This is a genomic window from Kitasatospora sp. NPDC050543 (assembly GCF_044457565.1).
Lineage (GTDB): Bacteria > Actinomycetota > Actinomycetes > Streptomycetales > Streptomycetaceae > Kitasatospora.
This window is the reverse complement of record NZ_JBITGZ010000003.1, coordinates 113,033-224,845: the sequence shown is the minus strand read 5'-3', so window position 1 is coordinate 224,845 and position 111,813 is coordinate 113,033. Positions and strand designations below refer to the sequence as shown.

The following is a 111,813-nucleotide window of genomic DNA, read 5'->3' as shown; positions in this document are numbered from 1 at the left end:
CTCCCTCGCGGGCACCGCCTCCTGGCTGATGTACGGCATCGAGCCCGGCCCCGGCCCTGGCCCTGGCACCGGGGCGCAGGGCGAAGCCGGGTCCGGCGCCGGGGGCGGACCGTACGACCCGGCCCGCTGGCTCGCCGAGACCGACTCCCCGCTGGGGCGGCTGCGCTACGCCCTGCCCCCGGTGGCGTACGAGGGCGGCCCGGCCGACTGGCGCCGGCCGCCCGGCCGCTGGGGCACGGACCGGGCGGCCTGGCTCTGACGCTGTCACAGCTGTCTGAGAGCATCTACGGCATGACTGCACATGCCTCCGACTACACCTGGATCAGCGAGCACTGGCGCGAGCTGGTCGAGGCGTACTGTCTGACGATGGTGGAGGGGATGTCCGCCGAGGAGCTGCTGCGGCGGATCGACGCCGGGCCGATCCGGACCGTCACCGGCCTCAGCGCCGTCCTCGAAGCGGCCGACGAGTTCGAGGACGGCGGCTATGACGAGGACGGGGACGAGGACGAGGACGAGGACCGCGAAGCCGAGGGCGACGAGGGCGAAGAGGACGAGAGCGACGACGAGGACGGCATGTTCATCGCCGCCACCGAGATCGGCGGCTGGGCGCTGGCGGTGGAGAGCTACGGCCACCTCGGCGTCAGCCGCGAGGTGATCGCGGCCCTCTCCCGCGGCACCCGGCTGGTCTCGCACTTCCGCAACGTCAACGCAGCCGACCACTTCTACTGGCACGAGGACGGCCGCGAGCGCCTGCACTTCGAGCCGCTGTTCGCCCGGGAGCGCCAGGGCAGCGACGCCGAGGCCGCCGCGGAGGCGATGCGGCTGGCCGGCTTCGACCTCAGCGCGGGCGAGGAGCACGACCACACGCTGCACACCGAGGCCGCCTTCGCGTTCGCCGAGCACCTGACCGGCGTCCGCCTCACCCCGGAGCTGCTGGAGTCCGCGGTCTTCCGCTGCGGAGCGGCCCCCGAGCCGCGCTGAGCGGCGGGTACGCCGACGGCGGCCCGCGGGAGCGCGCGAGCCGCCGCGGCGGGTCCAGGGCGCCGGGAGTACGGGCGTGCCGGGGCGCTCAGACTCCCGGGGGAAGCTGCTTGGCCTGGCTGCGGACCCGGAACGCCGTCACGATCTCGATCACGCCGAGGATCAGCAGCCAGCACCCGGCGAGGACGGTCAGCGCGGCGATCGAGCCGAGCGGCCAGACCATCAGCAGCACCCCGGCCAGCACGTTGGCGACACCCGCGAAGATCTGCCAGCCCCGGGCCGGCATCTCCTCGTCGGAGACCGCGGCGACGATGTGGAGGATGCCACGGAAGAGCCAGCCGATGCCGATCCAGAGCGCGAGCAGCAGCAGTGACTGCGCGGCGCTGCGGAAGCAGAGCAGCCCGAGCAGCACGCACAGGGCGCCGCTGATGAAGGCGAGCACGCGCATCGCCGTCGCGGCGTGCGTGCCGAAGGCGGCGACCACCTGCACGATGCCGATGATCAGCAGGTAGAGCCCGAAGAGCACGCCGACCACCCGCAGGGTCTGCTCGGGCCAGGCGAAGACGATCACGCCGAGGGCCAGTGAGGCGAGCCCGGCGGCCAGCAGGACCTGCCAGGCGGCGTTGGCGAGCGTGCCCAGGGGGCCGGGCAGCGGCGCCGCCTCGGGAGAGCGGGAGGGGATGGCCACGGTGAGTGCTCCTGATGGTCCGACGGCGGGGTCCGCCCCCCACTGTCGGTGCGGTGCCCGGCCGGCGCACGCCCGGGCACCCGTCCGGATGAGGCGGCCCGTGCCGCCCACGGTGCCGATCGAGGGCACGCCGGACGGCTGCCCGAACGCCCGGCGTACCGAATCTGATGGCACATCAGTCACCTGATCGTCACCTGTGGCTCAAGATCGCTCAGTAGGATCTGAGGATATGACTCATGAAGGGTTGGGGGCCCCTCCGGTCGAGCCGCTCGGCAACCACTACGTGGTGTGCGGCGGCAACGCGCTCGCCCACCGGCTGATCCTGGAACTGGTCGAGCACTACGACGTCCGCGTGGTCGCGCTGGTACCCGACCGCACCCGCGACCACGCGCCGCAGATCGAGCAGATCCCGGGCCTCGCCGCCGTCGTCGAGTCCAGCACCGTCACCGAGGAGGCGCTGCGCGCCGCCGGGGTGAGGTGCGCCCGCGGCATCGCGATGGTCGACGGCAGCGACCAGGAGAACATCCACACCGCGCTCAGCGCCCAGAACCACAACCCGGGCATCCGCATCGTGCTGCGGATGTTCAACCAGCGTCTCGGCGAGAACATCGAGCGGCTGCTGCACAACGGCGCCGCGCTCTCCGGCTCCGCCACCGCCGCCCCGGCCTTCGCCAACGCGGCGCTCTCCCGGCCGAACTCCGTCCGGGTCGGCGGCCGCTTCCTGCACATCGCGTACGACGACGACATCGACGACGACCGGGTCTGCGTGGTCGCCGACCACATCGACCGGCAGGATCTCGGGCGGATCCGGCTGCTGCCGGACGTCGGCACGCCCTCGGCCGGATTCATCGAGCTGGCCAGGGAGTTCGGCGACGAGGGTCCGATCCGCCCGGGCGCCCGATCCGCCCGGGAGGCCGCGCCCGGGCCGGTCGGCGGCGTCGGCGCGCTCCAGGCCCTGCCGGGCGAGCCGGTCGTCCGGATCCCCTGGCGGCGCAGGCTGCGCTGGCGGCTGCTGGACGGGCTGCGCTACTTCACCAGTGCCCGGCTGCGGCTGGTGCTGTTCACCGCCCTCGCCGCCGTGCTGTTCTCCTTCGCGGTGCTCTGGTACCTCAACCGGGACTTCGGCTGGACGCTCTACATCTCGCTGCTGGACCTGGCCGGCGCCGCCCAGCCCGACCAGTACGGCGCCGACGCCGCCGGCGGTGCGGCCGCCGGCGGGCCCTGGCAGCGGGTCGCCCAGGTGGTCATCACCTTCTGCGGCATCACCTTCGCCCCCGTCGCCACCGCGATCATGGTCGAGGTGCTGGCCTCGGGCCGGCGTGGCCCGGCCCGGAACCCCGGAGCCGGCACCCGCGACCATGTCGTGGTGGTCGGCCTCGGCAACGTCGGCACCCGGGTGGCGACCCTGGTCCGCGACCTGGGCGTGCCGGTGGTCTGCATCGAGCGTGACCCGCAGGCCAGGGGCATCGCGGCCGTCCGCGCGCTGGGCATACCCGTCGTGGTCGGCGACGCCCCGCTGGAGGACCAGCTGCGCCGGGCCCGGCTGAAGCACAGCCGCGCGCTCGTCGCGGTCAGCGGCGACGACGCGGCCAACCTGGAGGCGGCACTGGAGGCACGCGCGGTCAGGCCCGAGGTACGGGTCGTGCTGCGGCTCTTCGACGACGACTTCGCCCACCACGTGTACGCGACCCTCGACAACGCCGTCTCCCGCTCGGTGTCCTACCTCGCGGCGCCGGCCTTCGCCGCCGCCCTGATGGGGCGCGAGGTGCTCGGCACCCTCTCCGTCTTCCGTCATGTGCTGCTGATCGCCGAGTTGCGCGCGGACGAGGGCAGCGGACTGGTCGGGATGGACCAGCACGACATCGAGGACCCGGGCGGTGTGCGGGTGATCGCCGTCCGGCCGGCCGGTGAGCCACCGGCCTACCGGTGGAACTTCGCGGACCGCACCCGCCGGCTGGTGCCGGGGGACCGGGTGGTGGTCGCCGCGACCCGCAGCGGCCTCGCCCGGCTCAACACCCCGGTGGCGGTCACGGAGTGACCTGCGGGGGGGGGGGGGGGGCGGGGCGCCCCCCCCCCCCCGCGGGGGGGGGCGGGCGCGGGGGGGGGGGGGGGGGGCCGCCCCCCCCCCCCCCCCCCCCGCCGGGCCCCCCCCCGGGGGGGGCCCCCCGGGCCCCCCCGGGGGGGGGCGGGGCGCCCCCCCCCCCCCCCCCCCGCAGGTGGGGGTACCTGACCCTTGGCCGGTTCAGCGGTGCTCGAAGGACGGCGCGCGCTTCTCGGCGAAGGCCGCCATGCCCTCCTTCTGGTCCTGGGTCGCGAAGGCGGCGTGGAAGAGCCGGCGCTCGAAGCGGACGCCCTCGGCCAGCGTGGTCTCGAACGCCCGGTTGACGCTCTCCTTCATCATGATCGCGGCCGGTGCGGACATCGCCGCCACCGTCTCGGCGGTGGCCAGCGCCTGCGCCAGCAGCTCGGCCGCGGGCACGATCCGGGAGACCAGCCCGGCCCGCTCCGCCTCCTCGGCGCCCATCATCCGGCCGGTCAGGCAGAGCTCCATCGCCTTGGCCTTGCCCACCGCGCGGGTGAGCCGCTGCGAACCCCCGATGCCCGGGATCACCCCGAGCTTGATCTCCGGCTGGCCGAACTTGGCGTTGTCGGCGGCCAGCAGGATGTCGCAGAGCATGGCCAGCTCGCAGCCGCCGCCGAGCGCGAAACCCGCCACCGCGGCGATCACCGGCTTGCGCAGCTGCCCGAGCCGGTCCCACGGGCCCAGCCAGTCGTCGAGGTACACGTCGGGGAAGCGGTTGCCCTGCATCTCCTTGATGTCCGCGCCCGCGGCGAAGGCCTTCTCCGAGCCGGTGATCACCAGCGCGCCGATCTCCGGGTCACGGTCGAAGGCGGTCGCCGCCGCCACCACCTCGTTCATCAGCCGGGTGTTGAGCGCGTTGAGCGCCTTGGGCCGGTTGAGGGTGATCAGGCCGACCCGGCCCTTGCGCTCGACGAGGATCGTCTCGTACTCGGTCGACGTGTCGTCGGTCATCGCCATTGACTCCCATTCGCTGCTCTGCGGCACGAGATTGCGCCCTGACGACCCCACGATCTACGACCGGCCCCTCCCCGCGCCAGTCTTGGCATGCGAGACGGTCGTCACCCGAGGGCCCCGGCCGACCGCCTCAACGGCGGCCGGATCCGAACGGCCGGGTGGCGCCCCGGAGGGCGGGCGCGCCGGCGGCCGGTCAGGCCAGCCGGAGCTCGTCGGCGCCCCGGGAGGCGAAGAAGCGCGCCACGTCGGCCTCGGAGACCTCGGTCAGGGCCGCGGGGGACCAGCGCGGGTTGCGGTCCTTGTCGACGACCTGCGCCCGGATGCCCTCCACCAGGTCGGGGGCCTGGAGCGCGGCGCAGGAGATCCGGTACTCCTGGTCCAGCGCCGCCTCCAGTGAGCCGAGGCCACGGGCCCGGCGCAGCGCGGCGAGGGTGACCTTCAGCGAGGTGGGGGACTTGGCGAGGATCTGCTCGGCCGCCTCCTTGGCCTCGGCCACGCCGCTGCCGAGCAGCCGGTCGACGATCTCCTCCACGGTGTCGGCGGCGTAGCACCCGTCGATCCAGTCGCGCTGCTCGGCGAGGCCGGCGGCGGGGGCCGTCTCGGCGAGGGCGGCGACGGCCTCGGCGGCGTCACGGCCGGCCAGCGCGGTGGTGAGGTCGGTGAGGCGCCCGGAGGGCACGAAGTGGTCCGCGAAGCCGCAGAGCAGCGCGTCGCCGGGGCCCATCGAGGCGGCGGTCAGGGCGAGGTGGGTGCCGAGCTCGCCCGGCGCGCGGGCCAGAAGGTAACTGCCGCCCACGTCGGGGACCAGCCCGATCCTGGTCTCCGGCATGGCGACCACCGAGCGCTCGGTGACCACCCGCACGCCGCCGTGGGCCGAGAGCCCGACCCCGCCGCCCATGGTGATGCCGTCCATCAGCGCGACGTACGGCTTGGGGTAGCGGGCGATCAGCGCGTTGAGCCGGTACTCGTCGCGGAAGAACGCCCGTGCGCCGGCCCCGCCGGCCTTGGCGTCGTCGTGGATCGCCCGGATGTCCGCTCCCGCGCAGAGGCCGCGCTCGCCGGCGCCGCTCAGCGCGACGGTGGCGACCTCGTCGTCGGCCGCCCAGGTGTCCAGGGCCGCGCGGACGGTGCCCAGCATCGCGTGGGTCAGCGAATTGAGCGCCCGCGGGCGGTTCAGGACGAGGTGGCCCGCCCGGCCGTCCCTGCGCAGCTGTACCTCTTCGGTCATCGGGCCGCTCCCGTCCCCTCGGTGTCCGTCTCGGAATCCGTCCCGGCGTCCCGCCGGTGATCCCTCCGCCGGAGATCTCCCCGACACGGTACTCGGCGCGGCGCAGCCGTGCCGGGCACCCCGCGAGGGGGCCCGGCACGGCTGCGCGGGAGCGCTCAGGCGGGAGGGGCGGCCGGGCGGGAGGGGCCGCTCACGGCACGATCCGCCCGGTGACCTCGCCGAAGCCGACCACCGTGCCGTCCGGCCCGGGCGCGGTGGCGGTGATGGTGACCTCGTCGTCGTTCTCCAGGAAGGTGCGGGTGGTGCCGTCCGGGAGCTTGACCGGGTTCTCACCGTTCCAGGTGAGCTCGATCAGGGCGCCCCGGCTCTCCACCTCGGGGCCGCTGACCGTACCCGAGGCGAACAGGTCGCCGGTGCGCAGCGAGGCGCCGTTCGCGGTCATCTGCGCGAGCTGCTGCGCCGCCGTCCAGTACATCGCGGCGAACGGCGGCCGGGAGACCGGGTATCCGTTGAGCCTGACCTCCAGTGAGATGTCCAGGCCCCAGGGCTCGCCGCCCCGGTCGTCCAGGTAGGGCAGCGGCTCGACGTCGCGGGCCGGCGGGGTGATCCGGGCGTGTTCCAGGGCCTCCAGCGGGACGATCCACGGGGAGACGGACGTCGCGAAGGACTTGCCCAGGAACGGGCCGAGCGGGACGTACTCCCAGGCCTGGATGTCGCGTGCCGACCAGTCGTTGACCAGGCAGACGCCGAAGACGTGCTCCTGGAAGTCGGCCATCGGGACGGGCGTGCCCAGCATGGAGGGCGCGCCGACGACGAAGCCGACCTCCGCCTCGATGTCCAGCCGCCCGGTCGGCCCGAAGCTCGGTACGGCGTCGGCAGGCGCCTTGCGCTGCCCGTGCGGGCGCACCACCGGGGTGCCGGAGACCACCACCGTGCCGGCCCGGCCGTGGTAACCGATCGGCAGGTGCTTCCAGTTGGGGGTGAGCGGCTCGGAGCCCGGCCGGAACATCCGGCCCAGGTTGGCGGCGTGGTGCTCGGACGCGTAGAAGTCGACGTAGTCGGCGACCTCGAACGGCAGGTGGAGCTCGGCCTCGGCGAGCGGCGTCAGCAGTCGCGCGATGGTGTCGCGGTACGTCTCGTCGGTCAGCCACTCGACCAGGCCGGCGCGGATCTCGCTCCACGCCGGCCGGCCGGCGGCCAGCAGGGGGCCCAGCGAGTCGGCGTCGAGCAGCACCGAGGGCGTCCCGGCGGCGCGGGCGGCCGCGCCCGCGTCGAGGACGAAGTCGCCGATCCGCACGCCGATCCGCCGCTGGCCGGGCCGGTCGGCGGCGGTGAAGACGCCGTACGGCAGGTTGTGCACGCCGAAGGGTGAGTCCTGTGCGGTGGCGAGCCAGCTGCGGGCGGCGGTCAACGGTCCTCCAGGTGCGGTGTGCTGGGCGGCAGCAGGCCGAGTGCGGCCAGGTCGTGCAGGGGTTCGGCGATGCTGCACGTGCCGAAGGAGAGGAAGGCTCCTCGTACGGTGGTGATCTGGCGTTCGGTCAGCGCCGCGACGGCGCCGGCCAGTACCGTACCCGAGCGCTCGCGCAGGGCCTCGGCGGCGGCCGCCCGGTCGGTGGCCAGGGCCGCCAGCAGGACGTTCAGGAAGCCGTGGTGCTCGAAGCCGGTCACCGGGTCGGTGTGCCGGACGGCGTTGTGCAGGCCCGCCGTGCACTTGAACGGCAGGCCGCGCTCGGCGCAGGCGGCGAGCAGGCCCGCCAGCTCCGCCTCGGTGGGGAAGGCACCGGCGGCCAGACCGCCGGTGCGGAACTTCACCCGGTAGGGCGAGCCGGCGAGCACGTCCAGCTCGGCCTCCAGGCCGGCGCGGCCCTCGGCGCCCTCGCCACGCGGGAGTTCGACCACCGCCGGCACGCCCGCGGGCAGGTGCTCCGCCAGCGCGGCCACCGCCTCCCGGGCGCCTTGGGCGGCGAGCTCCACGCCGGCCAGCTCGAACGGTGCGGCGGCCTTCAGTGCGGACGGCAGGTCCGTGCTGCCCCCGGGCAGCACCAGGCCCACCCGGAGCGGGCCCCCGGTCACCTCCGCCAGCTCGCCGAGCCGGCCCGCCCCGCACAGGAACGAGCCGACGGCGTCGGCGTACCAGGCGGCCCGGTGCGCCCGGTGGGCGGGCACGGCCTGCGCCATCGGCAGGTCGCCGGGCGGGAAGATCGCGGCGTCGTCGAACAGCCCCCGGAACAGCGCCGGTACGCCGCCGGGCGTCGGCTGTGCGCCGGTGGCCGGTGCAGCCGCCGTCATCGGCCCGGCCCCCGCCCCGACCAGCTCCAGGCGTAGCCCGGGTCCTCACTCGCCCGGCCGCCCTCGCCGAGCTCCAGCGGCCGGAAGGTGTCCACCATGACGGCCAGCTCGTCGAAGAACTCCGCCCCGATGCTGCGCTCGTAGGCGCCGGGCTGCGGGCCGTGGGTGTGCCCGCCGGGGTGCAGCGAGATCGACCCCTGGCCGATGCCGGAGCCCTTGCGGGCCTCGTAGTCGCCGCCGCAGTAGAACATCACCTCGTCGCTGTCGACGTTGGCGTGGTAGTACGGCACCGGGATGGACAGTGGGTGGTAGTCCACCTTGCGGGGGACGAAGTTGCAGATCACGAAGCCGTTGCCCTCGAAGACCTGGTGCGCCGGCGGCGGCTGGTGGATCCGGCCGGTGATCGGTTCGTAGTCGCTGATGTTGAAGGCGTACGGGTACAGGCAGCCGTCCCAGCCGACCACGTCGAACGGGTGGTGCGGCACGGTGTACCTGGTCCCCGCGACGCCGCCCGGGCCGCGGTGCTTGACCAGCACGTCCACGTCCGTGCCCTCGACCAGCAGCGGCCCCACCGGCCCGCGCAGGTCCCGCTCGCAGTACGGCGCGTGCTCCAGCAGCTGGCCGTACTTGGAGAGGTACCGCTTGACCGGGGTGATGTGGCTGTTGGCCTCGATGCAGTAGGCGCGCAGCGGCGCGTCCCCGGTGGGCACCCAGCGGTGGGTGGTCGCCCTGGGGATGATCACGTAGTCGCCCTGGCCGACCTCCAGCGAGCCGAAGACCGTCTCCACCGTGCCGGTGCCGGACTCCACGTAGACGCACTCGTCGCCGAGCCCGTTGCGGTACAGCTCACTGGGCGCCCCGGCGGCGACGTACGAGATCCGTACGTCGCCGTTGCCGAGGACCAGGCGCCGGCTGCCGACGACGTCGGCGGCCTTCCACTCCTGGCCGGCGAAGAGCTCGTGCAGCTTCAGGTGCCGGGGGAGCAGCGGGTGGTTGGGCAGCGTGCTCTGGTCCGGCAGCTCCCACGGCCGCGCGTCCACGATGGCCGAGGGGATGCCCCGGTGGTAGAGCAGGGAGGAGTCGGAGGAGAAGCCCTCCTCGCCCATCAGCTCCTCGTAGTACAGCCCGCCCTCGGGCGTGCGGTGCTGGGTGTGCCGCTTGGGCGGGATGCTGCCCAGCTGCCGGTAATGCGCCATGGTCCGCTCTCCTTGAGCCGGTCAGAGGTTGCCGCGACGGTCCTGCTCGCGCTCCAGGGACTCGAAGAGCGCCTTGAAGTTGCCCTTCCCGAACCCGAGCGAGCCATGCCGCTCGATGAACTCGAAGAACACCGTCGGCCGGTCGCCCTGGGGCTTGGTGAAGATCTGCAGCAGGTAGCCGTCCTCGTCACGGTCGACCAGGATCCCGCGCTTCTTGAGCTCCTCGACCTCCACCCGGACCTTGCCGATCCGGGCGCGCAGCTCCGGGTCGTCGTAGTACGAGTCCGGGGTGGAGAGGAACTCGACGCCGTTGGCGCGCAGGATGTCCACGGTGGTGAGGATGTCGTTGGTGGCGAGCGCAAGGTGCTGGCAGCCGGGGCCGCCGTAGAACTCCAGGTACTCGTCGATCTGCGACTTCTTCTTGGCGACGGCCGGCTCGTTGAGCGGGAACTTCACCCGGTGGTTGCCGCTGGCGACGACCTTGGACATCAGCGCGGAGTACTCGGTGGCGATGTCGTCGCCGACGAACTCGGCCATGTTCACGAAGCCCATGACCCGGTTGTAGAAGCCGACCCACTCGTCCATCTTGCCGAGCTCGACGTTGCCCACCGCGTGGTCCAGCGCCTGGAACAGCCGCTTCGGGTGGCCCTCGGGCCGCTGCACCCGGCTCTCGGCGGTGACATAGCCGGGCAGGTACGGGCCGTGGTAGCGGGAGCGGTCGATCAGGGTGTGCCGGGTCTCGCCGTAGGTGGCGATGGCGGCGCGGCGGATGGTGCCGTGCTCGTCCGAGACGTCGTTGGGCTCCTCCAGCACGGTGGCGCCCTGGGCGCGGGCGTGCGCTATGCACTTGTCGACGTCCGGCACCTCCAGGGCCAGGTCGACGACGCCGTCACCGTGCCGGCGGTGGTGCTCCAGCAGCGGGCTGTCCGGGGCGACGCCGCCCTTGATCACGAAGCGGCAGGAGCCGGAGCGCAGCACGAACGCCTTGCGGTCGCGCCGGCCGGTCTCGGGGCCGGAGTACGCGACCAGCTCCATGCCGAAGACGGCCTGGTAGAAGAGGGCCGTCTGGGTGGCGTTGCCGGCCACGAAGACGACGGCGTCCTGGGCGATCACGGGGAACGGGTCCGCCGCGGGGTCGTGCTCGACGAGGCCCACCAGGCGGCGCAGCTGCTCGGCGTCAAGGCCGGCCTCGCGCTCCTCGGGGGTCAGCTCAAGGGCGTGGGACTGCGTGGTCATCGGGGGTTCCTCCACGTTGAGGCGTCCGCGCCGCGGGGGTGGTCGGTGCGGTTGGCGCAGAGCTTGCTCCTCCAGGAATGATTGGGCAACAGGTCGGGATTCCACTGTTCAATGTGTACAAGCTGAGCAGGAATTCGCTCGGCCCGCTGCGCAGATTGCATGGCTGTGGTGGCGACGCGCGGTCACGGCGGTTCGACGGTCAGACACCGCAGGAACCACTCCCTGGCCAGCTCGGCGACCTCCTCCAGCGCACCCGGCTCCTCGAACAGATGGGTGGCGCGAGGGATGACCGCCAGTTCGTTCTCGCACTCCATCTGCTCCTGGGCGCGCCGGTTGAGGTCGATCACCAGATCGTCGTGGCCGCCGACGATGAGCAGGGTCGGCGCCCGCACCTCGGCCAGCCGGGGGCCGGTGAGGTCGGGCCGGCCGCCCCGGGAGACCACGGCCGAGACCAGCACCGCCGGATCCGCCGCCGCCCAGAGCGCGGCGGCCGCGCCGGTGCTGGCGCCGAAGTAGCCCACCGGCAGGCCGCGCACCTCGGCCTCCTCGGCGAGGCGGACGGTGACGGCGGCCAGCCGGCCGCCCAGCAGCGCGACGTCGAACACCTTGCGCCGGTCGGGCTCCTCGGCCTCGGTGAGCAGGTCGAACAGCAGCGTCGCCAGGCCCGCCCGGTTGAGCTGGTCGGCGACGAAGCGGTTGCGCGGGCTGTGCCGGCTGCTGCCGCTGCCGTGGGCGAACAGCACCACGGCCGAGGCCTCGGGCGGGACGGTCAGCCGGCCGGCCAGGCGCAGGGCGCCGATCTGCACCGTGAGCTCCCTGGAGAGGGTCCGCGGGCCGGCCGCGCGGGCGAGGTGGCGCAGCACCTCGTCGTCCTCGGTCTGGGTGAAGTCGTCGTAGAACTCGCCGATGGCGTAGAACGGCGAGGGTGTGGCCACGGCCACCAGCTCGTCCGCGTCCGCGCTGAGCCTGGCCGTCCAGTCCGGCGGGGCGACCGGCACGGCCAGCACCACCCGGGCCGCGCCCCGGGCCCGGACGATCCGGCAGGCGGCCCGGGCGGTGGAGCCGGTGGCGATGCCGTCGTCGACCACCACCACCGTGCGCCCGCGCAGGTCGGCCGGCGGCCGGTCGCCGCGGTAGCGCCGTGCCCGCCGCTCCAGCTCGGCCCGCTCGTGCGCCTCGACCGCCGCCAGCTGCTCGGGCCGGACCCCGGCCAGCCGTACCACCTGGTCGTTGATCACCCGGGCGCCGTCCTCGCCGATCGCACCCATGCCCAGCTCCGGCTGGTACGGGACGCCCAGCTTGCGGATCACGCAGATGTCCAGCGGCGCGTCCAGCGCCTGCGCGACCTCCGCCGCGACCGGGACTCCTCCGCGGGGCAGGGCCACCACGACCGGGTCGGCGCCGTGCAGGTGCTCCAGCCGGGCGGCGAGCCGGCGGCCCGCGTCGGTCCGGTCGGTGAAGTGCGTGCCCCTGGCGTACATGGCGCTCCCTCCGGATCCACCGTACGTCCGCCGTCCGCCTCCCGCCCCGGGCGCCGGTGGGCGGCCCGTCCGCCACCGCTCCCTGGCCCGCCCGGCGGCGCCGGCGGGGAGCACCTGCACATCCGTACCGAGGAGGTCCACGTCCTGCTCACCGGCCGCGGGGAGATCACCCTCGACGGCCACCCCCACCCGGTCCGGGCCGGCGATGCCGTGCTCAGCGGGCTCGGCACCCGGCACAGCCTGCGCAATCCGCCGTGCCCGCGGCCGCACCCGCAGCCGTGCCCGGCTGCCGCGCGTCGGACGCCCAGGCCTGAGACCGCGGTCCCGGGACGGGGACGGGACCGCGGCCCCATGCACTCGGGCGGCGGCCCGACCACAGTGGATGAGGGGCGGCCGACCGGTCCACCCCACCCCGCCGAACGGACTGGAGAACGCTATGTCATCGAAGTCGCTCAAGCTGGCGGCAGGGGCAGCCACCGTAGTAGCCCGGTGCGTTCCCTGCACGCACCTCGCGCGCCAGAAAGCAGCGAAGGCGGCCAAGGCCGCGAAGGCTGCGAAAGCCGCCAAAGGCGCGAAGGCCGCCGGAACCGCTGCTCCGAAGGAGCGCGCACCCGGCTGCTCCGCAGCCACGGTGTGACGCCCCCGGGCGCCCCACCCCCCGACCCGCTGCCCCCACCGCCGACCGGGCGGTGGGGGCAGCGGACTGTCGGAACCCGCGTGCGGCACGGGCGATCGCGAGGGCCCTAGCCGTACGAGGGCCGGCGGGGCAGGACGGCGTGCACCCGGGTGCCGTGCTCCAGCGGGCCGACGGTGCAGTGGCCGCCGATCTCGGCGGCGCGGTCGGCCATCGACCGCAGCCCCACGCCCGACGCTCCCGTCCCCGGGGTGCGGCCCGGTGCCCGGTAGCCGATGCCGTCGTCCTGGACGATCAGGGTGAGCGTCTGCGCGCCGACCCGGACGGACACCGTCGCCCGCCGGGCGCGGGCATGGCGCAGCACGTTGTTCAGCGCCTCCGCGGTGATCCGGTACACCGCGACCTCGACCGCCGCAGGCAGTTGCGGCAGCCGGTCGGGCACCAGCACGGCGCCGACGGCCAGGCGGGCGCCGGTGAAGCTCTCGCAGAGCTGGCGCAGCGCCCGGGAGAGGCCGACTTCGCCCAGCGGCGCCGGGCCGAGCCGGTCGGTGATCCGCCGGACCTCCTTGATGGCCATGCCCAGGTCGCCGGAGACGGCCCGCAGCGTGTCCGCCAGGCCGGTGTCCGGCGGCAGGCCGACCGCGGCGTTGTCGACCCGCAGGCGCAGCCCGGCCAGGACGGGCCCGAGGCCGTCGTGGATGTCGCGCCGCAGCCGGCGGCGTTCCTCCTCGCGGGTGGCGACGATCTGCTCGCGGCTGGCCTGGAGTTCCTCCAGCAACCGCAGTGAGGCGATCGCGGGCGCGGCCTGGTCGGCGAGGGAGCGCAGGATGTCGGTGTCGCGCTCGTCGAGCAGCTGCTCGCCGCCGCGCAGGCCCACCGTCAGCTGCCCGATGGGGGCGCCGTGGTGCAGCAGCTCGAAGTCCTGGCGGTACCCGTCCGGGGCGCCGACGGTCGCCAGCGTCCGCCGGCCGGCCCGGGTGCACACGGTCAGGGCGACGCCCGGCAGCCGGAGCTCCTCGGCCACCGTGCCGCACAGGGTGTGCGGCAGCTCGGCCGGGTCCAGGACCTGGCTGATCCGCCCGGCCAGCGTGCGCAGCACCTGGTACGGCTGGGCGCGGTCGCCGTAGTAGAGCCGGTCGACCAGCCCGACGGCCCAGCCCGCGGCCCGGGGCATCCCGGCGCCGAGGGCGAAGACCAGGGCGATCAGCAGCAGCGGGCCGGCGCCGGGCCCGGGCCGCAGGCGCAGCGAGAGCGCGGTGGCGGCCGCGACGAAGACCACCGTGACGACGGTGGCGAGCAGCAGCCCGGCCAGGATCCGCCGGGCCGTCCGGTCCAGCCGCCACGATTCGTCGCGGATCACCAGGTGGGCCAGGGCGACGCTCCAGAGCGCGGAGGCGGCGGTGAACAGGCTGTAGCTGAGCCAGTAGTGGTTCAGGTGCTCGTAGTAGTAGAACACCTGGGCGGCGGCGAACAGCAGGTACATCAGGAGCAGGGCGCCGATGTGGCGCCGCGGTCGCGGCGCGGCGGCGCGCAGCCGGGCCAGCAGGACGGCCGCGGCGATGCCGACGAGCAGGTAGTGGCAGCCGTTCTGGACGTCCCCGATCCGCTCGTGCAGGTACACCGCGAACCGCGCGGTCGCGGGCCGTACCCCGCCGGTGCCGGTGCTGATGCTCACCATGGCCGACGACGACGGCAGTCTGCTCGCCGCCCTGCAGGCCGGGGCCCGCGGCTATCTGGTGAAGGGGGCGGGGCGCGAGGAGGTGCTGCACGCGGTACGCACCGTCGCCGCGGGCGGGGCGGTCTTCGGTGCGGACGTCGCCGCCCGGATCACCTCGCTGCTGGCCGGGGCCAGGCTGCGCGAGGCGGGCAGCATGTTCCCCGCGCTGACCTCCCGGGAGGCCGAGGTGCTGGATCTGGTGGCACGCGGCCTGGACAACCGACGGATCGCGCGCGAGCTGGTGGTCGCGGAGAAGACCGTCCGCAACCACGTCACCCACATCTTCGAGAAGCTCCATGTGGCCTCCCGGGCGGAGGCGGTGGCCCGCGCCCGGGACATGGGTCTGGGCGACTGACGCCGGGTCACCGCCCGGGCCGGGGTGGCGGCCGGGGATCTCCGCCCGTGTTCCCGGGGCTCTTGACGGAACCTTTGCTTCGCTGAATCATCATGGTCGCGTCAAATGTGCGATGGGGCCGCGAACCTCATCCATGCGGCGCGACTCGCGTTCCGTTCTGCCCCACCAGAATCTGGAGCCCCCAGTGTCCCAGTACCTCTCGCGGCGATCCCGCCTGCGCGGATCCGGCCTGCGCCGGTCCGCCCTCGTGACCGGCGCGGCCGCGGCACTCGCCGCCGCCCTGGTCACCCCCGCCCTGTTCGCTCCCGCCGCGCAGGCCCAGCCGGCCCCGGTGGCGGGCCGGTCGGCGGCACCGGACATCCCGGTGGCCAACGTCAAGGCGCACCTTGCGCAGCTCCAGTCGATCGCCACCGCCAACGGCGGCAACCGCGCCCACGGCCGGGCCGGTTACAAGGCCTCGGTCGACTACATCAAGGGCAAGTTGGACGCCGCCGGGTACACCACCACCCTGCAGACGTACAGCTACGGCGGCGCCACCGGCTACAACCTGATAGCCGACTGGCCCGGCGGCGACACCTCGCACGTGGTGATGGCCGGCGCCCACCTCGACTCCGTCACGGCCGGGCCCGGCATCAACGACGACGGCTCGGGGTCGGCGGGCATCCTGGAGACCGCCCTCGCCGTCTCGCGTGCGGGGCTCCAGCCCGCGAAGCACGTGCGGTTCGGCTGGTGGGGCACCGAGGAGGCCGGCATGGTCGGCTCCTCGAACTACGTCAACAAGCTGACCGGCGCCGACCGTTCGAAGATCGACGCCTACCTCAACTTCGACATGATCGGCTCGCCCAACCCCGGCTACTTCGTCTACGACGACAACGCCGCGCTGGACACGCTGTTCAAGGACTACTTCGCGGGCCTCGGCGTCGCCACCGAGCCGGAGACCGAGGGTGACGGCCGCTCCGACCACGCGCCGTTCAAGAACGCCGGCATACCGGTCGGCGGCCTGTTCAGCGGCGCCGACTACATCAAGACCAGCGCTCAGGCGAGCAAGTGGGGCGGCACGGCCGGCCAGGCCTTCGACCGCTGCTACCACTCCTCGTGCGACACCTCGGCGAACATCAACGACACGGTCCTGGACCGGATGAGCGACGCCATCGCCCACGGGATCTGGTCGCTCGCCACCGAGGGCACCCCGCCCCCGTCGGGCACCGTCTTCGAGAACACCACCGACTTCGCGATCCCCGACGCGGCCCCGCCGATCGAGTCGCCGATCACCGTCACGGGCCGCACGGGCAACGCCCCGGCCACGCTCAAGGTCGGCGTGGACGTCAAGCACACCTGGCGCGGCGACCTGGTCATCGACCTGGTGGCGCCGGACGGCAGCACGTACCGGGTCAAGGACTTCAGCGGCAACGACTCGGCGGACAACGTGGTCGCCACGTTCACCGTCAACGCCTCCGGCGAGGTCGCCAACGGCACCTGGAAGCTGCGGGTGCAGGACGTGGCCTCGCAGGACACCGGCTACCTCGACAGCTGGAAGCTCACCTTCTGAGCCTCTCTCCGAGCCTCTGGGCCCGCCGCGTGCCGGCGGGCACCGGGGGCCGGTGAGTGAAACCCCGTGCGGGATGCGGCCCGGCGGCCGCACCCCGCACGGTGCTGTCAGGCCCGCATCTCGTACGCGCCGGACAGCTCCTCGACCCGGGCCCAGACCCGCGCCGAGCGTGCCTCGTCCGCCACCGGACGGCGCAGGTGCGCCAGCGCCCAGGCGGCCTGCGCCTCGGTGGCCCCGGACTTGCCGTGCATCTCGGTGGCGTGGGTGGAGAAGTCCCGCACCAGCACGTCGAAGATCTCGTCCAGTACGTCGGTGTCCAGGCCGGTCAGCTCGGCCTGCTCCAGCACCAGGTGGCCGTAGACCACCAGCGCGAAGAGCTGCCCGAGCGAGAGCAGGAAGTCCAGGTCCTGCTGCTGCTCGGCGCTCGGCGCGTGCGCGGCGAGCAGCGCGCAGAGCCCGTCGGCCTGCTCGCGGAAGCGGGCCACGTTGGGGATGTGCGCGTGCGCGTCGTACGCGGTGCGCCAGTCGTGGAACCGGATCGCGCCCAGGCCCCGGGCCGGGCCCTGCCGGAACAGGAACTCGTCGTCGGCGGCGTCCGGGCGGCTGGGCACCGGCGCGTACTCGGCCGGGTTGAACAGGTAGTTGCCCATGAACTTGAGGATCAGTGCCAGGTTGACGTGGACGGTGCCCTCCAGCTTCGGCAGGCCGCGGATGTCCTTGGCGGCCTTCTCGAAGTAGGTGTCCGCCTCGAAGCCCTTGGCCGCGATGACGTCCCACATCAGGTCGATGACCTTCTCGCCCTCGGTGGTGACCTTCATCTTGGTCATCGGGTTGAACAGCAGGTAGCGGCGGTCCTCGGGCGAGGCGGAGCGGAAGTAGTCCACCGCGCGGTCGCTGAACAGCTTCATGGCGACCAGGCGCGCGTAGGCGTCGGTCAGCTCGCGGCGCACGTGCGGGAAGTCGGTGACCTTCTTGCCGTACAGCACCCGGTTGTGGGCGTGGGTGACGGCCTCGTACATCGCGTGCTCGCAGATGCCGATCGAGGCGGTGCAGAGGTTGAACTTGCCGACGTTGACGGTGTTCAGCGCGGCGTCGAAGGCGGCCTTGCCGGTGTGCAGCACGTCCTCGGCGTGCACCGGGTACTCGTCCAGGCGGAACTCGCTGACGTACATCTGCGCGTTGACCACGTTCTTGACCAGGTGGTACGCCTCGTGCCGGCTGTCGGCGGCGAAGAAGACGTAGCCCTCCGGGCCCTCGACGTCCGAGCGGCGCCCGAAGACCGACACCAGGCCGGCGACGTTGCCGTTGCCGATGTAGTACTTGGAGCCGCTGGCGGTGAAGCCGCCCTCGCCGTCGGGGGTGAGGATCATGTCGGTGGAGTAGATGTCCGCGCCGTGGGTGCGCTCGGACAGCCCGAAGGCCATCACGTGACCCTCGCTCAGCAGCTGGGCGGCGCGGGCCCGGACGGCCTCGTTCTCGCTCTGCCAGACCGGGCCGAGGCCCAGGATGGTGACCTGCCAGGTGTACCAGTAGCCGAGGCCGTAGAAGCCCAGGATCTCGTTCAGCTCGGCGATCCTGGCGGTGTCCCAGCGCTTGTCCGCGGCGGCCGAGGAGGGCGTCAGGAACTCCGCGAACAGGCCCTCCTTGGCGGCGAACTCCAGGAAGTCGGCGTACCAGGAGCGGTCGATGTAGGTGTCGATCAGCGCCTTCTTGCCACGCGATTCGAACCAGTCGACGGTGGCGCGCAGCAGCCGGCGGGTCGGCTCGTCGAACTGCACGGGGTCGTACGTACGAGGGTTGAAGAGCATGGTGGCTTCCCTGAGGGTGATGGAGGGTCAGTTGCCGAGTCGGTGCAGGGTGGCGAGCACGTCGTCCAGCCAGGCGAGGGTCATCCGCTCGTACTCGATGCCGCCGCGCAGCACCACGTGCTGGAGCTGCTGCCGGGCGTCGAGCGATCCGGGGGAGGGGAAGTCGCGCTGTTCGCCGGCCAGGTAGCGGGCGAGCAACGCGGCGTGGCTCTCGCGGTGGCGTTCCACCTCGGAGATCAGGGCAGCCGGGTCGTCGAAGGCCGCCGCGCGGATCTTGACGGCCAGCTCGTGCCGGACGGTCTCCGGCTCGACGGGCTCGCGCAGCCAGCCGGCCAGCGCGGCCCGGCCGGGTCCGGCGGCCGAGTAGACCTTCTTGTCCGGCCGCCCGTCCTGGGCGATCTCCTCGGCGGCGATCCAGCCGTCCGCCTCCATCCGCCGCAGCACGCGGTAGATCTGCTGGTGGGTGGCGGTCCAGAACCGCCCGATCGAGCGGTCGAAGCGCCGGGCCAGCTCGTAGCCGGATCCGGGCTGCTCCAGCAGGGAGACGAGGATCGCGTGCTCAAGTGCCATACCCGCATCCTGCTATGCAACGAGTTGCATAGGCAATGGCGCCTGCCCGGGCTGAGACGCAGCTCACGCCGTCCGATCGGGCGCGGCCGCGCCGCAGCGCGGGGGATCGCGGGGATCGCGGGGGATCGTCGACCGTCGTGCCGAATCGAGGCGAGGATCGGGACGGAGCGCGCCGGCGCGGCCACAATGGCTGACGTGAGGGCTGAGGCGACGGCTGACGTGATCGAGGACGCGGACCTGCTGCGGTGGCGGATGCACGCGCAGTTCGCCGGCGCGGCCCACGGGGTGGCGGAGATCGCCCGCCGCTCGGCGGGGCTTCAGGCGCAGGACGGCCCGGCCGTCGGGCCGGCCCTGCGGGCCCGCGGGCTGCGCGGCCCGGAGAAGCTGCGACAGGCCTACGAGGCGGGGGAGGTGGTCTCCACCTGGCTGATGCGCAACACCCTGCACCTGGTGCCGGCGCAGGACGCCGGCTGGCTGCTGGGCCTCTTCGGGGAGCGCAACCTCTCCGCCGGTGAACGCCGGCGGCGCGAGCTCGGTCTGACCGCGCGGGTCTGCGCCGAGGCGCTGGCGGCCCTGCCCGCGCTGCTCGACGAGCCCCGCAGCCGAGCCGACCTGATCGCCGGGCTGCGGGCCCGGGGTGTGGCCGTCGAGCCGAGCGGCCAGGCCCCCGCCCACCTGATGGCGTACGCCGCCGCCCACGGCGTGCTCTGCCGGGGTGGCGAGGTGTCCCCGCGTGAGCCCGGATACCGGCCGCTGCCGGCCGGTGGCCGTGAACTCGACGGCGCGCAGGCGCTCGCCGAGCTCGCGCGCCGCTATGCCGCCGCCTTCGGCCCGGCCGCTCCGGCGGACTTCGCCGCCTGGTCGGGGCTCACCCGGGCGGCCGCCCGGCGGGGCTTCGAGGCGGCCGGGCTGACCGAGGCGGCCCCGGGGCTGTACGCCGCCCCCGGGGCGGCCCCACCGCCGCCGGGTCCGCCGCTGGTACGGCTGCTCGGTCCGTACGACACGTACCTGCTGGGCTATCGCAGCCGCGATCTGATGCTGGATCCGTCCCGTGCCGCGCGGATCAACGCCGGGGGCGGGGTGATCCGTCCGGCCCTGGTGGTGGACGGCCGGGTGCTGGGCACCTGGCGGCGGGAGGGGGTGCAGGTGCTCGTGGAGCCCTTCGGTCGGCTGCCGTCGTCGCTGCGCCCGGCGGTCGAGGAGGAGGTCGCCGATGTCGGGCGATTCCTGGGTGTAAGAAATTAATAAGGACAATCCTCGCGAACGGGTGATATCGGGTTCAGAATGGGTATCGAGCATGCGTCTGCCATGGTCCCCAACTCGAGGAGGTGGTCCCGGTGTCGACCCAGCTACCGACGGGTATGGAACACCATCCGGACATCCTGGCATTGCGTGAACACGCCGAGCAGGTCACGTCCACCACCGGTGGGCAGGGGGTCGAGGCGGCGGCCATCTGCGCCGGTCTCTTCCTCGCGATCTCCCCATGGGTGGTCGGCTTCGCCTTCTTCGGCTTCCTTCCCCTGACGATCAACAACCTGATTCTCGGTCTCGGCTTCGCCGCACTGATGGGCGGCTACGGCTCGGCCTTCGAGCGCACCCATGCGCGGGCCTGGGCCTGCCTGGCGATCGGCGTCTGGACGATGCTCGCGCCGTGGTGGACCGTCGGTGACATGGCCGTCCAGCGGACGATCCTCACCAACGTGATCACCGGAGGCGTGATGACCTGCCTCGCCCTCGCGGCCATCGCCATGGCGCTGCCGGGCAGCAGGATGAGCCGCCGAAGCGGAGGATGACCGGACGGGGCACGGCGAGCCCCAGCTCCGAACAAGCAGAGCTCCGAACAACCCGAGCTCCGAACACCTGAGCTCGGAACAACCCGAACTCCGACCGATCCGAAAGAACGAGGGCCGGCACGCGACGACGTGCCGGCCCTCGCGCTGCCCGCCGCTACGGGCGGGTCATCCGCAGCACGTCCAGTGCCTCGTCGAGCTGCTGCTCCGTCAGCTTCCCCTGGTCGAGGTAGCCCCGCTCCAGCACCACCTGGCGGATGGTCTTCCGCTCGGCCAGCGCCTGCTTGGCCACCTTCGCGGCCTCCTCGTAGCCGATGTAGCGGTTCAGCGGCGTCACGACGGAGGGTGAGGACTCCGCGTACTCCCGGGCCCGCGCGACGTTGGCCGTGATGCCGTCCACGGTGCGGTCCGCCAGCAGACGGGCGCTGTTGGCCAGCAGCCGCACCGACTCCAGTACATTGCGAGCGATCACCGGCAGCATCACGTTCAGCTCGAAGTTGCCGCTCGCCCCGGCGAGCGTGACCGTGCCGTCGTTGCCGATCACCTGTGCGGCGACCATCAGCACCACCTCGGGCAGCACCGGGTTCACCTTGCCCGGCATGATCGACGAACCGGGCTGGAGGTCCGGCAGGTTGATCTCCGCCAGGCCCGTGCGCGGGCCGGAGCCCATCCAGCGCAGATCGTTCGCGATCTTGGTGAAGCCCACCGCGATCGTCCGCAGCTGGCCGCTCAGCTCCACCAGGCCGTCCCGGGCGCCCTGCGCCTCGAAGTGGTCCCGCGCCTCCGTCAGCGGCAGGCCCGTCTCCCGCGCGACCTCCGCGATCACCGCCGCCGCGAACCCCGGCGGGGTATTGATGCCCGTCCCGACGGCCGTACCGCCGAGCGGCAGTTCGGCGACCCGGGGCAGGGCCGAGAGCAGCCGCTCCCGCCCGTACCTGACCTGGGCCGCGTACCCGCCGAACTCCTGGCCCAGGGTGACGGGCGTGGCGTCCATCAGGTGCGTCCGGCCCGACTTCACGACCTCGGCGAACTCCGCCGCCTTGCGCTCCAGCGCCTCCGCCAGGTGCTCCAGCGCCGGGATCAGGTCGTGCGTGACGGCCGCCGTCGCCGCGATGTGGATCGAGGACGGGAAGACGTCGTTGGACGACTGGCTGGCGTTGACGTGGTCGTTGGGGTGCACCGGGCTCCCCAGCCGCTCCGTCGCCAGGGTCGCGATCACCTCGTTGGCGTTCATGTTGGAGGACGTCCCGGAGCCGGTCTGGAACACGTCCACCGGGAACTCGCCGTCCCAGCGCCCCGCCGCCACCTCCTCGGCCGCCGCCACGATAGCGCCCGCCGTCCCCTCGTCCAGCACGCCCAGCCGGGCGTTCACCCGCGCCGCGGCCGCCTTGATCCGGGCCAGCGCCGCGATGTGCGCCCGCTCCAGCCGCTGGCCGGACACCGGGAAGTTCTCCACCGCCCGCTGCGTCTGCGCCCGCCACTTGGCGGCCGCCGGCACCCGCACCTCACCCATCGAGTCGTGTTCGACCCGGTAGTCCTGATCGTTCGTCCTGGACCGCTCGTCACCCATGGTTGGGACACCTCCTGATGATCAGAGCCGCGGGGGCACCGCAGGTATTTCCGCCGCGGGCGGGCAAAGGGGTGACAGGCGCCGGCAGCCGTCGTCACCCCGCTGCCCGCCCGCTGCCGGGCGGCCGGGCCGCGGACTCAGACCAGCCGCTCCAGGTACCCGTTGGTGACCAGCCAGCCCACGTTGATCCGCGCCGGGGCGCCCGGCACCAGGGTGGCGTCCAGCTGGTACTGCCAGCCCCAGCCGGGCTGGTTGAACCAGGGCGCGATCGGACCCGCCTGTACCTTGAACGGCTTGAGCACCTTGTAGTCGTGGTAGTTGCACCCACCGGGAGCCGCCAGGTTGTCCAGGCTCTGCGGCGGGATCGAGCGTTTGGCGTACGCCAGGCCCTCCGGGGCGAGGAAGGAACCGAACTCACTGCCGTAGCGGTCGATGTCCAGGCCGGGCTTGAGGGTCTGCACCACCTTGATCGGCTTGCCGTTCAGGATCACGTAGCCGTCCGCGGGCGGGTACTTCCAGGAGCCCGCCGAGGAGTCGTAGAAGGCCGCCAGGAACTCCTGCTCCGGCCGGCCGCCGGTGCGCTGGTAGTCGATCAGCTGCTGCCCGACCCGGCCGACGACCGGGAGCCGCTCCGGGCCGAGCCGGGCGTCACCGTGCCAGTCCGCCTCCGAGCACTGGTCCGGCGGGGTGGCCGTGGCGGTCACCGCGGCCGCACCGGCAGCCTGGGCGGGCGGCGCCGCGGTCAGCAGGCCGACGCCGGCGACGGTGGCGAGCAGGATCCGACGAACCTTCATAGGGACTCTCCAGAGAGTGATGTGACGGTCACGCACAGACTAGGGGCGAGCCGATCCTCCGTGTGGGAAGAATCGCGACCGAGGCCGGGCGCGCAGCGGGACCGAACCCCGCAGGTTCACTCGATCAGGTGAGCGCAAGGCCGACAGCTCCGCGCTTCCGCGCGCCGGTTTCGTACGCTCTGCCGTGGGTCTTCCGGGCCTTCCGGGGGATAGGCCAGGCGGCCCGGACCCGGCACGCCGCAGGTGGCGCGTGGCGGGCGGCACCCGGCCGACGGTGGGACGGCGAGGGACGAGGGGGCGACGGCATGACGGCTGGACGGCGACGCGAGGCGGGACTGACCCGGCGGCAGCTGATCGGGGCGTCGGCGGCGCTCGGCGGGGCGGGCTGGCTGCTGCGCGGGACGGTCGGGCCCGACAGCGCGAACGCCGCCACCCCGGCGCCGCCCGGGCTGCCCGACGGCCCCGAGCTGTACCGGCGGGAGTACCAGAACTGGGCCGGCGAGATCCGCACCGACCAGCTCTGGACCTGCGCCCCGCGCACCCCGCAGCAGGTCGCGGACCTCGCCGACTGGGCGCGCGCCCAGGGCTGGCGGCTGCGCGCCCAGGGGTACCGGCACACCTGGGCGCCGCTGACCGTCGCCGACGGCACGGCGGAGTCGGCCCGCGTCCTGCTCGTCGACACCAGCCGCTACCTGACCGCGATGTCCGTCGACACCCCGGACACCGTCCGGGTGCAGACCGGCGCGACCATGGAGGCCCTGCTCGCCCAACTGGCCGGCCACGGCCTGGGCGTCACCGCCTGCCCCGCGCCCGGCGAGGTCACCGTGGGCGGGGTGCTCGCCATCGGCGGCCACGGCACCGCCGTCCCGGCCGCCGGCGAGAGCAGGCCGGCCGGTCACAGCTACGGCTCGCTCAGCAACCAGATCGTCCGGCTCACCGCAGTCGTCCACGACGAGGCCGCCGGCCGCTACGTGCTGAGGACCTTCGAACGCCCGGAGGCTGACAGCGCGGCCTTCCTCGTCCACCTCGGCCGGGCCTTCCTCACCGAGGTGGTGCTGCGGGTGGGTGCCGACCGCCCGCTGCGCTGCGTCAGCCGGCTCGACATCCCCGCCACCGAACTCTTCGCCCGCCCGGGCACCGGCGGCAGCCCTCGCACCTTCGCGAGCTTCGTCGAGCGGGACGGCCGGGCCGAGGCCATCTGGTTCGCCTTCACCGACCGCCCCTGGCTGAAGACCTGGAGTGTGGTGCCCCGGCAGCCGTTCGCCGCCCGCCGGGTCACCGAGCCCTACAACTACCCCTTCTCCGACAACATCCCCCGTCCGGTCGCCGAACTGGCCGGGCAGCTGATCGGCGGCGCCTGGTCCTCCGCGCCGCTGTTCGGCCAACTCCAGTACCTGGTGGCCGCCCTCGGCCTGACCGGCGACCTCACCGACGTCCTGCTCTCCGGCGGCCTGCTGCGTGACCTGCTCAGCGGCGACACCTTGAGCCACCTGCTGGCAGACGGCCTGCGCTCGGACCTCTGGGGCGCCTCCCGCACCGTGCTCCAGTACGTCCGGCCCAGCACCCTGCGGGTCACCGCCAACGGCTACGCCGTGCTCACCCGGCGGGCCGACCTGCAGTGGGTGGTGGGCGAGTTCGCCGCGTACTACCGCACGCTGCTCGCGCAGTACCGGGCGCGTGGCGAGTACCCGGTGAACGGCGCCGTGGAGATCCGCGTCACCGGCCTGGACGACCCGTCCTGGTCCGGCGTCCCCGGCGCCCGCCCACCGCTGCTCTCCGCACTGCGCCCGCGCCCGGACCGCCCCGACTGGGACACCGCGGTCTGGCTCGACATCCTCAGCCTGCCCAACACCCCCGGTCTGCACCGGTTCTGCCGCGACGTCGAGCAGTTCCTGCTGCGCACCTTCGACGGCACCCGGGCCGGCCTGCGGGTGGAGTGGTCCAAGGGCTGGGCGTACACCGCCGACGCCGCCTGGGCCGACCCGGACGTGCTCACCCGCGTCAATCCCCGACAGCCACCGCGCCGGCGGCGGCCCGGGTGGCGCCGGCGCTGCCGGTGGCGCGGACGGCAGCACGGCCTGGGACGAGGCCGTCGCCGTCCTGGACCGCTACGACCCGCACCGGGTCTTCGGCAACGAGTTCCTGGACGCCCTGCTGCGCTGACGGGGCGGATTCTCGACAGCCCGACCGTGCCCGAGGTGTGGGTCGTGCTGCACGAAGGCGACTTCCCACTCTGGCAGGGCTTGACCTCAAGTCCGCTTGAACTCCTACGGTGAACACATCGCATCGCATCGGACCACTCGGACCACCAACGGAGGCCCCAGTCATGAGCGTTCAGTTGCAGGAGTACACCGGGGCCCAGCTCGCCGCCCAGCCGATCGGCTACTGGAGCGACGTCACCGCCAAGGCGGTGCTCACCCGGATCCGGGCCGAGCTGGCCGAGGAGCGCCTCGCCCAGCCGCACTGGTGGACGCTGAACCACGTAGCTGGTTCGCCCGGCGCCTGGCAGCGGGGTGGGCTGGCCGCGCGGTTGCGCGAGTTCGCCGAGCCGGGCGTCGACTTCGAGGCGGTGTTCGACGAGCTGCTCGCGCGCGGGTGGATCACCGAGACCTCCGGCGGCCTGACCCTGACGGCGGAGGGCGAGGCCGGCCGGCAGCGGGCCAGGGAGCGGCTCGCCCGTGCGCACGAGCGGATCCACCAGGGGATCCCGTCCACCGAGTACGCCGTGGCGGTGAACGTGATGCGCCGCATGGTCGTGAACCTCGGCGGCAACGGGGACCTGCCGTAGTCGACGCGGCCTGTGCCTGCGTCAGATCGACTTCGCTCCGCGACAATGGCCGCCATGAGCGAGAACGAGCCGCCGGGTGGTGGACTGGGGCACGAGTCGGTGGAGCTGCTGCACCGGCGCCTGGACCGGATCGAGCGGCTGCTCGAACCCGGCCCGGAGCAGCCCGGGCAGCAGCCCGCCTGGCGCCGGCCCACCGAGGGGGAGGAACGCTGGACGGTGACCGTCGCCGTCCTCATCGTGGTCTGCCTGCAACTCCTCCTCCCGGCGCGGCTGTCGCTGCGGCCGCAGTGGCTGCTGCCGGCCCTGGAGGTCGCCCTGCTGCTGGCGGCGGCGGCCGCGAACCCGCACCGGCGCCTGGACCGCAGCACGCGCTTGCTGCGCGGGCTGGGCCTCGCCCTGGCGGCGGCGATCAGCCTGGCCAACGGCTCGTCGGCGCTGCGGCTGGTGCAGGAGCTGATCTACGACTCGGGGCAGCCCGGTGCGCTCGGGCTGCTGGGGTCGGGCGGGGCGATCTGGCTGACGAACGTGATCGCCTTCGCGCTCTGGTACTGGGAGTGGGACCGAGGCGGCCCGGCGGCCCGGGCCCAGGGGGTCCGGCAGTACCCGGACTTCCTCTTCCCACAGATGCAGCTGCCGGCCGAGCTGGTGCCGCCGCGCTGGGAGCCGAGCTTCCCGGACTACGTCTACGTCGCCTTCACCAACGCCACGGCCTTCAGCCCGACCGACACCATGCCGCTCTCGGTCTGGGCGAAGCTGCTGATGATGGTGCAGAGCGTGATCTCCGTGCTGATCGTGCTGCTGGTGGTCGCCCGAGCGGTGAACATCCTGCACTGAGCCGTCCGGCCTGGACCGCCTGCCCCGGAGCGGCGGAGTGGAGAGTCGGACCCGCCGACCTTCCACTCCGCCGTACCCCGCCACTCCCGGGCGGCAGGGCTCAGCCGTGGTACTGGGCGACCATCTTGGTGAAGGCGTACGGCGCCTGGCTGATCCCGCTGCACGAGTCGCCGGCCGGGGTGCCGGCGGGGCACTGCCGGTCGCGGTTGACGGCCCAGAAGGTGAACCGGGCCAGGTGGTGGGCCTTGGCGTAGTTGAGGATGGTGGTGAAGTCTCCGGTGGAGACCTTCTCATCGCTCTCGTCCGTGACGCCGTTCATCGAGGAGATGCCGATGTGGCGGTAGGCGGTCGCCGCGTCGTAGCCGTAGGCGCTCGCCACGGCGTTCTTGAGGCCGTCGGCGGCGGCGACGGTCACCGAGCCCATCGAGCCGCTGTGGCCGCCGAAGTCGAAGGGCATGATGGTCCAGCCGTCGAGTGCCAGTCCGGCCTTGGCGCCCTTCTTGATCAGGTCCGCCCCGGCGGCGTCCGGGCCGCTGGTGGTGGTGCCGAAGGTGACGTACTCCTTGATGCCGGGGTTCCTGGTCTTGGCGATCTTCAGCGCGTCGATCACCCGCTGGCGGACGGTCGCGCTCGCGACCTCGGTGTCCTCGATGTCGATGTCGATCGCCTTGAGCCGGTAGGCGTCGATCACCTTCTGGTACGCCCCGGCCAGCGCGCTCGCGGAGCCGCACTTCTCGCCGAGCTTGGCGCCGCTCCAGCCGCCGAAGGAGATCACCACGTCACCGCCGGCCGCGCGGATGCCGTTGATGGCGCTCTGGTCACCGCCGCCGGTGAGCGCCCGGGTGCCGTCCCACTTGGGGTTGCAACCACCGTCGCTGAGCATGAAGGCGAGCGTGAACTGCTTGACGCCGGTCGCCGACATCACGGCGGTCGGGCTCTGCGGGTTGCCCCAACCGAGGTACTCGTAGGGCGCGTTGAGGCCAACCGGGTCGGGCGTGGCGGCCTGCCCGGCGGGGGCCAGGGCGACGGCGCCGCCGGCCAGGGCGGCACTGGTGGCGAGGGCGAGCAGGGGACGCAGGAGCTTGGTCGAGGCCATGGTTCACCGTTCCGTTGTTCCGTGGGGGACTGGATGGTGCGGCGACGCGGGGGAGCCGGACGACGATTGATGATCCGTTAGGAAGGTTTCCTAACGTTGCACGGAAGGGAATCAGTTGTCGCTGTACGCGTCAAGGGCCCGCGGGGAGGAGTTGCCGTGCCGCCTGCCGTGCCGCCAGCCGAAACGCGCGTGGCCCGGGCCGGTGTCCGGCCCGGGCCACGGCTGATGGAGGGTCAGCCCGCAGGGTTGTCGCGCAGGCGCTCCTGCTGGATCTCCGGGCGCTTGCTGTCCCAGAGCAGCTCCCACACCCGGAAGATGCAGTGGTAGTCCCGCATGCTGCCGCGCGAGACGAGCAGATAGGTGTCCCCGTCACGCAGCAGCGTGCGCTGCCGGTCGGTCACCGGGTGCTGTGGCTTGTAGCCCGGCACGATCCGCTTCAGCTCCGCGAGTGCCTCCTCCCGGGTGCCCTCGACCTCGGCGAGCACCTTCGGCGCCCACAGCCGGTTGTCGCCGATGCCGTCGGTCTCCTCGACCACCAGTGCCCAGCGTGCCATTCGTCCCCCTCGTTCCGGATCGGCCGTTGCGTCCGCCGTCGACAGCGCCGCCAGCCTATGAGACCCGGAGGTGTGCCCGGTCACTGCCGTCCCCCGCCCCCGTGCGGAATACTCCCCGGTAGCCGCCGCGCCTGCCGTGAGCGCCCGTCGAACCCACGCGACCAGCCCAACCGAGAGGCTCCTATGACGAAGCCCAACCGCATCGACCCGGCCGACCTGCTCGCGGTGGGCGACATGCTCACCGACGAGGAGCGGCTGATCCGCGACACCGTGCGGCGCTTCGCCGACGAGCGGATCCGCCCGAACGTCGGCGACTGGTTCGACCGGGGCGTCTTCCCGGCCCGCGAACTGGCGCCCGAGCTGGGCGCGCTGGGCGTCCTGGGCATGCACCTGGACGGCTACGGCTGCACCGGCTCCACGGCCGTCGCGTACGGGGTGGCCTGTATGGAGCTGGAGGCCGCCGACTCGGGGCTGCGGAGCTTCGTGTCCGTCCAGGGCTCGCTGGCGATGCGTGCCATCCACGCGTACGGCTCCGAGGAGCAGAAGCAGCGCTGGCTGCCGGAGCTGGCCGCCGGGCGGGCGATCGGCTGCTTCGCCCTCACCGAGCCGGACTTCGGCTCCGACCCCGCCAACATGCGGACCAGGGCCACCCGCAAGGGCGCCGACTGGGTGCTGTCGGGCAGCAAGATGTGGATCACCAACGGCAGCATCGCGGACGTCGCGGTGGTCTGGGCGCAGACCGAGGAGGGCGTGCGCGGCTTCCTGGTGCCGCGCGGCGCCGCCGGCTTCTCCACCCGCGACGTGCACGGCAAGCTCTCGCTGCGCGCCTCGGTGACGAGTGAGCTGGCCTTCGAGGACGTGCTGCTGCCCGCCGACGCCGTACTGCCCGGCGTCACCGGCCTGCGCGGCCCGCTCTCCTCCCTCAACGAGGCCAGGTACGGGATCCTCTGGGGAACGGTCGGCGCCGCCCGCGACTGCTACACCACCGCACTGGACTACGCCCGGACACGGATCCAGTTCGACCGTCCGATCGCCGGCTTCCAGCTGACCCAGCAGAAGCTGGTCGAGATGATGCTGGAGGTGGAGAAGGCGTACCTGGTGGCGCTGCGGATCGGCCGCCTCAAGGACGCGGGCGAGTGCCGCCCGGCCCACGTCAGCTTCGGCAAGCTCAACAACGTCCGGGCGGCGCTGGAGATCGCCCGCAGCGCCCGGACCATCCTCGGCGCGAACGGCATCACCACGGAGTACCCGGTGCTGCGGCACGCCAACAACCTGGAGTCGGTGCTGACGTACGAGGGCACCGCCGAGATCCACACCCTGGTGCTCGGCGAGGCCATCACCGGCGAGTCGGCCTACCGCTGACGGGGCCGGGGCTGGGGTGCCCCGGGCCCTCGCACCCGGGCTGCCGCCACGCCCGGCTCAGGACGCGGCGGCGGCCGGGTGCAGCGGGTCCGGCCCCGGGCCGGGCCGGCGGACGGCATGCCGGATGAGCAGGCGCAGCACGGTGTCCAGGCCGGCGGCGGGCAGTCTCGGGGAGGGCAGGCCGAGGCTGAACGCCAGGTCGTCGGCGGGCACGGTCAGCTCCATCATCCGGCTGACCAGGAAGTCGTCGAGACTCAGCGTCCACGGGCCCCACGGCAGGTGGACCGTCCGGTCGGGCTGCTCGGCGGGCAGCGCCAGCCGCAGCGCGGCGATGGCCGCCCCGGTGCGCCCGGCCAGGTCGCCGTCCGGCCCGGCCCGGAGGTTGAGCACCTCGTACGGGGTCGGGTCGCTCCAGCGGACGGCCTCGTAGTACTCCAGCAGCGGGATCGGCTCGGCCCCGGGCAGCCCGGGCTCGGCGAGCACCAGCGGGACGACCAGGATCTGCTCCGCGACCAGCCCGGCGAGCGTGCCGACCGTCGGGGGGTACGGGATGCCCGGCGTGCGTGGGCCCGGCCGGGCGCTCGGCTTGTGCCAGGCCTTGGTGACGGCGGCCAGGGCGAGCTGCGCCCGGGCGGCCTGCGCCGTGTCCAGGAAGGCTCTGCGCACCGCCGAGAGCTCGTCCATCCGTCCTCCTGCGCCCGGTGCCGTGATCACCCGGCCGATTCTCGCCGGGTGCCCTGCGGCCCGGCCAGGGCCAATCCGGCGCAGGTGGCCTTCACAAGGGCGCTGCGTCGGCGGAAATCGCCTGGTCGCGCCGCCTCGGTCAAGGCTACCGTGGGCGGCCCGCCGTACCCGATGGAGTGTCAGCCATGATCACCGCCACCACCACGCTCTGGCGCCCCACCGGCCCGCAGGAGCTGGCGCTGGTGGAGGCCGCCGACTGGCGGGCCTGGCCGCCCCGGCTGCCGGATCAGCCGATCTTCTACCCGGTGCTCAACGAGGACTACGCGATCCGGATCGCCCGGGACTGGAACGTGCCCGCTTCCGGGGTCGGCTACGTGACGCGCTTCGAGGTGGACTCGGCCTTCCTCGCCCGCTACCCCGTCCGGCAGGCGGGCGGGCGGACGATCCTGGAGCTCTGGGTGCCGGCCGAGGAGCTGGCGGAGTTCAACCGGCACATCGTCGGGCGGATCGAGCTCGTCCACGAGTTCCGGCCGCCCGCCGGGACGCCCGGCCCGTGACGTGACGCCGGTGACGCGGGCCCGGTGACACGGGCCCCGCGGGGCCGGGCGCCACCGGGCGGACGTCCGGTGTTCGCCGGGAGGTCACCGGGCGGCCCGCCGGGCAGTGCAGCATGAGCCGGTCGGCGGCCCGCCCTGCCGCCCGCCGCGCCATCGCCCGGTCCGCCGCGCCCCGGCCGGGCCACACCGTCCGCCGGCCACCGCACCGTCGAAAGGAACCCCATGTCCAAGCCCCCCGCGCCCCGGGTGCTCGTCGTCGGTATCGACGGAGTGCGCTACGACTACCTCGCCCAGGTGCCGATGCCCCGCCTCGGCGAGGTCGGGGCGGCCGGATTCCTGGTGCCGGTGGAGGTGGGGGCGGCCACGCCGACCATGTCGGGGCCGTGCTGGGCGACGATCGTGACCGGGGTGGAGGCCGCAAAGCACGGGGTCTGGGGCAACCACCTGGCCGGCAACCGGCTGGACGTCTTCCCGGACTTCACCACCCGGCTGGCCGCGCTCGACGGCCGGCGGACCTTCGTCACCGCCGGGTGGGCACCACTGATGCTGGGCGTGGACGGCGGCCCGCTGTTCCGCGCGCCGGGCCGGCTCTCCTACATCGCCCCCGACGCCGACACCCCGCAGGCCTGGGAGGCCGTCGACGAGCAGGTCACGCGGGAGGCCGTGCACGTGCTGTCCACGGACGACCCGCAGGCGTCCTTCGTCTACCTCGGGGCGGTGGACGAGACCGCGCACTTCCTGGGCTGCGGCGCGGAGTACCGGGCGGCGATGCGGGCCGCCGACGAGCGGCTCGGCCGGGTCCTGGACGCGGTGCGGGCCCGGCCCTCGTACGCCGAGGAGGCCTGGACCGTCATCGTGGTGACCGACCACGGCCATGTCGACGCCGGCGGTCACGGCGGGGACACGCCGCAGGAGCGCACCGCCTGGGTGGCCTGCTCGCGTCCGGGCGTCCCGGCCGGAGCGCCCGCCGGGGTGATCCGCCACCCGGATGTCGCAGCCCAGGTGTACGCGGCGCTCGGCCGATCGATCGACCCGCACTGGACCCTGGACGGCAGGCCCTTCCCGCTCCCGGCGGAGCAGCCCGCCGAGGCCCACGAGGCCTCCCTCACCCCCGCCTGACGGCCCGCCACCTGCGCGTTCGGCACCCGCCGGGCAGCCGCCCGGCGCGCGCTCCGGGCCGTGTGCCGGGTGCGCGACCCCGAGACCGCGGGCGCCGTCGTACCTCTCAGGGTGGAGACCGTACCTCCAACGGGGGAGGGTGCGACGCGACCTGATGGTGACGCGCACCGGGCGCCCGCGCACCAGGATGGAAGACACAGCGGGACGACTGACGCAAGGGACTGGACAGCATGGGCATGGTGGGGAAGGGCCTGGTGGGGAAGCTCGCTCTGGGCGTCACCGGCGTCGCGATGGCGGCCGCCGTGGCGACCGTCGCGGTCGGCCCGAGGGTGTCCGACTGGTACGAGGGCCGCCACCGCGAGCAGGTCAGTTACGCCCTGGGCAGCGAGGCCAAGGCGGACCGCCGGGCCGTGCCGGACTGGCTGCCGGACGGCGCCACCTCGGTGCACTACGCCCGCTCCACCACCCGCGGGGACCGCCTGCTGACCGCGGACCTCCCGGACGGCCGGCTCCCGGCGGGCTGCAAGGCCATCGACCGGAGCACGCCCGGGGGCGCGGGCAAGGGCGGTGGCGGCACGGCGGGCAGGGCCGCCGACTCGGCCGGCCACGCCACCGATGCAGGGGACCGCGTGCGGCCGGTCAGGTTCAAGACGACCTGGTTCCCGGCGGACGCGCCCGCCAAGATCAGCGGCACCTGCGGCAGCTACCAGGTCGCCCTGGTGGGCAACCACCTCTACGCCTGGCAGGACGACGCGGCGGTGCGCACGGCCCTGACGGCGGAGCACGGGACGGCCCGGTAGCCGGGCGACCGGCTCTCCCCGGGTCCGCGGTGATCCAGGTGGTGGACCCCGGGTATCGGAGAGCGGACAGGCTGCGGTAGGACGGAGCGAGCACCCGACGCGCCGTGAGGAGCCCCATGCCCGGTCCGACCGCCGGCACCGCCGGTGAGAAGTCGACCACCACCTCGTCCACCTCCACCCGGCCCGGCTGGCGGAGCATCGCCGTGCTGGGCGGCCTGGTCGCACTCGGCCCGCTCACCACCGACCTCTACCTGCCCGCGCTGCCCGCGCTCACGGTGGACCTGCACGCCCGGCCGGCCGCCGCCCAGCTCACCCTCACCTCCTCGTTGTTCGGCGTCGCGGCGGGCCAGCTGCTCTTCGGGCCGCTCAGCGACCGCTTCGGACGCCGCCGGCCACTGCTCGTGGGCCTGGCGGTCTACTTCGCGGCGACCACCCTGTGCGTGGTCGCCGGATCCATGCCGGTCCTGATCGCCGGGCGCTTCGCCCAGGGGGCGGCCGGCGCGGCGGGCCTGGTGATCAGCCGGGCCATCGCCCGGGACCGCTACGAGGGCGTGGCGGTGCTCCGCTTCCTCGCCTCGATCAGCCTGATCTCCGGGCTGGCCCCGATACTCGCGCCCATGATCGGGGCCCAGCTGCTCCGGGTGACGTCCTGGCGCGGCACCTTCGGCGCGCTCGCGGCGCTGGGCGCGCTGCTCGCGGTGACGGCGGTGCTCGGCCTGCGCGAGACGCTGCCGCCGGGCCTGCGGCAGCGGGGCGGGCTGGCCACCACCCTGCGCGCGATGGGCGGGCTGCTGCACAACGTCCGCTTCCTCGGCTTCGTGCTCACCAGCACCTTCGCCTTCGGCGCGCTGTTCGGGTACATCAGCGGCTCCTCGGTGGTCCTCCAGCAGGTGTACGGGGTGAGCCCGCAGACCTACGGCCTACTGTTCGGCCTCAACTCGATCGCGCTGGTGTCGGTGACCCAGATCAACGGCCGGTGGCTGGCGCAGCGGTTCACCGCGCACGGCCTGATGGCGGCCGGCCTCGGTGCGGCCGTGGCGGCGGGGGTGGCGCTGGTCCTGGTGACCGCCGTCTGGGATCCGGGCCTGGCCGGGGCGAGCGCGGCGCTGTTCGTGCTGACGGGCAGCATGGGGGTGATCCTGCCGAACTCGGCGGCCCAGGCCCTGACCATGGTGGCCCCGCAGTCCGCCGGGTCGGCCTCGGCGCTGCTCGGGGTGGGGATGTTCCTGTTCGGCGCGGTGGTCGCACCGCTGAGCAGCGCCGCCGGGCACCCGTCGGCGGTGCTGCTCGGGGTGGTCGTCCTCGGCAGTGCGCTGGCGTCGGCCGGGACGTACCTGTGGCTCTGCCACCCGTGGCGGAGGGCCGGCTGACGCGGCGCCGGGGGGCGGGAGTGCCGCGGGCGCCCGGCCGCGCGGCGCCCCCGGGGGTGCCGGTGCCCGGCTCCTGGGCCCACACCGAGCGGGTAGCTGCCGGTGGGGGTGGCGGCGGCGGTGCAGCCGGTGAGGACCGCCTGGATCGATCTGGGAACGCGTATGGGTTCTCGAACGGACCTGAAGACGTTGACGGTTGATGATGTGCCGGGGCTCAGGGCGCCCACGGCGGATGCAGGGGGTATGGGCCGCCGTGCGGCTCGGGGGTGGTGGGTGCGGGGCAGGGGATCGGCTCCGCCGGCCGGTGTCACACCCCCACGATGCATCCCGGTGGGATGACCACCGCCCATAGTTGGACTAGACCAGCCGTCCTGTCAGGATTCCTGACCGTTCGTCACGGCAGCTCCGGGTGGAGGCAATTCGCTTGCCGGTGCCGCGCCCGGTCGGACATGATCGCTCGCGTGTGCGACCGGGTGCGCCACGACCCGGCCGTGGAGGGGGCGGCCGGGTCGGGCCGCCGGGTCCGCCGGCCGGTGCCCGGGGCTGCCGGCGGCTCCCGTCCTGCCCGTCGGGTCCGAGGCGCCGGCTGCACGATCTCGTTCGAACCCCTCGGGCCTCGCCCGGGATCGTGGCCGCGCGGGGGCGTCCCCCTCCGTCGGCTCGGACTGGGAGACCGCCCCGAGACCCAGATCAAGTGGGCCCTGGACTACGTGAACGGCCGCTACGGCAGCCCGAACGCCGCCTGGTCCTTCTGGCAGCACCACCACTGGTACTGATCGCCGGCCACCGCCCCCGGTCGTGCCACGCCGCAGCCCCCGTACCGTTCGCCGGTACGGGGGCTGCGGCGTGTGCTCCGGGTGATCGGGACGGGTCAGGGTGCTCAGGGGGCGGGGCACAGGGTCGCGCGCAGCGCCTCGATGATCTTCTCGGACTTCTCCGGGCCGAACCCGTCCGGGTGGTTGGGCGAGGTGAAGCGCTGGTTGGCCAGTTCGACCAGCTTGGCTTTGTCCTTGGGGAACTGGAAGATCGACTGGCACTGGTTGCGGGCCCGGTCGGCGGCCTTGTCAGGCCTGCCGCCGACGATGTCGGGGTCGATCGCGTCGAGGGCGGCCACCAGCTTGGCGATGGTGGGGGCGTCGGGCCGGGCGGGCAGTCCGAGGTCGGCCGGGGGCGAGGGCTTGGGCGGGTCGGCCGGCTTGGCCGAGTCGCCAGGGGCCGCCGGCGTCGCGGCCGACGTGGGTGCGGTGCCCGGGGCCGGAGGTGCGGCCGTCGTTCCCGCGGGGCTCGCGGAGTCCGTGGACCCGGCCGTGGCGCCGGTGGCCGCGGTGCTGCCCGCCGAGCTCGGCGCGCCGGTCGCGGCAGCCGGGGAGGAGGAGTTGGCGGAGGTGGTGGTGCCGCTGCTGGAGCAGGCCGCGAGGCTCAGAGCGGCGGCCGCGGTGGCGGCGGTGACGAGGGCTCGTATGCGCATCCCGTCACGGTGTCATGTCCGCGCCCCCGGCCACCAGCCGTTGTGGCGATCTTTCAGGGGCGCCCGCTCGCCGCCACGAGGGGCGCGGCGGCCCGTACGGGCGCCACGAGGGTGTTCCCCGCCCTTCGAGCGGAGAACACCCTCGTCAACGTGAGGCCGTGGGTGAGCCTCAGCCCAGGTTGTTGGCCTTCAGCCAGTCCTTGGCCACCGCCGACGGGTCCTCCTTGTCGACGGCGACGCGCTTCATCAGCGCCGTCAGCCCCGCGGTGTCCAGCTTGGCCGACACCGCGTTGAGCGCGCCGGCCGTCGTCGCGTCCACCCCGGCCTTGTACACCAGCGGGGTGACGTTCTGGGCGCCGAAGACGTTCTTCGGGTCGGCCAGCGCGACCAGCTTGAACTGGACCACCTTCGGGTCGGTGGTGAACACGTTGCCGACCTGGACCGCGCCGTCCTTGATCGCGTTCGCGGTGGTGTCGCCGGTCGGGCGCCACTCCTTGAGGGTCAGCCCGTAGACGTCCTTGAACTGCTGCTCGCGGCGGGACTTGAACTCCGGCGGCCCGCCGATGACGAGGTTCGGGGCCTGTGGCGCCAGGTCGGTGATGCTCTTCAGGTTGTACTTGTCCGCCGTCTCCTGGCTGACGGTCAGCGAGTCCTTGTCCTCGGCGGCCGCGGAGTCCAGGACGCCCAGCGAGGCCGGCAGCGTCTTGGCCAGCGCCGCGTTCACCTCGTCCTTGGTGACCGCAGTCGTCTTCGGGTCCAGGTAGCCGAGCAGTGCGCCGTTGTACTCGGGCAGGACGGTCAGGCTGCCGTTCTGCAGCTGCCCGTAGAGCACCTCGCGGCTGCCGATGTTGAACTTCTCCTCGACCTTGACGCCCTTGGCCTTCAGCGCCTGCGAGTAGATCGAGCCGAGAAGTACGTTCTCGGGGAAGTTCGCCGAGCCGACCACCACGGTCGACCCCGAGCCGCCGCCCGAGGCCGAGGAAGAGAGCGGGTTGCCGCCGGAGGAGCCGCACGCGGTGGCGCCCAGGGCGAAGGCGGCCAGGGTGGCGGCGGCGAGCGCCCGGCGGGCAGTTCTGCGGTGATGGCCCATGGTCATGGGATCGGTCCTTTCGTAGGGGTGGGGCATGGTCAGCGGGGCGGGCGCTGCTGGGCGCGCAGGCCGGCGGGCAGCGCGTACCGGCCCAGCAGGGCGAAGAAGAGCTGGGCGGCCAGCGCGAGCAGCACCACGAGCAGCGCGCCGCCCGCGGTCACCGCGTAGTCGCGGGTGGCGAGCCCGTCGATGACGTACCGGCCGAGGCCGCCCAGGCCCACGTACGCGGCCACCGTCGCGGTCGCGATGACCTGCACGGTCGCGGTCCGGAACCCGGCCAGCAGGCTGGGCAGCGAGGACGGTACGCAGACCTGCCACAGCACCTGGCGGTGTGTCATCCCGATGCCGCGGGCCGCGTCCCGGGCGTCCGGATCGGTGGCGCGCACGCCCTCCACGGCGGCCACCAGCAGCGGCGGCGCGGCGAGCGCGACCAGTGCGACCAGGACGGCGCTGTCGCCGACCCCGGCGAGCAGGACGGTCAACGTCACCAGCCCGAGGGTGGGCAGGGCCCGGGTCGCGCCGGCCGCGCCGGTCGCCACCGCGACGCCGCGCCCGGTGTAGCCGATCAGCAGACCGAGCGGGACGGCGAGCACGGCCGCGTACAGCAGCGCCTCGCCGCAGAACACCAGGTGCTCCAGGACCCGGTTGAGGATGGAGTCGGGCCCGCTGCGGCGGTCGGGCGAGGAGAAGAAGTCGCCGAGCCAGGAGATCCAGTTCACCGGACCACCGCCTTCTCGCGCACGGCCCACGGCGCCAGCAGCCGGCGGGCCGTCAGCAGCACCAGATCGCAGGCCAGGGCGAGGGCGGCGGTCAGCACGATGCCCACGATGATCGGGGTGTAGAAGGTCCGCTGGTACCCGTCGATGAACAGGTACCCGAGGCCGCCGCGCCCGATCAGCGCGCCCACGCTGGCCAGCGAGATGCTGGACACGGTGGCGACCCGCAGCCCGGCCACCAGGTACGGCACGGCGGCGGGCAGCTCGACGGCGACCAGCCGGTGCCAGGGCCCGTACCCCATCGCGGTGGCCGCCTGCCGGACGGGCTCGGGCACCGCGCGCAGCCCGTCCACGGTGGTGGGCAGCAGCACGGCGATGACGTAGAAGGTCAGCGGGATCATCACGGTCGCCTGGGCGGCCAGCCCGGTGTACGGGATCAGCACCACGAAGACCGCCAGCGAGGGCAGCGCGTAGACCACGTTGAAGACGGCGGCGACCGGCTGGTAGAGCCGGGTGAAGCGGGCGCAGGCGATCGCGAGCGGCAGTGCGATCACCACGCCGATCAGCACCGGCACGAGCGCGATCACGGCGTGGTCGAGCAGCAGCTCGCGGAAGTAGCCGAGGTGGTCGCCGACCCAGTACCAGCGGACGAGGGGCTCAGTCTCCACCGGGCGCCTCCTTGCCGGCGGAGGGGGCCGCGGGGCCGGGCCCGGCGGCGAGGGCGTCGAGCACGGCCTCCCGGCTCGCCGTCCCGATCGCCCGGCCCTCCTCGTCCAGGGCGACGGCGACGCCCGCGGGCGAGAGCACCGCGGCGTCCAGCGCGGTGCGCAGGGTGTCGGTGGCGGGCCGGTAGCCGGGGACGGGGTGCAGTTCGGGCGAGCCGGTGCGGTCGATCCAGCCGATCGGGCGGCGTGCGTCGTCGAGCGTCAGCTCCCAGCCGCCATGGCGCAGCCCGTCCTGGAGCGGGCGGGTGGTGATGGCGGCGGCCGGGCGCAGGCCCAGGCCCCGCAGGCCGCGGTCGCGGCCCAGGAAGGCGGCCACGCCCTCGTCGGCGGGGGACGTCAGCAGGGTGTGCGGGTCGGCGAGTTGGGCGATCTCGCCGTGGTTGCGCAGCACCACCACCTGGTCGCCCAGCCGGACGGCCTCCTCGATGTCGTGCGTGACGAACAGCACGGTCTTGTGCAACTCGGACTGCAGGCGCAGCAGTTCGTCCTGGAGCCCGGCGCGGACCACCGGGTCGACGGCGCTGAACGGCTCGTCCATCAGGAGCACCGGCGGGTCGGCGGCGAGTGCCCGGGCCACGCCTACGCGTTGCTGCTGGCCGCCGGAGAGCTGGAAGGGGTAGCGCCTGGCCGTCTCCGGCGCGAGCCCGACCAGCTCCAGCAGCTCGTCGGCCCGGGCGCGGGCCTTCTTGCGGTCCCAGCCCAGCAGGTAGGGCACGGTGGCGATGTTGTCGATCACCCGGCGGTGCGGGAAGAGCCCCGCCTGTTGGATCACATAGCCGATGCCCCGGCGCAGCTTGGCCGCGTCGAGCCGGGCGACGTCGGTGCCGTCCAGCAGCACCCGGCCCGAGGTCGGTTCCACCATCCGGTTGACCATCCGCAGGAGGGTGGTCTTGCCGCAGCCGGAGGGGCCGACCAGCACGGTTATCCGTCCGGTCGGGACATCCAGGTCGAGGCCCCCGACGGCGATGGTGCCGTCGGGGTGGCGCTTGCCCGCGCCGTCGAATCTGATCACTGAGGCTTCCTAGCTGTGGCGCCGTGGCGCCGATCGTCCCGGTTGTCCGGTTGCGGGTGTACGTGCGGGCGCTCTGCCGCCCGCGTGGTTGCCCACCTTCGGACCGGCGGAAACCTTGATCAGGCTACGACCCCGTTCCTCTCCCGTCTGTCATTTACTTACCGTCCAGAACGTCATTCAGTCGACTTATCGCCTGATCCGGAAGGAAGTCGTAAGGAAGTTGGCAAGAAGTCGTCGGGAGTTGGAAGGGAAGCCTGCAGAACCGTGGCAGGAGCCGCGTCGGAGCCGGGCGGGAGCCGAGGAGGACCGGACCGACCTGGCGTCAGCTTGCGGGGCGTCAGGCGGATGGCCGGCGTCGGGTCGGCGCCGGGTGTGCTCCGGTCAGCCGCCCGGGCGGGTGGGCAGTCCGGCCGCCGCCCAGCCGACGAAACCGCCGTCCAGATCGGTGGCCCGGTGCAGGCCCAGCTCGCGCAGCGAGGCGGCGGCCAGACTGGAGGCGTAGCCCTCGGAGCAGACCACGATCACCTCGACGTCGTACCCGTGCGCCTCGGGGACGCGGTGGCCGCTGGTCGGGTCGAGCCGCCACTCCAGGACGTTGCGCTCGACGATCAGCGAGCCGGGGATCTCCCCCTCGCGGGCGCGCTGCGCGGCCGGCCGGATGTCGACCAGCAGCGCGCCGTCCTGTTGCGCGTCGTACGCCGCGCGGGCCCGCGGCCGGTGCACGCCCTCGCGGGCGCGCTCGATCAGGTCGTCGATGGTGGTCACCACTGTTCCGGTCCTTCCTTGGAGGTGCGGACGAGGCCGCCGGCCCGCAGCTCGTAGTGCGACATCTCGCTCAGCGGCGGCGAGTAGGCGTGCAGGGTGACGGCGGGGCCCGAGGCGGTGTTGCGCACGTCGTGCAGGTACTCGGGGCCGAAGGCGCGGGTGGTGCCTGCCGGGAGACGACGCACCAGCAGGCCCTGGTCGGCGCCGCCGAGCGAGAGCTCCTCCAGCTCACCGAGTGCGACGGTGAACGCGCCGCGCGCGCCGCCGTGGTCGTGGAACCCGGTGGACTGGCCGGGCAGCCAGCTGATCAGCCAGACCTCGTGGTCCTCGCCGGCCTCCAGCCGCCGGTACCAGCGGTCGTCGGTGGAGAGTCTGACGTGCTGGATCCACCGCTCGGGCCGCTCGGCCAGCTCACGGACGATCCTTCGCAGGGCATTCGGGGAGAGCGGCCCGCCGGCTCCGGCAGGCAGGTCCGTCCCGCCCGGTGCGGGGCCCGCGGCCGGTTCGGGGCCCGCGGCGGGCGCGCGGTTGTGGTCGTCGGCGCGGCGGCCGGCCGGCGCGTGGGTCGGCTCAGGTGCGAGGTCCAGGCTCATACGGCGTCCTCGGGGATGGCTGCGGAGGACGGCGGCAGCCCGCGCAGGGGCGGGCGCCGCCGAACGGAGAACGGGGTTGATCAGGGGTGTGCGACAACGGCCCTGGAGAGCGTCACAGGGCGGGAGCCGGCCGGGGGCCGAGCGTCAACAGGCACACATGGAGCTCGCCTGGCGTCGCAGATCGACGTGCAGGCGGCATACCAGGGCGGTGCCGGAGTCCATGAGCCGATGGTTCACGACAGGACGACGGCACGTCAAGCCGTGTCCGCGATCCGGGAGTGTTGCCACAGCGCCCGGGCCGGCGGGCCCGGCCGGCCGGGGCAGGCGCTCAGAGCGCGTCCAGCCGGGCGGCGGCCCGCTCGCCGAGGTACTGCCCGAGGCTCTGGTAGGCGTCGAACTGGCTGTGGTCGAACCACTGGTCGCTGGTGCTGTCCCGGGGGAAGACCGGGTGCGAGACGGCGTAGGAGTGCAGCTGGTAGGGCATGTCCGCGGTGAGCGAGGCGCGCGCCACGACCAGGGTGCCGTGCCGCCCGCAGGGTCTGCCGTCGATCTCCAGCTCGCGCGGGTAGAGGATGTCGCCGGTGATCACCGCCGACGCGGAGAGCCTGGCGCCGAGCTGGGCCAGCAGGGACGCCGGGGCCGTGGCCGGGTCGGCACTGCCGGGGGTGAGGGCCTCCGGGTGGTGCAGCGTGATGGTGATGCCGAGCTCCTCCTGGGCGAGGGTGATCGCCTGGGCGAGGGTGGTGGCGAACGGCGGGGTGTCACCGCTGGCGTCGATGCACACCGCCGTCCGCACACCCTGGCGCAGCAGCTCCACCAGCCCCAGGTTCTCGTAGTGTCCGCCGTCGGTGGCCAGCAGGAAGCGGTCGTCCATCGGGTACCGTCCGCACAGCTCGCGCAGCAGGTACGGCAGCCGGCGGACGGCCGGCTGCGAGGCGAAGCGCCAGTCCCGGCCGGGCTTCCAGAGGGTGGCGAGCGCCGCCGGGTTGGGCAGCCAGGTGCCGAGCCTGGCGTTGGTGACGGCGAACAGCCGTTGGAACGCCCTGGCCTGACGACCCATCGCGGAGGAGAACGCGGCGCCCGAGACGGCCATCGCCGACTGCACGGTCAAGTCCCGGGCGATGTGCCGCCGGGTGCGCTCCTCCAGGCAGGAGGTCTTGGCGTACCCGATGTCCGGGCCGCCCACGTAGTCGTGGGAGAGGGTCAGCGAGACGGCGTGCCGGCCCGGGGGAGTGCGGTCGCTGCCGGAGAGGTTGGCGGCGGCTGCGAAGATCACTTGCGGGAAGCCATCGTGCCGTCGGCCGTACCAGCTGAGGCTGGTCTGCTCCGCGGCGAAGTCGTACGGGCGGGCGAGGCGCTCGCCGTCGGGCTCGGTGGCGCGGCGCACCGCGAACGCCGAGGCCAGCCGCAGCCGGTAGAACGGGTGCAGGCTCAGCCAGGTCTGGTCCAGGTTGAGCCCGACCAGCCCCAGCATCGCGGGCAGCGTGATCTGCGCGCCGACGGGCCAGGACCGCCCGGTCGCGATCGCCCAGCCCAGTGCGAGCAGGGACACCACGGCCAGCAGGGTGAGCACGGCCCACACCACCAGGTACTGGGCGATCCCGGTGGAGACCGCCGCGCGGGTCAGCTGCGGGCTGCCGCTGAGTGCGGCGCGCAGCCCGGCGACGCCGTGGCCGACCCGCTGCCGGCCGCGCCACAGCGTGCCGAGCAGCACGGCGGCGTAGCTGACCAGCACGGTGAGGCTGACGCCAGCGCCGGTCTGCGGGGCGCCGACCTCCAAGCCTTGCTGGAGCCGGACGGCCACCCAGGCGATCGAGGGGACCACCACCACACCGGCGACCAGCAGCAGGGCCAGCCCTATCGAGCCCTGGAACACCGCGCGCAGCGTCCTCGGCAGCTTGTGCTTCCACCCCAGGGTGGTGAACGCGAGCAACCACAGCAGCCAGCCGGCCACCGCGCACACCAGCAGCGCGAGGACGGCCAGCACCGCCGGCCGGCGGAAGTCCAGCGCCGGCAGCGTGGCGTCGGCGGGCGTGCGCAGCCCCACCGCGGCCAGCGGGTCCAGTGCGGTGAGCGGCACCAGGTGGTACGCCCAGCTCAGCGCGAGGCCGGTGACCAGGACGGTCGCCAGCAGCAGGGCCATCCCGGCGAGCAGCCCGCGCAGCAGCACCCCGAGGGCGACCAGCCACTGGGCCGTGCCGTCGGCCAGGTACTTGGAGTGCCGGCGCAGGTGGTCCTCCTCCGGGGAGCCCGGTTCGAGGACTTCTGCGCTCGTCAGGGCGGCGTCGATCGGGGCCTTGACCCCGCTGCCCGGTGCCGAGCCGCTGAGCGCGAGCTGCATGGCGCCCACGGTGTAGCCGCCGCCGGAGACCGAGACCAGGTAGCGGGCCCGCAGCAGCCAGGGGCGCAGCGCCTGGAGGGCGCCGAGGCTGACGCAGGCCGAGCGGATGCCGCCGCCCGAGACGCAGAAGCCGAGCTCGGCGTCGCCCCGGCCGGGCGGCACCAGGGCGCCGTTGCGCCAGCGGGCCTCGCGCTCCAGCGGGCCGTGGGGGCGGGCGCCCGGCGGCCAGCGTTCGCCGTGTGCCACGGCCACCGGCCAGGGCGGGACCACCTCCGGGGCCTGCGGGTCCTGGCCGGCCGGGCCGCCGTCGCCCTCCTGCCCGTCCTGCCCATCCCGCCCCGCCTGCCCCTGGGGCGCCGCGGCCGGCAGCGCGTCCCCGCGGCGCAGCCCGTGCAGGACGGCCCGGCCCGCCCTGGTGAGTGTGACGGTGAGGCAGACCAGGGCCACGGGGACGGCGACGCCCAGCAGCAGCCACTTGACCGTGGCCAAGGCCGTCGCCAGCGCGAACGGCAGGTCCGGGCCCGCCGCCAGGTGGTCCAGGCCCTGCTGGAGCAGCACGTTCTCCACCACGTCGCAGGCGCCGGCCAGCACGGCGGCACCGGCGGCCGCCCAGGCCACCCGCCGCTTGCGGTGCTGGGTGAAGACATAGGCGCCGAGCAGGCCGCCGGCCGCCAGCGTGAGCGTGTAGCCGGCCAGCAGGAAGTAGTCGGCGTGCAGGGCCGCCCGGAAGTCACCGGCGGCGGTGCCGACCACCTGCTGCGCCGCGGCCCGGCTGCCGGCCAGCTGGAGCCCGACGTCGTCGACGGCCGGGGCCAGCCGGGCGAAGACCACCGCGCCGACGGTGAGCGGCACCAGCGCGGCAGGCACCAGCAGGGCGCCCAGCCAGGCGGGCACCCGTGGTTCGGTACGAGGATCAGCGGCCACGCTCACCTCCCGGTGACCATCGGTCAGCGGTCCGTGACAGACGGAGTCAGCATCATGACGGCTGCGCACCCCGAGCGCAGCGCCTGCGGCGCGAAACCATCCGAATGGCCTATCTCCGCTGGAGCGAAACCTGCCGAACACCGGTACGGCGCCCGGGGCCGGAGTGAACCACGCGGCACAGGAGTATCGAACGCGCACCCGGGGTAGATGACGGTCTCACCTGATACGGATCTCCCCGCGTGTCCGCGTGAGCAGATCGGCCCCACCGCATCGCGTCCGACGTATTGTCAGGCCACCGGTGCCGGGCCTACGGTCTACGCACGTAGATCCGCCCTGCTGACCACAGACCGGCCGGCCCGCCCCCGACGGGCCACGGAGTTGCGGAGGTAACCATGTCGCAGATCGTCCGCGCTGCCCTCGTCCAGACCAAATGGACCGGCGACCAGGAATCCATGATCGCGCTGCACGAGCGCTACGCCCGGGAGGCCGCCGACCAGGGCGCCCAGGTCATCGGCTTCCAGGAGGTCTTCAACGCCCCCTACTTCTGCCAGGTGCAGGAGCCCGAGCACTACCGCTGGGCCGAGGCCGTCCCCGACGGCCCCACCGTCACTCGGATGCAGTCCCTCGCCCGCGAGCTCAACCTCGTCATCGTGGTGCCCGTCTACGAGGAGGAACAGCCCGGCGTCTACTACAACACCGCCGCCGTGATCGACGCCGACGGCAGCTACCTCGGCAAGTACCGCAAGCACCACATCCCGCAGGTCAAGGGGTTCTGGGAGAAGTACTACTTCAAGCCCGGAAACCTCGGCTGGCCCGTCTTCGACACCGCCGTCGGCAAGGTCGGTGTCTACATCTGCTACGACCGGCACTTCCCCGAGGGATGGCGCGCGCTCGGCCTGGCCGGCGCACAGATCGTCTACAACCCCTCCGCCACCAGCCGCGGTCTCTCCGCCTACCTCTGGCAGCTGGAGCAGCCCGCCGCCGCCGTCGCCAACGAGTACTTCGTCGCGGCGATCAACCGGGTCGGCACCGAGGAGTACGGCGACAACGACTTCTACGGCACCTCCTACTTCGTCGACCCCCGCGGCCAGTTCGTCGGTGAGCCGGCCTCCGACAAGGAGGAGGAGCTGATCGTGCGCGACCTCGACCTCGCGATGATCGAGGAGGTCCGCCAGCAGTGGGCGTTCTACCGCGACCGCCGCCCGGAGGCGTACGGACCGCTGGCCCAGGCCTGAGAGGAGGGCGACAGCCATGACCCGCACCGTGATCCGGGGCGGCCTGGTGATCACCGCCGGCGAGGAGCTGTACGCCGACGTGCTGATCGAGGGCGAGCGGATCGCCGCCCTGGCCGCCACCGGCAGCTCCGCCGCCGAGGCCTGGAGCGCCGACACCGCCATCGACGCCACCGGGCACTACGTCATCCCCGGCGGGGTCGACGCGCACACCCACATGGAGCTGCCCTTCGGCGGCACCGCCGCCTCCGACACCTTCGAGACCGGCACGCGCGCCGCCGCCTGGGGCGGCACCACCACCATCATCGACTTCGCCGTCCAGCCCGTCGGCGGCTCGCTGCGCGAGGGCCTGGACGCCTGGCACGCCAAGGCCGAGGGCAACTGCGCCATCGACTACGGCTTCCACACCATCGTCTCCGACGTCAACGAGGCCGTGCTCAAGGAGATGGACCTGCTGGTCGACTCCGGCGAGTCCAGCTCCTTCAAGCTCTTCATGGCCTACCCCGGCGTCTTCTACAGCGACGACGGCCGGATCCTGCGCGCCATGCAGCGCGGCGCCGCCAACGGCGGGCTGATCATGATGCACGCGGAGAACGGCATCGCCATCGACGTCCTGGTCGAACAGGCCCTGGCCGCCGGCCAGACCGACCCCCGCTACCACGGCGAGGTCCGCCGCGAGTTGCTGGAGGCCGAGGCCACCCACCGCGCCATCAAGCTCGCCCAGGTGGCCGGCAGCCCGCTCTACGTCGTGCACGTCTCGGCGGCCTCGGCCCTGGCCGAACTCGCCCAGGCCCGCGACGCCGGCCTCAACGTCTTCGGCGAGACCTGCCCGCAGTACCTCTTCCTCTCCACCGACAATCTCGCCGAACCCGGCTTCGAGGGCGCCAAGTACGTCTGCTCCACCCCGCTGCGCCCGCGCGAGCACCAGGAGGCGCTCTGGCGGGGGCTGCGCACCAACGACCTCCAGGTGGTCTCCACCGACCACTGCCCGTTCTGCTTCTCCGGGCAGAAGGAGCTCGGCCGGGGCGACTTCTCCAAGATCCCCAACGGGCTGCCCGGGGTGGAGAACCGGATGGACCTGCTGCACCAGGCCGTGGTCGAGGGCCGGATCAGCCGCCGCCGCTGGATCGAGATCGCCTGCGCCGCGCCCGCCCGGATGTTCGGCCTCTACCCCCGTAAGGGCACCGTCGCCCCCGGCGCCGACGCGGATCTGGTGATCTACGATCCCGTCGCCGTGCAGACCGTCTCCGCCGCCACCCACCACATGAACGTCGACTACTCGGCGTACGAGGGCCGCCGGCTGACCGGCCGCTCCCGCACCGTCCTGTCGCGCGGCAGTGTCGTCCTGGACGACGGCAGCTGGCTCGGCCGGGCCGGTCACGGCGCGTTCCTGCGCCGCGACACCTGTCAGTACCTGCTCTGATCCCCCGTCACCGCGTCTCCCGGGGCCGGTCGGCCGGCCCCGGGCGGCCCCGGCATTCCCTCAGGAGTGGTGAAACCCATGGACATCGGCCTCGTCCTGCAGACCGACCCGCCCGCCCGCCTGCTGATCGACCGCATGGTCCGCGCCGAACAGGCCGGCTTCAGCCACGGCTGGACCTTCGACTCCTGCGTGCTGTGGCAGGAGCCCTTCGTCATCTACAGCCGCATCCTCGCCGCCACCGAGCGCCTCACCGTCGGCCCGATGGTCACCAACCCGTCCACCAGGACCTGGGAGGTGACGGCCTCCCTCTTCGCCACCCTCAACGACATGTACGGCAACCGCACCGTCTGCGGCATCGGCCGTGGCGACTCGGCGATGCGCGTCGCCGGCCGCCGCCCCGCCACCCTGGCCCGGCTCTCCGAGGCCATGCACGCGATCAAGGAGCTGGCCGAGGGCCGCACGGTCGAGGTCGACGGGACCGAGATGCACCTGCCCTGGGTCAAGGACGGCGCGCTGCCCCTCTGGATGGGCGCGTACGGGCCCAAGGCACTGGCGCTGACCGGCCGGCAGGCCGACGGCTTCATCCTCCAGCTCGCCGACCCCTACCTCACCGAGTACATGGTCAAGGCCGTCCGCAAGGCCGCCGCCGAGGCCGGCCGCGACCCCGACGCCCTCACCATCTGCGTCGCCGCGCCCGCGTACGTCACCGCCGACGACTCGCCCGAGAAGCTCGCCCACGCGCGCGAGCAGTGCCGCTGGTTCGGCGGCATGGTCGGCAACCACGTCGCCGACCTGGTCACCCACTACGGCGAGCACTCCGCGCTGGTACCCGAGGCCCTCACCGAGTACATCAAGGGCCGCCAGGGCTACGACTACAGCCACCACGGCCGCGCCGGGAACCCCGACACCGCCTTCGTGCCGGACGAGATCGTCGACCGGTTCTGCCTGATCGGCCCGCCGGACGCCCAGCTGGCCAGGCTCGAACAGCTGCGCTCCCTGGGCGTCGACCAGTTCGCCGTCTACGCCATGCACGACGGGATCGAGCAGACCATCGACGCCTACGGCAGCGACGTCATCCCGAGGCTCTCGGCGGCCTGAAACCGCCCCGGGACCGATGACGCGTCCCCCCGGCAGCCCCGAGACCCCGCGAACCGAGGTGGCCCCGATGCCCTCCACCGCACCGTCCCAGTCCGACTCCCCGGCCGCCCAGCAGACGTACCCCGACGGCCGGGTCGCCCTCGCCGAAGGGGTGGTGCTCGACGATCCCCGGTTCGCCAACGACGACCTGGCGCCGGTGCCGGTCGAGCGCCGTACCTGGGGTGTCTACAACTACCTGGCCCTCTGGGTCGGCATGGCGCACAACATCCCCTCCTGGACCCTGGCCTCGAGCCTGGTCGCGCTGGGGATGGACTGGAAGCAGGCGGTGCTCACCATCGCACTGGGCAACCTCGTGGTGCTGGCGCCGATGCTGCTGACCGGACACGCGGGAACGAAGTACGGCATCCCGTTCCCGGTCTTCGCCCGCGCGTCGTTCGGGCTGCACGGGGCCAACCTGCCGGCGCTGCTGCGGGCGGCCGTGGCGTGCGCCTGGTTCGGGATCCAGACCTGGATCGGCGGCGAGGGCATCTTCCTGCTCGCGGGCAAGCTGTTCGGCTCCGGCTGGCAGACGGCCGGGGAGATCGCGGGACACCCCTGGACGCTCTGGCTGTCCTTCGGTGTCTTCTGGCTGATCGAGATCGCGGTGGTCGTCCGCGGCATGGAGACGCTGCGCCGGTTCGAGAACTGGGCGGCGCCGTTCGTGATCGTCGGCGCGCTGGCGATGCTGGTGTGGATCGCGGTGAAGGCGGGCGGCTTCGGCCCGCTGCTGAGCCAGCCCTCCGCGCTCGGCTGGGGGAGCGAGTTCTGGAAGGTCTTCTTCCCGGCCCTGATGGGCATGATCGGCTTCTGGTCGACGCTCGCGCTCAACATCCCCGACTTCACCCGCTTCGGGGGCAGCCAGCGCGCCCAGATCCGCGGGCAGGCCCTGGGGCTGCCGACCACGATGACGCTCTTCGCGCTGCTGTCGGTGCTGGTCACCTCCGGCTCGCAGGCGGTGTACGGCACCCCGATCTGGGATCCGATCGAGCTCGCCGCGAAGATGGACAGCATCCCGGGCACGCTGTTCGCGCTGCTGGTGGTGCTGGTCGCGACCCTGTCGGTGAACATCGCGGCGAACGTCGTCAGCCCCGCGTACGACCTGTCGCACCTCGCCCCACGCTTCATCAACTTCCGCACCGGCGCGCTGATCACGGGTGTGGTCGGGATCGCCATCATGCCGTGGAAGCTGATCGCCGACCCGCACGTGTACATCTTCACCTGGCTCGGCGTCGTGGGCGGGCTGCTCGGCACCGTCGCGGGCGTCCTGATCGCCGACTACTGGCTGATCCGGCGCACCCGGCTCGCGCTGGGCGAGCTCTACCGCGCCGGCGGCCGGTACTGGTACGCCGGCGGCTGGAACTGGCGCGCGGTGCTGGCCCTGCTCGTCGGCGGTGTCCTCGCGGTGGGCGGCTCCTACTCCACCGTCGACGCCACCGGGGCCAGACAGGGGCCGTTCCCCGTCGACGGTCTCATCCCCGTCCTCAAGCCGCTCGCCGACTACGGCTGGGCCGTCGAGTTCGCCTCCGCCCTGCTCCTCTACACCCTGCTCAGCCCCGGCGCGCGGCGCAGACCCTGACCCGCTCGGCCCGTGGGCGGCGCACGGAGTGGATGTCGGGTCCAGGTTCGCCCGGCGGCGCCGGGGCGGGGTGCAACCGGCCGTCCGGCGGGCGCGTCCTACCCCGCGAGGCGGCCGCGAGTGGGGTCGCGCAGTGGAGGGCGGGAAGACGGTATGGGCATCATCGCTTGGATAGTCCTGGGCCTGCTGGCCGGAGCCATCGCCAAGTTCCTGCTGCCGGGTCGGGACCCCGGTGGCCTGATCGTGACCACGCTGATCGGCGTCGCCGGGTCGTTCGTCGGCGGCTGGATCTCGTCCCGGGTCTTCGACCGCCCTGTCTCGGCGCACTTCTTCGACCTGGCCACCTGGGGGTCGGCCATCGGAGGTGCGCTCGTCCTGCTGATCATCTACCGGATCCTCTTCGGCAACTCCCGTCGCTGACGGCCGCCGGGCGGGGGCGGGGCCGGACGTCGGCCCCACCCCCGCCTGCGAACGTGAGGCCGCGCACGTCCTGCGTACGTCAGGCCGCCGCGTCCAACCCGTCCGGCAGGCTCTCGCGGGCGTCGAGCCAGAGCTGCGGTACGCCGCCCAGGCCGGTCCGGGCGGCGACCACCCCGGCCGCGATGGCGCAGGTGGTGTCCATGTCGCCCCAGCCGCCCACGGTCTGCCAGATCGCCTCGGGCAGCGAGTCCGGCTGACCCGCCGCGGACCACAGCGCGAACGGCACGGTGTCCGGGGCCGAGATCCGCAACCCTGAGCCGAGCACCACCGCGGCGTGACGCACCGACGTCCGCGCCGGCAGCCCGGCCGCCACCCGCAGACCCGACCTGACGTCGCTGTCCGGCAGCCGGGCGGCGATCTCGGTCAGGAACTCCGTCCGCCCCGGCGCGGTGCCGCCCCGGCTGCGCACGGCCAGCGCCGCACCCAGTGCGACCGCCTGCGCGCCGACCACAGCCTCCGGGTTGAAGTGCGTGGTGAGCGCCTGCAGCCGGGCCTGCTCGGCGACCGTGTCGAGGTCGTCCGCGAACCAGGCGCCCAGCGGCGCCACCCGCATCGCCGCGCCGTTGCCGTACGAGCCCTGGCCGCCGAACAGCCCCGAGGTGACCACCCGCCAGTCGGCGCCTTCCTGGATCGCGCGCAGCACCTGATGCATGGACGGGCCGTACTTGCGCCCGTACTCGGCGGTGTACGCGGCGGCGAAGCCGCGCGCCAGCTCGTCCTGCCTGATCTCGCCGTGCCGGACGAGGTGTTGGACCAGCACCACGGCCATCGCGGTGTCGTCGGTCCAGTGCCACGGCGCCTGGCGTGGGATGCGGGCGGCCAGCTCGGTGGCGGCCTCGTCGGTCGGGACGGAGAACCAGCGGTCGCCGAAGGCGTCGCCCAGCGCGAGACCGTGCAGGCTGTCTACGGCCGGGGTGGGCGCGCGCATGGTGTCCTCCGGGTGAGACCGACTGGTGGCAGCAGTCTGCCCGTCGGGCCGTGCGGTGGGCGAGGGGATTTCGCCGGTGCCGGGGCGCCGGCGGTGGGGTTGCGGCGGTGGGGTTGGGGCCGGTGCTGCGCCGGGTTCCCGCCGGGGTCAGGAGGCGCGCAGGCCGTTGAGGAGCAGCGCCCAGAGGGCCTCGAAGTCGGCCTCGGCCCTGGGGTCGGCCCACTCGGCGGCGTGCGCGGGGTCGTGGAAGTGCGCGGTGGCCTGGAATACGGCCCGGGCCACCGTGCCCACATGGGTGGGGGTGAACTCGCCCTGGTGGATGCCGTCCTGGATGATCGTGCCGATCTGCGCGGTGAGCGTCTCCAGATGGGCGTCGACGGTCGTGCTGGACTCGGTGATCAGGGTCATGTATGTCGCGAACAGCTCGGGATCGTCCAGCGCCTTCTTCCGCTTGGCGGCGAACAGGGTCGCCAGCCAGCGGTGCAGGCGCTCCACGGCCGGGCCGCGCTCGACGGTGATCGAGGCCAGGCGGTTGTGCGACTGCTCCAGCCAGCGCTGGGTGACGGCCTCGCGCAGGGCGGCCTTGCTGGGGAAGTGCCGGTAGACGCTGCCGTGGCTGACGCCCAGGGTGCGGGCGATGTCCACGACGGTGGCCTTGCCCGGTCCGTACCGCCGCAGGACGTCCTCTGCCGCGCTCAGGATCTGCTCGGGGGTGAGTGCGTTGTCCGTGGTCACGGGGAGGTACGTCCTTACGGGTGGTGCGGCGGCGGCGTGGTGCGGCGGGGTGGGGCGGGTCAGCGCTCGCTGTCGAGGAAGGCCATCTGTGCGGCAGCGTACCGGTCGCCGGCGGCGGCTCCGGCGGGGACGGCGGACTCGATGGCGGCCAGATCCGCCGCGTTGAGGGTGACGGCCAGCGCTCCGAGGGCCTCGGTGAGGCGATCGCGGCGCCGGGCGCCGACCAGCGGGACGATGTCCTCGCCGCGCGAGGCGACCCAGGCGATGGCCACCTGCGCCACGCTCGCGCCCCGGGCCTCGGCGATCGCGCGCAGCGCCTCCACCAGGTTCAGGTTGTGGCTCAGGTTCTCGCCCTGGAAGCGCGGGCTGGCGCCGCGGAAGTCCGTCGCGGCGATCTCCCGGTCGTTGCTCCAGTGGCCGCTGAGCAGGCCGCGGGAGAGCACGCCGTAGGCGGTGATGCCGATACCGAGCTCACGGGCGGTGGGCAGGATCTCGTCCTCGATGGAGCGGGAGATCAGCGAGTACTCGATCTGCAGGTCGCTGATCGGGTGGACGGCGGCGGCGCGGCGCAGGGTCTCGGCGCCCACCTCGGAGAGGCCGATGTGGCGGACGTAGCCGGCCTTCACCAGGTCGGCGATGGCGCCGACGGTCTCCTCGATCGGGACGTTCGGGTCGAGCCGGGCCGGGCGGTAGATGTCGACGTGGTCGGTGCGCAGGCGGCGCAGGGTGTACGCGAGGGCGGTCCTGGTGGCGGCGGGGCTCGCGTCGTAGCCGAGCCAGCTGCGGTCGGGGCCGCGCTGGGCACCGAACTTCACGCTGATCCGGACGTCCTCGCGGTTGCGCCCGCGCAGCGCCTCGTGGATCAGCAGTTCGTTGTGGCCCATGCCGTAGAAGTCGCCGGTGTCGAGCAGGGTGACGCCCGCGTCGAGGGCGGCGCGAATGGTGGCGATCGACTCCGCGTCGTCGGCGGGCCCGTAGAGGTCCGACATTCCCATGGTGCCGAGGCCGAGCACGGAGATGACGGGGCCGGTGGCGCCGAGGGTGCGGGTGGGGATCGGGGTGGAGGTCACGGTGAGCTCCCGGGAGTGGGTGGGGACGGGGTGGCCGGCTGGTCTCAACTATGGCATGACGGATGACAGATTTCAACATCTGTCATCCGACACTCGTCATCGGTCATCGGTCATCGGTCGGTGGTCGGTGGTCATCGGTCAGCTGACCTCCGGCGTCTGTTGTCCGTCCTCGCGATTCGCGTCGCCCGACGATGTCCGCTTTGCCATGGCGCGCCCGCCGGGAGGAGGCTGGAGGTGTACGGGACCGGGTTACGCCCGAACGTGCAGATGCGCCGGGCCCCGGCCCTCAGGAAGGGGTGAGCCCCGTGAGGATGCTGTTGACGGCACAGATGTCGACCGAGGCGACGAACGAGGCGATCAAGAGCGGCTCGCTACGGGCGACCATGGAGGCGTTCATGAAGAACAACCAGCCGGAGGCCGCCTACTTCGGTACCGAGGACGGTCGGCGGACCGCGTTCTTCGTCCTCGACCTCAAGGACAGCTCCGAGATGCCCAGGATCGCCGAGCCGCTGTTCATGGAGTTGGGCGCCAAGATCCAGTTCCGCCCGGTGATGAACCCCGAGGAGTTGGCGCGAGGCCTCGACGCGATCGAGCGCCGCTGACCTGCGCGACCGGAATCGTCACGGGAGCGTGGGCAAGCGGCGGCGCGGTGCTCAGTCGCTGACGTGGCTGGGATTCTCGTACGACAGGTCCGCGTACTCGGGGTGCCGGAGCATCCAGCCGCTGATGAACGGGCAGGTCGCCAGTACCGGCAGACCGCGCCGCCGGGCGTCGTCCAGCGCGGCCCGGGCCAGTGTGCTGCCCACACCCTGGCCGGCGAACTCGGGCCCGACCACCGTGTGCGGATAGACCACCAGGCGATCGCTGCGGACGTACTCGGCGAACCCCGCGAGTGCGTCGCCGGCCCACGCCTCGAAGCGGCTGTTCGCTGCGGCGTCCCGCACGGTGACGGTCATGGCGGGCTCCTCCCGTCCGGATGCGGAGCCGGGCCGGCCCCGGTCCATCATCGAGGCGCGGTCGCCACCCCGCCCGCCGGACAGCGCGCCGGACCGTTCACCTCACCTCACCTCCCCGGCGGCCGGCGGCCCGGCGGACCCGCACGCCCGGCGCATGGAGGCGCCGCGCACGGGCAACCCTGACGTCGCTCCGTGGCGCGCGCCCCTGCCCTGCTTCGTGCGCCCTCATCGCGCCCCCGCTCGTCCGCAGGGCCCACCGGCCCCCGGACGCGCCGGACCCGGCCCGCCGAGTGCCGCATTCATACCCGGCGCCGGGCCCCGCGCACGATGGGTCGCACGGGTCCGGGGTGCCCGGTCGCCCCTCACCCATCCGGCGTGGATCGGGCCCGCCTCGGGCGGTTGCGCTGCCGATCGGGGGCGAGCGGTCCATGGTGGAGGTGGGCGCGATCCGGCGACCGCGCTCGCGCGCCGATCCAGGCCCGTACGCCGCATGCCCTGCGCCGATCGTCCCGGCGGGGCCGCGAGGAGGGGCCGGGCCCGACGCGCTGGGACCAGGGCCACCTCGCAGGAAACCGAACGGTTCTTCTAGGCTCACTTCTCGGCTTCCCCGGCGTGGCGCCGCTCACTGCACCACTGCCGCACGGAAACCGCGTCCACGGGGCTCCGGGCCGAACCGGGGCTACCGGATCGAGCGAGGAGAGCGCAATGTTGCCAAGCATGCCGCCCGGCCGTTCCACCGCACACGGGCCGAGCGGGCCCTGTGGGTCCGCAGGGTCGGCCGGAGCGTTCCCGACCGCGGCCGGGCAGGAGCGCCCCGGACACCACGCGCGATCAGGCGGGCTCGGACACGCCCACGGTCCGCTGAGTACCGGCGGCGGCCGCGGAGCCGTCCGATGAGCCGCCCCGCCGTCAGGCCGCCCGCCGCTCCCGCGGTCAAGTCCACCACCACATCCACCACCACAGCCACAGCCACGCCCGTCCCGGCGTCCGCGACCACCTCCGGGCTCGGCTCGGCCGCCGACGGCGGCCCGCGCCCGCTCTCCGCCAACGGCAGCACCGCGCTGACGGCCGCCGCGGGCACCGCCCCGACGGCGGGCGCCACCGCCGCACTGCCCGGCCTGCCGCGCGCGCTGAGCTCCAGGGCCCGCACGCTGGCCGGCGCCGTCCGCCGCCGCTGCGCCGACCTCGCCCGGATGGAGTCACCCAGCGGGGACGCGCCCCGGCTCGACGCGCTGGCCGAGGAGCTCGGCGCGGGGTTCCGGGCCACCGGGGCACTGGTGCGGCGCGAGCCCGGCCCCGCCGGCGACCACCTGGTCGTGGAGTGGGCCGGCCAGGACGAGAGCCTGCCGCACCTCCTGGTGGTCGGCCACCACGACACCGTCTGGCCGGTCGGCATCCTGGACGAGTGGCCGGTCGCCGAGCAGGACGGGCTGCTCAGCGGCCCGGGCGTGCTCGACATGAAGGCCGGGCTCGCCCTGCTGGAGGGCGCGTTCGCGCTGCTCGCCGACCTCGGGCAGCGCCCGCACCGGCCGGTGCGGCTGGTCGTGGTGTCCGACGAGGAGGTCGGCAGCCCGGACGGCAAGCGCCTGGTCGAGCGCCAACTCCCCGGTGCGGCCGCGATCCTGGGCCTGGAGCCGCCGCACCCCGACGGCCGGGTCAAGACGGCCCGCCGGGGCACCGCGCGGGTGCGGCTGACCGTCACCGGCCGGGAGGCGCACGCGGGCAACGACGCGGCCGAGGGAATCTCGGCGGTGGACGAGCTCGTCGACCAGCTGGTCGCGGTACGCGGTCTGGTCTGCCACCCGGGCACCGAGCTGAACACCGGCCGGATCAGCGGCGGCAGCCGGCCCAACGTGGTCGCCGGCCGGGCCGAGGCCGAGCTCGGGCTGCGCTTCGCGACCGCCGAGGCGCAGCGCCGTACCCTCGACCACCTGGCCCACCTGACCGCGCTGCGGCCCGGCGCACGGGTGCGCACCGAGGTGCTCTCCAGCCGCCCGGCCTGGCCGGAACGGTCCGGGAACCCGCTGCTGCGGCACGTCCGCTCACTGGCGGCGGTGCTCGGCCAGCAGTTGGACGGCGCACCGGCGGGCGGTGCCGGCGACACCAACCTGCCGGGCGCGCGCGGTCTGCCGACGCTGGACGGTCTGGGTGCGGTGGGGGCCGGGGCACACGCCCGGCACGAGCACATCCGGGTGGACGAGCTGGCGCCGCGGATCGCGCTGCTGGCCGCGCTGCTCGCCGTCCCGCTCCCGCGCCTGAAGGACCGGCCGACGCCCTGACCGGCCGGACACCCGCCGACCGGTCGCACGCCCCGCTGACCGGCCGGACACCTGGCCGGCCCGGTGTCCCCCGGCCGGCCGCCGGCCGCCGGCCGGTCCCACAGCGGTCCCACCGGGCCCGTCGCCCCGCACTCCGCAGGCGGCGGGCCCTCGGCGTTCGCGCGCCCCGGGGCCTCAGCCCGCTGCGGGCCCGGCCTCGCCGTCCTGGTCCGCCCCGCCGACCCCTTCGGCCCTGCCGACCCCTTCGGCCCCGCCGAGCCTGCCGCGCTCCCCGTCCCCGGCCTCTGCCAGCAGAGGGAAGATCCGGCTGACGGCCGCGACCGGCTCCGTGCCGGGACGCGGCCCCCGCTCCCGATAGGGCGCGATGAGCCGCCGTACGGCCGCCGCGAGCTCCGCCGCCTCCTCGGGTGTCAGATGCAGTACCGCGCTGAACGCGTCGTCCTTGCGCCAGGCGGCCGGGGCCTGCGGCCGGTGGGCCAGCCAGCGCCGGTAGCCGGTGTCCTCCAGGTCCCTGGCGAGCCGGTCGAAGTCCTCGGCGGCCGCCGGGGCCGGTTCGTCCCAGCGCAGCCGCCAGGGGCGGGCCCGGCCGTCGGTCGGCGGAGCCTCCTCGATCAGGCCGTGTCGGGCGAGCTGCCGCAGGTGGAAGGAGCAGAGCCCGGAGCTGTGGCCCAGCAGGTGGGCGGCCTGGGTGGAGGTGAGGGTGCCGTGCTCGGCGATCAGGTCCAGCAGCGCGATCCGCACGGGATGGTCGGGGAGCCGGCGGGTCGTCCGGCTGTGCGGGAGGGCGGTCTCTTCATCGGTCACTTTGCAAAGATGCTACTTTGCAAAGCACTTGGCAAGCCGCCCGGCAGCAGCTGCGACAGCGGGTCGGACGGGCGTGCCTCCAGTGCCGGACGGACGAGACGAAGGGGGTGCCGCGATGGCCCTGCGGCCGAAGCAGCGGATGGTGGACCGGCGGGTCAGGGTGCAGGGGGAGCCGGTGGACTCGTACCCGGCGCTTGCCCCGGAGGTGCTGCGCGGCTCGGTGCGGCGGATCACCGTGGTGGGCGAGGAGGTGCTGCACCGGGGGTCCAGGGAGGTCGTCGACTTCGGCACGCCGGAGCTGTCGGCCCTGATCGACGACATGTTCGCCACCATGCACGTCGCGGAGGGCGCGGGGCTGGCGGCCAATCAGGTCGGTGTGGACCTGCGGCTGTTCGTCTGGGACTGCACCGACGAGGACGGGGTGCGGCACGTGGGGCACATTGTCAATCCCGTACTGGACGAGGAGCCGGCCGCCGGGCGCAGGCTGGTCGTGACCGATGAGGGCTGCCTCTCCGTGCCCGGCCCGTACCTGGAGGTGGCCCGGCCGGACCACACCGTGGTGCGCGGGCAGGACAAGGCGGGCAGGCCACTGGTGATCGAAGGTCGCGGCTACTTCGCCCGGTGCCTCCAGCACGAGGCCGACCACCTGAACGGCGGGCTCTATCTGGACCGGCTCTCCGCGCGTGACCGCCGGACGGCACTGCGGCGGATGGAGGAGCAGCGCGGGGACGTCTTCGCCGGGCGCGTGGCGCGTGCCCGGGCGCTGGAGGCGCTCCGGTAGCCGCTCGCGGGGCCAGCCGCTCCGCGGGCCATTCCCGCCGAGAGCCGAGAGCCGAGAGTGCCGAGCAGCCGGGAACCGACGGTGGCCGGCCGGCGGGGGCGGGCCGGGCACCCGCGCTGACCAGGGGCGGGCGTGTTCGCGCCCGCCCCTGCCTTGTCAGGGGGTGGTCGTACCCCGCACAATGGAACCGACCGAACGGTCAGTCGGGTGGAAGCGACCGAGTGGGAGTCGTGGTGACAGCAGAAGTGGCCGAGCCTGCCCTGGAGGGGCGGTTCGACGAGGTGATCGCTGCGGAGCAGCGGATCGAGCCTCGCGACTGGATGCCCGAGGCCTACCGGGCGACGCTGATCCGGCAGATCGCCCAGCACGCGCACTCCGAGATCATCGGCATGCAGCCCGAGGGCAACTGGCTGACCCGCGCGCCGTCCCTGCGGCGCAAGGCGATCCTGCTCGCCAAGGCGCAGGACGAGGCCGGGCACGGCCTCTACCTCTACGCCGCCGCCGAGACCCTGGGCGTGGACCGCGCCGAGCTCACCGAGAAACTGATCTCCGGGCGGCAGAAGTACTCCTCGATCTTCAACTACCCGACCCTCACCTTCGCCGACGTCGGGGTGATCGGCTGGCTGGTGGACGGCGCCGCGATCTGCAACCAGGTGCCGCTGTGCCGCTGCTCGTACGGGCCCTACGCCCGCGCGATGGTCCGCATCTGCAAGGAGGAGTCCTTCCACCAGCGGCAGGGCTACGAGCTGCTGATGACCCTGATGCGCGGCACCGAGGGCCAGCGGCGGCTGGTCCAGGACGCGGTGGACCGCTGGTGGTGGCCGTCGCTGATGATGTTCGGCCCGCCGGACGGCGACTCGCCGAACACCGCCCAGTCGATGATCTGGCGGATCAAGCGGCACACCAACGACGAGCTGCGGCAGCGCTTCGTCGACATGAGCGTCCCGCAGGCCGAGCACCTCGGCGTCACCCTCCCGGACCCGGCGCTGAGCTGGAACGAGGAGCGCGGCAGCTGGGACTTCGGCGAGCCCGACTGGTCGGAGCTCAAGCGGGTGATCCAGGGCCAGGGCCCGTGCAACGCCCAGCGGGTGGACCGCCGCCGGGAGGCCCACGAGGAGGGCGCCTGGGTCCGGGAGGCCGCCCTGGCCTACGCGGCCAAGCGCACCGCCGCCGAAGCCGCAGCGTCCACCGCGGCGCCCACCGGCGGGCGCGACACCGAGCGTGAGACCGAGCACAGAGCCGAGAACGAGGTGAACGAGCTGTGAGTGGCATCCAGGCCGGCTGGCCGCTGTACGAGGTGTTCGTCCGCCCCAGGCGCGGGCTGAACCACGTCCACGTCGGGTCGCTGCACGCGCCCGACGACCGGATGGCTCTGCTGGCCGCCCGCGACCTGTACACCCGCCGCAACGAGGGCGTCAGCCTCTGGGTGGTCCGCTCGGAGGCGATCACCGCCTCCACCCCGGACGAGCACGACCCGTTCTTCGAGCCCAGCGGCGACAAGGTCTACCGCCACCCGACCTTCTACGACATCCCCGAGGATGTCCCGCACATCTGACGGGGGAGCACCGACCGCCATGACCGACGACCACGTCTACCTGACCCTCAGCGAGGCCGACCCGGAGCCCGAGGGCGAGGCCCGCTGGGCGTACGGGACGGGCTTCGCCGACCCGCTGCTCGGCGTCGACACCGCCCTGCCGCCCGGGATCGACGGCGCCGACCTCGCCGCGTACTGCCTGATGCTCGGCGACGACGCGCTGGTGCTGGCCCAGCGGCTGACCGAGTGGTGCACCCGCGCCCCCGAGCTGGAGGAGGAGGTCGCGCTCGCCAACCTCGGCCTCGACCTGCTCGGCCAGGCCCGCCAGCTGCTCACCCGGGCCGGCCAGGCCGACGGCTCCGGCCGCGGCGAGGACGACCTCGCGTACTGGCGCGAGGAGCACGAGTTCCGCAACGTGCGCCTGGTGGAGGCGCCGAACGGGGACTTCGCCCACACGATCGCCCGGCTGCTGCTCTTCTCCACCGCCCGCAAGGCGCTGTACGAGGCGCTGGCGGGCCACGCCGACCCGGTGCTCGCGGCGGTCGCCGCGCGCGGGGTCAAGGAGCTGGCGTACCACCAGGAGTACGCCACCGCCTGGACGCTGCGGCTCGGCGACGGCACGCCGTACTCGGCGCAGCGGATGCAGGCCGGGCTGGAGGGCGTCTGGCCGCTGCTGGAGGAGCTGTTCACGCCGCACGCGGTGGAGCTGCGGGTCGGTGTCGACCCGGCGGCGCTGCGCGAGCCGGTGCTGGGCACGCTCGCCGAGGTGCTCGCCCAGGCGGGCCTCGCCGTGCCGCAGGCGCGGCCGATGGCGACGATCGGCGGCCGGGCCGGGCGGGACGGCGTGCACACCGAGGCGCTCGGGCTGCTGCTGGCCGAGTTCCAGGTGGTGGCCCGCGCGCACCCCGGGGCGACCTGGTGATGGCCCAGGCCCCGACCGCGTGGGAGGTGGCGGCGCAGGTCCCCGACCCCGAGCTGCCGATGCTCACCCTCGCCGAGCTGGGCGTGCTGGCCGAGGTGGAGGTGGAGCCGGACGGCGACGGTGTCACCGCCTGGCTCACGCCGACCTACTCCGGCTGCCCGGCCACCGCCGAGATGGCCGCCGACGTCGACCGCCGGCTGCGCGCGGCGGGCTACCGGGACGTGCGGGTGCGGCTGCGGCTGGACCCGCCCTGGTCCACCGACCGGATCACCGAGGCCGGCCGCCGCAAGCTCGCCGAGGCCGGGATCGCCCCGCCGGGGCCCGCGCGGTCCGGCGGCGCCGCTCCGCTGCTCCAGCTCGGCCCGACCCGGCACGCTCCGGTCGTCGCCTGCCCGCAGTGCGGCGGTACGGACACCGAGGAGCTGTCCCGCTTCGGCTCCACGGCCTGCAAGGCGCTCTGGCGCTGCCGCGACTGCAGAGAGCCCTTCGAACGGATCAAGGAGATCTGACCATGGCCGTGCGCCGCCCGACCTTCCACCCCCTGCGGATCGCCCGGGTGGAGCGGCTCTGCGAGGACGCCGTCGCGGTCACCTTCGACGTGCCGGCCGAGCTGGCCGAGGACTTCGCCTTCCGCCCCGGCCAGTCGCTGACGCTGCGCCGGATGGTGAACGGGGTCGACGAGCGCCGCTCGTACTCGATCTGCGCCCCCGTCGGCGGCTCGCTGCGGATCGCCGTCCGGGAGGTGCCCGGCGGGCTGTTCTCCCGCTGGCTGGTGCGCGACGCGCAGCCCGGCGAGGAGGTGGAGGTACTGCCCCCCACCGGGCTCTTCGCGGCCGACCCCGGCATCCCCGCCGAGCACGTCCTGCTGGCGGCCGGCTCCGGGATCACCCCGATGCTCTCGATCGCCGGCTCGGTACTGGCCGCCGACCGCACCTCACAGGTCACCCTGCTGTACGGGAACCGGCGCAGCGACACCGTGATGTTCGCCGACGAGCTGGCCGACCTCAAGGACCGCCACCTCGGCCGCTTCCAGCTGGTCCACGTGCTCTCCCGGGAGAGCCGGGACGCCGAGCTGCTGAGCGGCCGGCTCGACCCCGAGCGGGTCGAGGCCCTGCTGCGGGCGCTGGTGGACGTGCCGAAGGTCGACCACTGGTGGCTCTGCGGCCCGTACGGGATGGTGGCCGGCGCGAAGGAGCTGCTGGCCGGGCTCGGGGTGCCCGGGGAGCGGGTGCACCAGGAGCTGTTCCACGCCGAGGACGAGCCGGTCGCCGAGCGCCCGGAGGAGCCGGTGCGCGAGGGCGAGCTGAGCGAGGTCACCGTGGTGCTGGACGGGCGCGGCAGCACGCTCTCGCTCCCGCGCGACCGCTCCGTCCTGGACGGCGCCCAGCGGGCCCGCCCGGACCTGCCGTTCGCCTGCAAGGGCGGCGTCTGCGGCACCTGCCGGGCGCTGGTCACGGAGGGCGAGGTGGAGATGCGGCGTAACTTCGCGCTGGAGGAGAAGGAGCTGGCCGCGGGCTACGTCCTGACCTGTCAGGCCCGGCCGGTGACGGACCGGGTGACGGTCGACTACGACCGCTGAGCGGGCACGAGCCCGCCGGCGCCCGCTGCGCTCGGCGGCGCCTCAGCCGCCGAAGCCGAAGCCGCAGTCACCATGGCCCCGGCGCCTCCCGTGGCTTCGAGGGCCGGGCCTGTCGCGCCCGCGGCGACTGGCCGTAGGGGATCCCCGAGCAGTCGGACGATCCCGTTGACGGCCGCCCGCCCGGCCCGGTTGGCGCCGACGGTGCTGGCCGAGGGGCCGTAGCCGACCAGGTGGATCCGGGGGTCGGCGGCGGCCCGGGTGCCGTCCATCCTGATGCCGCCGCCGGGGCCGCGCAGGCCCAGCGGGGCCAGGTGGCCGACCTCGGGGCGGAAGCCGGTGGCCCAGACGATGGCGTCCACCGCCAGCTCCCGCGCGCCCCAGGCGACGCCGTGCTCGGTCAGCCGGTCGAACATCGGCCGCCGCGCCAGCGCGCCGAGCTCCTTCGCCCGCCGGTACGCGACGGACGGCCCGAGCCCGGTCACGCTCACCACGCTGCGGACCGGCAGGCCCTGCCGGACCCGCTCCTCCACCATCGCGACCGCCGCGCGCCCGGCCTCGGGGCTGAACGGGCCGTCCCGGTAGACCGGCGGAGTGCGCGTCACCCAGAACGTCTCGGCCACCTCGGCGATCTCCGAGAGGACCTGGATCGCCGAGGCACCGCCGCCGACCACCACCACCCGCAGGCCGGCGAACGAGGCCGGCCCCCGGTAGTCGGCGTAGTGCAGCTGGCGCCCGGCGAAGTGGCCGGGGTAGTGCGGCAGGAACGGCCGCGTCCAGGTCCCGGTGGCGTTGATCAGCGCCCGCGCCGTCCAGTCGCCGGCGTCCGTGTGCACCAGCAGCCGGGAGTCCGCGAGCGAGCGCGCCGTTCGCACCCTGACAGGGCGTACGACGGGGAGCGCGTGCTTGGCCTCGTACGCCGCGAAGTACCCCGGCACCACCTCGCGGGCGGGGGCGGCGGGGTCGGGCGTGGGCAGCTCGAAGTCCGGCAGGTCGTGGAAGCCGTGCACGGTGGCCATCCGCAGCGAGGGCGAGCGGTGCGCCCAGGCACCGCCGGGTGCCTCGTCGGCGTCCAGTACGACGAAGCCCGCCCCGCCGCCTTCCCCGCCGCCTTCCACGGCCGGGGCGAAGCCGCGTCGGCGCAGGTGGTAGGCGGCGGACAGGCCCGCCTGGCCGGCGCCGATCACCACGACGTCCACCGCTTTGGTTGCACCGTAAACAGTCACGAGGGTGAAACATCGGGTGGCCTGTGACTGTTCCCGCCACCGGCCGCCCGGGCGGTGCGTCGCTCGCTCAGGTGGTGACCGGGGAGATCACCGCCGCCGTGCCGTACGCGCAGATCTCCGTCCCCAGATCGGCCGCCTCGGAGACGTCGAAGCGCATCATCAGCACGGCGTTGCCGCCCCGCGCCCTGGCCTGCTCGACCAGTCGTGCCATCGCCTGGTTGCGGGCCTCCACCAGGGTCTTCGTCAGGCCCTTCAGCTCGCCGCCGACCATCGACTTCAGCGAGGCGCCGATCTGGGTGCCGATGTGCCGGCTCCGCACCGTCAGCCCGAAGACCTCGCCGATCACATGGTCGACCCGAAATCCCGGCACGTCATTGGTGGTTACCACCAGCACCTGCTCGTTGGGGCCCTGTCCGCCGCCGTACTCGTCAAGGTTGCTCATGAGCCCATCGTGCGGGCCGGATCCACCCGCCGCACACGGGCGGGGCCGATACGGGGGCGAGAAGCTCCGCCAGACCGGTGATCGGGCGCCGGAAAGGCCGTACCGTAGCCCCATGGGCGAGCGAAGTGATCATCCGCAGGGGCAGGGCGCGACGGAGGACTCCGGGGCGCAGGAGGTCGAGGCGACTGTGGTGCTCGGCCTGCGTATCACCGACTGGCACGCGCTGCGCGCCGCCGCACGGGCCGCCGTGGAGTCGTTCGACTTCGACGGGGTCGATCCGGCGGGCCAGCGGCAGGAACTGCTGCGGGAGGTGTCGGAGGATCCGAACGCGGCGCTGGGCGCGCTGCTGCACCCGGACCGGCTGGTGGCGGCGATCCCCGGGGTGGAGGCACTCGGCGGCACCCTGGAGATCAGCATCACCGAGGACTTCGCGCCGGACTTCGCCGAGCTGTTCCCGCTCGACTCGGACGCCGAGGAGGGCGGCGGCATCGGCGACTGGACGCTGACCCCGCGCACCGCGTGCCTGCTGCACGCGCAGCTGCTGGGGCTGGCCGACGCGGCCTACGACGACCTGGAGGAGCACGACGGCGAGCCGGTGCTCGACGGCGAGGACCACGAGTGGGGGGTGTTCGGGAGGCTGCCGCGCCGCACCTGGCAGCTGCACCGCGCCTGGCGCCGCTCGATGGCCCGGGCCTTCGACGACCTGGCCGACGACCTGGCGCTCGGCGAGTGGCCGCTGCCGCGCTGCCTGGCCGAGGACCTCGCGCTGCGGATGGCCCTGACGGACGCCCGCGCGCTGCTGGGCGCCCAGCCGGAGTCCGTCGCCGACATGATGGGCGACCTGCCGGCCGACCTCTACGACTACGACTGGGAGGGCTGCCTCGACGAGCTGTTCGGCGTCTACGGCCCCGAGGAGGCCCCCGACCTGGACGCCTCCCGCCGTACCGACGACCTGCTCGCCGCCACCCACCCCGAGGGCTGGTTCCTGCCGTACGAGGACGCCGAGGAGCGCGACGCGCAGCGCGGCTACCGGCGCTGAGCAGGGCGGGGCCGGGCGGCGGTACTGCGCTCTGGCCACGCCGACGACGACCCGGGCCCCGACCCCGTGCTGGCCCGGATCAACCTGGCCATCGGGGTGCGCAGGCCGCCCAGGACGGGCGGACGGCCCAGGCGCGGGAGACGTTCGAGACGCGCTGCCGCCGGACACCTCCGGCTCGGAGGCCAGGGCGGCCATCGCCGGGCTCCGCCGGCGCCTCGCCGCGTAGGGCCGGTCCGACAAGTTCCGCCGGGCGCCCAGGCCCTGGCCGACGGCGTGGCGGGCTGTGGCCAGGGGGCACCGGCCGTTCGGGCCCGGCGGGCCGGCGCCGCCGCGGGGCGGGCCGGTGGCGGCTGGCATCCTTGACGGGTGACCTCTCCGTTCGACGCCCCGAGCCCTGCCACCGCGCCCATCGACCGCGACGCCAACGCGCAGTACGTCCTGCCGCTGGTGGTCCGGATGGAGCGGGCCACCCCGCCCGGCCGCACCGACGCGCTGGAGACCTCCGCCCGCGCGGTGCTGACCCTGCTGAGCGATCCCCGGGTGACCGGGGCGGACGGCGAGTGGGCCGAGCGGGTCGCGGCCTGGGAGGACGCCCGGATCCGCAAGGTGGTCCGCCGGGCCAGGGGCGGGGAGTGGCGCAAGGCCGGGGAACTGCCCGGGATCACCGTCACCGGGGAGAGCGCCGAGGTACGGGTCTTCCCGCCGGTTCCGCTGGACGGCTGGCCCAAGGAACTGGCCAAGCTCCAGGTCTCCGGCACCGACCTCGACGAGGCGGCCCCGCCGGTGGCCCCGGCCGCCGGGGTGCCCGTGCTCTGGCTCAACCCCGAGCTGGAGATGAGCGCCGGCAAGACCATGGCGCAGACCGGCCACGCCGCCCAGCTCGCCTGGTGGCGGCTGGACGAGGCGCAGCGCAAGGAGTGGGCGGAGAGCGGCTTCGCGCTGGCCGTGCGGACGGCGGCCCCGGCCGCCTGGGCCGAGCTGACGGCGAGTGGCCTCCCGCTGGTCCAGGACGCCGGTTTCACCGAGATCGCCCCGGGCAGCTCCACCGTCATCGCCGACCACCCCGCCCTGCGCGGCGCCTAGCGGTACGCGTGGTCCCGCCCCGCGTACCGCAGGGCGGGACCACCGGCCGGCCGCACCGGGCGCGCGACGCCCGCTCAGACGTCGTTGCGGCGCAGCGAGCGCTGCCCGCCGTGGACCGCGGCGGCCGCCCAGAGCGCCATGATCAGCAGGCCGGTCCAGTGCCCGTAGTGGATCTGCGGGTCGTCCAGGTCGCGCATGGCGTACATGCCCGCCCGGTCGGGGAGGTACTGGGCCACCTCCCGGATCCCGGGCATCGCGGAGAGCACGGTCGTGCCGAGGAAGACGAGGGGCGTCAGCAGGCCCATCGCGGCGGTCAGGTTGCGCAGCATGGCGGTGACGCTCAGGCAGATCACCACCAGCAGCGGGTGGTAGAGCACCCCGGCGACGATGCTGCGGACGGTGCCGGGGTGATCCAGGTCGATGTCCACGCTCGCGCCGGCGCCGAGGAAGCAGCCCGCCGTCGAGACCACCCCGAGCAGCAGGCCCACCCCGCCGCCCAGCAGCAGCTTGGCGGCGAACAGGCGCCCGCGGCGGGGTACGGCGGTGAGCGAGGTGCTGATCATGCGGGTGCCGTACTCCTGGCCGATCAGCTGGACGCCGAAGCAGACCAGTGCCACCTGACCGAAGAACAGGCCGTAGTAGATCCCGATGCTCGGGTCGTCCCGCAGGCTGTCGTCGGCCGTGCCGACCATGGCGTTGACGACCGCGGTGATGCCCACGGTGAGCGCCACCGAGACCAGCGGCGTGATCCACTGGGAGCGCAGGGTGGTGAACTTGGTCCACTCCGAGCGCAGGACGGGCAGGGTGCTCATGCCGCCACCGCCCGGTACTCGACACTGTCCGCGGTCATCCGCATGAAGGCCTCCTCCAGTGAGTCCTGCTGAACTGCGATCTCGTACAGCACCACGCCGCCCGCCGCCGCCAGCGCGGCGATCTCCTCCGGCGGGGCGCCGGTGACCTCCCAGGCGCCGCCCTCGGCCGGCTCGGCGGTCAGGTCACTTCCCCTCAGCAGGGCGGCGAGCTTGTCCGGGTCCACCGCGCGGACCCGTACCCGGCTGCGGCCGTGCCGCTCGATGAACTCCTCGGTGCCGGAGTCGGCGAGCAGCCGCCCGCGTCCGATCACCACGAGGTGGTCGGCGGTGAGCGCCATCTCCGTCATCAGGTGGGAGGAGACCAGTACCGCCCGGCCCTCGGCGGCCAGGCCCTTCAGCAGCCTGCGGATCCAGCGGATGCCCTCCGGGTCCAGGCCGTTGACGGGCTCGTCCAGCATCAGCACGGGTGGGTCGCCGAGCAGGGCGGCGGCCACCCCGAGCCGCTGGCGCATGCCGAGCGAGAAGCCCCTGATGCGCTTGCGGCCGGCCTCCGCCAGCCCCACCTGGCCGAGCACCTCCTCCACCCGGCGGTCCGGCAGGCCGTTGCTCTGCGCCAGCCAGCGCAGATGCCCCCGGGCGGTGCGCCCGCCGTGCAGGGCGTGCGCGTCCAGCAGGGCGCCGACCCGGCGCAGCGGCTGGTCGAGTTCGGCGTACGGGCGGCCGTCGACCAGCGCCCGGCCGGCGGTGGGGCGGTCCAGGCCGAGGACCATCCGCATGGTGGTGGTCTTGCCGGCGCCGTTGGGCCCGAGGAAGCCCGTCACGATGCCCGGGCGGACCTCGAAGCTGAGGTCGTCCACGGCGGGCGCCTCGCCCCCGTCGTACGACTTGCTGAGGTGCTGGACCTCGATCACGGTCGCCTCCCTGTCCCGACGCGTTGCCTGCGGGGCGCCGGTTGCGCCTCGCTGTCGACGTCCCTCATTGGACCGGAGCGGGCGGGGCCGGCGGATCCCGCCGGCGATGGGTCGTGCCTCCCTCCCGGGAGGGAGGCGGTGCCAAGGGCTGAACTGCGACGATGGGCCGGTGCCCAGGATCATCGCGCCACTGTTCGCCGCCGCCACCTATGTGCGGTGGCTGCACCTGCTGATCGGCGCGGTGTTCGCCGGGGTGGTCCTGCTGGTCTACCCGGGCACGGAGGGCGTCTCCACGCTGGACGCGATCATGTGGAGCGTGCCGATCGACAGCACGCTGCTGACGCTCGCCGCGCTCGTCCCGGGGATGCGCCGCGCCGAGGGCGTGCAGGCCAGGCTGCTGCTGATGCCGGACCGCGAGGAGGACATCGGCGCCGGCCCGTCCCGGGGCCCGGCCGACCTCAGGCGCACCGCGCTCTGGCTGATCGGCCGGGTCGCCCTCGGCATGGCGGTGGCCGTGCTGAGCATCAACACCCTCACCGTGGGCACCCTGCTGCTGACCGCACCCGGGCGCGACAACCCGCTCGTCCTGTACGGGCACCGGCTCCCCGCGGGGCTCGATCCGTGGTGCCCGCTGCTGGTGCCGCCGCTGCTGTTCTCCGCGGGCTGGCTGCTGGTGTGGGCCGGGCGGTTCCAGCTGGCGATGGCGGTGCGGCTGCTGGGGCCCTCGCCCGCCGAGCGTCTGGCCGAGGCCGAGCTGCGCGCCGAACGCCTGCTGGAGCGCAACCGGCTGGCCCGCGAGCTGCACGACTCGATCGGCCACGCCCTGACGGTGACGGTGCTTCAGGCGGGTGCGGCCCGGGAGGTCGGCGATCAGGCGTTCGTGGCGAAGGCGCTGGAGGTGATCGAGGAGACCGGACGGCAGGCGATGGACGACCTGGAGCGGACCCTCGTCCTGCTGCGTGACAGCCCCGACGCCACGGCCGCCGAGCACCCCGGGATCGACCAGCTGCCACGGCTGTTCGAGACGGCCCGGGCGGCCGGCAGCCTGGTCGAGGCCTGGATCGACATACCGCGCGGGCAACTGCCCGGGGTGCTCTCCCGGGAGGCGTACCGGATCGTGCAGGAGGCCGTCACCAATGCCCTGCGGCATGCGCCCGGCGAGCCGCTGAGCGTCCGGATCGCCGTTCGGGACGGGCAGTTGGAGCTGCGGATGGCCAACTCCGCTACCGGGCCAGGCCAGACCCGGCGCGGCGGCGGCAAGGGCCTGCGCGGTGTACGGGAGCGGGCCTCGCTGCTCGGGGGTGAGGCGACGGCCGGCCGCGAGGAGGACACGTGGGTGCTGGCCGTCCGGCTGCCCCTACGCTTGGGAGCGTGATGATCAAGATCCTGCTGGTGGACGACGAGGAGCTGGTCCGGGCCGGCCTGCGGGCGGTGCTGGAGGCCCAGGGCGACCTCCAGGTGGTGGGCGAGGCCGCCGACGGCGCCCAGGTCCTCGGGCTGGCCCGGACGCTGCGGCCCGACGTGGTGCTGATGGACGTCCGGATGCCGGGCATGGACGGGCTGGCGGCGACCCAGGCGCTGGTCGAGGGCTGCGAGCAGCCGCCGAAGATCCTGGTGGTCACCACCTTCGAGAACGACGACTACGTCTACCGGGCGCTGCGGGCGGGCGCCGACGGCTTCCTGCTCAAGCGGGCCCGCCCGGCCGAGATCGCGCACGCGGTACGGCTGGTGGCGGCGGGGGAGTCGCTGCTGTTCCCGGCCGCGATCCGGCGACTGGCCGCCGGGCAGGGCTCCGGTGCGGCCCGCGAGACGATGGCCCGGGCCGCGCTGACCGACCGGGAGGCGCAGGTGCTGCGGCTGGTGGCGCGGGGGCTGTCCAACGGCGAGATCGCCGAGCAGCTGTTCCTCGGCGTGCAGACGGTCAAGACGCACGTCAGCAGCGTGCTGGCGAAGCTCGGCGCCCGGGACCGCACCCAGGCGGTGATCGCCGCCTACGAGTCGGGCTTCGTCTCCCCGGACGCGGCCTGAGCACCGCGGCCGGGGCCGGGTGAGCCGGGGTCCCGCGCCGGGTCAGACCGGGTAGGCGTGGGTCTGGGCGGCCTTGACGGAGGCCCAGACGCCGGCGCCCGGGGCGAGGTCGAGTTCGGCCGCGGCGGCCGGGGTGAGGTCGGCGGCCATCGCGAGCTCACCGGTCAGGTCGACCCGGACCAGGTCGCCGTGCAGGTCCAGCCCCATCACCTTGAGCTCCCAGACGTTGCGGGCGCTGGAGTCGGGCGCCGTCCGGTGCAGGGTGACGGCGGCGGGCGGGAACGAGACGAAGGCGGGGCCGGACACCTCGTCCGAGGTGACGACCACCGGGCCGCAGTCCAGCGTCACCCGGTGGCCGTCGGCGGCGCCCTGGTACAGGTTGAGGCCGACCAGCCGGGCGATGTAGTCGGTACGCGGGTGGCGGGCGATCTCGGCCGGCGTGCCGGCCTGGACCTGGCGGCCGTCCTCGATCACCACCAGCCGGTCGGCCAGCACCATGGCGTCCAGCGGGTCGTGCGTGACCAGGACGGCGACCGCCTCGAATGCGGCGAGGTGGCGACGCAGCTGCGATCGCACGTCCAGCCGGGTCCGGGCGTCCAGCGCGGCCAGCGGTTCGTCCAGCAGCAGCAGGCTTGGGCGGACGGCCAGCGCGCGGGCCAGCGCGACCCGCTGGGCCTGCCCCCCGGAGAGGCTGCCCGGCCGGGTGGCCGCGTGCTCGGCCAGGCCCATCCGCTCCAGCCAGTCGGCCGCCTCGGCCCGGGCCTCCTTGCGGGGGCGGCCCTGGCAGCGCGGGCCGAACGCGACGTTGTCGAGCGCGCTGAGGTGTGGGAAGAGCAGGTAGTCCTGGAAGACCACGCCGACCGGGCGGTTCTCGGCCGGGGTGTGCAGCCGTCGGGCCGGGTCCTCCAGGGTGCGGCCGTCCAGCCGCAGGTGGCCGCCCGTCAGCGGCAGCAGGCCGGCCAGCGCCCGCAGCGCGGTGGACTTGCCGGCGCCGTTCGGGCCGAGCAGGGCGATGACCTCGCCGGGTGCGGCGGTGAGCGCCAGGTCGAGCCGGAAGGCGTCGCGGTCCACCCGGAGCCGGGCGTCGAGGGCGGGGGAGGTCATGGGGTGCGTCCAGGGTTCAGGCCTCGGTGCGAGGCCCGGGCCGGGTGGCGGGCCGGACCGGCCGGCTCTCCAGCAAGGCCCGCGGCGGGGTGGCGGGGCGTCACGGGGTCGACATCCAGCGCTCGCGCAGGCCGACCAGGACCGCGATGGAGACCAGCAGCAGCACCAGGCTCAGCGCGATGGCCGCCTCCGGATCGGACTCCAGCGCGAGGTAGACCGCGAGCGGCATGGTCTGCGTCCGGCCGGGGAAGTTGCCCGCGAAGGTGATGGTCGCGCCGAACTCGCCCAGGGCGCGCGCCCAGGCCAGCACGGCGCCGGCGGCGATGCCGGGGGCGATCAGCGGCAGGGTGACCCGCCGGAACGCCGTCAGTCGGGAGGCGCCCAGCGTGGCTGCGGCCTCCTCGAAGCGCGGGTCGGCGGCCCGCAGCGCGCCCTCCACGCTGATCACCAGGAACGGCATCGCGACGAACGCCTCGGCGATGACCACCCCCGAGGTGGAGAACGGCAGGGTGATCCCGAAGGCCGAGTCCAGCCACTGGCCGACGATGCCCCGGCGGCCGAGCACCAGCAGCAGCGCCACCCCGCCGACCACCGGTGGCAGCACCAGCGGCAGGGTGACCAGTGCCCGGATGATCCGGCGGCCCGGGAAGTCCGTCCTGGCCAGCAGCCAGGCCAGCGGCACCCCGAGCACCAGCGACACCCCCGTGGCCGCCGTCGCACAGATCAGGGAGAGCCGCAGCGCCTCCCACACCTCGCCGCTGGTCAGCTGCTCGGGGATGCTGCTCCACGGCGCGCGGATCAGCAGTCCCACCAGCGGCATGATCAGGAAGGCCAGCCCGAGCAGGGCCGGCAGCAGCAGGGCGACCGGGATGCGCCGGCCGTGCCGCCGACGCGGCCCGGCCGGGGAGGGCCGGCCCGCGTCGACGGAGCCTTCGGGCTCGGTGGTGCCGGTGCTCACGGGGTCTTGAAGCCCGCCTCGGCGAACACCTGCTTGGCCTCGGCCGACCGGATGTAGGCGACGAAGGCCTCGGCGCCGGCGCTGTTGGGTGCCTTGGCGAGGGCGGCGATCGGGTAGTTGTTCACGGCCTTCTCGGCCTCGGGGAAGTCCACACCGTCGATCTTGCCCGCGTCGGCCTTCACGTCGGTCTTGTACACGAGCGAGGCGTCCACCTCACCCAGCTCGACCTTGGTCAGCGCACCCTTGACGTCCTTCTCCAGGGTCACGGGGGTGAGCTCCACGCCACCCGCCTTGAGGGCCTCCACCGCGGCGGCGCCGCACGGCACCTCCTTCGCGCAGAGCGCGACCTTCACGCCCGACCCGGCGAGGTCCTTGAGCGCGGCGACGTGCTTCGGGTTGCCCTTGGGCACGGCGATGGCGAGCGTGTTGCTGACGAAGGTCTTCGCCTCGCCCTTGACCCCGCCCGCGTCGGCGACGGTCTTCATGGTGGCGGGGCTGGCGGCGGCGAAGATGTCGGCCGGGGCGCCCTGGTTGATGCTGGTGGCAAGGCTGGAGCTGCCGCCGAAGTTGAACTTGACGCTCACTCCGGGGTGCGCGGCCTCGAACTTCTTGCCCAGGCCGGTGAAGGTCTCGGTGAGCGAGGCGGCCGCGAAGACGTTGATCTCGCCGGAGAGCTTGGGGCCGCTGTCCGTGGCGGAGGCGGTGCCGCTCGGCGCGGCGGTGCCGGTGGCGCCGGCCTTGGTGTCCGAGCTGCCGCCGCCGCTGCCGCAGGCGGTGACGCCGAGGCTGAGAGCGAGCGCCGTGGCGGCGGCGACGGCAAGTCTGCGGGAGCTGCTGGTCATTGGGTGATTCCCCTCCTGGCGCGCCGGAAGGGGCGCGGGCTGCGTGGTGCTCTGCGGGCCGGTCCGCCGCGTGCGGTACGGCGAAAGGGGGCGGCCGGCGGAGTGCGGTGGGATTGCGCTGAGCCGGCCGGTGGGCCGGTCGCAGCTGCGGTCCGTACGCCGATCATAGTGCCGCAGTTGCGAGGGTGAAATCCCCTGTCTCATTGCACAGGCGCCCCCCGACGCCCGAGCCTTCCCGGCTGTGCGAAGGCTCAAACCGGCCTCGGGCGGCTCTCCGGCGGGCATCGGCGTCCGGGCGCTCGGGGCGGCCCGGAGCGGCTCGGACCGGGCCGGCGCGGCAATATTGCGTCGCCCTCCGGGGGGCGCGCGGGGCACAGTAGGGCCCGACGATCAACGGGGAGGTACGTACCACCATGTCCACATTGCGCGTGACCGCCGAACGGCTCACCGTCCTGGAGCACCCGAACGCCGACGCCCTGGAGCTGGCCCAGGTCGGTCTGTACCGGGCGGTGGTCGCCAAGGGTGCGTACCGCACCGGCGACATCGCCCTCTACATACCCGAGCAGGCGGTGCTGCCGGCCGAGCTGATCGAGGAGCTGGGCCTGACCGGCAAGCTGGCGGGCAGTCGGGCCGACCGGGTCCGGGCGGTGCGGCTGCGCGGTGAGCTGTCGCAGGGGATCGTCTGCCGCCCGCAGTCGCTGGCCGGGGTGGATCTGGCCGGGGCCGCCGAGCGCGGGGAGGACTTCGCCGCGGCGCTGGGTATCACCAAGTGGGCGCCGCCGATCCCGACGTCCATGAACGGCGAGGTCGAGCAGGCCCCCGACCTGCTGCCCTGGGTCGACATCGAGAACCTCAAGCGCTTCCCGGACGTCTTCGAGCCCGGCGAGCCGGTGGTGCTGACGGAGAAGCTGCACGGCAGCTGCTGCCTGGTCACCTTCCACACCGGCTCCGGCCTGGTGCAGGTGTCGTCCAAGGGCATCGGCGCGCAGGGGCTGGCCCTGGTGGAGGACGAGAAGAACCTGTACTGGCGGGCCGTCCGCGCGCACGGTGTCGCCGAGGTCGCCCGCAGGGTGGCCGAGCGGCTGGGTGCGGAGCGGGTCGGCATCTTCGGTGAGGTCTTCGGCTCCGGCGTACAGGACCTGACGTACGGGGAGGCGGGCCGCGCCGAGCAGCCCGGCTACGCGGTCTTCGACGTCTCGGTGCACACCGACGGGCAGCTGCGCTGGCTGGACGCGGCCGAAGTACTGGGCGACGAGCTGCCGTTGGTGCCGGAGCTGTGGCGCGGCCCGTTCGACGCCGGGACCGTCCTGGCGCTGGCCGACGGGCGGGAGACCGTCTCCGGGCGGGCGCTGCACATCCGGGAGGGCGTGGTCGTCCGCCCGGTGGCCGAGCGCTACAGCCCGGTCCTGGGCGGCCGGGCCATCGCCAAGGTGGTCGGCGGCGCGTACCTGACCCGCAAGGGCGGCACCGAGTACGAGTAGGGCGGGCGCGGCGGGCGCGGCGGGCGCGGCGGGCCGGATGGGGCCGGGGGCGCCCGGGTGGCGGCCCTCTTCTGCTCCGATGACCCGTCAGTTACGTTGGGGGGTCGGCCACAGAAGGAGGGACCACGATGCCCACCACCCGAATACCGGGCCCGCCCGGTCTGCCGGTGATCGGCTCGATGCTCGATCTGACCCGCCGCCCGTTGCCGACCTACCTGGACGCCCGGCGCGCGTACGGCGACGTGGTGCGCTTCAGTGCGGGCCCGCCCGGGCTGCGGGCGGAGTTCTACCTGGTCTCCTCCCCGGAGGGGGCGCAGCAGGTGCTGGGCGGTGAGGCGGCCAACTTCCGTAAGGAGAACGCGTTCTACGACGAGCTGCGGACCAGCGTCGGCAACGGGCTGCTGACCAGCCAGGACGGCGACTACCTGCGCCAGCGCAGACTGATCCAGCCGCTCTTCACCCGCCGGCGGGTGGACGGCTACGCGGACGCCATCGGCATCGAGGTCCAGGCCCTGGTCGGACGCTGGTCGGCGGCGCCCGGCGGGGTGGTGGACGTGGCGACGGAGATGTCGCGGTTCGCGCTGCGGGCGGTGGCACGCATCCTGTTCGGGGCGGACGTCGAGGCCGCCGTCGAGGTGGTGCAGCGCAGCTTCCCGGTGCTCGGGGAGTTCGTCCTGGAGCGGGGCTTCTCCCCGGTGCGCGTCCCGCGCGGCTGGCCGACGCCCGCCAACCGCCGGGGTCTTCGGGCGCAGAGCGACCTGTACGCCGTCTGCGACCGGATCATCGCCGAGCGGGCGGTGCAGGCCCGGGCCGGCCGCCCGGAGCTGGCGGAGCCCGCGTCGGACCTGCTCGGCCTGCTGGCCGAGGCCAGGGGAGAGGACGGCGAGAGCCTGGACGCCGGGGAGCTGCGGGACCAGGTGCTGGTCTTCCTGCTGGCCGGCCACGAGACCACCGCCACCTCGCTCGCCTTCGCGCTCCACCTGCTGGCCATGCACCCCGAGGAGCGCGGACGCGCCCAGGCCGAGGCGGACGCGGTACTGGCCGGGCGCCGCCCCCGCGCCGAGGACCTGGACGCGCTGCCGTACGTCACCAGGGTGGTGAAGGAGGCGATGCGGCTCTACCCCGCCGCCGCGCTGCTCGGGCGGCGGGCCGTCGCCGAGTCCGTGATCGGCGGTCACCGGATCCCGGCCGGTGCGCAGGTGATCCTGGCGCCCTGGGTGACGCACCGTCACCCTGACCACTGGGAGGAGCCGGAGCGCTTCGACCCGGAACGCTTCCTGCCGGAGCGGGAGAGCGGGCGCCACCGGTACGCCTGGTACCCGTTCGGCGGCGGACCGCGGGCCTGTATCGGTCAGCACTTCTCGATGCTGGAGTCGGTGCTGGGCCTGGCGGCGCTGCTGACGGCCTTCGACTTCGAGGCGGTGGACCGCGAGATCCCGCTCGCGCAGGGCATCACCCTGCGGGCGGACGGGCCGGCGCGGATCCGGCTGGCCAAGCGTTGACCGTGCGTCGACCGCGATGATCTGACCATCCGTCCGGCGAAGCGCCCGACCTGACCTGAACGCTTGCCGAACGGCCGCCCGGATCGGGCGGCCGTTCGCACAGGACACGCCCATTCGAGCACAGCCCCCCTTCGCGGCGGGCAGCTTTTCACATCTTCGCGTGACCGCTTGGGGACGCTCGGTAGCGTCCACGCATCCGAGACCGAAAGCGCACGTGCGGACGGCATATGACCGTCCATCGCAGACCGCACGGTCGAGGACAGCCCGGGCCCGGAGGTGTCGCCCCGGGCCCGACCGGTCGACGGAGGTCCCATGGGCACGATGAACCACTTCAGTTTCGGCTGGCTCACCCCGACGCTCTCGTACCTGATGGCCTGCGTCGGCGCCGCCCTCGGCCTGCGCTGCACCCTGCGCGCACTGGCCGCCACCGGCGCCTCCCGCCGCAACTGGCTGCTCACGGCGGCCGCCGCGATCGGCTCGGGCATCTGGACCATGCACTTCGTCGCGATGTTCGGCTTCACCGTCGACGGCACCGAACTGCGCTACAGCGTGCCGCTCACCGTGCTCAGCCTGGTCGTCGCGATCCTCGTCACCGGCCTCGGCGTGTTCGCCGTCGGCTACGGCCGGCACCGCGCCCGCTCGCTGCTGTTCGGCGGACTCACCACCGGCCTCGGCGTCGCCGCCATGCACTACCTGGGCATGGCGGCCCTGCGGATGCACGCCGGCATCCGGTACGACGCCGGCACGGTCGGGCTGTCGGCGCTGATCGCCGTCGGCGCGGCCACCGCCGCGCTCTGGGCCGCCGTCACCATCCGCAACGCCCTCGCGGCGGGCGGCGCCTCGCTGGTCATGGGCATCGCGGTGACCTGCATGCACTACACGGGGATGGCCGCCGTGCACGTCCACCTGGACCCGGCGCGCACCGAGCTGGGCGGGGCGAGCCCGATGCAGTTCGTCTTCCCGCTGGCCGTCGGGCTGGGCTCCTTCCTCTTCCTCACCTCCGCGTTCGTCGCACTCTCCCCGACGGCGCAGGAGCGCGCCGCCTACGCGGAGGCCACCGAACTGACCATCGAGGATTTCCAGCCGGACCGGCCGCTCGACCACGCCCACTGACCCTCCGGGAGTCCCCCTGCTCCCATCCCGCGGCAGTCCGCCCCTCGGCGGGAGTCCGGCCCCGCACCCCTCCCCCCGCACCGTCGCCCAGGAAGGCTTCTCCCTATGCGAGTTCGCCGCGGACCGACCCACAGCGCGCCGGCGGCGGCCCCGGGTGCCGCCCGCGGTCCGGCCCGGCAGCCCGCCGCCGGTCCGCGCCGCGGCGCCCACGCCGGGCCACCCGCGCAGGAGGAGCCGCCCGCTCCGGCCCCGGCGGGCGGGCCGGTCCGCGCCGACCGGTGGCCGCTGCGCCCCCGTACCGTCCGGGCCAGGATCGTCGCGCTGCTGATGGTGCCCGTGGTGTCGGTGATGGCGCTCTGGGCCTTCGCCAGCGTCACCACCGCGCAGAACATCTGGGACCAGCTCCGGCTGAAGTCCGTGCGCACCACCCTGCTCACGCCCGTCGACGCCACCGTCACCGGACTGCAGGCCGAACGCGCCGCCGCGGGTGACCTGCTGGCCGCCCCCGGGGCCACCAGGGAGAACGCCCTGCGCGAGGCCGCCGCCGCCACCGACCGCGCCCTCGCGCCGCTGACCCTCGGCCGTGACTACAACCGCGCGGACGCCGAGGGCCTCGGCGCGGAGGCCGCCGCCCGGGTCGACGCGCTCGGCACCGCCGTCGGCGCGCTGCCGGCCCTGCGCAGCCGGGTGCTGGCCCGTGGCGTCGGCTGGCCGGAGGCGTACACCGCGTACGGCACGGTGATCGAGCAGGCCTTCGCGGTGGCCGGGGCGGTCACCGCGCTCCAGGACCACCGGGCCGCCTCCGACGCCCGGGTCCTGCTCGAATTCGCCCGTGCCCGGGAGCTGCTGGCCCGCGAGGACGTGCTGCTGCGCACCGGCCAGGCGGCCGGGAGCCTGCCGGACGACCAGCTGCGCGAGTTCACCGGCGCCGTCTACGCCCGCCGGCAGTTCGACCGGGGCTCCGCCGCCGACCTGCGCCCCGAGGACCGTGCCGCGCTGCTCGCGATCACCACCGGCCCCGACCACCGCGACCTCACCGCCTTCGAGGACCGGATCCGCGGCGCCGCCGACGGCCGCGCGGCCCTCGGCGCCGTCGCCCCCGACCGCTGGGCGCTCGCGGCGGGGAACGTCGCCCGGGCGCTGCGCGCGGTGGAGGCCGGCGCTGCCCGGGCGGCCGGCGAACGCTCCGACCCGTACGCCCTCGCGCTGTTCAGCCCGGCGGGTGCGGCCGTCCTGCTCGGCCTGGGCGCGGTGCTCGCCTCGCTGCTGATCTCGGTCCGGATCGGCCGCGGGCTGGTCACCGAGCTGATCGCGCTGCGCAACTGTGCGCTGGAGCTGGCCGGGCGCAAACTGCCCGCCACCATGCGGCGGTTGCGGGCCGGGGAGGAGATCGACATCGAGGCCGAGGCGCCGCTGCCGCCCGCCAAGAGCGACGAGATCGGCCAGGTGCACGTCGCCCTCGGCAGCGTTCAGCGGGCCGCCGTCACGGCGGCGGTCGAGCGGGCCGAGGTGCTCTCCGGCGTCTCCGGCGTCTTCGTCAACCTGGCCCGCCGCAGCCAGGTGCTGGTGCACCGTCAGCTCACCCTGCTGGACGCGATGGAGCGCCGCACCGAGGACCCTGCGGAGCTGGCGGACCTCTTCAAGATCGACCACCTCACCACCCGGATGCGCCGCCATGCCGAGGGCCTGATCATCCTCTCCGGCGCGGCCCCGGGCCGGGCCTGGCGCAAGCCCGTACCGCTGCTGGACGTCGTCCGGGCGGCCGTCGCCGAGGTCGAGGAGTACGCCCGGGTGGACGTCCACCGGCTGCCGTTCGCGGCGGTCGCGGGGCCGGCCGTCGCCGACCTCACCCACCTGGTCGCCGAACTCGTGGAGAACGCCACCGGCTTCTCGCCCCCACACACCCGGGTGCACATCAGGGGCGAGCAGGTCGGCAACGGCTACGCCCTGGAGATCGAGGACCGCGGGCTCGGCATGGGCGCCGAGGCGCTCGCCGACGCCAACCGGCGGATCGCCGCCGCCGAGCAGAGCGACCTCTTCGACAGCGACCGGCTCGGGCTCTACGTGGTCAGCCGCCTCGCCCGGCGCCAGCAGGTCAGAGTCTCGCTGCGGCCCTCCGCGTACGGCGGGACGACGGCGGTGGTGCTGCTGCCCACCGCGCTGCTGGAGTCCGGTCCTGCGCCCGCCCTCGCCCCGCGCACCGAGGCCGGGGCGGGCCTCGCCCGGGACCGGGCGCTGCGGGAGCTCCCGGCGGGGGAGGAGGCGCGGGCGGGGTCGCCGGGCCGGTCGGGTCGGTCGGCTTCGCGGGCCGAACTTCTCTGGGAGGTACCGGAGTTCGAGGTGCCCGATTTCCCGCCGTCACTGTCACCGTCACCGTTGCCCGCGTCTCCGTCATCGCCGTCGCAGCCGCCGCCCGCGCGGCCGGGCCCGCTGCTCCCCTTCGGGGCGCGCGGCGCCGACCCGGGTGTGCTGCGCCCGACGCCGTTCCGGGCCTCCGGTGCCCGCGCGGATCACCTGCCCGGGTCCGCCGCGCCGCCGGTGCGAGCCGCACCGCCGCTCGCGCCGCCCACCGGGCCGCTCGCGCCGCCGTCCGAGCGGCCGTCCGGGCCGCCCGTCGTACCGGGGGCGGGGCCGGGGCGTGCGCAGGTGCCGCCGTCGGGAGCCGGCGCCCGGCCGCGCCCCAGCTGGGCCACGCCGCCCGGCGCGGCGGAGGCCGGTGCGAGCGAGGCCGGTCCGGTGGTGGCCGGTCCCGAGGAGCCGGACGAGCTGCCGCGCCGGGTGCGCCAGGCCAGCCTCGCCCCGCAGCTGCGCGAGGCCCCGCCGCGCCCGCGGCCGGCCGCCCGGCGCCAGGCCGGCCCGCCCGCCGGCCGCGACCCGGAGGAGGCCCGCGCCGCGATGGCCGCGTACCAGCAGGGCTGGGCGCGCGGTCAGAGCGACCACCCCGGTGAGCCCGGCGGCCCCGGAGCCACCGGCCTGACCGGTACGCCAGGCCGCCGCCCCGGCGCACCCGACCGTCCGTCACCCGAAGGAGACACCCGATGATCGGCACCACCCACCACGCCGGTGAGCTCAACTGGCTGCTCGACGAACTCGTCTCCCGGGTCGCCCAGGTGCGATACGCCGTGATGCTCTCCGCCGACGGCCTGGCGATGGGCACCTCGGCGGGCCTGGGCCGGGAGGACGGCGAGCACCTGGCGGCCGTGGCCTCCGGCTTCCACAGCCTGGCCAAGGGCACCGGGCGGCACTTCGGCGCGGGCGAGGTCCGCCAGACCATGGTCGAGCTGGAGCACGGCTTCCTGTTCGTCGCCGCCGCCGGGGAGGGCACCTGCCTGGCGGTCTTCTCCGACGCCGACGCCGACCTCGGTCTGATCGCGTACGAGATGGCCCGGCTGGTCCGCCGGGTCGGCGAGCACCTGTACACGCCGCCACGCAGCTCGGTCGGGGGGTGAGCCCGGTGCCCTACCCGCACCGCCGCTACGACCGGCCGGACTCCGCCTTCGGCCACCCGACCGGGCCGGCCCCGCACGTCCGTTGGTACGACGCCGCGGCCGGGCCGATGGTCCGCCCGTACGCGATGACCAAGGGTCGGACCAGGCCGGACGGGCGCGAGTTCGACCTGATCGCGCTGGTGGTCAGCGACGTCCCCGACTCGCCGGACCTGCCGGTCGGCCCCGAGCAGGGGCTGATCCTCCACCTGTGCCGGGGCAACGCCCTCTCGGTCGCCGAGGTCGCCGCCGAGCTGGACCTGCCGCTCGGCGTGGTGCGCGTCCTGCTCGGCGACCTGCTGGCCGCCGCCTTCATCCGGGTCAGCCGGCCCGTCCCGCCCGCCCTGCTCCCCGACGAGCACATCCTCCAGGAGGTCATCAATGGACTCCGCGCTCTCTGAACTCCCCGACTCGCCCGTCCTCGCACTCAAGATCCTCGTCGCCGGAGGCTTCGGCGTCGGCAAGACCACGCTGGTCGGTTCGGTCAGCGAGATCCGCCCGCTGCGGACGGAGGAGCAGCTCACCGAGGCCGGTCGGGGGGTGGACGACACCGGCGGGGTCGAGCAGAAGACCACCACCACCGTCGCCATGGACTTCGGCCGGATCACCATCCGCCAGGGCCTGTCCGTCTACCTCTTCGGCACACCCGGGCAGGACCGCTTCTGGTTCCTCTGGGACGAGCTGGCGCAGGGCGCGCTCGGCGCGGTGGTGCTCGCCGACACCCGGCGGCTGACGGACTGCTTCCCCGCGGTGGACTTCTTCGAGCACCGGGGCATCCCGTTCGTGGTCGCCGTCAACCGCTTCGCCGGTACCCGGGACTTCCGGCCCGAAGAGGTCTCCCGGGCGCTCGACCTGGACCGGGACACGCCGGTGGTGCTCTGCGACGCCCGGCGGCGCACTTCGGGCAAGGATGTGCTGATCACCCTGGTCGAGCACGCCGGGCGGGTGCACGCGGCCCGACTGCTGGCGGACGTCGCCAGGGTGTAGCCCGGCCGGGCCGGGCCGGGCCACGCGGGCAGGCGGGCGGGCGACGGCGCCCGGGCGCCGTGGGCGGGCGTGGGCGGGCATGGGCCGGTGGAGGGCAGTCGACGCTCCGATCTGCGCGATGTCAGCTGATGCGCCGCCCCGACCCGTACGCTGCGAAATGTGATCACGTACGAGGACCGCAGGCTGCGCACCCTGGCGGACGAGGGCCGCTGGCCTGAGCTGCTCGGCATCTACCGGCGGGCCAGGGTGGCGGCCGCGGCGCTGGCGGGCGAGGACCGCGCGGCGGCGCAGACCGCACCGCTCGGCCACCTGATCGCGCACGGTGCGCCGCCCGAGGTGGCCGTCCGGCTGTTCGACGAGGACGGCGGCGCGGGCTCGGCGGCCGGGGTCGGCGACCACGACGCGGGGCCGCTCTGGGAGGTGCTGGCGACCCGGCACTCCTGGCGGCGGCTGGCCCCGCTGCTCGGCCCGCCGGCGGTGCGGCGGCTGGTCGCGCACACCCGGGTGCTGCTCGGGGAGGACCTCTCCTACGGTGCGGAGCCCGACCCGGAGGGTGTCCCGCTGGTGCTGGAGCCGTGGGAGATGGCGGGCTGGGGCGAGGGCGGCCGGGTCCGCGACTACCTGCGCTCGGGCGGTTCGCGCAGCTCACTGCTCACGTTGCCGGCCGACCGCGAGGGCCTGGGGCCGGTCGAGCTGCCGGTGCGGCGTGAGCGGCTGCCCGGACAGCGGGCCACCGCCGAGTTCGCCGCGCTGGCGGACTGGGCGCAGGCGGCCTGTGTACGGGGCGGCGCGCTGGACGCGGCCGCCCAGTTCGCGCCGGGGAGCCGGGTGACGGGTGGCTACGTGCCGTTCGCGGTGGTGTACCCGGTGCTGGTCCAGACGGGCGCCGGTGCCCGCCCGCACGGCGCCGCGCGGGGGCGGCTGGCGGTGTGGCGGGGCCTGGCCGCGATGGCGGGGGCCGGCCGGCCGGAGCGCGCCGAGGTGAACGCGCTGATCGCCCGGCTGCGCTGCTTCACCTGGTGCGACCCGGCGGACGAGCTGCGCTACCTGCACGCCGCGCTGGAGGATCCGGCGACCGGGCTGAGCTGGGCCGTCAGCGGGGCCGACTTCGAGGGCTGAGCGTGAGCGGCGGCGGCCGCCGGACGAGGGTGACCCCGGCCCGGCGCCGCTCGGGGGTGTGGGGGTGGGCGCCGGACCGGGGTCGGTGTGGGGGTGTGGGGGTCCCTGTGGGGGTCTGTGGTGGGGCCGCGTCGGGTCTTCGGGGTCAGGCTGCGGCGGCGGTGGGGCTGGGCACACCGCCCTGGGCGGGGAGCTCGGCGGGCGCCGCGTGGGTGTCGATCAGCGTCCGCTCGTCGAAGGGCAGCCGGCCGGCGAGCACCTCCCGGGTCCGCTCGTGGTCGATCTCGCCGGTCCAGTGGCCGATCAGGACGGTGGCGACGGCGTTGCCCGCGAAGTTGGTCAGCGCCCGCGCCTCGGACATGAACCGGTCGATGCCCACGATCAGGCCGACCCCGTCCACCAGCTCGGGCCGGTGCGACTGCAGGCCGCCGGCCAATGTGGCCAGGCCGGCGCCGGTGACCCCGGCGGCGCCCTTGCTGGCGATCACCATGAAGAGCAGCAGCGAGAGCTGCTGGCCCAGGGACATCGGCTTGTCCAGCGCCTCGGAGATGAAGATCGAGGCCATCGTGAGGTAGATCGCGGTGCCGTCCAGGTTGAAGGAGTAGCCGGTCGGCACGGTGATGCCGACGACCGGGCGGCTCACCCCGAGGTGCTCCATCTTGGCGATCAGCCGGGGCAGCGCGCTCTCCGAGGAGGAGGTGGAGAGGATCAGCAGGAACTCGCGGCCGAGGTAGCGCAGCAGCGCCAGCACGTTCACCCCGGCGACCAGCCGCAGCAGCGTGCCCAGCACCACGATCACGAACAGCGCGCAGGTGACGTAGAAGCCGATCATGATGACGGCGAGGCTCTTCAGCGCGGCGGTGCCGGTCGCGCCGACCACGGCGGCCATCGCGCCGAACGCGCCGATCGGCGCCACCCACATGATCATCGACATGATCCGGAACACCAGTCGCTGGATGTGTTCGACCCCGCGCAGCACCGGCGCCCCGGCCGGGCCCATGGCCTGGAGCGCGAAGCCGGCCAGCAGGGCGACCAGCAGGGTCTGCAGCACCTTGCCCTCGGTGAGGGCCGAGAGCATGGTGGTCGGGATGATGCCCAGCAGGAAGTCCGCGGTGCCCTGGGCGTGCCCGGCGGCGGCCTGGGCGTGGCCGGACTTGGCCAGCGCCTGGGTCAGGTGCAGGCCGGAGCCGGGCTCCAGCAGGTTGCCGACCAGCAGGCCGATGCCGAGCGCGACGGTGGACATGGTCAGGAAGTAGCCGAGTGCGAGCCCGCCGACCCGGCCGACCTTGGCGGCCTTGGTCACCGAACCGATGCCCAGCACGATGGTGCAGAAGATCACCGGGCTGATCATCATCTTGATCAGATTGACGAAGCCCGTCCCGATCGGCTTGAGCTCCACCGCCACGCCGGGCGCGGTCAGCCCGACCACGATGCCGGCGAGCACCGCCACCAGGACGGCGAGGTAGAGGTGATGGGTGCGGTCGGTGCGTCTGGTACGTCCCGCTCCTGCTGCTCCGGTGATCGACATCTGCGGCTCCTTCGCCTGCTGTCCCGACGGCCCCGGGTGGGTGGGCCGATCCGACTATCGGCGGCACGGTGACGGCGGTCACGCTTGCGTTCATAGAGTTCACGCCCCCCCGCGCCCCGGCGCTGCCGGCCACTGCGCCCCCGGCGCCGCCCGCTGCCGCGCCCGCGTGCCTCCCCCTCCCCGGCGGGGCGTCCGGCAGTGCACACTGGCTGGCATGTCCGAGCGCCCGCACCTCCCCTTGCCGCGCCGGCGGGTGCGCAGCCTCGCCGGGCAGCTCTTCGTCGTCCAGGTGGTGATCGTCGCCGCGGTGGTGGCCGGCGGGGCGGTGCTGGCGTACCTGTTCACCGCCGGCCGCGCCGAGGACGCCGCCCGCAGCCAGGTCACCGCCGTCGCCCGCTCGGTCGCCGACTCGCCGTCCGTCCTGGCCGCCGCCACCGGTCCGGACCCGTCCGCCGTGCTCCAGCCGTACGCGGAGCAGGTCCGGGTGCACACGGGCGTCTCGTTCGTCACGGTGATGGACATCCGGGGCGTGCGCTGGACCCACCCCACCCCGGAGCAGATCGGCAAGCCGTTCCTCGGCCACATCGAACGGGCGCTCGCCGGCGAGACGCTCAGCGAGACGTACACCGGCACGCTCGGCCCCTCCGTCCGGGTGGTCACCCCGGTGCTGGACGGGGACCGGCGGGTGGTCGCGCTGGTCAGCGTGGGCCGCACCGTCCGCTCGATCAGCGAGCAGCTGCGTGGGCCGCTGACCGCCCTGGCCGGGGTCGCGCTGGCCGCGCTGGTCGTCGGCGGGCTGGGCACCTACCTCGCCAACGCCCGGCTGCGGCGCCACACCCACGGCATGGGCGCCGCCGAACTCAGCCACCTCTACGAGTACCACCAGGCGACCCTGCACTCGGTGCGTGAGGGCCTGGTGCTGCTGGACCGGCAGCACCGGGTGGTGCTCTGCAACGACGCCGCCCGCGAACTGCTCGGTCTGGAGGGAGAGTTGGAGGGCAGGCCGATCGCCGGGCTGGGCCTGCCGCAGTCGCTGGTCGCGGCCGTCCTGACCCCGGAGCCCGCCCGGGACGAGCTGCACCTGACCGCCGAGCGGGTGGTGGTGCTCAACACCTCCGCCATCGGGACCGGCCTCGGCAGCGTGCTGACCCTGCGCGACCACACCGAACTCCAGGCCCTGAGCGGCGAACTGGACTCCGTCCGCGGCTTCACCGACGCGCTCGGCGCGCAGGCCCACGAGGCCGCCAACCGGCTGCACGCGGTCGTCTCGCTGATCGAACTCGGCCGCCACCACGAGGCCGTGGAGTTCGCCACCGCCGAACTCGCCCTCGCCCAGCAGCTCACCGACCGGGTGGTGGCGGCCGTCGCCGAACCCGTGCTCGCCGCCCTGCTGCTCGGCAAGGCCGCCCAGGCCGCCGAGCGCGGGGTCGAACTCACCCTCACCGAGGACAGCCGGATCGACGACGGCGTCCTGCCGCCCGACCTGTCCGCCCGCGACCTCGTCACCCTGCTCGGCAACCTCGTCGACAACGCGGTGGACGCCGCCATCGAGGGCGCGGCCGAGCACCCCGACCAACCCGAGGTCACCGTCACCGCCCGGGTGGAGGACGACCGGCTGCTGCTGCGGGTCGCCGACACCGGCCCCGGCATCGATCCGGACGCCGTCGACGACGCCTTCCGGCGCGGGTGGAGCACCAAGAGCGGCGGCCGGGGCCTGGGCCTGGCGCTGGTCGCCCAGACGGCCCGGCGCAACGGCGGGACGGTCGAGGTCGGGCGTGAGCGCGGCGCGGTGCTGACCGTACGGCTGCCGCTGCGGCGGGCGGGGGTGGCCCGCCGGTGATCGACGTCCTGGTCGTCGAGGACGACCCGGTGGCCGCCGCCGCCCACACCCTGTACGTCCAGCGCGAACCGGGCTTCCGGGCCGTCGGCACCGCGCACACCTGCGCGCAGGCGCTGCGGCTGCTGGAGCGCGCCCGCGCCGCCGGCCGCCCCGTCGACCTCACCCTGCTCGACCTGCACCTCCCGGACGGCCACGGGCTCCAGCTCTGCCGCACCCTGCGCGCGGCCGGGCACTCCACCGACGTCATCGCCGTCACCTCGGCCCGCGAGCTCGCGACGGTCCGCCAGGCCGTCTCGGCGGGCGTCGTCCAGTACCTGCTCAAGCCGTTCAGCGGGGCCGCGCTGCACGACCGCCTGGAGCGCTACGCGCGCTACCGCGACTCCCTCGCCCGCGTCGGCGAGGCCACCGGGCAGGACGAGGTCGACCAGGCCTTCGCCGTCCTGCGCACCCCCGAACGCACCGCGCTGCCCAAGGGCCTCAGCGCCCCCACCCTGGAGGCGGTCGCCACCGTGCTGCGGGCGGCCGACGCCGGCCTGTCCGCGGCCGCCGCGGGCACCGCCGCCGGCGTCTCCCGGATCACCGCCCGCCGCTACCTCGAACACCTGGTGGACACCGGCCTCGCCGTCCGCGAACCCCAGTACGGCCAGGTCGGCCGCCCGGAGCTGTGCTACCGCTGGCGCACCCGCTGAGCGCCGCCCGGACGGGACGGCGGGTTGCCGCAGGAGGGAACAGGCGTCAGGAGGTCCGCTCGGCCAGGGCGAGGTAGCGGTCGTCGGAGTCGGTGTAGGAGCTCAGCTGCCAGCCGGCGGCGGTGAGGACGGGGCGGAGGTTGGGTTCGGCGCGCAGGTCGTCGGGGGTGATCGCGCGGCCGTGGCGGGCGGCGAGGGCGGCGCGGCCGACGGGGTGGAAGAGGGCGAGCAGGCCGCCGGGGCGGGTGACGCGGGCGAGTTCGCGCAGGCCGCGCACGGGGTCCGGGAGGTGGGAGATCAGGCCGGCGGCGAACACCGCGTCGAGCCCGCCGTCCGGGAGCGGGAGGGCGGTGCAGTCGGCGAGCAGCAGGGTGGCGCCGGGGTGCCGGGCGGCGGCCGCGTCCAGCATCTGCGGCGTGACGTCGGCGCCGAGCACGGTGCCGGTGGGGCCGACCGCCGCGCGCAGCAGGGGCAGGGCGCGGCCGGTGCCGCAGCCCGCGTCCAGGACGGACTGGCCGGGGCGCAGGCCGAGTTCGGCGACGGCGGTGGCGTAGCGCGGGCCGTCGTCGGGGAAGCGGGCGTCCCAGTCGGCGGCGCGGGTGGCGAAGAACTCCCGGGTGCGGGCGAGTTCGGCCTGGTAGGCGGGGTCGTTCGGCATCTGCGGCTCCCTCGGTGGCCCCGGTGCGTAACGATCGGCAGGGTATCGAGTGGGAGGTCGTGACCTTTCGGCCGGTCGGTCGTTGCACCGTGTGCGGCGGTGGATTCACTCGCAGGGGTGGTCTTCGATGGCGCAGGCCGTCGGCAAGCCGTGATCCACTAAGGTTAGCCTTACCTAACCTTCTCGGGAGTTCGCCTTGACCCTCACCGTCGAGCCCGCCGTCCCCGCTCAGGTCCCGGGCGACGCGATCCTGCGCCGCCAGCGCATCCGCGAATCGGCCGCCCGTACGTACGCCCGCTCGTTCCCGATCGTCCCGGTGCGCGCGCACGGTATGACCGTGGAGGGCGCGGACGGCCGCCGCTACCTCGACTGCCTCTCCGGCGCGGGCACCCTGGCGCTCGGCCACAACCACCCGGTGGTGCTGGCGGCGATCCGCCGCACCCTGGACAGCGGCGCCCCGCTGCACCTGCTCGACCTCGCCACCGCCGAGAAGGACGACTTCACCAGCGCCCTCTTCGAGAGCCTGCCGCGCGAGTTCGGCGAGCGCGCCCGGGTGCACTTCTGCGGCCCCGCCGGGACGGACGCGGTGGAGGCCGCGCTCAAGCTGATGCAGACCGCCACCGGACGGCGCGGCGCCCTCGCGTTCACCGGCGCCTACCACGGCATGACGGCCGGCGCGCTCGGTGTGACGGGCAGCGTCGCGGTCAAGGCCCCGCTGCCGAGCACCGGCGAGGTCACCCGGCTGCCCTACCCGTACCCGTACCGCTGCCCGTTCGGCGTCGGGGGTCCGGCCGCCGAGGAGCTCGCCGCGACGTACACCCAGCGACTGCTGGACGACCCGTCCGGCGGCGTGGTGCAGCCCGCCGCGATGATCCTTGAGGCGGTGCAGGGCGAGGGCGGCGTCGTCCCCGCGCCGGACGACTGGCTGCGCGAGATGCGGCGGATCACCGCCGAGCGCGGCATCCCGCTGATCGTGGACGAGGTGCAGACCGGCGTCGGGCGCACCGGGGCGATGTGGGCGGTCGAGCACAGCGGGATCGTCCCCGACGCGATGGTGCTCTCCAAGGCGATCGGGGGCAGCCTGCCGCTGGCGGTGGTGGTCTACCGCGAGGACTACGACGGCTGGCGGCCCGGCGCGCACACCGGCACCTTCCGTGGCAACACCCTCGCCATGGCGGCCGGCGCGGCGACGCTGCGGTACGTCCGCGCGCACGGGCTGGTCGAGCGCGCGGCGGTGGTCGGCGAGCGGATGGCCGCCCGGCTGCGGGCGCTGGCCGGCGAGCTGCCGGTGATCGGGGACGTGCGCGGACGCGGGCTGATGCTCGGCGTCGAACTCGTCGACCCGGCCGGCGAGGTGGACGCCTGCGGCTCGCTGCCGGCGGATCCGGCGCTGGCCGTCCGGGTCCGCGAGGCCTGCCTGGCGCGCGGCCTGATCGTCGAACTCGGCGGCCGGCACGACGCCGTCCTGCGGCTGCTGCCCCCGCTGACCATCACCGACGAGCAGGCCGCGGCCGTGCTCGACCGGCTCTCCGACGCGATCCACGCGGCGGCCGCCACCCCGGTCTCCCCCGCATGACCACCGGCGCGGGGGGTGTCGGTGGTGCGGGCGGCACGGGCCTCGGTGGCGGCCTGCGGGCCGTGTCCGGCGCCGGCCCGGCGCGGGCCGCCGACCCGGCCGCGCTGTCCGGCGGCGCCGCCGGCGCCGACGCGTTGCGGCCGCTGCTGGACACCGTACTGGCGGCGCTGGCGGCGGGCGCCGCCCACCGGGGCGGGCCGGTGCCGCCGGGGGAGCCGCCCGCGCTCGCCGCCCTGGTCGCGGCCGAACTGCGGCGCGCCGACGGCGCCGAGGCGCTGGACCGGCTGACCGAGCTGCTCGCGTACGGCAGCGCCGACCCCGCCGACCCCGCCTGCGCCGCCCATCTGCACTGCCCCCCACTGGCCGTGGCCGTCGCCGCCGACCTGGCCGTGAGTGCGCTCAACCCCTCCCAGGACTCCTGGGACCAGGCCCCCGCCGCCACCGCCCTGGAGACGGCGCTGCTCGCCGAACTCGCGGGCCTGGTCGGCTTCGACCCGCAGCGGGCGAGCGGGGTGCTCACCTCCGGCGGGACGGAGTCCAACCTGATGGGACTGATGCTGGCGCGTGACCAACTGCTGCCCGGTATCGTCGAGTTGGACGGACTGGAGGCGGCCGGCTCGCAGCCGCGGATCTTCGCCTCGCGCGCCGCCCACTTCTCCGTCCAGCGGGCCGCCGCCCTGCTGGGCCTCGGCGAACGGGCCGTGGTGCCGGTGCCCGTCGACGCCGAACTGCGGATGGACCCGGACGCGTTGGCGGCAGCCCTGGCCGGAGCCGTCTGGGAGGGGGCCACCCCGCTCGCGGTGGTCGCGACCGCCGGTACCACCGACACCGGCGCCGTCGACCCGCTCCACCGGGCGGCCGACCTCGCCGCCCGCTACGGCGCCTGGCTGCACGTGGACGCCGCGTACGGCGGGGGCGCGCTGCTCTCCGACCGCCTGGCGCCGCTGCTCGCCGGCATCGCCCGCGCCGACTCCGTCTCGCTGGACTGGCACAAGCTGGGCTGGCAGCCCGCTGCCGCCGGGGTGTTCCTGGTCCGCCGGGCCGAGACCTACCTCTCGCTGGCCCGGCGGGCGGCCTACCTCAATCCGGTGGACGACGAGGAGGCCGGCTACCCCAGCCTGCTCGGGCTCTCGCTGCGCACCACCCGCCGTGCCGACGCGTTCAAGATCGCGGTCACCCTGCGCACGCTCGGCCGTGCGGGCCTGGGGCGGCTGGTCGACCGCTGCCATGAACTGGCCCTGGCCACCGCGGAGTCCGTCCGGGCGCAGCCCCGTCTGGAGCTGTACTGCGAGCCCGTCCTGACGACCGTGGTCTTCCGCTACCTCCCGGCCGGCGAGGCTGCCGGGCAGGGCGGGGCGGGGGCCGCCGATCCCGCCGCCGCCGACCGCCTGAACGCCGAGCTGCGGCGACTGCTGCTGCGTGAGGGCCGGGCCGTCGTCGGCCGGACGGAACTGCCGGGGGAGGGATCCGGGCGGGTGCGGCTGAAGCTGACGCTGCTCAACCCGCACGCCACCGCGGCCGACACCGCCCGGGTGCTGGGCGAGGTGGTCCGGGCCGGGGCCGAACTGGAGTCGGCGGCACGGCGTCCGGACGCCGGGAGTTCCTAGGAATGCGAACCACCGACGGGTTGCGGTGGGAGAATTGGAGGAATGCACACTGGCGTGCGGCCGTTCCGGCTGGGAATGCGCGGAGCACTCGTCCGATCCGGAGAATCCTCCGTGGACATGCCGATCGAGGAGTCGTACAGACTGATTCCAGCCGTCGGGTGATCACATTTCGCCAACCCCCCGACGGGACTTGCGGACCTCCCGAGGCGCGGCGGTAACTTCTTGTAGTCGCCGCCACACCAGGAGCACACTGCTCCCAGGGACTAGCGGCGCAAGGGGGATCCACCATGCGCGCCCGCGCTTTCGCGGACTCGGCGGCATGTCTTCTCGTGCGTGACCCTGGACCGACCGCCTGATCGGGCGGCCGACCTCCTGCTCCGCACCGTCCCCGGCCGCCGCCGCACCCTGCCGCGGCCCGGACCGTGCCGCTGTCCCGTGCGGTGAATCCACCCATCCGTGGAATCCACCCATCCGTGCCGGCGGACCCCGGCGAACTCCGGTGAAGTCCGGCGGGCCGCGGTGAAATCGACTGCTCCGGCGACTCCGTGACCCGGCGGGCCGCGATGAATCCCGATGGCGCGGCGGTGGACCGCGCCGGAATTCGGTGCGCCGCAATCCTCTTCAGTGAATCCCCGAAAGCCCAGTGAACTCAGTCCTGCGACCGCGGAGGCCACGGCATGAGCGAAACGCTCCTGAGTACCAGTACGACCATGTTCGAGGCATTGCCATTCTCCGACCGCTGCCGAGCCCTCTGGCAGCGCGGAGAGCATCTGCTCATCGGGGTCAGCCCGGGCAACAGCTACTTCAGTCACGGCCGGATCGGTGAACTCGTCCGGTGGGGGCGGGAGTTCTTCGTATCCGTCGACATCGTCTACGCGGACCTGCACGTCGAGGTGCAGTACGCCGCCTACGGCTACCCCGAGGAGCAGGCCCTGCGGCGGGCGGCCAAGGAGGTCAAGGCCACGGCCCGCCGGATCCGGCGCGGGGTCGAGGAGTCCGGACGCGACGGCGTACGGATCCACCCGCTCTCCTCCTTCCAGGGCGACCCGGTCTACCGGCGACTGCACCGCGGCGTCCTGGAGGCGCTCGACACCGACCCGGTGCTGCGCGAGGCAGCAGAGGGCATGGCCCGCTCCTTCCTCAGCGCCCGGCTGGACGAAGGGCTGCCCCCGAGCGAGGAGCAACTCGCCGCCGGGCTGCGGTACATAGCCGCCGAGCTGCCGTTCTTCCTGGACACCCCCGCGCTGCTCGGGGTGCCCAGCTCGGTCAGCTGCTACCACGTCCAACTCCCGCTCATCCCGGTCCTGTTCGGTCGGCAGGAGGGGCTGCGGGCGGCCGCCGGCCAGGCGTACGCCGTGGTCCGCCCCCAGCTCGTCCCGCAGGCCGCCTGACCACCGCGACCCCTCGCCCTCCCCGACACCCCTGACATCCCCTTGCAAGGAGCCATCGCGATGACCACGAGTGCACGGCCCGATGTGACCTTCCCGCTCTCCCGGCGCGGCGACATCCTCCCCGAGGAGGCGACCAGGCTGCGCGAGGAGCAGCCCATGGCCAAGGTCCGCACCCTGACCGGCGACGACGCCTGGCTGGTCAGCAGCTACGCGCTGGCCGAGCAGGTGCTGGAGGACGACCGGTTCAGCCTCAAGGACACCGCCAACCCCGGGGTGCCGCGCCAGTACGCGCTGACCATTCCGCCGGAGGTGGTCGACAACATGGGCAACATCAACAGCGCCGGGCTGCGCAACGCCGTCATGAAGACCCTCTCCCCGCGCGCCGACAAGGAGTTGGAGGGCTGGCTGGAGGCCGAGGCGCACCGGCTGATCGACGACCTGGTCGCCCAGGGCGCGCCCGGTGAGCTGCGCGACGGCTTCACCGAGCCGTACTCGGCGGCGCTGCACTGCCGGCTGCTGGGCATCCCCACCGACGACTGGCGGCGGCTGATGGCCGGCATCGACGTCGCCTTCATCACCAGCCCGGCCGTCTTCGAGGGGTCGGCGCAGAACTGGTACAAGGACCTCGGCTACATGCTCGGCCGGCTGAACGCCGACCCGGAGCCGACCGAGGGCCTGCTCGGGCGCTTCGTCCGGCTGCGCCGCTCACCGGACGTCTCGGACCGGGTGAGCGACGAGCTGCTGGCCACCGGCGCCCTCTCGCTGTTCGGCGCGGGCGCCGTCTCCACCTCGGCGTTCCTGCTGCACGCGATCATCGCGCTGGTCCAGCAGCCGGAGCTGGCCGAGCGGATCCGCAAGGAGCCGGCGGTGATCGGCCGGGCGGTGGAGGAGCTGCTGCGGGTCAACCTGTCGATCGGGGACGCGCTGCCCCGGCTGGCGCTGGCGGACGTCCAGGTCGGTGACGTGCTGGTCAGGGAGGGCGAACTGGTCCTGGTGCTGATCGAGGGCGCCAACCACGACCCCGAGGTCTTCCCGCACCCGGAGCGGATCGACTTCGACCGGGAGAGCAACCCGCATCTCTCCTTCGGCGGCGGCCGGCACTTCTGCCCCGCCTCGGCGCTGGGCCGCACCCATGCCGAGATCGCGCTCCAGGTCCTGGTGGAGCGGCTGCCCGAGCTGCGGCTCGCGCTGCCGGTCGAGCAGCTGGCGTGGCGCCCTGGGTTCATCAAGCGGCTGCCGGAGCGGCTGCCGGTGCTCTGGTAGCCGGGGGAGGCGCGCCCCGGAGGCGAGCGGGGCGACCGTGGCGGCGGGGGTGGCGGCGGGGGCGCCGCGCCCGCCGCTCGGCGGCCTGCGTGGTCACGGGCCGCAGGCGCCGCGGGACGGCGGGATCAGTGCCGCCGGCCGAGCAGGATCTCGCGGGCCTGCTCCCAGGTGTGTGGGTCGCAGGCGACCAGCAGTCCGTCCTCGCAGCCGGGTGGGTCGGGCCGGTAGCCGGAGCCGTCCAGCCGAGCCGACACCCCGCCGGCCTCGCTGACCAGCAGCGACCCCGGGGAGTGGTCCCAGGGGAGGGTGCGCCAGTAGAAGGTGAACTCCTGCTCACCGTCGACGATCTGCGGGTACTCCACGCCGGCGGAGTGCCGCCCGGCGGTGACCTCGCCGAACACGGCCGCGTTGGTGCGCAGCCGGAGATGCTCGGCCGGGTCAAGGAAGCGGCTCTTCAGCGAGCCGCGCCAGCCGGCCGGCGAGTCGGCGGCGGGGGTACGGGTGAGGCGGTGTCCGTCCCGCCAGGCGCCGGAGCCCAGTTCGGCGGCGTAGGCGGTGCCGGCTATCGGCTGCCAGATCCAGGCGGCGACGGTCTGCCCGGCGCGTACCAGCGAGGCCATCACGGCGAAGTCGGGGCGTCCGGCGATGAAGTTCGAGGTGCCGTCGACCGGGTCGACCAGCCAGACGGCGGGCTCCGAGTGCAGTGCCTCGGCCAGTGCCGGGTCGGCGGCCACGGCCTCCTCGCCCACCACCGGGACCGGCAGCAGCTCGCGCAGCCGCCGGGCGATGATCACCTCGGCCTCCCGGTCGGCGACGGTGACCACCTCGCCGGGTGCCTTCTCCATCACCTCGCCCGCTGCCAGCGCCCGGAACCGCGGCTCGACGACCTCTGCCGACGCCTCGGCGAGGATCTCTGCCACCTTCTCCATCAGCACGTGCCGCTCCCTTCGCTGACTTCCACTCTCGCACGCCCGCAGGCCGCTGACCTGCGTCGGCCCCGGGGGTGAGAGTGGTGAACACCGGGCGTGAGCGGAAGTGAACCGGGTGTGAGGGCGGGCTGGTCGGGCCCCCGCCGCGGCGTGTCGGCGAGGGCCGGGAGCGAGTGCCTCAGGCGGGGGCGGTGGCGGCCGCACCGTCGGCGTCGGCATCGAGGAAGTGGAAGCCCGGGCGGGGGTGCATCAGGAACTCGTGGTGGGAGATGTTCCACGCGTACGCCCCCGCGAGGGCGAACAGCACCCGGTCGCCCGCCCGCAGGCCCGCCGCCGGCGCCCGGCGGGCGAGCACGTCCTTGGGTGTGCAGAGCTGCCCGGCCAGCGTGGCCCGGCCGGTGGTGACGACCGGGCGCGGCCAGGGGTGCGGCCAGTGGTCGACGGGCAGCACCGTGAACGGCTGGTCGTGGCCCCGGGTGGCGGGGGTGCGCAGGTGGTGGGTGCCGCCGCGGACCACCGCGAAGTCCCCGCCGTGGCTCTGCTTCACGTCCAGGACCTCGGTGGCGTACCAGCCGCAGTACGCCGTCAGTGACCGCCCGGGTTCCAGCCGCAGGGTGAGCGTGGGGTGGCGCTCCAGCAGCTTCTCCAGCCCGGTGCCGAACGCCGTCCAGTCGAAGCGCGCGTCCGGGTCGGCGTAGTCGACGGCCATGCCGCCGCCCACGTTGACCTCCTCCAGGGCGATGCCGTGCCGCGCTGCGAGCCGGGCCGACCGGTCGACCACCTGCTCGGCGACGGCGAGCTGCCCGTCGGCGTCCAGCCCGCTGGCCAGGTGGGCGTGGAAGCCGCGCAGCCGCAGCTGCCGCCCGAGCGGGCCGGCCAGCAGCCGCAGGCACCGCTCGGCGCCCGCCGGGTCGAGGCCGAACGGTGTGGGCCGCCCGCCCATCGCCAGCGGGGCGCCGTCCAGCGCGCCGGAGGTGACGGGCGGGTTCACCCGCAGCAGGACGTCGATCGCTGCCCCGGGGGCGGCGGCGGCGGCGTCCGCCAGCAGGTGCAGTTCCTGCTCGCTCTCCAGGTGCCAGCGGTGCACCCCGAGCCGGATCGCCGCCGCGATCTCGGCCGGCGTCTTGCCGGGGCCGCCGAAGGCCAGCGAGGCGCCCGGCACGGACCGTGCGACATGCGCCAACTCGCCGCCGCTGGAGACTTCGTAGCCGTCCACCGAGCCGCGCAGCGCGGCCAGTACGGCGGGCTCGGGGTTGGCCTTGGCGGCGTAGTGGAGCTCGACCCGCGCGGGCAGCGCGGCCCGCACCGCCGCCGCGTGCGCGCGCAGCGGCGTCAGGTCGTAGACGTACGCGGGCAGCTCGTCCGACGTGAGGGCGCCGACCAGGGCGCGGACGGCGGGAGTCGGGATCATCGGGCACCTCGGGTGGGGGTGTGGGTGGTCTCGGCCGGCGTGGCCCGGTCGCGTGCGGTAGCGGCCGGCGTGGCCTGCGCAGGTACGGACTCGGCGGGCTCGCACTCCGCGAGGACGGCTGCGGCGAGCGGGGAGGGCAGCCGGACGTAGCCGGCCGCGCGGTCGGCCCGGCGCTCCCAGCGGGTCAGCAGGTTGGCCTTCGCGGGCAGCGGCGCCCCGGCCAGCAGCGCGCTCAGCCGGGGCGGGCAGCCGTGCGCGTCGCCGTACTCGCGCAGGGTGTCCCGCACGGTCCGCCACAGCGCGCCCTCCAGGCCGGGGTGCAGGTCGGCGAGTGCGGCGAGCAGCTCGGCGACGTGGTTGACCAGCAGGCAGTACACCACCCGGTCCCAGCCGCGTTGCGCGTCGTAGGTCATCGGCCCGGCCACCTCGGGCGGGAGCCTGGCCAGCGCGGCGGCGTGGTGCTCGGGGAGCAGCTTCGTCCCCTCCAGGTCGCGCAGCAGCACCTGGACGGGCAGGCCGTCGCCGTCCACGCAGATCAGGACGTTCTGCAGGTGCGGTTCCAGCACCACGCCGTGGTCGAAGTAGGCCGCGAGCACCGGCGGGACCAGCAGCCGGAGGTAGCCGGACCACCAGGCGAGCGCCCGCCGCGGGTCGCCGTGCCCGAGCAGCCGGGAGACGTGGGCGGAGCTGGTCGGGTACTCGTCGGCCACGGCGGCGGCCAGCAGGGCGGTGGCGCCGGGCCGCAGGGCGGTGTGCAGGCCCTCGCGGACGATCAGCCCCAGGCCCTCGTACAGCGCGAGGTCCGGGCGGCCGTCGGGGCCGGGCAGGGCGAGCGTGCGGAAGGCGGGTTCGCGCAGCAGCGCGGCGTCGGGGAAGCGCCCGGCGAGCTCACGCAGCGTGGGGGCCAGCAGCCCGGTCAGTGCCACCGCCCCGGCCAGCTCGTACGCGGCGTTCTTGCGCAGGCAGTTGGTGATCCGGACGTTGAGGCTGAACTTGAGGAAGGCACCCTCGCCGTGGAGGGTCCGGACGGAGGCGGTCGGGGTGAACGGCGGGCCGCCGCTGCCGAGGTCCAGGACGTCGCCGCGGTCGAGCGCGGCCCGCAGCGCCGGGTGGTCGCGCAGCAGGTCGTACTGCCAGGGGTGGGCCGGCAGCAGCCGGTACCCGGCGGGGGTCTCGCGCAGCCCGTCCAGCAGGGTGCCCGCCGCCGGGTCCAGGCTCTGCTCGGCGAGGAACTCCGCGCGTACGGCCAGGTGGCGCAGCGGGAACGCGGCGCGCGCCTCGGGTGCGTACGCGGCCCAGGCGGCGTGGCCCGCCGAGCGGGACTTGGGCGCGGGGTGGAAGCGGTGGCCGAACAGCAGGGCCTGCTCGGACTCCAGGTACCGGTCCGGTCCGGGTGCGGCCCGGTGGCGCAGTGCGGCGCGGACGCCCTCGTGGCTGGAGGCCAGCTGGTCGAGGAACTCCTCGTTGTGGACCCCGCTGCGCGTCGTCAGCTCCTGCTGGATCTGCTCGGCGAGCTCGCGCCAGCCCAACTCGGCCCACCCGCCCGGGTGTTCCTCCTGCACCGGGCCGCTGAAGCGGTGCGCGCCGATCAGCGAGGTGCGCCGCAGGGCGACCCGCAGCAGTACACCGCGCTGGGGCAGCCGGATCAGCAGCCGGCCGTCGGCGACGGCGGTCTGGCGTTCGGGGGCGGACACCTCGCGCAGCAGGCAGTTGAGCAGGGTGTGGGACACCACGTCGTCCGCGGTGGGGAGTTGGCCGGTGGCCGCCGGTGCGGGGGGCGGGCTGCCGAGCAAGGGCATCAGTGACTCCATCGGGTACGGGAGGTGGACGCAGGCAGGCTCGGTCCCCCTCGGGGTGCCCAGTCTCCGCCCGGGCGGCGCCGGTGCGCAGCCGGTCGGGCGGTCATCGGCCGGCCCCGGTCGGGCGGAGGTAGTTGGGGCCGCTGGTGTAGTGCTTGTTGATGTCGGCGGCCCCCGAGCGCTCCTTGCTGAGCAGGGTCCCGGCGGTGACCATCGCCTTGACCGGCAGCCGGTCGGCGTCCAGCAGGGTGGCCCGCAGGGCCGCGCCCTCGGGGCCGAGCCGGTCCACCGCCTCGGTCAGCCGCCGGCGCAGCAGCCCCAGCGAGGTGTCCAGTGGCGCCCGGCCCGCGGCCGCGAGCCCGAAGGCGAGCGAGGCGGTGCAGAGGTGGCCGGTGATGGTGGTGAACAGGTCGGCCAGCTCCGCGTCCCCGGCGAACACCCGCTGGTCGTCGAACTCGGTGCGTTCCGGTGCCAGTCCGCCGAGCCTGGCGCGCAGTCTGGCGTGGTTGACCCGGGGGCCGTCGTTGTCCTTCTGGAGCAGGCGCAGCCTGGTCCGGCCCCCGGGCCGGTCGAGCACCAGCGAGGTGTTCTGCTGGTGCGATTCCAGCGCGATGCCGTAGCCGAACAGGGTGGTCTGCCAGTCGAGCAGCAGGGTGAGCAGGGCGTCGTAGAGCGCGAGCACCTCGCCGTCGTAGAAGCGCTCCGCGAGGTGGTCGATGACCAGCCGCCCGGTGGGCGCGGTCGCGAGCAGCGCTGCCAGCGGCAGTGCCACGGCGCCGTCCAGGCCGGCGGGGTAGCGCCGGAGCAGGACGGCGAGCAGCTCGTGGCCGCTCTCGGCGTAGCACTGCTCGTCGGCCAGCAGCACGCCGGCGGCCAGCTGCGGCTCGCGGGCGAGGACGAGCTCCAGAAGTCGCTGCCCGGCGGCGCCGTCGGGCAGGACGCCCGGCTTGATGGTCCGCCGGTTGCGCAGGCCAAGGGTGGCCGTCGCCAGCGGGAGCTTGAGGTGGCAGGCCGGGTCCCGGGTGACGGCCACGGTGCGCATCGACAGGGTGGGGACGACCTCCAGGTACGGCCGGGGGGCCAGGGCGGCGGTGTCGGCGAGGCCGGCGGCCCGCAGCGCCTCGGTCAGTGGCCGGCCGACCGTCAGCGGATGGACGGGGACGGCCACTCGGCGCTCCGGTGTCTCCGGCAGGCCCAGCCGCTCCGGGTCCGGCCACCAGGCGGCCAGCGGGGCGTCGCCGTGCCAGGGCATCGCCCGGGCCGGCAGTACGACCCAGCGCAGCAGGAAGGACGGATGGAACTCGGGTGCATGGTCTCGGAGCTGCTCCTCGTCCAGGCCGGACCGGCCCCGTGCGGTGGGGTAGACCGGGTGGTCGAGGAAGGCGGCGAGGGTGTCCTGCGCCAGGCTCGCCCGCAGGCCGCTCCAGTGGGCCGGGTCGGCGCCGTAGCGCTCGGCCAGGCCCCGGCGGGTGCCGTCGCGGGCGCCGTTCTGGAGCCGGACGGTGGCCAGGGTCTGCCGGCACTCCTCGGCGAAGGCGTCGTAGCCGCCGCGGTCCTCGGGGGCCGCCAGCTCGCGCAGCGCGCCGATGATCTCGTCCGGGTCGGTCAGCGGGGTGCCGTCGACCTCCAGCAGGGGCAGCCGGGCGGTGTCCTCGCACTGGAAGCCGTCCGGCGCCAGCGGCAGCAGCAGGACCCGCCCGGCGAGTTCCAGTCGCTGCCACGGCCCGTCCGCGCGCCGGACGCGCTCGCCGCGGGTGCGCAGCCCGAGGACGTCCTCGCGCAGCAGCGCGCCGAGCACCCGGACGAGCAGGTCGTCACGGGCGTCGCGGGCGCTCGCGGTGGCGGTGCTCACGGCGTGATCTCCCAGCGGTTGGCGGCGACGAACTCCGTGGCGGTGCGGCGCAGGGCGTCCTGGTCGTGGCCGATCGCCCAGACGATGCCGAGGTAGTCCCGGTTGGTGCGGTAGTGCTCGTGCCGCTCGCCGACGGCCCGCACCGGCCGGTAGGAGAGGTGGACGCCGTCCACGTGCAGGTCGCAGGGCCCGGGGGCGGCGGTCAGGGTGCCGGCCCGGTCGGCGCAGACGGCCCGGGTGTGGGCCCGCAGGTCCGTACGCGCGCCGAGGTCGGCGGGCAGCGGCCGGCCGAGGTGGGCGTTGAGCACGTGCTCGAAGTAGGGGATGCCGAGGATCTCGGCCAGCTTGAGGTCGCAGTGGTCGCCGATGGCACGGTAGTTGACCTCCACGATCCTGGCCCGGCCGTCCGGCTGGACGATGAACTCGGTGTGGCAGGCGCCGAGCCCGACGCCGATCGCGTCCAGCTGGGCGAGTACCTGGTCGACCACCGGCCGCGGGTGCGCGGGGACGAACTCCAGGACCTCCTCGATGAAGTCCGGCGGCGGCGAGAGCGTGGTGCGGAAGCCGCCGATCACCTGGCGTACCCGGCCGTCCCCGAGGGTCTCCAGCGTGTACAGCTCGCCGATCAGGAACTCCTCCAGCACCAGCGCGGCGCCCGCCCGCCGGTGCTGGACCTGCGCGCAGCGGCGCAGTAGCTCCTGCGGGCCGGTGACCAGCGAGACGTCCTCACTGGCCACACCCTCGCGGGGCTTGACCACCACGGGGAACGGGATCACCGACTTCAGGAGGACGGCCGGGTCCTGGTCCGGTGCGAGCTCGGCGGACCACACCGTGTCCAGGCCGGCGGCGGCGAGGTCGCGGCGCAGCTGGGCCTTGTTCTTCGCCCGCAGGGTGGCCCGCCAGTCCTTGGCGGGCAGTCCGAAGTAGGCCGCGGCCAGGGCGCACTGGGTCTGCAGGTGGTCGCTGTTGCTGAAGACGGCGTCGGGTATGCCGTGTCGCGAGATCAGCCCCACGACCTCGCGGAAGTCGTGGACGTCGCACTCCAGGACCTCCGGGGCGCCGGGGAGCCCGGTGTAGGCGTGCCGGTGGGCCTCGGCGTGGTCGGTGAGGACGGTGACGTCCAGGCCGAGGCGCCGGGCGGCGGGCAGGAACCCGTCGGTGACGGAGTCGGTGGGGTTGACTGCGAGCAGGTAGAGCCGCATGGCGGTGGCGGGTCCTCTCGGGTGATGGACGGCGGGGTGGTGTGCGCCCCGGGGGGCTGAGGCCGGACGCCGCCGGGTTGACGGGTGCTCAGAGGAGTGCGCCGCGGACCTGTTCGTCAAACGCGGTGGGGAGCACGGGCCGCTGCGGGCCGTGGGGGGCCGAGGCACCCGCCGCGGACCCCGGTGCCGCTGGGCCACTTGAGCGGCGAGTCGGTTCTCAGCACAGACGGAATGTTAGGTTAGGTATGCCTAAGCGAGTCAAGTTGGGCCCCCGTGTCGGGATCTGAATGGCGGGCGGGGATGCAGGATATGTATAAGGTGAGCCTCACCTAAGTCGACATGGCCGATCCTTGGAGCCCCCATGCCCGACACGAAGGCACTCCAGCCTCGTGCCGCAGAACTGCTCGACGGCAGCTACCGGCGTCTCATGGAGCACTGCCCGGCCCTCAGATTCGCCCTGCCGGCGCCCGGCGAACAGCTGTCCGACCGTCAGGGGTGGCTCTGCGTCGCCGAGCTGACCGAGGGGGGAGCGGGGGAGGCCGGACTGGACCGGCTGACCGCGGCCGAGGCGGCTCGCATCCTGGCCGAGTACGGCAGCGCACCCCGCGAGCACGTGGCGGCCTCCAGGCTGCTCCACCACTACCTGTGGTCGGTCTGCCTGCTGATCAGCGGGCCCTGGCAGCTGGACCGCCGGGTGCCGCGGATCCGGTCGCAGGACCTCTGGATCCATGCGGCGACCGGCGACCTCGCGCTGCGCCCGGGGGACTTCGCCTGCCTGCCGGGGGACGGCGCGGCCGGCCTGCCCGGCGCCCGGGTGCTCGCCGGGGAGGACGAACTCCGGGCCGAGCTGAGGGCGGCCGTCGCCGAACACGTGACGCCCCTGATCGAGCTGTTCAAGGGCCCGTTGAAGCGCGGGCCGCGCGCCCTGTGGGGCATGGTCACCGACGATCTGGTCTCCGGCATCTGGTACCTGGGGCGGATGCTCGGCGAGGAGGACGCCGCGGTGCGCGCGGCCACCGCCGTACTGCCCGGCGGCACCCCGCCCTTCCCCGGCGCGGCGGACTTCCGTCGGCTGGCGGGTCCGGACGGGCGCGGCCATCAGACCCGGACCAGGCTCGGTTGCTGTCTCTACTACACCATCCGCCCCGCCGAGGCGTGCTTCACCTGCCCGCGCACGGACGACGCGGAGCGGCTGCGGCGGCTGGCGCAGCCCGCCGGGTGAGGGCGGGCCGGCCTCGGACGCCGGCCCGCCGCCCGGCACCACGCCGCGGCCGGCTCCCGTGGCGTGGCCGGCAGGGCGTGCGGCCCGGTGCGCCGGCCGTGGACGACGAACGCCCCCGCCGGGCCGGGACCGTACCGGCGGGCGGGGGCGTCCGTACTGGTGGTCCGCTCAAGACCCCTCAAGAAGGCGGACCGGGCCCGGGGTGCGAGCCCGAGGCAAGTTAGGTAAAGCTAACCTAACTCGCCGGGGGTTGGCAAGGGTGATCGCCGTTCTCCTGGCGTCGCTGGCGCAGCAGCTCGTCGTACTCCGCGTGCACCCGGCGGTCCATCGCCAGGGCGAACTGGGCGTCCGCGACGGTCCGGGCCAGCGGGCGGACCCGCAGGATCTGCTCGGTCAGATGGGCGGCCTCGCCGGGCGGCAGCGGCTTGTCCTCGGCCAGTGCGCACAGCAGGTGGTCACGGACCAGCGCGATGAAGATCTCGGCCATCGCCGCCACGTGCTCCTGGGTGCGGCGGCTGGCCTCCAGGACGGCGGCCAGCGGCACGCCCTCGGCGACCAGCGCGGTGGTGGCGTCCATCAGGCGGCGGCTGACGTGGGTGATGCCGTCCCCCTGGACGGTGATGTAGCCCTGCGCCATCGACTCGGTGGTGTTGGCCTCGGTCAGCTCGTCGCCGAAGGCGTCCTTCAGCTCGTCCCAGCCCAGGTGGACCGGGGTCTCGTCCGACCAGGGCGCGACGATCGCGGCCTCCAGTCCGATCAGCTCCGCGACGTCCCGCCCGCTCTCCCCGGCGCCGATCAGCTCGGCGATCCCGCCCAGGGTGTGCCCGCGCTCCAGCAGCTCGGCGATCACCCGCAGCCGGGCCAGGTGCGCCTCGCCGTACCAGGCGATCCGGCCCTCCTTGCGGGGCGGCTGGAGCAGCTTGCGCTCGCGGTAGAAGCGCAGCGTGCGGGTGGTGATGCCGGCCGCCTCGGCCAGCTCCTCCACCCGGTACTCGCGCTGCCCTGTCGCCGCTGCTGCCCGGAGCTTGTCCACGGCGTCAGCATAGGGCGGGGGTCGTGGAAACCGGCGCCGCCGGGGTTCTTCCATGAACTGTCAGCAAGGGCTACCCTGCCAATCGTGCCAGTGATTGCTGGCACGGTTCTAATGGACGTGCGCACCCTCACCCCACCTCAGGAGGACGCCGCATGGCATCCACCCCCAAGCGCGCCAAGCCGTCGGCGCCCCACCAGCCCCGGACGGCCCAGGCGACGCAGGCGACCCGGACGCCCCACGTCCGGGTCGTGGTGATCGGATCGGGCTTCGGCGGACTCGGTGCCGGCGTCCGGCTGCGCCGCGCCGGGATCACCGACTTCGTCATCCTGGAACGCGCCGCCTCGGTGGGCGGCACCTGGCGGGACAACAGCTACCCGGGCTGCGCCTGCGACGTGCCCTCGCACCTGTACTCCTTCTCCTTCGCCCCCAACCCCGAGTGGCCGCGCAGCTTCTCCGGCCAGGGCGACATCCGGGCCTACCTGGAGCGGGTCACCGACGTGTTCGGCCTCCGCCCGCACCTGCGCTTCGACACCGAGGTGACGCAGGCCCGCTGGGAGCCCGAGGCGACCAGGTGGCGGATCACCACCACCGCGGGGGAGTGGACCGCCGACGCCGTGGTCTCCGCCGCAGGCCCGCTCGCCGACCCGCAGATCCCCGACCTGCCGGGCCTGGCGGACTTCCCCGGCAAGGTCTTCCACTCCTCCCGCTGGGACCACGACTACGATCTCACGGGCAAGCGCGTCGCCGTGGTCGGCACCGGAGCCTCCGCCGCGCAGATCGTCCCGAGCATCCAGCCCACCGTGGGCCGGCTCACCGTCTTCCAGCGCACCCCGGCCTGGGTGCTGCCGCGCCGTGACCGCGAGATCAGCGCCGCCGAGAAGTGGCTGCACACCAGGCTCCCCGCCACCGCCAAGCTCCGCCGGGCCACCCTGTTCGCCCTGCGTGAGCTCCAGGTGGACGCGTTCGTCCGCCGGCCCGGCGCGCTGCGCCTGGTCCAGCAACTGGCCGAGCGGCATCTCGCGAGCAGCGTCGCCGACCCGCAGCTGCGGGCCAGGCTCACCCCCGACTACCGGATCGGCTGCAAGCGCATCCTGCTCAGCAACACCTACTACCCGGCGCTCGCCGCGGCCAACACCGAGGTGATCGCGGCCGGCCTGCGCGAGGTGCGCGGCTCCACCCTGGTCGCCGCCGACGGCAGCGAGCACGAGGTGGACGCGATCGTCTTCGGCACCGGCTTCCACGTCACCGACATGCCCATCGGGGCCCGGGTGTTCGGGGCCGACGGGACGAGCCTGGCCGAGGAGTGGAAGGGCGGCATGGAGGCGCTGCGCGGCTCGACCGTCCGCGGCTTCCCCAACCTCTTCTTCGTGATCGGGCCCAACACGGGCCTGGGCAACAACTCGATGGTCCTGATGATCGAGTCCCAGCTGAACTACCTGATCGACGCGCTCACCACCCTCGCCTCGGTCGGCGCCACGGCGATGCAGCCCACCGCCCGCGCCCAGCGGCAGTGGAACCTCGCGCTCCAGCACCGGATGTCCCGCACGGTCTGGTCCACCGGCGGCTGCACCAGCTGGTACCTGGACGGGGAGGGCAAGAACACGGTGCTCTGGCCCGGCTCCACCACCAGCTTCCGCCGGGCCACCCGCCGGGTCGACCTCGCCGAGTACGAGCTGATCAAGCGCACGGTGCCCGCCTCCGCCCTCGCCATGGCGGCGTCCGCCGCCTCGTCCACGGCCTCGTCCGCCGCCCCGCCCGCCGCCGAAGAGGAGGCCGCCGTATGAGCCCGGCCATACCCGCCGAGTGCGTACTGCCCGAGCCCGCCGAGGAGTTGAGCATCCGCTCGGCGGAGGGCAACCTGCTGCACGCCGCGGTGTTCGGCGCCCCCGCGGCGCCGACCGTCGTCCTCGCCCACGGCTGGACCTGCTCGATCGCCTTCTGGGCCCCGGTGATCCGGCAACTCGCCGGTGACTACCGGCTGGTGGCGTACGACCAGCGCGGCCACGGGCGCAGCGAGCGGCCGTCGGCCACCGCCGGGTACACCACCCGGGCGCTGGCCGACGATCTGGAAGCCGTGGTCACCCGGTCCGTCCCCGCCGGGGAGCGGGCGGTGCTCGTCGGGCACAGCATGGGCGGTATGACCATCATGGCGGCCGGGGGGCGGAGCGAGGTGGCGGCGCGCACCGCGGCCGCCCTGCTGGTCAGCACCGGCTCCTGCGACCTGGTGCCCCACCTGCGGGTCGCCCCGGACGCCCTGCGCTCACCGGCCCTGCGCCGGTTCGTCCACCGGCGGGTGATGCAGTCCCGGCTGCCGCTCGGGCCGGTCAGCGGTGTCAGCCGGGCGCTGCTCAAGTACGCGACCATGGGCCCCGCGAGCACGCCGGACCTGGTCGAGGCCACCGCCCGGATCGTTCACGCCTGCCCGACCGCAGTCCGTACCGGCTGGGCCGGACTGCTGGAGGAACTGGACGTCACCGACGGTCTGGCCCGGCTGGCCGCGCCCACCGCCGTGCTGGTCGGCACGGAGGACCGGCTGACCCCGCCGGTGCACTCGCACCGGATCGTCGCCGGCCTGCCGGACCCGCAGGGCCTGCTGCTGCTGCCCGGGGTGGGCCACATGTCCCCGATGGAGCGCCCGGCCGCGGTGGCCGGCGAGATCCACCGGCTGGCCGCCGCCTACCTGCCCGTCCAGCGGGCAGCCGGGCCGGCCGAGTCCGCCGTCAACCGGTCCGCCGATCCGTCCGTCAACCGGTCCGCCGATCCGTCCGTCGACCCGGCCGCCGATCCGGCCGGGACCATAGGTCAGCCCGTCGAGAGGAGCGTTGCCGGATGAGTGCCACCGTCCCGCTGTCCGCCCAGGTCGTCGTCGTCACCGGAGCCGCCCGGGGGGTGGGCGCCGCGCTGGCGCGCAAGCTCTCGGCCCGCGGTGCCAAGGTCGCCCTGGTCGGCCTGGAGCTGGCAGAGCTGAAGGCCGCCGCCGCGCTCTGCGGCCCGCACGCCTCGTACTGGGAGGCCGACGTCACCGACCTCGACGCGATGACCGCCACCGCCCGGGCCGTCCAGGACCGCTACGGCCGGATCGACGCCGTGGTCGCCAACGCCGGCATCGCCATCGGCGGGCCGCTGCTGGACAGCGACCACCGGGCCTTCAGCCGGGTGATAGAAGTCAACCTGTTGGGCAGCGTGGCCACCGCCCGGGCCTTCCTGCCCGCGCTCACCGAGAGCGGCGGCTACCTGCTGCAGATCGCCTCGCTCGCGGCGATGACCCCGGCCCCGCTGATGAGCGCCTACTGCGCCAGCAAGGCGGGCGTCGAGTCCTTCGCCCACGCGCTGCACGCCGAGGTGGCCCACCAGGGTGTCCAGGTCGGCGTGGGCTACCTGAGCTGGACGGACACCGACATGGTGCGCGGGGCCGACCGGGACACCGTGCTGCGCCAGATGCGGGCCAGGCTGCCCTGGCCGGCCAACAAGACCTACCCGCTCGACCCGGCGGTGGACCGCCTGGTGGCGGGCATCGCCCGGCGCTCGCCGCACGTCTACGCCCAGGCCTGGCTGCGCGCGATGCAGCCGGTGCGCGGGATCCTGCCCGGGCTGATCGCCGCCGTCGGCTCGCGCGACGTGGCCAGGCTCGCCCCGCAGCTCAGGGCCACCGCCGCCGCCCGGCTGCGCCCGGTAGGCGCCGGGGGCGAGGCCGACTCGGCGGCCCGCGCCTCCACCGCGACCCGGGGCACCCAGGAGTAGCCCCTCCTTCGCCCGCCGCGGCGCTCTGCCCGGATGCCCGGACGGAGCGCCGGGGCATGCCCGCGGCCCCGCGGGCATGCCCCTGGGCCGGTGTGCCTGGGCCCGTACCGCCACCGCCAGCCTGGCCGGCGCCGTCGGCCCGTCCCCGGGGCCCGGCTGTGCCGCGGCGGGCGAGTCGGTACGGTCAGGGTCATGACCACTGCCCTCATCACCGGCGCCACCGCCGGCATCGGCGCCGCGTTCGCCGCCCGGCTGGCCCGCGCCGGCCACAATGTCGTCCTGGTCGCCCGCGACTCCGAGCGGCTGGCGGCCTCGGCCGCCCAGCTGCGGACCGAGTACGGCGTCGAGGCCGAGACGCTGACCGCCGACCTGGCCACCGAGGACGGCATCGCCGCCGTCGAACAGCGCCTGGCGGACACCGCCCGCCCCGTCGACCTGCTGATCAACAACGCGGGCTTCGGCAACAAGGGCGCCTTCCTCGATGTGCCGCTCCAGGCCGAGCTGGACATGCTCAAGGTGCACATCGAGGCCGTCCTGCGGTTGACCACCGCCGCCCTGCCCGGGATGCGCGAGCGCGGGCGCGGCGCCGTCGTCAACGTCGCCTCGGTCGCCGCCTTCCTGCCGCGCGGCACCTACGGCGCGACCAAGGCGTGGGTGGTGAGCTTCACCCAGGGCGTCGCCCGCGACCTGGTCGGCTCCGGGGTGCGGCTGCTGGCGCTGTGCCCGGGCTTCACCAGGACGGAGTTCCACCAGCGGGCCGGTATGGGCACCTCGAACATCCCGGCCTGGGGCTGGCTGTCCGCCGAGCGGGTGGTGGATGAGGCGATGCGCGACCTGGCCCGGGGGCGTTCGTTGTCCGTGCCCGGCAAGCGTTACAAGATCGCTGTGACGATCGCCAGGCTGCTGCCGTCCGGGAAGCTCGGCGGGGTCTCCTCGAAGGCCGCGCGGACGTACCGCACGAACTGAACGGTCGACGGTACCGGGCGGGCGGCGCCCACCGGCGGCGGCCCCTCGGGTTCGGACGGCGGGCCACGGCGGGCCACGGCGGGCCGGCGCGGGCCGTGGCCGACTACGGCCGCATGGTGGAGCGCCGCCGCGCGGGCGCGGAATAGATAGAGTCTCACTATTAGCTTACCTAACTATGAGCTATGCTCGGTAGGCTGAAGAGCCCGCCCGCCCGTCCGTCCCCGTGTGACCGATCCAGGGAGGCCCGCCCTTGAGGCCCGACACCAACCGTTGGACCCCGCCCGCCCGTACCGAGGGCGAACCCGCCCCGCCCGCCCAGCTGCGGCGCATCCTGTCGCTGTTCCGCCCCTACCGGGCCCGGCTCGGCGTGGTCGGCCTGCTGGTCGCGGCCTCCGCCGTGGTCTCGGTGATATCGCCGTTCCTGCTGCGGGCCGTCCTGGACACCGCGATCCCGCAGGGCCGCACCGGTCTGCTCAGCCTGCTCGCCCTCGGCATGGTCGCCGCCGCCGTCGTCAACAGCATCTTCAACGTGCTGCAGACGCTGATCTCCACCACCGTCGGCCAGCGCGTCATGCACGACCTGCGCACCGCCGTCTACAGCCACCTCCAGCGGATGTCGCTGGCCTTCTTCACCCGGACCAGGACGGGTGAGGTGCAGTCGCGGATCGCCAACGACATCGGCGGCATGCAGTCCACGGTGACCTCCACCGCGACCTCCCTGGTCTCCAACTTCACCAGCGTGATCGCCTCCGTGGCCGCCATGGTCGCGCTCGACTGGCGGCTGACGGTGATCTCGCTGCTGCTGCTCCCGCTGTTCGTCTGGATCAGCCGGCGGGTCGGCAGTGAGCGCAAGAAGATCACTGCCGAGCGGCAGAAGCAGCTGGCCGCGATGTCCTCGGCCGTCCAGGAGTCGCTGTCCGTCAGCGGCATCCTGCTGGGCCGCACGATGGGCCGCTCCGGTTCGCTCTCGCGTGAGTTCACCGAGCAGTCGGACCAGCTCGCGGACCTGGAGGTCCGCTCCAGCATGGCCGGGCGCTGGCGGATGAACACCATCCAGATCGTGATGGCCGCGATGCCCGCGGTGATCTACTGGGCGGCCGGGCTGACGGCCGCCGGTGGCGCGCCGATCGTGTCGGTCGGCACCCTGGTCGCCTTCGTCTCGCTCCAGCAGGGCCTGTTCCGCCCGACGGTCAGCCTGCTCTCCACCGGGGTGCAGGTGCAGACCTCGCTGGCGCTGTTCCACCGGATCTTCGAGTACCTCGACCTGCCGGTGGAGATCGCCGAGCCGGCCGCGCCGGTCGAGCTGGGGAAGGTCCGTGGCGAGGTCCGCTTCGAGGGCGTGGACTTCCGCTACGACCCCGAGCAGGAGCGGCCCACCCTGTCCGGCGTCGATCTGCTCGTCCCGGCCGGCAGCTCGCTCGCCGTGGTGGGCGAGACCGGCTCGGGCAAGACCACACTCAGCTACCTCGTCCCGCGGCTGTACGACGCGACGGGCGGCCGGGTCACCATCGACGGTACGGACGTGCGGGAGCTCTCCTTCGAGACGCTCGCCCGGGTGGTCGGGGTGGTCTCCCAGGAGACGTACCTCTTCCACGCCTCGGTCGCCGACAACCTGCGCTTCGCCAAGCCGGACGCCACCGACGCCGAGTTGGTCGCCGCCGCCGAGGCCGCCCAGATCCACGCCATGATCGCCCGGCTCCCGGACGGCTACGACACGGTCGTCGGCGAGCGCGGCTACCGCTTCTCGGGAGGGGAGAAGCAGCGGCTCGCGCTCGCCCGGACGATCCTGCGCAATCCGCCCGTCCTGATCCTGGACGAGGCCACCAGCGCGCTGGACAACCGCACCGAGCGGGCCGTGCAGCAGGCCATCGACGCGCTGGCCGCCGGCCGGACCACCATCACCATCGCGCACCGGCTCTCCACCGTCCGCTCGGCGGACCAGATCCTGGTGCTCGACCGTGGGGAGATCGCCGAGCTGGGCACCCACGAGCAGCTGCTGGAGGCCGACGGCCGGTACGCGGCGCTGCTGCGGCGGGAGGCGCCGGCGCTGGCCGAGCTGGCGGCCAAGGCGTAGCCCCGGCCGGCCCGGCCGCCTCGGGCCCGGCAGCCGGCCGCCCCGGTCGTGCGGGCGGTCGTGCGGGCGCGGGTGCCGGTGCGCGGCGGGGACGGGGGCGCGCGAGGGGCGCGCCCGGGTCAGGCGGCCTTGGGCAGCTCGTTGTAGCCCTCCGCGACCTCCTGGCCGGACAGCTCCTGGATCGCCCGCATCACCTCGTCGGTGACCTGACGGCGGGCCTTGCCGGAGCGGGCCTGCCCGTGCAGCTCGGTGAAGTGCAGCGGCTCGCCGAACCTGACCGTCACCTTGCGCACGCGCGGGATGCGCTTGCCGATCGGCAGGATCTCCTCCGGGCCCTCCAGGGCCACCGGCACCACCGGGACACCGGCGGTCAGGGCCAGCCAGGCGACGCCCGTCTTGCCGCGGTACAGCCGGCCGTCCAGCGAGCGGGTGCCCTCGGGGTAGATCCCGAAGGCCTTCTCCGCCTCCAGGATCTCCAGTGCCGACTCCAGCGACGCCTGGGCCGAGCGGTAGGTGCCGCGCTCGACCGCCACGGCGCCGATCGCCTCGAAGAACCCGCGGGACAGCGCGCCCTTGAGGCCGGTGCCGGTGAAGTACTCGGCCTTGGCCAGGAAGTGCACCCGGCGCGGCGCGGTCAGCGGGATCACCACGCTGTCGATGAACGACAGGTGGTTGCTGGCCAGGATCACCCCGCCCTTGCGCGGCACGTTCTCCAGCCCCTCGATCGCCGGACGGTAAACCGCCCGCGCGAGCGGTTTCAGCACCAGCTTGGTGAGAACGTTGATCATGGTCCCTCCCTGGACGACGGCCGCCCCGGGCGTGGGTACCCGGCGTGTGCCTGCGTGACCCCGCTCGCGGCAGGGCCGAGATCAGATCGCAGAGTACGTCACTCCCCCCGGCGCCCGTCCACTCCCTCCGGCTGCGGATTCCCGCGCCGACCGGCCCGGGTCATCACCCGCCGCGTACGGTTGCGCGCGGAATCGACCGATTCCGGGTGACCTGGAGTGGGGGAGTCGCCACGAAACGTCACGGGCGCGGGGGCGCGTCGGGTGAGCGGCGTCACGGCCGCCCTGCCGCAGGCGCCCCCGGCCACCTCGGCGGCTTCCGGTCCGGCGGGGACGCACGGGCCGGACGGGCGGTCGCCGGACGCGGCGACTTCGGGGGCCGACGCGGCCGGTAGGGTACGCCAGTCGGAAACGTACACACAGGAGGGGTAAACCCATGGCAGACATCGAGGCGGCCCGTCAGGCCTTCGAGCGGTTCGACGTGAACGGCGACGGCCGGATCACCGCGGCCGAGTACGCCAAGGTGATGGCCGAGCTCGGCGACCACCACGTCACGATCGCGGTGGCCGAGGCCATCATCAAGCAGTCGGACGGCAACCACGACGGCGAGCTCACGTTCGACGAGTTCTGGACCTCGCGCCAGAGCTGAGCGGGTTGCGTGCGGGGCCGGTGCCGGGGACGGCGCCGGCCCCGCACACGTCTGCGCGGACGCGGGGTCGGGAGATCAGGGCTCAGAGCCCGGGGCCGCGGGCCGCGGGCTCAGGAGTCGACCGGGAACACCCTGCGCACGACCCGCTCGGCGGCCCCGCCGTCGTCCCAGGGGCAGAACCGCTCGCGGAACTTCGCCCGCGCGCCCGGCTCGGGATCGCCCGCGAGCAGTGCCTGCGCCAGCCCCTCGGCGTCCACCGTGACCGCGCCCGGCGGCTGGGCGAACAGGTCGAAGTAGACGCCGCGCACCCGCTGGTACTGCTCCCAGTCCGGGGCGAAGATCACCACCGGCCGGTCCAGTACCGCGTAGTCGAACATCATCGACGAGTAGTCCGTCACCAGGGCGTCCGCCGCCAGGTAGAGGTCCTCCACCGTCGGATGGCCGGAGACGTCCACGATCTGCGCGGCCTCGCCGCCCACCGCCAGCTCGCCGGGCCCGCCGGTGTGGAAGTAGTGGGTTCGCACCAGCAGCGTGAAGCCCGGACCGAGCCGCTTCGCCAGCTCCCGTACGTCCAGCAGCGGCACGTACGTACCCTGGCTCTCGCGGTGCGTGGGCGCGTAGAGCACCGCCGTGCGCCCCTCGGGCAGGCCGAACCGCTCGCGCATCGCGGCCACCTCGGCGGGCGTCGCGTTGGCCAGCCGGTCGTTGCGCGGGTAGCCGCTCTCCAGCATCTCGTACCGGCCCGGGAAGGCCCGGGCGAAGTGCTCGCTGGTGTGCGGGTTGGAGGAGACCAGGAAGTCCCAGCGGGCGACGGCCTCGCGCAGCCGCTCAAAGTCCATCCCGTCGGCGGCGACCGGGTGGTCCCGCAGGTCCATCCCCATCATCTTCACCGGCGTACCGTGCTGGGTCTGCACGTGCACCGTGCCGGGCCGCTTCACCATGGTGTGCGGGAAGTTGACGTTGTTGACGAAGTACTTGGCGGTCGCCATCGCCTTCAGATACGCGGGCGTGTTGACGATCACGTACGGCACCCCGGCGGGCAGCGCGGCCGCCTGCGCCCTGGTCTCCACCACCCACACGCCCCGGATCCGCGGCGCCAGCTCCTTGGCCCGCTCGTAGATCGCCGCCGGGTTGCAGGCGTAACCCCGGTGCCAGTAGGCCGCGTAGACGGCCAGGTGCTCGTCCAGCGGCAGCCGGCGGAAGGCGTTGTACGCGGTGAACCGCGCGCTGCCGCGCACCCCGCGCCGCACCGCCGGGGCGATCGACCGGGCCCCGCGCTTCAGTTCGCGCGGCAGCCTGCCGGCGCGGCGCAGCTCCGCGTACGCGATCCGCGAGCCCCGGGCGGCCAGCCGGTACTGGACGCCGCGCAGTCCGCCGGGGAAGCGGTAGCCGGCCGGGCGGTGACGGGCGAAGTGGTCGGTGATCCGCTGGAAGAAGTCCCGGCGCAGGTCCGGCGGGACGAGCCCCGGGGTGTCGTAGACGGTCAGCGCCTGCTTGACCGTGCGGTCGAACACCAGGGTGCGCAGCGCGTCGGGGATGCTCCGGTCGCCCCGGTCCATGAAGGCGAAGATGGCGTCGTACTGCGCGAAGGCGTCCGCGTGCTTGGGCGAGGCCGTGCTGGTGATGGCGCCGGCCCGGCCGCGGCGGTAGAAGTAGCACGGCCGGTCGAGGTAGCGCAGGCGCCCGGCGGCGAGCAGCGCGGGGTAGGTGACGGCGATGTCCTCGTAGAAGCCGCGTCCGAAGCGGACTTCGAGACCGAGCAGGAAGTCGCGCCGGAACACCTTGTTCCAGACCGACATCACGCTCTGGAACAGCGCGGGGTACTCGGCGAGGGTGCAGCCCTGGACCAGTGGCGATCCGGTCAGCAGGTGGCGCCAGGGGTTGGGCTCGGTGGCGCCGTCGGGGTAGACGTGGGTGAAGTCGGTGAGCAGCACGTCGGCCGGGGCGGCGGCCCGCCGTTCGCGCTCCAGCTCGGCGGTGATCGCGTCCAGGGTGCCGTCAGGCAGCCAGTCGTCGCTGTCCACGAACCAGACGTACTCGCCGCGCGCCTCGGCCAGACCCGCCTCGCGGGCGCCGCCGAGGCCCTGGTTCTCGGCCAGGTGCAGGACGCGCAGGCGCGGGTCGCGGGCGGCGTACTCGTCCAGGATCTCGCCGCAACGGTCCGGGGAGCGGTCGTCGACGGCGATCAGCTCGATCCGCGCGGCCGGCCCCGGCCCTGCCGCCGATCCTGCTCCTGTCGCCTGCCCGGTTCCTGCTGCCTGCCCCGCCCGGCCCGTCTGCTCGCCCGGTCGGCGCTGTCCGCCGGCCTGGGC

General features: G+C 74.2%; 100 protein-coding genes (2 of these 100 only partly in view). 54 read left to right on the top strand and 46 right to left on the bottom strand.

Annotated features, from left to right (window positions below):
* Both ACIBH3_RS05390 and ACIBH3_RS05385 read left to right on the top strand, forming a co-directional pair.
* Window positions 1–259, top strand: partial view of a CoA transferase gene (locus ACIBH3_RS05390; protein ID WP_396310546.1) — the final stretch only. Its footprint begins 1,148 nt before the window's first position; only the last 259 of its 1,407 coding nucleotides appear in the window; the start codon falls outside the window, past its left edge; the stop codon is at window positions 257–259.
* A 32-nt stretch (window positions 260–291) separates the two neighbouring features.
* A complete protein-coding gene (locus ACIBH3_RS05385; RefSeq protein WP_396310545.1) occupies window positions 292–981 on the top strand; it encodes a DUF6461 domain-containing protein in 690 nt (229 codons plus the stop codon).
* An 88-nt stretch (window positions 982–1,069) separates the two neighbouring features.
* On the opposite strand, the gene ACIBH3_RS05380 is transcribed toward ACIBH3_RS05385, so the two are convergent.
* On the bottom strand, window positions 1,070–1,669 hold the full coding sequence (locus tag ACIBH3_RS05380) for an HdeD family acid-resistance protein (RefSeq protein WP_396310544.1): 600 nt from the start codon (window positions 1,667–1,669) through the stop codon (window positions 1,070–1,072).
* Window positions 1,670–1,898: 229 nt separating this feature from the next.
* On the opposite strand from ACIBH3_RS05380, the gene ACIBH3_RS05375 reads away from it, so the two are divergent.
* On the top strand, window positions 1,899–3,707 hold the full coding sequence (locus ACIBH3_RS05375; protein WP_396310543.1) for an NAD-binding protein: 1,809 nt from the start codon (window positions 1,899–1,901) through the stop codon (window positions 3,705–3,707).
* 204 nt (window positions 3,708–3,911) lie between these two features.
* Here ACIBH3_RS05375 and ACIBH3_RS05370 read toward each other — a convergent pair whose 3' ends face one another.
* From ACIBH3_RS05370 to ACIBH3_RS05340, 7 genes are all read right to left on the bottom strand, one after another.
* Window positions 3,912–4,703, bottom strand: a complete 792-nt coding sequence (locus ACIBH3_RS05370; RefSeq protein ID WP_396310542.1) for an enoyl-CoA hydratase — start codon at window positions 4,701–4,703, stop codon at window positions 3,912–3,914.
* 196 nt (window positions 4,704–4,899) lie between these two features.
* Window positions 4,900–5,934: an enoyl-CoA hydratase/isomerase family protein gene (locus tag ACIBH3_RS05365; RefSeq protein WP_396310541.1), complete on the bottom strand. Its 1,035-nt coding sequence runs from the start codon at window positions 5,932–5,934 to the stop codon at window positions 4,900–4,902.
* 190 nt (window positions 5,935–6,124) lie between these two features.
* Window positions 6,125–7,345, bottom strand: a complete 1,221-nt coding sequence (gene fahA, locus ACIBH3_RS05360; protein WP_396310540.1) for a fumarylacetoacetase — start codon at window positions 7,343–7,345, stop codon at window positions 6,125–6,127.
* Entirely contained in the window at window positions 7,342–8,223 is an 882-nt protein-coding gene (locus ACIBH3_RS05355; RefSeq protein WP_396310539.1) for a hypothetical protein, read from the bottom strand. Before ACIBH3_RS05355 ends, fahA begins: the two co-directional genes overlap by 4 nt.
* The gene (locus ACIBH3_RS05350) at window positions 8,220–9,419 is read right to left on the bottom strand and encodes a homogentisate 1,2-dioxygenase (RefSeq protein WP_396310538.1); all 1,200 of its coding nucleotides are present in this window, start codon (window positions 9,417–9,419) and stop codon (window positions 8,220–8,222) included. Before ACIBH3_RS05350 ends, ACIBH3_RS05355 begins: the two co-directional genes overlap by 4 nt.
* Before the next feature lie 21 nt (window positions 9,420–9,440).
* Entirely contained in the window at window positions 9,441–10,655 is a 1,215-nt protein-coding gene (gene hppD, locus ACIBH3_RS05345) for a 4-hydroxyphenylpyruvate dioxygenase (RefSeq protein ID WP_396310537.1), read from the bottom strand.
* A gap of 182 nt (window positions 10,656–10,837) precedes the next feature.
* The gene (locus ACIBH3_RS05340; RefSeq protein ID WP_396310536.1) at window positions 10,838–12,136 is read right to left on the bottom strand and encodes a phosphoribosyltransferase family protein; all 1,299 of its coding nucleotides are present in this window, start codon (window positions 12,134–12,136) and stop codon (window positions 10,838–10,840) included.
* On the opposite strand from ACIBH3_RS05340, the gene ACIBH3_RS05335 reads away from it, so the two are divergent.
* On the top strand, window positions 12,059–12,883 hold the full coding sequence (locus tag ACIBH3_RS05335) for a cupin domain-containing protein (protein ID WP_396310535.1): 825 nt from the start codon (window positions 12,059–12,061) through the stop codon (window positions 12,881–12,883). The genes ACIBH3_RS05340 and ACIBH3_RS05335 overlap by 78 nt on opposite strands.
* Here ACIBH3_RS05335 and ACIBH3_RS05330 read toward each other — a convergent pair.
* Entirely contained in the window at window positions 12,880–14,448 is a 1,569-nt protein-coding gene (locus ACIBH3_RS05330) for an ATP-binding protein (RefSeq protein ID WP_396310534.1), read from the bottom strand. The two genes, ACIBH3_RS05335 and ACIBH3_RS05330, sit on opposite strands and share 4 nt — an antisense overlap.
* On the opposite strand from ACIBH3_RS05330, the gene ACIBH3_RS05325 reads away from it, so the two are divergent.
* Complete coding sequence (locus tag ACIBH3_RS05325; RefSeq protein ID WP_396310533.1) at window positions 14,447–14,842, top strand: LuxR C-terminal-related transcriptional regulator; 396 nt, start codon at window positions 14,447–14,449, stop codon at window positions 14,840–14,842. The two genes, ACIBH3_RS05330 and ACIBH3_RS05325, sit on opposite strands and share 2 nt — an antisense overlap.
* 229 nt (window positions 14,843–15,071) lie before the next feature.
* The gene (locus ACIBH3_RS05320; RefSeq protein ID WP_396310669.1) at window positions 15,072–16,391 is read left to right on the top strand and encodes a M28 family metallopeptidase; all 1,320 of its coding nucleotides are present in this window, start codon (window positions 15,072–15,074) and stop codon (window positions 16,389–16,391) included.
* Between the two features lie 107 nt (window positions 16,392–16,498).
* On the opposite strand, the gene ACIBH3_RS05315 is transcribed toward ACIBH3_RS05320, so the two are convergent.
* Window positions 16,499–18,199: an acyl-CoA dehydrogenase family protein gene (locus ACIBH3_RS05315; protein ID WP_396310532.1), complete on the bottom strand. Its 1,701-nt coding sequence runs from the start codon at window positions 18,197–18,199 to the stop codon at window positions 16,499–16,501.
* A gap of 27 nt (window positions 18,200–18,226) precedes the next feature.
* Window positions 18,227–18,769, bottom strand: a complete 543-nt coding sequence (locus ACIBH3_RS05310) for a PadR family transcriptional regulator (RefSeq protein WP_396310531.1) — start codon at window positions 18,767–18,769, stop codon at window positions 18,227–18,229.
* A 195-nt stretch (window positions 18,770–18,964) separates the two neighbouring features.
* On the opposite strand from ACIBH3_RS05310, the gene ACIBH3_RS05305 reads away from it, so the two are divergent.
* The gene (locus ACIBH3_RS05305) at window positions 18,965–20,014 is read left to right on the top strand and encodes a winged helix DNA-binding domain-containing protein (RefSeq protein WP_396310530.1); all 1,050 of its coding nucleotides are present in this window, start codon (window positions 18,965–18,967) and stop codon (window positions 20,012–20,014) included.
* A gap of 92 nt (window positions 20,015–20,106) precedes the next feature.
* Entirely contained in the window at window positions 20,107–20,562 is a 456-nt protein-coding gene (locus ACIBH3_RS05300) for an SPW repeat protein (protein ID WP_396310529.1), read from the top strand.
* Between the two features lie 154 nt (window positions 20,563–20,716).
* On the opposite strand, the gene ACIBH3_RS05295 is transcribed toward ACIBH3_RS05300, so the two are convergent.
* Together ACIBH3_RS05295 and ACIBH3_RS05290 are read right to left on the bottom strand one after the other, a co-directional pair.
* Window positions 20,717–22,129: a class II fumarate hydratase gene (locus tag ACIBH3_RS05295; protein ID WP_396310528.1), complete on the bottom strand. Its 1,413-nt coding sequence runs from the start codon at window positions 22,127–22,129 to the stop codon at window positions 20,717–20,719.
* Between the two features lie 137 nt (window positions 22,130–22,266).
* On the bottom strand, window positions 22,267–22,923 hold the full coding sequence (locus ACIBH3_RS05290; protein WP_396310527.1) for a TNT domain-containing protein: 657 nt from the start codon (window positions 22,921–22,923) through the stop codon (window positions 22,267–22,269).
* A 305-nt stretch (window positions 22,924–23,228) separates the two neighbouring features.
* On the opposite strand from ACIBH3_RS05290, the gene ACIBH3_RS05285 reads away from it, so the two are divergent.
* The 3 genes from ACIBH3_RS05285 to ACIBH3_RS05275 are packed head-to-tail and all read left to right on the top strand — an operon-like array spanning window position 23,229 to window position 26,545.
* Window positions 23,229–25,199, top strand: a complete 1,971-nt coding sequence (locus ACIBH3_RS05285; RefSeq protein WP_396310526.1) for a cholesterol oxidase substrate-binding domain-containing protein — start codon at window positions 23,229–23,231, stop codon at window positions 25,197–25,199.
* A gap of 50 nt (window positions 25,200–25,249) precedes the next feature.
* Complete coding sequence (locus ACIBH3_RS05280) at window positions 25,250–25,711, top strand: MarR family transcriptional regulator (protein ID WP_396310525.1); 462 nt, start codon at window positions 25,250–25,252, stop codon at window positions 25,709–25,711.
* Window positions 25,712–25,765: 54 nt separating this feature from the next.
* The gene (locus tag ACIBH3_RS05275; protein WP_396310524.1) at window positions 25,766–26,545 is read left to right on the top strand and encodes a hypothetical protein; all 780 of its coding nucleotides are present in this window, start codon (window positions 25,766–25,768) and stop codon (window positions 26,543–26,545) included.
* 100 nt (window positions 26,546–26,645) lie between these two features.
* On the opposite strand, the gene ACIBH3_RS05270 is transcribed toward ACIBH3_RS05275, so the two are convergent.
* Window positions 26,646–27,641, bottom strand: coding sequence for a chitinase (locus tag ACIBH3_RS05270; protein WP_396310523.1), 996 nt, complete (start codon window positions 27,639–27,641; stop codon window positions 26,646–26,648).
* A 233-nt stretch (window positions 27,642–27,874) separates the two neighbouring features.
* Window positions 27,875–28,195: a hypothetical protein gene (locus tag ACIBH3_RS05265; RefSeq protein WP_396310522.1), complete on the bottom strand. Its 321-nt coding sequence runs from the start codon at window positions 28,193–28,195 to the stop codon at window positions 27,875–27,877.
* Window positions 28,196–28,378: 183 nt separating this feature from the next.
* On the opposite strand from ACIBH3_RS05265, the gene ACIBH3_RS05260 reads away from it, so the two are divergent.
* Window positions 28,379–29,557: an acyl-CoA dehydrogenase family protein gene (locus tag ACIBH3_RS05260; protein ID WP_396310521.1), complete on the top strand. Its 1,179-nt coding sequence runs from the start codon at window positions 28,379–28,381 to the stop codon at window positions 29,555–29,557.
* A gap of 57 nt (window positions 29,558–29,614) precedes the next feature.
* Here ACIBH3_RS05260 and ACIBH3_RS05255 read toward each other — a convergent pair whose 3' ends face one another.
* Window positions 29,615–30,241: a hypothetical protein gene (locus ACIBH3_RS05255; protein WP_396310520.1), complete on the bottom strand. Its 627-nt coding sequence runs from the start codon at window positions 30,239–30,241 to the stop codon at window positions 29,615–29,617.
* A 185-nt stretch (window positions 30,242–30,426) separates the two neighbouring features.
* On the opposite strand from ACIBH3_RS05255, the gene ACIBH3_RS05250 reads away from it, so the two are divergent.
* The 4 genes from ACIBH3_RS05250 to ACIBH3_RS05235 all read left to right on the top strand — a co-directional run bounded on the left by ACIBH3_RS05250 (window position 30,427) and on the right by ACIBH3_RS05235 (window position 34,087).
* Window positions 30,427–30,798, top strand: coding sequence for an ADP-ribosylation/crystallin J1 (locus ACIBH3_RS05250; RefSeq protein ID WP_396310519.1), 372 nt, complete (start codon window positions 30,427–30,429; stop codon window positions 30,796–30,798).
* 222 nt (window positions 30,799–31,020) lie between these two features.
* Window positions 31,021–31,917, top strand: coding sequence for an alkaline phosphatase family protein (locus ACIBH3_RS05245; protein ID WP_396310518.1), 897 nt, complete (start codon window positions 31,021–31,023; stop codon window positions 31,915–31,917).
* A gap of 230 nt (window positions 31,918–32,147) precedes the next feature.
* Window positions 32,148–32,717 (top strand): hypothetical protein, encoded by a 570-nt coding sequence (locus tag ACIBH3_RS05240; RefSeq protein ID WP_396310517.1) that lies wholly within the window; start codon window positions 32,148–32,150, stop codon window positions 32,715–32,717.
* 116 nt (window positions 32,718–32,833) lie between these two features.
* Window positions 32,834–34,087: a multidrug effflux MFS transporter gene (locus tag ACIBH3_RS05235; protein ID WP_396310516.1), complete on the top strand. Its 1,254-nt coding sequence runs from the start codon at window positions 32,834–32,836 to the stop codon at window positions 34,085–34,087.
* Window positions 34,088–34,967: 880 nt separating this feature from the next.
* Here ACIBH3_RS05235 and ACIBH3_RS05230 read toward each other — a convergent pair.
* The 8 genes from ACIBH3_RS05230 to ACIBH3_RS05195 form a co-directional block, all read right to left on the bottom strand.
* The gene (locus tag ACIBH3_RS05230; protein ID WP_396310515.1) at window positions 34,968–35,555 is read right to left on the bottom strand and encodes a hypothetical protein; all 588 of its coding nucleotides are present in this window, start codon (window positions 35,553–35,555) and stop codon (window positions 34,968–34,970) included.
* Window positions 35,556–35,724: 169 nt separating this feature from the next.
* Window positions 35,725–36,651, bottom strand: coding sequence for an ABC transporter substrate-binding protein (locus ACIBH3_RS05225; protein ID WP_396310514.1), 927 nt, complete (start codon window positions 36,649–36,651; stop codon window positions 35,725–35,727).
* Between the two features lie 32 nt (window positions 36,652–36,683).
* Window positions 36,684–37,364 (bottom strand): ABC transporter permease, encoded by a 681-nt coding sequence (locus ACIBH3_RS05220; protein ID WP_396310513.1) that lies wholly within the window; start codon window positions 37,362–37,364, stop codon window positions 36,684–36,686.
* Window positions 37,361–38,029, bottom strand: a complete 669-nt coding sequence (locus ACIBH3_RS05215; protein ID WP_396310512.1) for an ABC transporter permease — start codon at window positions 38,027–38,029, stop codon at window positions 37,361–37,363. The genes ACIBH3_RS05220 and ACIBH3_RS05215 overlap by 4 nt, the downstream gene beginning before the upstream one ends.
* Window positions 38,019–39,098, bottom strand: coding sequence for an ABC transporter ATP-binding protein (locus tag ACIBH3_RS05210; protein ID WP_396310511.1), 1,080 nt, complete (start codon window positions 39,096–39,098; stop codon window positions 38,019–38,021). The genes ACIBH3_RS05215 and ACIBH3_RS05210 overlap by 11 nt, the downstream gene beginning before the upstream one ends.
* 381 nt (window positions 39,099–39,479) lie before the next feature.
* Window positions 39,480–39,866 carry a rhodanese-like domain-containing protein gene (locus ACIBH3_RS05205; RefSeq protein ID WP_396310510.1) on the bottom strand — a complete coding sequence of 129 codons (387 nt, stop codon included), beginning with the start codon at window positions 39,864–39,866 and terminating at the stop codon, window positions 39,480–39,482.
* Complete coding sequence (locus ACIBH3_RS05200) at window positions 39,860–40,456, bottom strand: cysteine dioxygenase (RefSeq protein WP_396310509.1); 597 nt, start codon at window positions 40,454–40,456, stop codon at window positions 39,860–39,862. The genes ACIBH3_RS05205 and ACIBH3_RS05200 overlap by 7 nt, the downstream gene beginning before the upstream one ends.
* Window positions 40,457–40,784: 328 nt before the next feature.
* Window positions 40,785–43,721: a hypothetical protein gene (locus ACIBH3_RS05195; RefSeq protein WP_396310508.1), complete on the bottom strand. Its 2,937-nt coding sequence runs from the start codon at window positions 43,719–43,721 to the stop codon at window positions 40,785–40,787.
* Between the two features lie 392 nt (window positions 43,722–44,113).
* On the opposite strand from ACIBH3_RS05195, the gene ACIBH3_RS05190 reads away from it, so the two are divergent.
* From ACIBH3_RS05190 to ACIBH3_RS05170, 5 genes are all read left to right on the top strand, one after another.
* On the top strand, window positions 44,114–44,956 hold the full coding sequence (locus ACIBH3_RS05190; protein WP_396310507.1) for a nitrilase-related carbon-nitrogen hydrolase: 843 nt from the start codon (window positions 44,114–44,116) through the stop codon (window positions 44,954–44,956).
* A 16-nt stretch (window positions 44,957–44,972) separates the two neighbouring features.
* Window positions 44,973–46,376 carry a dihydropyrimidinase gene (gene hydA / locus ACIBH3_RS05185; RefSeq protein ID WP_396310506.1) on the top strand — a complete coding sequence of 468 codons (1,404 nt, stop codon included), beginning with the start codon at window positions 44,973–44,975 and terminating at the stop codon, window positions 46,374–46,376.
* 78 nt (window positions 46,377–46,454) lie between these two features.
* Window positions 46,455–47,474, top strand: coding sequence for a TIGR03842 family LLM class F420-dependent oxidoreductase (locus tag ACIBH3_RS05180; protein WP_396310505.1), 1,020 nt, complete (start codon window positions 46,455–46,457; stop codon window positions 47,472–47,474).
* Between the two features lie 67 nt (window positions 47,475–47,541).
* Window positions 47,542–49,089 carry an NCS1 family nucleobase:cation symporter-1 gene (locus tag ACIBH3_RS05175; RefSeq protein ID WP_396310504.1) on the top strand — a complete coding sequence of 516 codons (1,548 nt, stop codon included), beginning with the start codon at window positions 47,542–47,544 and terminating at the stop codon, window positions 49,087–49,089.
* A 153-nt stretch (window positions 49,090–49,242) separates the two neighbouring features.
* Window positions 49,243–49,509, top strand: a complete 267-nt coding sequence (locus ACIBH3_RS05170; protein ID WP_396310503.1) for a GlsB/YeaQ/YmgE family stress response membrane protein — start codon at window positions 49,243–49,245, stop codon at window positions 49,507–49,509.
* Between the two features lie 79 nt (window positions 49,510–49,588).
* Here ACIBH3_RS05170 and ACIBH3_RS05165 read toward each other — a convergent pair whose 3' ends face one another.
* From ACIBH3_RS05165 to ACIBH3_RS05155, 3 genes are all read right to left on the bottom strand, one after another.
* Window positions 49,589–50,497 carry an ADP-ribosylglycohydrolase family protein gene (locus ACIBH3_RS05165; RefSeq protein WP_396310502.1) on the bottom strand — a complete coding sequence of 303 codons (909 nt, stop codon included), beginning with the start codon at window positions 50,495–50,497 and terminating at the stop codon, window positions 49,589–49,591.
* A 147-nt stretch (window positions 50,498–50,644) separates the two neighbouring features.
* Complete coding sequence (locus ACIBH3_RS05160) at window positions 50,645–51,232, bottom strand: TetR family transcriptional regulator (protein WP_396310501.1); 588 nt, start codon at window positions 51,230–51,232, stop codon at window positions 50,645–50,647.
* Between the two features lie 59 nt (window positions 51,233–51,291).
* Window positions 51,292–52,287 carry an aldo/keto reductase gene (locus ACIBH3_RS05155; protein WP_396310668.1) on the bottom strand — a complete coding sequence of 332 codons (996 nt, stop codon included), beginning with the start codon at window positions 52,285–52,287 and terminating at the stop codon, window positions 51,292–51,294.
* 326 nt (window positions 52,288–52,613) lie between these two features.
* Between ACIBH3_RS05155 and ACIBH3_RS05150 the strand changes: the two genes are divergently transcribed.
* Window positions 52,614–52,904, top strand: coding sequence for a hypothetical protein (locus tag ACIBH3_RS05150; RefSeq protein WP_396310667.1), 291 nt, complete (start codon window positions 52,614–52,616; stop codon window positions 52,902–52,904).
* Between the two features lie 51 nt (window positions 52,905–52,955).
* Here the strand turns inward: ACIBH3_RS05150 and ACIBH3_RS05145 are convergent, their stop codons facing one another.
* A complete protein-coding gene (locus tag ACIBH3_RS05145) occupies window positions 52,956–53,258 on the bottom strand; it encodes a GNAT family N-acetyltransferase (RefSeq protein ID WP_396310500.1) in 303 nt (100 codons plus the stop codon).
* Window positions 53,259–54,151: 893 nt separating this feature from the next.
* On the opposite strand from ACIBH3_RS05145, the gene ACIBH3_RS05140 reads away from it, so the two are divergent.
* Entirely contained in the window at window positions 54,152–55,537 is a 1,386-nt protein-coding gene (locus tag ACIBH3_RS05140; RefSeq protein ID WP_396310499.1) for a M20/M25/M40 family metallo-hydrolase, read from the top strand.
* 174 nt (window positions 55,538–55,711) lie between these two features.
* On the opposite strand, the gene ACIBH3_RS05135 is transcribed toward ACIBH3_RS05140, so the two are convergent.
* Window positions 55,712–56,341: a winged helix-turn-helix domain-containing protein gene (locus ACIBH3_RS05135; RefSeq protein WP_396310498.1), complete on the bottom strand. Its 630-nt coding sequence runs from the start codon at window positions 56,339–56,341 to the stop codon at window positions 55,712–55,714.
* A gap of 115 nt (window positions 56,342–56,456) precedes the next feature.
* Here ACIBH3_RS05135 and def point away from each other — a divergent pair, with 115 nt between their 5' ends.
* The 6 genes from def to paaE all read left to right on the top strand — a co-directional run bounded on the left by def (window position 56,457) and on the right by paaE (window position 61,157).
* Window positions 56,457–57,122: a peptide deformylase gene (def, locus tag ACIBH3_RS05130; RefSeq protein WP_396310497.1), complete on the top strand. Its 666-nt coding sequence runs from the start codon at window positions 56,457–56,459 to the stop codon at window positions 57,120–57,122.
* A gap of 230 nt (window positions 57,123–57,352) precedes the next feature.
* Window positions 57,353–58,387 carry a 1,2-phenylacetyl-CoA epoxidase subunit PaaA gene (gene paaA, locus ACIBH3_RS05125; RefSeq protein ID WP_396310496.1) on the top strand — a complete coding sequence of 345 codons (1,035 nt, stop codon included), beginning with the start codon at window positions 57,353–57,355 and terminating at the stop codon, window positions 58,385–58,387.
* Window positions 58,384–58,677: a 1,2-phenylacetyl-CoA epoxidase subunit PaaB gene (paaB, locus tag ACIBH3_RS05120; RefSeq protein ID WP_396310495.1), complete on the top strand. Its 294-nt coding sequence runs from the start codon at window positions 58,384–58,386 to the stop codon at window positions 58,675–58,677. The genes paaA and paaB overlap by 4 nt, the downstream gene beginning before the upstream one ends.
* A gap of 19 nt (window positions 58,678–58,696) precedes the next feature.
* A complete protein-coding gene (gene paaC, locus ACIBH3_RS05115; RefSeq protein WP_396310494.1) occupies window positions 58,697–59,578 on the top strand; it encodes a 1,2-phenylacetyl-CoA epoxidase subunit PaaC in 882 nt (293 codons plus the stop codon).
* Window positions 59,578–60,087, top strand: a complete 510-nt coding sequence (paaD, locus tag ACIBH3_RS05110; protein ID WP_396310493.1) for a 1,2-phenylacetyl-CoA epoxidase subunit PaaD — start codon at window positions 59,578–59,580, stop codon at window positions 60,085–60,087. Before paaC ends, paaD begins: the two co-directional genes overlap by 1 nt.
* Before the next feature lie 2 nt (window positions 60,088–60,089).
* A complete protein-coding gene (gene paaE / locus ACIBH3_RS05105; protein ID WP_396310492.1) occupies window positions 60,090–61,157 on the top strand; it encodes a 1,2-phenylacetyl-CoA epoxidase subunit PaaE in 1,068 nt (355 codons plus the stop codon).
* Here paaE and ACIBH3_RS05100 read toward each other — a convergent pair.
* Window positions 61,145–62,353: an NAD(P)-binding domain-containing protein gene (locus ACIBH3_RS05100; RefSeq protein WP_396310491.1), complete on the bottom strand. Its 1,209-nt coding sequence runs from the start codon at window positions 62,351–62,353 to the stop codon at window positions 61,145–61,147. The two genes, paaE and ACIBH3_RS05100, sit on opposite strands and share 13 nt — an antisense overlap.
* A gap of 94 nt (window positions 62,354–62,447) precedes the next feature.
* On the bottom strand, window positions 62,448–62,822 hold the full coding sequence (locus ACIBH3_RS05095; protein WP_396310490.1) for a YbjQ family protein: 375 nt from the start codon (window positions 62,820–62,822) through the stop codon (window positions 62,448–62,450).
* A 112-nt stretch (window positions 62,823–62,934) separates the two neighbouring features.
* Here ACIBH3_RS05095 and ACIBH3_RS05090 point away from each other — a divergent pair, with 112 nt between their 5' ends.
* Window positions 62,935–63,861: a hypothetical protein gene (locus ACIBH3_RS05090; RefSeq protein WP_396310489.1), complete on the top strand. Its 927-nt coding sequence runs from the start codon at window positions 62,935–62,937 to the stop codon at window positions 63,859–63,861.
* A gap of 366 nt (window positions 63,862–64,227) precedes the next feature.
* Complete coding sequence (locus ACIBH3_RS05085) at window positions 64,228–64,944, top strand: aminoacyl-tRNA hydrolase (protein WP_396310488.1); 717 nt, start codon at window positions 64,228–64,230, stop codon at window positions 64,942–64,944.
* A gap of 74 nt (window positions 64,945–65,018) precedes the next feature.
* Here ACIBH3_RS05085 and ACIBH3_RS05080 read toward each other — a convergent pair whose 3' ends face one another.
* The gene (locus ACIBH3_RS05080) at window positions 65,019–65,756 is read right to left on the bottom strand and encodes an ABC transporter permease (protein ID WP_396310487.1); all 738 of its coding nucleotides are present in this window, start codon (window positions 65,754–65,756) and stop codon (window positions 65,019–65,021) included.
* Window positions 65,753–66,667: an ABC transporter ATP-binding protein gene (locus tag ACIBH3_RS05075; RefSeq protein WP_396310486.1), complete on the bottom strand. Its 915-nt coding sequence runs from the start codon at window positions 66,665–66,667 to the stop codon at window positions 65,753–65,755. The genes ACIBH3_RS05080 and ACIBH3_RS05075 overlap by 4 nt, the downstream gene beginning before the upstream one ends.
* Before the next feature lie 169 nt (window positions 66,668–66,836).
* On the opposite strand from ACIBH3_RS05075, the gene ACIBH3_RS05070 reads away from it, so the two are divergent.
* Together ACIBH3_RS05070 and ACIBH3_RS05065 are read left to right on the top strand one after the other, a co-directional pair.
* Complete coding sequence (locus ACIBH3_RS05070; RefSeq protein WP_396310485.1) at window positions 66,837–68,042, top strand: sensor histidine kinase; 1,206 nt, start codon at window positions 66,837–66,839, stop codon at window positions 68,040–68,042.
* Window positions 68,042–68,695, top strand: a complete 654-nt coding sequence (locus ACIBH3_RS05065; protein WP_396310666.1) for a response regulator — start codon at window positions 68,042–68,044, stop codon at window positions 68,693–68,695. Before ACIBH3_RS05070 ends, ACIBH3_RS05065 begins: the two co-directional genes overlap by 1 nt.
* A gap of 42 nt (window positions 68,696–68,737) precedes the next feature.
* Here the strand turns inward: ACIBH3_RS05065 and ACIBH3_RS05060 are convergent, their stop codons facing one another.
* The 3 genes from ACIBH3_RS05060 to modA form a co-directional block, all read right to left on the bottom strand.
* A complete protein-coding gene (locus ACIBH3_RS05060) occupies window positions 68,738–69,799 on the bottom strand; it encodes an ABC transporter ATP-binding protein (protein WP_396310484.1) in 1,062 nt (353 codons plus the stop codon).
* A 100-nt stretch (window positions 69,800–69,899) separates the two neighbouring features.
* Window positions 69,900–70,757 (bottom strand): ABC transporter permease, encoded by an 858-nt coding sequence (locus tag ACIBH3_RS05055; protein WP_396310483.1) that lies wholly within the window; start codon window positions 70,755–70,757, stop codon window positions 69,900–69,902.
* Entirely contained in the window at window positions 70,754–71,599 is an 846-nt protein-coding gene (gene modA, locus ACIBH3_RS05050; RefSeq protein WP_396310482.1) for a molybdate ABC transporter substrate-binding protein, read from the bottom strand. Before modA ends, ACIBH3_RS05055 begins: the two co-directional genes overlap by 4 nt.
* 413 nt (window positions 71,600–72,012) lie before the next feature.
* Between modA and ACIBH3_RS05045 the strand changes: the two genes are divergently transcribed.
* From ACIBH3_RS05045 to ACIBH3_RS05010, 8 genes are all read left to right on the top strand, one after another.
* Complete coding sequence (locus ACIBH3_RS05045; protein WP_396310481.1) at window positions 72,013–73,080, top strand: RNA ligase (ATP); 1,068 nt, start codon at window positions 72,013–72,015, stop codon at window positions 73,078–73,080.
* A 128-nt stretch (window positions 73,081–73,208) separates the two neighbouring features.
* On the top strand, window positions 73,209–74,582 hold the full coding sequence (locus ACIBH3_RS05040) for a cytochrome P450 (protein WP_396310480.1): 1,374 nt from the start codon (window positions 73,209–73,211) through the stop codon (window positions 74,580–74,582).
* Between the two features lie 312 nt (window positions 74,583–74,894).
* Complete coding sequence (locus tag ACIBH3_RS05035) at window positions 74,895–75,695, top strand: MHYT domain-containing protein (RefSeq protein WP_396310479.1); 801 nt, start codon at window positions 74,895–74,897, stop codon at window positions 75,693–75,695.
* 105 nt (window positions 75,696–75,800) lie between these two features.
* Window positions 75,801–78,737 (top strand): nitrate- and nitrite sensing domain-containing protein, encoded by a 2,937-nt coding sequence (locus ACIBH3_RS05030; RefSeq protein ID WP_396310478.1) that lies wholly within the window; start codon window positions 75,801–75,803, stop codon window positions 78,735–78,737.
* Window positions 78,734–79,144, top strand: a complete 411-nt coding sequence (locus ACIBH3_RS05025) for a roadblock/LC7 domain-containing protein (RefSeq protein ID WP_396310477.1) — start codon at window positions 78,734–78,736, stop codon at window positions 79,142–79,144. Before ACIBH3_RS05030 ends, ACIBH3_RS05025 begins: the two co-directional genes overlap by 4 nt.
* A 107-nt stretch (window positions 79,145–79,251) precedes the next feature.
* On the top strand, window positions 79,252–79,581 hold the full coding sequence (locus ACIBH3_RS05020) for a DUF742 domain-containing protein (RefSeq protein ID WP_396310665.1): 330 nt from the start codon (window positions 79,252–79,254) through the stop codon (window positions 79,579–79,581).
* The gene (locus ACIBH3_RS05015) at window positions 79,562–80,167 is read left to right on the top strand and encodes a GTP-binding protein (protein WP_396310476.1); all 606 of its coding nucleotides are present in this window, start codon (window positions 79,562–79,564) and stop codon (window positions 80,165–80,167) included. Before ACIBH3_RS05020 ends, ACIBH3_RS05015 begins: the two co-directional genes overlap by 20 nt.
* A gap of 159 nt (window positions 80,168–80,326) precedes the next feature.
* Window positions 80,327–81,286: a hypothetical protein gene (locus ACIBH3_RS05010; RefSeq protein ID WP_396310475.1), complete on the top strand. Its 960-nt coding sequence runs from the start codon at window positions 80,327–80,329 to the stop codon at window positions 81,284–81,286.
* 145 nt (window positions 81,287–81,431) lie between these two features.
* Here ACIBH3_RS05010 and ACIBH3_RS05005 read toward each other — a convergent pair whose 3' ends face one another.
* Complete coding sequence (locus ACIBH3_RS05005) at window positions 81,432–82,814, bottom strand: cation:dicarboxylate symporter family transporter (RefSeq protein ID WP_396310474.1); 1,383 nt, start codon at window positions 82,812–82,814, stop codon at window positions 81,432–81,434.
* Between the two features lie 214 nt (window positions 82,815–83,028).
* On the opposite strand from ACIBH3_RS05005, the gene ACIBH3_RS05000 reads away from it, so the two are divergent.
* Window positions 83,029–84,654, top strand: a complete 1,626-nt coding sequence (locus ACIBH3_RS05000) for an ATP-binding protein (protein ID WP_396310473.1) — start codon at window positions 83,029–83,031, stop codon at window positions 84,652–84,654.
* Window positions 84,651–85,343 (top strand): response regulator, encoded by a 693-nt coding sequence (locus ACIBH3_RS04995; protein WP_396310472.1) that lies wholly within the window; start codon window positions 84,651–84,653, stop codon window positions 85,341–85,343. The genes ACIBH3_RS05000 and ACIBH3_RS04995 overlap by 4 nt, the downstream gene beginning before the upstream one ends.
* 46 nt (window positions 85,344–85,389) lie before the next feature.
* Here ACIBH3_RS04995 and ACIBH3_RS04990 read toward each other — a convergent pair whose 3' ends face one another.
* A complete protein-coding gene (locus ACIBH3_RS04990; RefSeq protein ID WP_396310471.1) occupies window positions 85,390–86,001 on the bottom strand; it encodes a class I SAM-dependent methyltransferase in 612 nt (203 codons plus the stop codon).
* A gap of 196 nt (window positions 86,002–86,197) precedes the next feature.
* On the opposite strand from ACIBH3_RS04990, the gene ACIBH3_RS04985 reads away from it, so the two are divergent.
* From ACIBH3_RS04985 to ACIBH3_RS04970, 4 genes are all read left to right on the top strand, one after another.
* Window positions 86,198–87,577: a diaminobutyrate--2-oxoglutarate transaminase family protein gene (locus ACIBH3_RS04985; protein WP_396310470.1), complete on the top strand. Its 1,380-nt coding sequence runs from the start codon at window positions 86,198–86,200 to the stop codon at window positions 87,575–87,577.
* The gene (locus ACIBH3_RS04980) at window positions 87,574–89,184 is read left to right on the top strand and encodes a pyridoxal phosphate-dependent decarboxylase family protein (protein ID WP_396310469.1); all 1,611 of its coding nucleotides are present in this window, start codon (window positions 87,574–87,576) and stop codon (window positions 89,182–89,184) included. Before ACIBH3_RS04985 ends, ACIBH3_RS04980 begins: the two co-directional genes overlap by 4 nt.
* Before the next feature lie 677 nt (window positions 89,185–89,861).
* Window positions 89,862–90,575, top strand: coding sequence for a tRNA-dependent cyclodipeptide synthase (locus ACIBH3_RS04975; protein ID WP_396310468.1), 714 nt, complete (start codon window positions 89,862–89,864; stop codon window positions 90,573–90,575).
* Window positions 90,576–90,635: 60 nt separating this feature from the next.
* Window positions 90,636–91,838, top strand: coding sequence for a cytochrome P450 (locus tag ACIBH3_RS04970; RefSeq protein WP_396310467.1), 1,203 nt, complete (start codon window positions 90,636–90,638; stop codon window positions 91,836–91,838).
* Window positions 91,839–91,963: 125 nt separating this feature from the next.
* Here ACIBH3_RS04970 and ACIBH3_RS04965 read toward each other — a convergent pair whose 3' ends face one another.
* The 5 genes from ACIBH3_RS04965 to ACIBH3_RS04945 all read right to left on the bottom strand — a co-directional run bounded on the left by ACIBH3_RS04965 (window position 91,964) and on the right by ACIBH3_RS04945 (window position 99,031).
* Complete coding sequence (locus tag ACIBH3_RS04965; RefSeq protein WP_396310466.1) at window positions 91,964–92,767, bottom strand: inositol monophosphatase family protein; 804 nt, start codon at window positions 92,765–92,767, stop codon at window positions 91,964–91,966.
* A gap of 178 nt (window positions 92,768–92,945) precedes the next feature.
* Window positions 92,946–94,178: a type III PLP-dependent enzyme gene (locus tag ACIBH3_RS04960; protein WP_396310465.1), complete on the bottom strand. Its 1,233-nt coding sequence runs from the start codon at window positions 94,176–94,178 to the stop codon at window positions 92,946–92,948.
* On the bottom strand, window positions 94,175–95,977 hold the full coding sequence (locus ACIBH3_RS04955) for an IucA/IucC family protein (protein ID WP_396310464.1): 1,803 nt from the start codon (window positions 95,975–95,977) through the stop codon (window positions 94,175–94,177). The genes ACIBH3_RS04960 and ACIBH3_RS04955 overlap by 4 nt, the downstream gene beginning before the upstream one ends.
* 103 nt (window positions 95,978–96,080) lie before the next feature.
* Window positions 96,081–97,829, bottom strand: coding sequence for an IucA/IucC family protein (locus ACIBH3_RS04950; protein ID WP_396310463.1), 1,749 nt, complete (start codon window positions 97,827–97,829; stop codon window positions 96,081–96,083).
* Complete coding sequence (locus tag ACIBH3_RS04945) at window positions 97,826–99,031, bottom strand: acetyl-CoA carboxylase biotin carboxylase subunit family protein (RefSeq protein WP_396310462.1); 1,206 nt, start codon at window positions 99,029–99,031, stop codon at window positions 97,826–97,828. The genes ACIBH3_RS04950 and ACIBH3_RS04945 overlap by 4 nt, the downstream gene beginning before the upstream one ends.
* Window positions 99,032–99,392: 361 nt before the next feature.
* Between ACIBH3_RS04945 and ACIBH3_RS04940 the strand changes: the two genes are divergently transcribed.
* Window positions 99,393–100,253: a (2Fe-2S)-binding protein gene (locus ACIBH3_RS04940; protein ID WP_396310461.1), complete on the top strand. Its 861-nt coding sequence runs from the start codon at window positions 99,393–99,395 to the stop codon at window positions 100,251–100,253.
* A 235-nt stretch (window positions 100,254–100,488) separates the two neighbouring features.
* Here the strand turns inward: ACIBH3_RS04940 and ACIBH3_RS04935 are convergent, their stop codons facing one another.
* Window positions 100,489–101,286 carry a MerR family transcriptional regulator gene (locus tag ACIBH3_RS04935; RefSeq protein ID WP_396310460.1) on the bottom strand — a complete coding sequence of 266 codons (798 nt, stop codon included), beginning with the start codon at window positions 101,284–101,286 and terminating at the stop codon, window positions 100,489–100,491.
* Window positions 101,287–101,438: 152 nt separating this feature from the next.
* On the opposite strand from ACIBH3_RS04935, the gene ACIBH3_RS04930 reads away from it, so the two are divergent.
* The 5 genes from ACIBH3_RS04930 (at window position 101,439) to ACIBH3_RS04910 (ending at window position 108,067) form a co-directional block, all read left to right on the top strand.
* Window positions 101,439–103,070: a flavin-containing monooxygenase gene (locus tag ACIBH3_RS04930; RefSeq protein WP_396310459.1), complete on the top strand. Its 1,632-nt coding sequence runs from the start codon at window positions 101,439–101,441 to the stop codon at window positions 103,068–103,070.
* Window positions 103,067–104,119: an alpha/beta fold hydrolase gene (locus ACIBH3_RS04925; protein ID WP_396310458.1), complete on the top strand. Its 1,053-nt coding sequence runs from the start codon at window positions 103,067–103,069 to the stop codon at window positions 104,117–104,119. The genes ACIBH3_RS04930 and ACIBH3_RS04925 overlap by 4 nt, the downstream gene beginning before the upstream one ends.
* Window positions 104,116–105,027 carry an SDR family oxidoreductase gene (locus ACIBH3_RS04920; RefSeq protein ID WP_396310457.1) on the top strand — a complete coding sequence of 304 codons (912 nt, stop codon included), beginning with the start codon at window positions 104,116–104,118 and terminating at the stop codon, window positions 105,025–105,027. Before ACIBH3_RS04925 ends, ACIBH3_RS04920 begins: the two co-directional genes overlap by 4 nt.
* 192 nt (window positions 105,028–105,219) lie before the next feature.
* Window positions 105,220–105,993, top strand: a complete 774-nt coding sequence (locus ACIBH3_RS04915) for an SDR family NAD(P)-dependent oxidoreductase (protein ID WP_396310456.1) — start codon at window positions 105,220–105,222, stop codon at window positions 105,991–105,993.
* Between the two features lie 250 nt (window positions 105,994–106,243).
* Entirely contained in the window at window positions 106,244–108,067 is a 1,824-nt protein-coding gene (locus tag ACIBH3_RS04910; protein WP_396310455.1) for an ABC transporter ATP-binding protein, read from the top strand.
* Between the two features lie 119 nt (window positions 108,068–108,186).
* Here the strand turns inward: ACIBH3_RS04910 and ACIBH3_RS04905 are convergent, their stop codons facing one another.
* The gene (locus ACIBH3_RS04905) at window positions 108,187–108,855 is read right to left on the bottom strand and encodes a lysophospholipid acyltransferase family protein (RefSeq protein ID WP_396310454.1); all 669 of its coding nucleotides are present in this window, start codon (window positions 108,853–108,855) and stop codon (window positions 108,187–108,189) included.
* A gap of 433 nt (window positions 108,856–109,288) precedes the next feature.
* Between ACIBH3_RS04905 and ACIBH3_RS04900 the strand changes: the two genes are divergently transcribed.
* Complete coding sequence (locus tag ACIBH3_RS04900; protein WP_396310453.1) at window positions 109,289–109,501, top strand: EF-hand domain-containing protein; 213 nt, start codon at window positions 109,289–109,291, stop codon at window positions 109,499–109,501.
* 110 nt (window positions 109,502–109,611) lie between these two features.
* On the opposite strand, the gene ACIBH3_RS04895 is transcribed toward ACIBH3_RS04900, so the two are convergent.
* Window positions 109,612–111,813 carry the 3' portion of a CDP-glycerol glycerophosphotransferase family protein gene (locus tag ACIBH3_RS04895; RefSeq protein ID WP_396310452.1) on the bottom strand. The gene runs 108 nt beyond the window's last position, so only the last 2,202 of its 2,310 coding nucleotides appear in the window; its start codon lies off the right edge, out of view; the stop codon is at window positions 109,612–109,614.

Excerpts from the sequence above, each read along its gene's own strand:
- ACIBH3_RS04925 (WP_396310458.1), top strand. The coding sequence starts at position 103,067 with ATGAGCCCGGCCATACCCGCCGAGTGCGTACTGCCCGAGCCCGCCGAG.
- ACIBH3_RS05190 (WP_396310507.1), top strand. The coding sequence starts at position 44,114 with ATGTCGCAGATCGTCCGCGCTGCCCTCGTCCAGACCAAATGGACCGGC.
- ACIBH3_RS05295 (WP_396310528.1), bottom strand. The coding sequence starts at position 22,129 with ATGGGTGACGAGCGGTCCAGGACGAACGATCAGGACTACCGGGTCGAA.
- ACIBH3_RS05365 (WP_396310541.1), bottom strand. The coding sequence starts at position 5,934 with ATGACCGAAGAGGTACAGCTGCGCAGGGACGGCCGGGCGGGCCACCTC.
- ACIBH3_RS04945 (WP_396310462.1), bottom strand. The coding sequence starts at position 99,031 with ATGCGGCTCTACCTGCTCGCAGTCAACCCCACCGACTCCGTCACCGAC.
- ACIBH3_RS05150 (WP_396310667.1), top strand. The coding sequence starts at position 52,614 with ATGCTGTTGACGGCACAGATGTCGACCGAGGCGACGAACGAGGCGATC.
- ACIBH3_RS05265 (WP_396310522.1), bottom strand. The coding sequence starts at position 28,195 with ATGGCACGCTGGGCACTGGTGGTCGAGGAGACCGACGGCATCGGCGAC.
- modA (WP_396310482.1), bottom strand. The coding sequence starts at position 71,599 with ATGACCAGCAGCTCCCGCAGACTTGCCGTCGCCGCCGCCACGGCGCTC.
- ACIBH3_RS05020 (WP_396310665.1), top strand. The coding sequence starts at position 79,252 with ATGGTCCGCCCGTACGCGATGACCAAGGGTCGGACCAGGCCGGACGGG.
- paaE (WP_396310492.1), top strand. The coding sequence starts at position 60,090 with ATGGCCGTGCGCCGCCCGACCTTCCACCCCCTGCGGATCGCCCGGGTG.
- ACIBH3_RS05340 (WP_396310536.1), bottom strand. The coding sequence starts at position 12,136 with ATGTACGCCAGGGGCACGCACTTCACCGACCGGACCGACGCGGGCCGC.
- ACIBH3_RS04955 (WP_396310464.1), bottom strand. The coding sequence starts at position 95,977 with ATGCCCTTGCTCGGCAGCCCGCCCCCCGCACCGGCGGCCACCGGCCAA.
- ACIBH3_RS04940 (WP_396310461.1), top strand. The coding sequence starts at position 99,393 with ATGCCCGACACGAAGGCACTCCAGCCTCGTGCCGCAGAACTGCTCGAC.
- ACIBH3_RS05005 (WP_396310474.1), bottom strand. The coding sequence starts at position 82,814 with ATGTCGATCACCGGAGCAGCAGGAGCGGGACGTACCAGACGCACCGAC.
- ACIBH3_RS05030 (WP_396310478.1), top strand. The coding sequence starts at position 75,801 with ATGCGAGTTCGCCGCGGACCGACCCACAGCGCGCCGGCGGCGGCCCCG.
- ACIBH3_RS05000 (WP_396310473.1), top strand. The coding sequence starts at position 83,029 with ATGTCCGAGCGCCCGCACCTCCCCTTGCCGCGCCGGCGGGTGCGCAGC.
- ACIBH3_RS05095 (WP_396310490.1), bottom strand. The coding sequence starts at position 62,822 with ATGAGCAACCTTGACGAGTACGGCGGCGGACAGGGCCCCAACGAGCAG.
- ACIBH3_RS05315 (WP_396310532.1), bottom strand. The coding sequence starts at position 18,199 with ATGCTCTTCAACCCTCGTACGTACGACCCCGTGCAGTTCGACGAGCCG.
- ACIBH3_RS05255 (WP_396310520.1), bottom strand. The coding sequence starts at position 30,241 with ATGGACGAGCTCTCGGCGGTGCGCAGAGCCTTCCTGGACACGGCGCAG.
- ACIBH3_RS05180 (WP_396310505.1), top strand. The coding sequence starts at position 46,455 with ATGGACATCGGCCTCGTCCTGCAGACCGACCCGCCCGCCCGCCTGCTG.
- ACIBH3_RS05140 (WP_396310499.1), top strand. The coding sequence starts at position 54,152 with ATGAGCCGCCCCGCCGTCAGGCCGCCCGCCGCTCCCGCGGTCAAGTCC.
- ACIBH3_RS05270 (WP_396310523.1), bottom strand. The coding sequence starts at position 27,641 with ATGGCCTCGACCAAGCTCCTGCGTCCCCTGCTCGCCCTCGCCACCAGT.
- ACIBH3_RS04960 (WP_396310465.1), bottom strand. The coding sequence starts at position 94,178 with ATGATCCCGACTCCCGCCGTCCGCGCCCTGGTCGGCGCCCTCACGTCG.
- ACIBH3_RS04990 (WP_396310471.1), bottom strand. The coding sequence starts at position 86,001 with ATGCCGAACGACCCCGCCTACCAGGCCGAACTCGCCCGCACCCGGGAG.
- ACIBH3_RS05060 (WP_396310484.1), bottom strand. The coding sequence starts at position 69,799 with ATGACCTCCCCCGCCCTCGACGCCCGGCTCCGGGTGGACCGCGACGCC.
- ACIBH3_RS04975 (WP_396310468.1), top strand. The coding sequence starts at position 89,862 with ATGAGCGAAACGCTCCTGAGTACCAGTACGACCATGTTCGAGGCATTG.
- ACIBH3_RS05175 (WP_396310504.1), top strand. The coding sequence starts at position 47,542 with ATGCCCTCCACCGCACCGTCCCAGTCCGACTCCCCGGCCGCCCAGCAG.
- ACIBH3_RS05290 (WP_396310527.1), bottom strand. The coding sequence starts at position 22,923 with ATGAAGGTTCGTCGGATCCTGCTCGCCACCGTCGCCGGCGTCGGCCTG.
- ACIBH3_RS05145 (WP_396310500.1), bottom strand. The coding sequence starts at position 53,258 with ATGACCGTCACCGTGCGGGACGCCGCAGCGAACAGCCGCTTCGAGGCG.
- ACIBH3_RS05375 (WP_396310543.1), top strand. The coding sequence starts at position 1,899 with ATGACTCATGAAGGGTTGGGGGCCCCTCCGGTCGAGCCGCTCGGCAAC.
- paaD (WP_396310493.1), top strand. The coding sequence starts at position 59,578 with ATGGCCCAGGCCCCGACCGCGTGGGAGGTGGCGGCGCAGGTCCCCGAC.
- ACIBH3_RS05040 (WP_396310480.1), top strand. The coding sequence starts at position 73,209 with ATGCCCACCACCCGAATACCGGGCCCGCCCGGTCTGCCGGTGATCGGC.
- ACIBH3_RS04980 (WP_396310469.1), top strand. The coding sequence starts at position 87,574 with ATGACCACCGGCGCGGGGGGTGTCGGTGGTGCGGGCGGCACGGGCCTC.
- ACIBH3_RS04905 (WP_396310454.1), bottom strand. The coding sequence starts at position 108,855 with ATGATCAACGTTCTCACCAAGCTGGTGCTGAAACCGCTCGCGCGGGCG.
- paaC (WP_396310494.1), top strand. The coding sequence starts at position 58,697 with ATGACCGACGACCACGTCTACCTGACCCTCAGCGAGGCCGACCCGGAG.
- ACIBH3_RS05325 (WP_396310533.1), top strand. The coding sequence starts at position 14,447 with ATGGCCGACGACGACGGCAGTCTGCTCGCCGCCCTGCAGGCCGGGGCC.
- ACIBH3_RS05260 (WP_396310521.1), top strand. The coding sequence starts at position 28,379 with ATGACGAAGCCCAACCGCATCGACCCGGCCGACCTGCTCGCGGTGGGC.
- ACIBH3_RS05165 (WP_396310502.1), bottom strand. The coding sequence starts at position 50,497 with ATGCGCGCGCCCACCCCGGCCGTAGACAGCCTGCACGGTCTCGCGCTG.
- ACIBH3_RS05280 (WP_396310525.1), top strand. The coding sequence starts at position 25,250 with ATGAGCGTTCAGTTGCAGGAGTACACCGGGGCCCAGCTCGCCGCCCAG.
- ACIBH3_RS05015 (WP_396310476.1), top strand. The coding sequence starts at position 79,562 with ATGGACTCCGCGCTCTCTGAACTCCCCGACTCGCCCGTCCTCGCACTC.
- ACIBH3_RS05035 (WP_396310479.1), top strand. The coding sequence starts at position 74,895 with ATGGGCACGATGAACCACTTCAGTTTCGGCTGGCTCACCCCGACGCTC.
- ACIBH3_RS05355 (WP_396310539.1), bottom strand. The coding sequence starts at position 8,223 with ATGACGGCGGCTGCACCGGCCACCGGCGCACAGCCGACGCCCGGCGGC.
- ACIBH3_RS05370 (WP_396310542.1), bottom strand. The coding sequence starts at position 4,703 with ATGACCGACGACACGTCGACCGAGTACGAGACGATCCTCGTCGAGCGC.
- ACIBH3_RS04915 (WP_396310456.1), top strand. The coding sequence starts at position 105,220 with ATGACCACTGCCCTCATCACCGGCGCCACCGCCGGCATCGGCGCCGCG.
- hppD (WP_396310537.1), bottom strand. The coding sequence starts at position 10,655 with ATGACCACGCAGTCCCACGCCCTTGAGCTGACCCCCGAGGAGCGCGAG.
- ACIBH3_RS05045 (WP_396310481.1), top strand. The coding sequence starts at position 72,013 with ATGTCCACATTGCGCGTGACCGCCGAACGGCTCACCGTCCTGGAGCAC.
- ACIBH3_RS04965 (WP_396310466.1), bottom strand. The coding sequence starts at position 92,767 with ATGGAGAAGGTGGCAGAGATCCTCGCCGAGGCGTCGGCAGAGGTCGTC.
- def (WP_396310497.1), top strand. The coding sequence starts at position 56,457 with ATGGCCCTGCGGCCGAAGCAGCGGATGGTGGACCGGCGGGTCAGGGTG.
- ACIBH3_RS05025 (WP_396310477.1), top strand. The coding sequence starts at position 78,734 with ATGATCGGCACCACCCACCACGCCGGTGAGCTCAACTGGCTGCTCGAC.
- ACIBH3_RS05090 (WP_396310489.1), top strand. The coding sequence starts at position 62,935 with ATGGGCGAGCGAAGTGATCATCCGCAGGGGCAGGGCGCGACGGAGGAC.
- ACIBH3_RS05385 (WP_396310545.1), top strand. The coding sequence starts at position 292 with ATGACTGCACATGCCTCCGACTACACCTGGATCAGCGAGCACTGGCGC.
- ACIBH3_RS04920 (WP_396310457.1), top strand. The coding sequence starts at position 104,116 with ATGAGTGCCACCGTCCCGCTGTCCGCCCAGGTCGTCGTCGTCACCGGA.
- ACIBH3_RS05285 (WP_396310526.1), top strand. The coding sequence starts at position 23,229 with ATGACGGCTGGACGGCGACGCGAGGCGGGACTGACCCGGCGGCAGCTG.
- hydA (WP_396310506.1), top strand. The coding sequence starts at position 44,973 with ATGACCCGCACCGTGATCCGGGGCGGCCTGGTGATCACCGCCGGCGAG.
- ACIBH3_RS05310 (WP_396310531.1), bottom strand. The coding sequence starts at position 18,769 with ATGGCACTTGAGCACGCGATCCTCGTCTCCCTGCTGGAGCAGCCCGGA.
- ACIBH3_RS05065 (WP_396310666.1), top strand. The coding sequence starts at position 68,042 with ATGATCAAGATCCTGCTGGTGGACGACGAGGAGCTGGTCCGGGCCGGC.
- ACIBH3_RS04900 (WP_396310453.1), top strand. The coding sequence starts at position 109,289 with ATGGCAGACATCGAGGCGGCCCGTCAGGCCTTCGAGCGGTTCGACGTG.
- ACIBH3_RS05240 (WP_396310517.1), top strand. The coding sequence starts at position 32,148 with ATGGGCATGGTGGGGAAGGGCCTGGTGGGGAAGCTCGCTCTGGGCGTC.
- ACIBH3_RS05245 (WP_396310518.1), top strand. The coding sequence starts at position 31,021 with ATGTCCAAGCCCCCCGCGCCCCGGGTGCTCGTCGTCGGTATCGACGGA.
- ACIBH3_RS04970 (WP_396310467.1), top strand. The coding sequence starts at position 90,636 with ATGACCACGAGTGCACGGCCCGATGTGACCTTCCCGCTCTCCCGGCGC.
- ACIBH3_RS05275 (WP_396310524.1), top strand. The coding sequence starts at position 25,766 with ATGAGCGAGAACGAGCCGCCGGGTGGTGGACTGGGGCACGAGTCGGTG.
- ACIBH3_RS05350 (WP_396310538.1), bottom strand. The coding sequence starts at position 9,419 with ATGGCGCATTACCGGCAGCTGGGCAGCATCCCGCCCAAGCGGCACACC.
- ACIBH3_RS05170 (WP_396310503.1), top strand. The coding sequence starts at position 49,243 with ATGGGCATCATCGCTTGGATAGTCCTGGGCCTGCTGGCCGGAGCCATC.
- ACIBH3_RS04930 (WP_396310459.1), top strand. The coding sequence starts at position 101,439 with ATGGCATCCACCCCCAAGCGCGCCAAGCCGTCGGCGCCCCACCAGCCC.
- ACIBH3_RS05330 (WP_396310534.1), bottom strand. The coding sequence starts at position 14,448 with ATGGTGAGCATCAGCACCGGCACCGGCGGGGTACGGCCCGCGACCGCG.
- ACIBH3_RS05200 (WP_396310509.1), bottom strand. The coding sequence starts at position 40,456 with ATGAGCCTGGACCTCGCACCTGAGCCGACCCACGCGCCGGCCGGCCGC.
- ACIBH3_RS05225 (WP_396310514.1), bottom strand. The coding sequence starts at position 36,651 with ATGACCATGGGCCATCACCGCAGAACTGCCCGCCGGGCGCTCGCCGCC.
- ACIBH3_RS05250 (WP_396310519.1), top strand. The coding sequence starts at position 30,427 with ATGATCACCGCCACCACCACGCTCTGGCGCCCCACCGGCCCGCAGGAG.
- ACIBH3_RS05080 (WP_396310487.1), bottom strand. The coding sequence starts at position 65,756 with ATGAGCACCCTGCCCGTCCTGCGCTCGGAGTGGACCAAGTTCACCACC.
- ACIBH3_RS05235 (WP_396310516.1), top strand. The coding sequence starts at position 32,834 with ATGCCCGGTCCGACCGCCGGCACCGCCGGTGAGAAGTCGACCACCACC.
- ACIBH3_RS05230 (WP_396310515.1), bottom strand. The coding sequence starts at position 35,555 with ATGCGCATACGAGCCCTCGTCACCGCCGCCACCGCGGCCGCCGCTCTG.